The sequence below is a fragment of the Actinomycetota bacterium genome, from assembly GCA_041658565.1.
In the GTDB taxonomy this organism is placed as follows: Bacteria; Actinomycetota; AC-67; order AC-67; family AC-67; genus JBAZZY01.
The window spans coordinates 1-115,343 of record JBAZZY010000003.1 but is presented as its reverse complement, the minus strand read 5'-3'; the positions used below and the strand labels follow the sequence as shown (position 1 = coordinate 115,343).

Below are 115,343 nucleotides of genomic sequence, written 5' to 3'. Positions count from 1 at the left end.
GCGCTGCTGAAGGATCCCGAGGTGCTCATCCTGGACGAGCCGGCGAACGGGTTGGACCCGGCCGGGATCAAGGAAGTTCGAGATCTCATCCGATCGCTGGGCAACGAAGGTCGCACCGTATTCCTGTCGAGTCATCAACTCGGCGAAGTGCAGCAGGTGTGCGACCAGGTCGCCATCTTGTCCCACGGCCGCTGCATCGCCACCGGGACCGTGCACGAGGTCCTGGCGCGCGGCGAAAGCGCAGTTGTGGTTCGCGTCGAAGATCCCGCGTCGGGCATGCGGGTTCTGCGCGACGCCGGGTTCGACGCGCGCACCGAGCCCGACGGTGGAATCCGGGTAGAGATCGCGCCCGAGCGCGCGGCCGATATCACGCGCGCGCTGGCCGCGCGCGACATGTTCGTCTCTGAACTCCGGCCGATCGAGGCGAGCCTGGAAAGCGTTTTCCTCGATCTGACCAAGGACGCCGATCCGGCGACACTGACCTGTCCGGCATGTGGATCGGAAACCATTGCCGGGAAGTTCTGCACGGTGTGCGGCGTACCTGCCGGGGGTGGCGCATGAGGGCTCTGCTCGCGGTCGAACTGCGACGCAACTTCGCGCGGCGCACTCTGATGGCTCTTTCGGCACTGGTGTTCCTCGCCGTCACTATGGCCGGACTCACCGTGTACCTAACGCACGGCAATACAACTCCTGCACAAAATAGGGCACTCTTCGCGCGTGGTTTCCTCGTCCAGCAATGCGTACGCGGCGAGGTCGGCCCGGTGGAGCTGCCCCAGACCGACGCTCCTTCCGACCGACTGCCACTTGAGCCTCCGATTCCGGCCGCAAACTCTGCCGGCCGGCAGGAGTTCTGCATGTTCGACCCTCGGGCGGGAATCGGACCGGAGCTGGACTTCCCCAAACCCTACCGTTACAGCTCGCTCGATGAGGCATTCATGGGGATATCGATCCCGCTGCTGATGCTCGCGTGGATCCTCGCGGCTTCCTTCGCCGGAGCAGAGTGGCGCGCGGGAACGATGGCCACGCTGCTGACGTGGGAGCCCCGCCGCCTCCGAGTGTTCACGACCAAGGCGCTCGCGGCGATAGTGGTCGGCGTCGTCGTATACGTCGCGGCGCAAGTGCTCTTGGCGTTCGCCCTGCTTCCGGCAGGACTTGCGCGCGGGACCATGTCCGGCGTCGATCCGGACTGGGTTTGGTCGCTGGCCGGCGTGCTCGCCCGGGGGACCCTTCTGGCCGCCGTCGGGGCCGGCATTGGGTTCGCCATTGGAATGATCGGACGGAACACCGCGGCGGCGCTCGGGATCGGATTCGTCTACCTATCGCTCATCGACGGCGGCTTCCTCGGCGCGATCATCCCGCGCTTGCGGCCGTGGCTGTTCGTCGGGAACTCCATCGTGTGGGTCGGCGGGAAGACCGAACTCGGGATCATCGAAGGCAGAACACCGGCGCAAGCGGCGCTGATCGTGGCGACGTACGGCCTCGTTTCTCTGGTGATCGCGGCGGCGGTCTTTCAACGCCGCGACGTCACTTAAGCGCGCGCTTGGGTGGCTCCGGGACGAGCGTGTAGGCTGCCCCGATTATGGCGCTGAAAATCGGAATTGAGATTCCCTACACGGAGATGCACGATCGCCAGGGCATGATCGCGCTTGCCCGCGAAGCCGAGGATTTGGGCTACGACTGCATCTGGTGCTCCGAGGTCTACACCTACGACGTCTTCACCACGCTGACGCAGATCGCATGCGCGACCTCGACCATCAAGGTTGGGACAAACATCGCGCAGATCTACGCGCGCACGCCGGCGCTGCTGGCAACGACGGCCGCCTCGCTCGACCAGCTTTCCGGGGGACGAATGATCTTGGGTGTCGGCGCAAGCGGACCACAGGTGATCGAAGGATGGCACGGTGTCACCTACGACCGGCCGGTGCAGCGCACGCGCGAGATCATCGAGATCTGTCGCAAGATCTGGTCGGGCGAAAAGGTCTACCACGAAGGCAAAGTCTTCACGCTTACCAAGGGCCTCAAGATGCTCAACCCCGTGGTGCGGGCGGACCTGCCGGTCTTCGTCGCCGCACTCGGGCCGAAAAACGTCGAGATGACGGCCGAGGTCGCCGACGGCTGGCTGCCGTTCCCATTCTCGACCGAGCATGCCGATGAGGTGTTTGGGGAGTCGCTCGCCGCCGGCGCTGCCGCGCGCGACGCGTCGCTCGGGCCGCTGCGCGTGGCGCCCTTCGCACCGGTCTTCGTCGGCGACCGGGCCACGGGCCTGGACGCCGCGCGCCTGATCATCGGCTTCTACATCGGCGGAATGGGATCGCGCGACAAGAACTTCTACAACCAGTTGGTGCAACGCTACGGCTTCGTCGAGGAAGCGCTGCGAGTGCAGGAGTTGTTCCTCGGCGGCGACAAGGCAGGCGCCATCGCGGCTACGCCCGACGCGCTGGTCGACCAAGTCTCGATCATCGGCGACGAGGGCCGCGTGCGCGAGCGACTGGCCGCCTTCGCCGAAGCCGGCGCTACCGAACTCGTCGTGTCGTTCCTGTCGGCCGGGCACGACACGCGCAGCGAGATGATGCGCGCGCTGGCGCGCGCCAACGCATAGCGGCTGCGCCGACTTCTAGCGGCTGGGGGCCGGGGAGGCACAGGGTCCGACCCACACTGTTGCCGTGCGGACTTTCTTCGCCGGACTTGCCTTTGGACTCGCGGTGGCCGATGTCGCACCGCTTTGGCCCTCGATGAACGTCATCTGGCCGCACTTCGGCTTGGTCAAAGACAGGACCCGCGTCGTCTGCAGCGCCGGCGAGGACGTGACGCTCCAGCCCGCCTTACGAAGCGCCGCAACAAATCTCGAGTACATCTTGCTGAGCGTCAACGAACTCGACGAGAACGTCATCACGCAAGTCGGCGAACCCTTGATGTCGTAACCGCTGGTGGCGGTCACGCCCGCCGGGACGGGGAATCTCATGTCCTTGCCGCACTTGGGCATCCCGGTAACCTGCCGCACGTTGGGGTTCACGGCTCCCGCCTGCGACTGCGGCTGACCGGGGAATGCCGAATTCGTAAAGCCGAAGATGAGCCCGACCGCCAGTGCAACCCCGAGAATCGCCACACCGATCTTGCCTTCACGATCACGGAACCAGCCCGGACGGATCATTATCGGCGCGTTCGTCGACAAACGGCCTGCGACCAGCGCAAGCCCCACCGCGACGAACAACGCAATCGTCTGTCCCCGAGTCACACCGAGCGTGAAGCCCGTCGCCCCAGCCTTGACGCGCATGAATCGCTTGATGAACAGCCCCACAATCGACACCCATGCGACGGCTTCGACCACGAGTCCGGACTCGACCGGAAAGCGGACGGGGGCATTCAACCGGCGCAGCGCAATGACTCCGACTGCGGCAAGAGCGAGGAAGAACACGACCGGTCCCCAGGTTCCCGACGCCCAGCCGCTAACGCTGAGCGAGCCGGCCGAGTACCAAGGCACCAGGACCAAGATCGCCAGAACTCCCGCGAGCGCCGCCGCCGCCGGCTCCTCCCAGGTGCGGGGCGGGGCCCCATCCAAAGCCGAAGGCGCGTCCGGGGCCGGGGTGGAATCGTCTGGGACGTCGGACGAGTCCTGAGGTTCCGCAACGGGCAGGCGGTACACGTACGGCGTCGCGATGCTCTCGCGCGCGCCCGGTGCGACCGCGACCGGACGAGTAGAAGAGACGCTGGCCGCCCCAACTGCCGGCGCGCGCGACTCCCGCGCTGCAGGTTTCTCCGCGGCGGGTTTCTCCGCGGCGGGTTTCTCCACCACGGCGGCCGGCTTCCTCGGAGCCGGGGTGGACTTCTTCGCAGCCGCGGCCGGCTTCCCGACTGCGGCTGCAGATTTCTTCGGCACGGGCTTCTTCGCGGCGGCCGCAGGCTTCTTCGGCACGGGTTTCTTCGCGGCGGCTGCAGATTTCTTCGGCACGGGCTTCTTCGCGGCGGCCGCGGGCTTCTTCGGCGCGGGCTTCTTCGGCACGGGCTTCTTCGCGGCGGCGCGCGCGGGGACAGGCTTCAACGGCTTCTTGCGCTCAGGCATGGGACACAGGGTACCGCCCCGGCATGGATTTACGCCGCTCAGGTCCCATATTCGGCCCGCCCTTGCGGGCAGCGCGCCAGGAAGTCGCACGAGCGGCACGCACTCGACGGAGCCGGATCGAATCCGGCGGCGGCGATTTCGGCCAGCGCGCGCTCGACGTCGGCGCGGATCTCGACCGCAGGTCGAACGCGGACTTGGCGCTCCCCTTCCGTGAGCGATGCGAACGTCAAAGTGAGGTCCTCGGGCGCCTTACCCCAGATCTCTTGCGCGGCGAGCGCATACAACTCGAGTTGGCGGTCGGCGGCTTCGTCGCCCTCCGCAGGCAAGCGGCCGGTCTTGAAGTCGACGATCTCCCAGCCTCCCTCGGGGCGCGCGAAGATGGCGTCGATTCGTCCTTGCACGACGACGTCTCCAAAGACCAGTGCGATCTTCTGCTCGCTGTGGAGCGGCTTCATCGCCGCAAACCGCGTGCGCTCGTATACCGTCTTCAACTCGGCGATGCGCGCGCCGAACTCGGTCGGGTCTCGCTCTTCGAACTGCTCGACGTCCAGCAGCGGCATCTGTCCGTCGGCCCGGCGCTCGATCCAGGAGTGCACGAGCGTCCCGATGCGCGCGGCGACTCCGGGACGCCGCGGCAATGGCCGAACGTAGGACCAGTAGAAGCGCTTCGGGCACCCCGCGTACGTCACGAGCGACGATACGGGCAACGAGCGCGGCAGCACCGGACCCGGCGGCCCCGAGGGGACGAAGGCAAACAGCGATGAGTCCTGCGGCGCGACCGTGCGCGCGCGCGCCACCTCGGCGGCGAATCCGTCGGGGAACATTGCGTCGCGCACGCGACCCGCCGAAGGCGGCCAGTCCTGCGCGCGCGCGGCACGGCGCGCGACGAGCGGGTTCTCCTGCGGCGGCCGCACTTCGGTCATGACGTGAACCCCCGGAAACGCCCGGATTTCTTCCCAGTACTCACTCGGAGCCATCGGAGTCTTCAGCGCCTCGCCGAGACCGACCGGGTAGTACCAATGCGCCGACGAGCACACGAGCCTGCTGCGCGCGCGCGTCACCGCCACGTAAAGCAGCCGACGCTCTTCCTCCTCCGCGCGCGCAACCAGTTCAGTTTGGAACGCGGTCAGGTTTCCCTCGAAGTGCGGCAGAATCTCGGAGTCGCCGCGAAGTTCGAATGGGATGTTGCGGGCCGACGTCGCAGGGTTGGCCTGAATGCTGGTGTCGGGGAAGATCTTCGATCGAGCACCGGCCGCCATACCGGGAACAAACACGACGTCGAACTCCAAGCCCTTCGCCTGGTGGATCGTCATGAGCTTGACCGAGTCCTCGTCGGTCGGCTGCGACGCATCAAACTCCTCGTCCACCTCGGCAACGGCATCGAGCCACTCCACCAACGTCTCCAGAGTCGCCTCTCCGTCCACCGGTTCGAACGACGCCACTCGGTCGACGAAATGCGCGAGATTGCGCTTGGCCGCCGGCGCGGCCGGTGAGGACGATGCGTCGAGTTCAGCCACGATGCCTAAGGACTCGAGCGCGCGCGCGGCCAGGTCGGGCAGCGGCAAATGCGCGGCGGCACGCAACTCCGCAAGTTCGGCAACGAACTGCGAAATGCGGGCGCGTCCCTCTTCGGAAAGTCCCTCGACGTCGTCCACAGCGTCTAACGCCTCGGCGAGCGAGAACGCCACATCCCCAACCGAATCGACCTCCATGCGCGCGCGCAGATCTCCGTTCGCGGCGGCGGCGTGGCGCGCCAGCACTGCCAGGTCTCGGTGCCCGATCCGCCAGCGCGGTCCCCGCAACAGCCGCGCGAGCGCGACGTTGCGGGCCGAGTCGTGCAGTACCCGCAGCAACGCGACGAGGTCTACGACCTCCGGCGTCATCAGCAAGCCTCCGATGTCCACGACCTCCAGCGGAATCTCGGCCTCGCGGAACACCTCGACGAAGGAACCGAACAGCCGCTTCTTGCGACACAAGATCGCGATCTCACTCCATGGCGTTCCTGCGTCGTGCGCACGACGCGCCTCATCCGCAACGCGTTCCGCCTCGGATACCTGATCGGTGGCCGAGAAGATCGCCACTTCGCCCTCGCCGAGCGGCGGGTAGGGCTCCAGGACTTTGCCCGGCGGACGCCTCGCGGCGGGGATCCCGGCGATCAACACGTTCGCAAGATCCAGGATTCGCGCACCGGAGCGGAAGTTGACCGACAGAGGTCGGCTCGCGGCGGGTGATGCGGCATCGATCCGGAACTGATTCGGGAACGCCAACAAGTTGTGCAGGCTGGCCCCGCGCCAGGCATAGATGTTCTGATCCGGGTCGCCGACGGCCATGACCGGATACCCGTCGGGCATCAGCAGGCGCAGCATCTTTGCCTGCGCGACGTTGGTGTCTTGATACTCGTCGAGCAACGCAACGCTATAGCGCGCACGAAAGTCGGCGGCGACCGCCGGATCCGCGGCCAGTTGCGCGGCAAGACGGATCTGGTCGCCGAAGTCGACAAGGTTGCGCGCGCGCTTGACCTCGATGTAGTCGCGCACAACGGCGGCAAGTTCGATGCGCCGGCGGGCGGCGTCGATCACCTTCGCGGACATCCGCCCCTTGGACCCCGAAAGCCGCTCGAGGAGTCGGGTGTCGCAAGCCACGATCTCTTCAGGCTCGACCAAATGGTTGGAGCACTCGTCGGCCAGGGAGAGCACCCACTTCACGTGGTAGAGCGACCGCACTTCGAGCGCTTCGAAGGTTCTGCGCAGAAACAACTCCGACGCGATCTGCCAGGCTTGGGCCCCGGACAGCAACGTCGCTCCCGGCTCGACCCCGGCGCGCAAGCCGTAGTCGGCGATCATGCGTGCGGCGAACGAGTGGTAGGTCGAGATCGCGGGTTCCTCGCCGTCGGGCAGACCGAGCGGAGCAAGCGCGCGGCGGACCCTCTCGGTGAGTGTGTCGGCCGCCTTGTTCGTGAACGTCAGTCCAAGGATCTCGCCGGCCCTTGCGTGGCCTTCGGAAACCAGCCACACGATGCGCGCGGTCATGACCGCGGTCTTGCCCGAACCGGCGCCGGCCACGAGCACGCACGGCTCGAGCGGCGCGGAAATCGCCGCCCACTGCTGACGCGTGGGATCCCGGTCGCCGAGCGCCCCGCGCACCTGCGGCGACACGCCCGTCGCGAACAGATCCTGGGGACTCACAGCCTCACCTCGTCACCCTCGGGCCACACCGGACAGATCGACTTGAACTTGCAGTACGCGCAGTCCGCACCCGGCGCGGGAGAAAAGCGCTCTTCATGGATCCCGGCGACGAATGACTCCAGGCGCGCGCGCGCCGATTCCGCGTACCCCTCGATACGCCGAGGGTCCAGACCTCTGCGGATGAACCCGTCGCGGGTTTGAGCGCCCAAGTACGCGAGTTCCAGATACCGCGGCTCGCCAAGGCCGACCAACTCCTGTGCCGTCGTCAGCGCCAGGTAGTAAGTAGCGAGCTGAAGGTCCTCGCGGATCTCTTCCTGGGACTTGGCGTTGCGTCCGGTCTTGTAGTCGATCAAGCGCAACATCGAGTTACCGCAACGCACGACGCGGTCGATGCGTCCGCGCACGACGGCGCCGTTCACGGGAAACTCGAACCACACCTCGCTTGCGAGCGTTTCGAGTTCCCCATCGACCTCGAGCCAGCGACGGAGCATCTTCTCTGAGTCCTTGCGTCGCTGCCGCTCCATGGCGATCCCGTCGAAGATCGAAGGATCCCACACCTTGTCGAGAGCCTCGATCAGCGCCGCAGGAGTCATTGGAATCTCGCCGCGCGCGCACAGGTCCACGATGTCGTGCACCCAACTGCCGACCTGCATCTGATGACTCGACGCCGGATCCAGCCCAAGCTCGACCGAGTAGAGGTACTGCAGACCGCAGTTGTCGTACGCACTCAGCCGCGAGTAACTCGTTCGCAGTTCGCCCGGAACTAGGGGAACGCCGGGCCCCGACCATTCACGCTCATACCACCAGCGTTCGGGGCGGACGCCGGGAAGACGGGCCAAAACATCGAGCGCGGCGCGCCGGGCATCCGGCGGCACCGTCGCGTCCCGCATTGCGCGGCGCGCGTGCGCCTCGACTTCGTCGCGCGTCAAGGGCTCAGTCTGCGGCGGTCGTTCCCATTCAGCGCCGGTTGCGCGCACCAGCGGCGACGGAACCGAGGCCTCACGCCGGCTCGACTCGCGCGCGCCCGTCATCAACAACCTGCGGCGCGCGCGCGTGGTGGCGACCGTGAACAGCCTGCGCTCCTCCTGCATGCGCGCGGCGCGGCGCTGCTGAGGAGTCGCCGGCGCGAGCACGTCGCGCACGTCGAACAGCACGCGGCGTTCGTGCGGGTCGGGGAACTCTCCCTCAACGCAGCCGGCAACGATAACCGCCTCGAACTCCGTCCCTGCGGCATGGTGCGCCGTCATCACTCGAACGGCATCGGGACGTCGCACCTCGGGCATGCGCCACGGCTCGGGACCGAACTCAACTCCCTCCAAAGCGTCGAGGTAATCGTCGAAGCCCATCCCCGGCCGCCGATCGCTGAAACGCTCGATCGCCTCGGCGAACGCCGCGACGGCGTCGAGAGCGTCGTCGTCGCCCTGGGCGACCAAGTCGTCGAACAGCGGCAAGCGCTTCCACAAGAACCAGAAGACGCCGGCGGGTCGCGTCTCACGGCGCGCGCAGTCCGCGATCTCCTCCAAGAGACTCCCGACCTCGCGCAAGGCCGCCACCAGGCGTTCCGGGAGATCTTCGGGGGGCGCGGCGAGCAGTCCGTCCAGCGTCGTACGACGAAGTCGTGCCTCACGTCGCAGAGCACGGACCTCATGGGCATCCAGGCGGGCAACCGGCGAAGCGAGCACCCGAGCGAGTCGTTCCTCACGCTCCGCCGGACGCAAGGCCGCGCGCGCGAGATCCAGGACGGGAGCCAGAGCAGGTTCTCGAGCCAGCGGCCGGTCCTCGCTCACGGTGACCAAAGGAACTCCGGCGCGACGAAGGGAACGGCAGACCTCGCGGAACGCCGCGCCATAGCGCCGAACGACCACGGCAATCTCGCCGTAGCCGATGCCTTCGCGCACGTGCAGCCGCATACACTCCGAAGCCACGGCGGACGCTTCCTCAGACAGGTGGTCAAACAGCCACGCGTCGGTGCGCGAGGGCATGCGATGAAGCTCGGACAAGTGCGACTCGCCGACGGGCGCAAACCTCTTACGAAAGTCGTCAAGCGCGTGCGCGGACGAACCTCGGAACCCGAAGATGCGCGCGTCGGGGTCGGCCGCGACGACCACCGAGTCGGCGCCGATCGCCAGTTCTCGAAGCAATGACTCCTGCGCGGGGGTGACGTTCTGGTAGTCGTCCACGAGGATGTGGCGCGCTTGTGCGCGCACGGCCACCGCGATATCGGAGTTCTCGCGCAGCAGATGGACGGCGCGCGCGATCGCGTTGGCGTGGTCGACGAGGCTGTCCTGCGGAACGTCGATCCGTTCGAGATATCGTCGGAAGAACCGAGCCGCCTCGGCGAGGTCCGGGCGCCCGAGTTCGGTGGCGCGCCTCTCGATGTCCTCGGGCAACTCGAACGCGTCCTGCGCGCGCAAGACGAACTCGCGCAATTCCTCGACGAATCCCGTCAGCGCGGTGTGCGTGCGAAACTCCGCCCAGCGCTGCCGCTCCAAGGGGTCGGCAAGCATCTCGCGCACGAGGTTGAACTGCTCCGGACCGGTAAGCAGACTCGGTTCACGCCGGTAGCCCAGTCGCGGGTAATGGAAACGAAGAAGGCTCAGCGCAAAAGCGTGCCAGGTCGTGACCCGAACTTCCGACGTCGATCGACCCACGTCGCGAAGGATGTGGTCGCCGAGCGCGCGCGCGACGCGGCGGTCGGGCACCAGCATCAGGATGCCCTGCTCGCCTTCGCGCACCAGCGCGGCGAATCGATCCCGCAGCAGCCTCGTCTTTCCCGACCCCGGTGGGCCGACAACGAGGTGCGCCCCCCGAACACTATTCCCGAGCACTCAACAAACCCCTGTTATTGGACGCCGCGGAGCGTAACACGGGCGTACGACAGAAACCCCGGGGACACGACCGTCATCCGCCCTTCGCGACGATCGCGAGCAGGGCTTCACCGTAGCGCTGCATCTTCAGCGGGCCGACACCGGGGATCGCCCGAAGTTCGGCGCGCGACCCCGGGCGCGCGGCCGCGACCTCCGCGAGCGTCGAGTCGTGAAACACCACGTAGGCCGGCAGACCGGCTTCGGCCGCGACCCCGCGGCGCCATTCCCGCAACGCATCCAGCAAGGGCGATGAGGCGGCGGCCGGACGCCGTGCCGGGCGCGGCTCCGACGCAACCGCAGCGCGCTCGCGCCGCACCGGGGCGATCTCGTCCAGGAAGGGGCTTCTCTTGGGTTTGGTTCGCCGTTCGCCCTCGCGGGCGCGCGCAAAGCTGATCGACAGGTGACGCCGAGCACGCGTGATTCCGACGTAGAACAACCGCCGCTCCTCGGCGACATCCTCGTCGGAAGCCGACAGCGCGAACGGCAGCTCCTTGTCCTCCAGGCGCGGAAGGAACACCGCGTCGAACTCCAAACCCTTGGACCGGTGATACGTCATGAGCTGCACGCCGCGGCCCTGCTCTTCAGTGGCGAAACGCGCGCGTAGATCCGCAACGAACTCCTCCACCGTTTCGCCGGGGAACTCGCGCGCGAGCGCGACCAGGCGCGCGAGGTCGGCCTGGCGCGTGGCCTCGTCGCCTACCTCGTAGGCGCCTTGCGGATCAAAGCCGAGCGCTCCGGCAATCTGCTCGGCGGCCGCGGCAACCGATCCCTCGGCCGCGCGCGCGCGCGCCGCGAATGCGCGCGCCGCCGGGCGTTGCAGAAACGAACCGTCGCGAACCTGGTAAGGGATCTTCGCGCGCGCAAACGCTTCTTCGAAGTCCTCTGAGCGGCCGTTGATGCGAAACAGCACCGCCATCTGTTCCCACGGGGTGCCCTCGCCGTTCAATCGCTTGCACTCCCCCACGATCCAGCCCACTTCATCGCGACCGGCATCGAACCCGCGTACCACCGGACGAGGACCCGGCTCGCAAACGGCACGCAGCATCTTGCGGCTGCCGCGCAGACGCGGAACGAGCCTGTTGGCAACGTCCAGGATCTCGGGCGTGCTGCGGTAGTTATCGGTCAGCGTGACGACGGTTGCGTGGTCATAGCGCGACGTGAACCCGAGCAAGTACTTCGGAGTCGCTCCGGTGAACCCGAATATCGACTGGTAGTCGTCGCCGACGACACAGACATCGTCGCGCGCGCCCACCCACGTATCGAGCAGAGCTTGCTGCAACAAGTTCACGTCCTGGTACTCGTCAACCGTGAAGGCGGCGTAGCGCGACCGAACGAGGCCGAGCGCGTGCGCGTCCTCGGCGAGCACCGCGAGCGTGCGCTCGAGCAGGTCTTCGAAGTCGATCAAGCCGGCCTTGCGCTTGCGCTTTTCGTAGTCGACGTAGATTCGATGCATCAGTTCGGCCGGGACGGGTGTTTCGTGGTCGTCCAGCGCGCCGAGGTAATCGCGCGCGCCGATGCGTCGGTTCTTCGCCCACTCGATCTCCCCGGCGAGGTCGCGAAGCGCCGTGAACTTGTACGGCATCGGCAGCCGCTGAGCGAGCGCGTGCAAGATCTGGCCTTTGTGGGACACGATCTCGGGCTGCTCCGGGCTGAACCGGCGGAACTGCGCGAGCGCCTGGGCATGGAAGGTGTTGGCGCGCGTGCCGCGAACTCCGAGCGCGCCGAGACGCTCGCCCATCTCGCGCGCAGCCTTCACCGTGAACGTGACCGCCAGAATCTCCCCCGGCTCGAACTCTCCGGAGGCGACTTGCCAAGCGATTCGCCGCGTGATTGTCGTCGTCTTGCCTGTGCCGGCGCCCGCAAGGATCGCGACCGGACCGCGCGCGGCTTCGACCGCCTCGCGCTGGGCGTCGTTTAAGGATGCAAAGATCATGTCTTGAGTCACGGCCGCTCAGTGTACGGGCCGACGGTGACCAAAACAGACGCCGCCCCCGACCGGACTTATTCCAGCGCCGCGTAAACGCGGTCGGGGTAATTCGAGATCACGCCGTCGACACCCCAATCCAGCGCTTGCCCGATATCGGCGACGTCGTCGGGCGTCCACACGACGACCTTGGGACCAAGCGCGCGCATCGCAGTCACAGTCTCGGCCGACAGATCGACGGACCCGAAATCGGGAGCCGCCACCTCGTAGCCCCGCGCAACCGAAAACGCGGCGTTGACGAACGCAGGGAACCCGCCGCCGGGCGGAGCACCGGGAAGCTGCGACGTGGTCAGCATCACGGTGCCGACATCGGGCGCATGCGCTTCGATGTAGTCGAGCGAGGTCGGGAAGAAGGACTGCACGAGCAGATCCTCAGCCGGAAACCCGGTCTCATCGATCAGCGAGACGAGCGCGGAGGCCGCCTGCTCGCCGGACGGATCGAAGTTCGCCTCACCGGGGATGTTCTTCAGCTCGATCATGATCCGCCAGCCTTCGGCGCTCCCCTCGGTCAGGACGGCGCGCGCCGAAGGAACGGGCTCGAACTCCTGCCAGTCCGGCCACCCATTTCGTTGATCACATTCCTGCAACTGGGCCGAGGTCTTCTCCATCACCAACCCGGTGCAGTTCGTCGAGGTTCTGTCGAGGGTCGCGTCGTGGATGATCACAAGTTCGCCGTCGGAAGCGAGCTGCGTGTCCATCTCGAGCCAGACGCCGCGCGCGCCGAACGTCTCGTGAGCCCGACGAAACGCGCCGAACGTGTTCTCGGGGGCAAGGCCGGCACCGCCACGATGCGCGTAGACAACCGGGAGTGATTCGGCGCGCGCCGGAAGGCCTGCAAGCACACACCCCAGCGCGGCTACCACGACAAGCGTTCGCATTCTCATGCGGTGGTGATTCACCGCGCGCCGCGTAACTCCTGCTCCAGATTCAGGCGCGCACGCGCATCCGCTCGACGTACTGAGCGAAAGCAAGACCCGGTGCGGCTTCGGCAGCCAGGTCGCACAGGCGTCCCAGATCGGCCTCCGTGAGATCAGCGCCCCCGACCATGATGACGCCGATGCACGATCCACCGGCTTCCATCGGCGCGGCCATGAGCGTCTCGGTGCGAGCCCCACCGATGCCGGCAACGAGCCCCTGGGCCAGGTCCACCGGAGCTACGTACACGCCTGTTCGCCCAACGGCAACGTCCAGGAACAACGGTTGATCCGGGGGAACTCGAATGTCGGCCTCGACCTTAGACAAACCGTGAGGCGCAAGGACGCCGTAGGTTCCGTCGGAGCGGCGCGTGTACACGGCAGCCGTCTGCGGACCGAAAAGCTCGACAACCTCGCTCAAGAACGCATGAGCGACCGCGCGCGGTTCGGCAAGGACCGGCATCTCGCCGAGAAGCAGTTCCAGATCACGCCCGGCCCACACTGCGGCGTTCAAGCGAGTCAGGATCGACCCCTTCGATACGGGAGCCGGGGTGCGCTCCGGCTCGATGCGCCGACGAAGACGGCGGCGGGCGGCGGAACGCTCAGGGATGATCTCTTTGACCGGGCGCGGCGGGCGGGCGGTGTCCCGGACGATCCGCGGAGATTGCTTCGGCGGAACCGGAACGCGGCGTGGAGACGCCGGGGCGCGCGCCGGGATTGCGAGATCGAGTTCGGACAACAGGCTCCGCGCGTACTCGTCGGAAGAGACTGCCGGCTCCTGCTCCGCGGAAGGCGAAGGAGCGGGAACAGACGGTTCATCGGCAACGGCAATCGCCGCGAGTTCCGCGCGCGCCTCTTCGAGTGTTCGCTTTGCCGCTTCCTCGGCGGACGCTTCCTCGCGCTTCCGCTTTGCCGCTTCCTCGACGGACGCATCCTCGGCGGCCGGGCGCGCGCGCGCTTGCTCCTGCCGGCACTCCGGAGCCTCCGCTCCGACACGCGCGGGCTCTTCGTATGCGACGGGCTCTTCCTCTGCGGCGGGCTCTTCCTCTGCGACGGGCTCTTCGTCTGCGGCGGGCTCTTCCTCTGCGACGGGCTCTTCGTCTGCGACGGGCTCCTCCTCTGTAGCGGGCTCCTCCTCTGTAGCGGGCTCTTCCTGCGCGGTCGGGGTGGTGACCGCGCGCCCCTCCGCCGCGCGCTCGATGGCCTCTCCCACGTCGATGAGTGTGAATGGACGAACGACAACCCACACCGCATCCTCGGCGTCCTCGGCGATCTCATCCCCGACGACGACGCACGGAAGCCCGCATCCCGACTCGCGAATGACGCACACCGCTTCGAGTCCGCGCATAGTGGTGCCGAAGTCGACCAGGGCCACCACGGCGCCTGCATCTTCGTCGGCGGCCGTCGCCGGATCGGCGATCACATGCAGTTCCACTCCCGGCATCATCGACGCCAAGGCGACGTGCAGGGACGCATCTGCCGTGAACGCGAGGATCCGCATGCCCATCCCCTACCGCCCGAGAAAGCTGTGAGAGATCGTGATGATCGCCGGACCCAGGATCACGACGAACAGCGCGGGAAACACGCATGTAATCAAGGGGAAGACGATCTTCACGGGGATCTTCTGTGCCTTTTCCTCAGCGCGTTGCCTCCGGCGCAGCCGTAATTCCTGCGCCTGAACGTGCAGAACCTTGCCGATCGAGATCCCGAACACGTCGGCTTGCACCATCGCGAGCACGAAGGATTTCAATTCCGGCAGCGTGCTGCGATCGGCCAGATCCCGCAGCGCCTCGGAGCGCGCTTTGCCGATCTGCATCTCCTGCAGCATGCGATGAAGCTCCTCGCCCAGCGGACCGCCGCCTTGACGCGCGACGCGCGCGACCGCCGCGTCGAACCCAAGGCCGGCTTCCACAGTGATCGACAACAGGTCCAACGCGTCCGGCAGCGCGCGCCGGATCGCTCCCTGGCGGCGACGAGCCTTCGAACGCACGACCCACTCGGGAGCGTAGTAACCAAGCAGCGCGCCGACTGCCGCCAGGATTACACCTCGGACCGCGGGAAGCCCCGCCAACGGCACCAGCGCGACTGCGCCCACGACGCCGGTTGCAGCCCCGAGTACCTTGAACGCGAGCACGCGCTCGGCGTCCCATGTTCCCGGGCTCCCGGCGGACGCGAGTTCCTGCGTAAGTCGCTCCACAACGCTCGCGGGAGTGAACTTCCGTCCGATTGCGCCCAGCCGTTTCAGCAGTGGAGCAACCACGCGTTCGGCGAACGGACGAGCGAGTTCGCGGTGACGAACATCGCCGGCTCGCAACTCAACCGCCTTCAGCCGACGCATCATGCGGAAGGACTCGTGACGTTCGAGCACAAAGCCCTGAACGCTGGAGAACGCCAGCACCGCTGCACCGAAGAACAACATCACCGCAAGAACGCTCGTCTCCATCGTGCTACACCTCGATCCTGATGATCTTGCGCATCCACACGATGCCGAGCCCCAGCATCACCAGTGCGCCGCCGATCATCGCGCGCCCCATCGGTTCATCGGTCATCGTTGCGAGAAAGCTCGGATTGACCACCGCGATATACCCGGCGATCCCAAACGGAAGCGTGCCCAGGATGTACGCGGATAGCTTTCCTTCCGCCGAGAGCACGCTGATCTGGCGACGCACTCGCTCACGATCACGTAACGTCTCGGCGACGGTGCGCAGCAACACGGCGAGGTTTCCGCCCACCTGCCGCTGGATGTTGATCGCCAGCACGACCCAGCGGAAGTCCTCACTGCCGAGACGATCGGCCATCGTGTTCAGGGCGTCTTCGATCGGCATGCCCAGTCGGGTTTCCGTCAAGACCCTCGAGAACTCGGTCGAGGTCGGCTCCGGAGACTCTTTCACCAATGTGTCGATTGCCTGCATGAAGCCGTACCCAGCCTGTAGCGACCCGGCAAGCAGTTGCAGCGTGTCGGGAAGTTGCCCAAGTACCGCCGCCTGCCGGGAGGCAATACGACGCGTCAGGAGCATCTTCGGAATCCACGGACCAACGGCCGCGAGCAGAAGCCCCAGCCACCACCGACCGAATAGCCCGAACCCGAGGACCCCGCCCGCGACGGACGCCGCAGCCCTGATCGCGAGGAACTCCGAGGCGCGAAACGGCCATCCTGCGCGGTCGATCTGGGCCTGCACCTTCTCTTCGCGCCGCGACGACTTGGGCAGGCGCCGCAGCACCCCGGCCGCGGCACGCGCAAACGCCCCGGTTTCGCCCTTTCCATTTGCGCGCGCGGTCCGGCCGGCCGACCGGGTGTACACGCGCAGACCCCGAAGCAGAAATGCCTCGACCTCGGTCCGCCGAGGCCGAGCGAGCAGAAGTCCGAAGAACAAAAGCAACGCGACGAATGCGGCCCACATTCCGATCGTTCGCCCGGTCGACGAAGCAAGCGCCGGAATCAGTGGCGGTCCCGGAATCGCGTATGCGCGCGGCCCGGGCGCGCGCCCGGCGGTTCGCGGGTTCAGCGCGGTCATGCGATCCGAGGCGCGCGCGCCGTCCATCGCCACCGTCACCACGATTGCAAGGTCGGCCGGCCCTTCGACGCCGCCGTAGTTCAGCACGTACTGCGAAGCGATGTCACGTGCCGCATTGCGGAAGGCCGACGTTAGGCCTCCCGATTGCCCCACACGCACAGCGCGTCCGCCGGTACGTGACGCAAGCGAGCCCAGCGCCGCCGCGTCGAGATCGCCGCCTTCGAGTCCGATCGTCGTCACCGGTGCATGCGCGGTACGCGCCGCCGCAACCGCCGCCGCCAGATCGACGCGACTCGCGGTGTCCTTGCCGTCGCTGAAGACGACGATGTTTCGCTGGGCCTGGGTCCGCCCGAGCGTGGTTGCCGCCAGCTTCACGGCGTCGTACAGGGCCGTTCCCCCGGATGCCGACAGCGCCTCGACCGCGCGCGCTACGCGCGCGCGGTCGGTCGTGAACGGAACCGTCAGGCGCACGCCGGGTCCGAACGTCACCAGTCCGACACGCACATACGCCGGCAACCCTCCGACGAAAGCTTTCGCAGCGGACTTCGCATCGGCCAGCGGCCGGCCCGCAGTGCTCCCGCTGACGTCCATCGCCAGCGCAACCGCGACCGGCTGAGCCGCGGCGGCCATCGGCGTCACAGTCAGGTTCGGCACTGCGACACCCTGCTCCGTAACGGCGAAGTCGGATGCCGCCAAGTCCCGCGAAGCTCCGGCGACCGCAACCGTGAGGCGCACGTTGCCGCCCGGGTCGAGCACCGCTTCTCGGATACGGACGTCCACAGAGCCGACGGCGTGCGCGACCCCAATCATCCGAAGCAATGTCATCACGATAAGCATCGCCGCCGTTCGACGCGCCATACCGATCTGCGCCGGGCTCATCGGTCACTCCCTCGAACCAGATCTTCGGGTTCGAACAACTCCGGACCAAGTCGAATCCCGGCATCCTCGAGCCTGTTGATGAATCGCGGACGCAGGCCGAGCGACTTGATATGCCCGCGAGAGCGTCCCGAGTCGTCGACTCCCATGCCGAAGTCGAACAGGTAGAGATCCTGCATCGTGATGACGTCGCCTTCCATCCCTGCGATCTCGGTCACATGCGTGATGCGGCGACTGCCGTCCCGCATTCGGGACTGGTGCACGACCAACTGGACCGCGCTGGCGATCTGTTCGCGGATCGCGCGCACCGGCAGGTCCATGCCCGCCATCAGACACATTGTCTCCAGGCGCGCGAGGACGTCGCGCGGCGAGTTCGCGTGCACGGTGGAGATCGACCCGTCGTGGCCGGTGTTCATGGCCTGCAACATGTCCAGGGCTTCGCCGCCGCGAACCTCGCCGACGACGATGCGGTCGGGGCGCATGCGCAATGCGTTGCGCACCAAATCGCGGATCGTTACCTGTCCGCGCCCTTCGATGTTGGGCGGGCGGTGCTCCAAGCGCACGATGTGCGGCTGCAGAAGCCGCAACTCGGCCGAGTCCTCGATGGTGATGATGCGCTCGTCGGCACCGATGAACGATGACAACACGTTCAGCGTGCTCGTCTTGCCGGCGCCCGTACCACCCGACACCAAGATGTTGATGCGGCCGGCAACGCAGGCCTCGAGGAAGCGTGCCACTTTGCCCGACAGCGTCCCGAACGAGATCAGGTCCTCGATCTGGTACGGCTCACGACTGAACTTCCGGATCGTCAGCGCCGGTCCGTCGATCGAAACCGGTGGGATAGCGGCATTCACGCGCGATCCGTCCGGCAGGCGCGCATCCACGTACGGCTGCGCCTCGTCGATTCGACGACCGACGCGACCCACGATCTTGTCGATGGTCTGGCGCAGATGCGCTTCGTCCAGGAACCTCGCGGTCGTCCGAAGCAGCTTCCCGTCACGCTCGATATAGATCGACGAAGGCCCGTTCACCATGACCTCGGTTACACCCGGGTCGCGCAGGAACGGCTCGATCGGGCCGTGACCGAGGATATCGTCGGTCGTTTCGGCGATCAGACGCTGGCGGTCGGCGGCCGACAGCGGCGAGTCCTCTTGTTCGAGCACCTCGGTGAGTTGCGCGCGCACCCGTTGTTCCAGTTGCGCAGCCGTCATCTCCAGGTCGTATAGCTTGGGTCCGAGCGCTTGAACGAGTGCCTGGTGCGTCTTGCGCTTCACGTCACTCAGCGGATCGACGTCCTGCTGAACGGCCTGTTCGGTGAACGGCGCGTCCACGTCGACTCCCTCCGAAGCGACGCGCGCGCGGGACAAACGTTCGTAGAGACTCATCCTGCCTTCCTCCTGAAGAATCGGCCGCGCGCCGCGCGCGCGGTTTCCTTGTCGGGAGCACCGATTCCGTCGGCCAGCCGCGCCAGCGCCAGGACGACCGGCGAGTATTCCGCTTCGGTCACCAGGGGAACCCCGCGGTTGATCGACAGTGGGACCTCGCGGCCCGATGGGATCGAAACGTCGACTTTGGTTCCGAGCGTCTTCTCCACTTCGGAGACCCGGAGTCCCACCTCGGTGTCGGCGCGATTGAGCACAAGGCGAATCCGCTCCCGGCTGAACCCGAGCAAGTCGAGCGTCTGTAGCGCCAACTTCAGATTCTTGATGCTGGGCACGTCCAGGCTCGTGATCAGCACGCAGTGATCGCTTTCGTCCAGCGCCACGACGATGTGCTCCGTGAATGCTGCCGGCGAATCAATAATCACGTAGCGGAACGACTGCTTCAGCATCCGCAGGATTCGCTGGACGGCTTCACCGGAGATCGTCTCAGCGAGTCCGGGCTCGAACGGAGCAGCCAGCAGATGCACGCCGGACCGGTGCGGCGCCAGGTACCCTTTGAGCGCCCCGGAATCCAGGCGTGCGAGATTCTGTGCAGCGTCGTACATCGTGCGGGCCGGAAACATCTGCAGCATGATGGCGAGGTCGCCGAACTGCAGGTCCAGGTCCACCAGCGCCACGCTCTCGCCGGTGCGACGCGCGAGCATAACCGCGAGATTCGCGGCCACAAAGCTCTTGCCGACACCGCCCTTCGAACTGAACACGGTGACGACCTCGTGATCCGCGCCCTCGTGCTCCTCGCCCGACGGCGAACGATCACGGATCTGTCGCGACAGCGCTTCGGCCCGCTCCACGGCCCCGGCAAGCTGGTCGGCGGTGAACTCGACGGGAAGGATGTCGCGAACTCCGGCGCGCAATGCCGACTGCAACAAGTCGGAGCCGATCGCGTCGGCGATGAACAGAACCCCAACCTCAGGCGCCGTGCGCTGCACTCGTTCGGCAACACGCAATGCTTCCGCGGGCGGCACGCTCGGTCCGAGCAACACAACATCCACATCTCCGGCGTGCTCGAACAACGTCTTCTCGAGATCGGATACACCGTCGAGCGTCAGCACGCCCTCACGGCGTTGAAGAGTCTCTGCCACCCGTGCATGAAACTTCGGATCCGAATCAGTCAGCAGGATCATGGGTCCTCGCCTCAACGAAAGACACTGGCGCCGTTACGGCCGGAGGTGCGAACCGGTTTCTGATCCGGCGGCAACAGCGTGAAGTACACGTCGCCTTCGAAGATCGCGAAGGCGAGCTTCTCCGCCTCGGAAGGCGTGACGGCAAGCGTGAGCAGCGTTCGGTCCTGAGCGGCGCTCGCCTGACGCGCGGCCCCGCGACTGCCCTCGTTTGCAGCCGACACCACCTTCTGCCCGACGGCCAGTACCGAGACGTCCTGCAACAGGTACTGGGCGCGAGCGTCTGCGCCGCGACCGGAAGTGACCGACAGATGCGCAATCACCGAGACGCGCGCACCCGGTTGGATGTACCCTCCGACGCCCGGAGGCAACGCCAACTCGACGGCCATCGCCTGGCGACCGGCCGGAATCTCAAGTCCGGATCCCACGGCGGACAGCTCGACGAACCGCGACGAAACGATTTGCTCACCCGGCACGATCGTCACAGCCGCGACTTTGCCGCGGATCTCGTCCAGCGAGGCGATCGCGCCTTCGGCAACCACCTTGCGCGGAACCGTCGTCGTAGTAATCGCCGCGCGCTGCACTGCGGCGTCTGCGCTCATCCCGGCAGGGATCGAGTCCTTGGCCACGAACACCTCGACGGTCTCTACGCCGGTGAACGCCTTGTTCTCCAGCGCATGCACGTACGAGATGAGCGCCGCCGTCGCCAGCGCCGCAAGCACAACCGCCAGCAACAGACTTCCCATCCGTTTCCCCATCGCTACCTGCTTCACGTAATCGTCCTCCCCTTGCGCGCGCTACAAATCGCAGCGCTGATCGATCGTCGCCCCGTAGTTGCCCCCACACAGCTGCACGCCGTGCACGGTCGGTCGGCTCTCCGAAGGATTCGCTCCGACCTGTCCCACCCACCACTCGTCCAAGAACTCCAGATCGATGTAGGAGTTGTCCTGAAGCTGACCGGTGATGTTGCTCCACCCGTGGATTCGTACGAGTAGGAACGCGACCGGACAGAACCGGGCGTTGCTCCCCGAAGCCGTCCACGGGGGCGGTGCCGCACACCCGCGCGGGTCCCGGTCGTCGACGACGCGGTCGTAAACCGCGATCGGAAACGTGGTACGCGTGTCACGCAGGTACTGCAACGACCCGACGAAGCTGCCGCCGCCTGCGCCGGTCTTCGGGCCGCAGGATTCCTGGTTCCCGGATTGGTCGGCATTGCAGTCGCGGGGCAATCCGGTCGCCGCGTCACCCAACGACACAACTCCGGGATACCCGTCGCGCAGCCAGTCCGAAAGAGCGGAGTTCCCGTTCGGAGGTGCGTTGTCGTTGAAGTCCAGCCAGTCCCAGTTCCCGGACGCATCTCCGCACCCCGAACTGCCCCGTTCGAAGGCAATCCGGTGCACGACACCGCCGGAGCCGCCCGGATGCCCGGGACCCGTGCCCCACCTTGCATCGTTGCCTGCCAAGTGCGCCGCCCACTCCAGGTAATGAGCGCTCTTGTCGCACACCGCCACCGGGCGTATCCCGGACGCCGCGGCCAGCGGACCCCACTGCGCGGCAGAACTGGAGAACGCGGAGATGTCCTTGAACCCGAACAGCCCGGCGACCGCCAGCGGAACGGGCAGCGTCGCATCGACGCGCACATGTCCGGCGTCCCCTGTGCACGTGCCGGCGTAAGGCGAAACCTCGAATCTCGACATCGACGCGCCGGCATCGTTTTGCCCAAGAACGTACCCGGCTTCTGCGCCGGCCCCGCTCGATGACCCACCGGCAACGGCTTCCGAACACCCTTCCGAGCCGCCCGCGTCGATATACCGCGCCGCGGCGAGCGCGGCGGCGTCGGTGTCGGTGATCAGTGCACGGCGTGTCTTCCAGAGGCTGCCCGCGTCGACGGACAGCATCGCGGCGCCGAACAACGCGACCATGCTCACCATGACGATGACCGCCGAAACGCCTCGCTCTTGCCTGAGCCGGCGCATCAGGCCCCCCCTCGTTCGCAGCGGAACGTGCCGGATCCCGTGTAGTCAATCGGCCTGTTCCCCCACAAGGGAATCGCGATGGCGTACTTCGCACTCGCCGGCACCTTTGCTTCAACCGTTACGAGGCCCCCAACGCCGGCCACCGCGCATGGACGGGAAGTGCCGGACGACGACGGCGTGGTCACGACAACCACATCGGTCGGGACGAACAGGCTCTGTGCGTCGCGCGCGCGCGCCGCGATCTCGCTATACGTAGCTCCGATCGATGCGAGGCGCGCGCCCTCGCGCGCGCCTGCCTGCAGGCCCTGAGAACGGTTGTACGCCATTCCGAACTGGACCGTGCCGAACAGCAGCATGAACAGCAGGGAGGCCACGATGGCGAATTCCACCGCGGATGCCCCTCGCTCCTGCCTGATCGTGTGCATCGTCAGCCTCTCCCTCGAACTCCCCGGGCGGGGAAGACCCGCCCGGGGAGTTCGCTCTCAGCGAATCAGCAAGCGTTTGTGCGACCCGCGACCGAGGTCGCCGTGCAGTCGAACGTGGCCTTGGTCTGCTGCCCCAAGAACACGACGGCGGCGATGATCACCGCGGCGATGAGCGCCACCATCAGGCCGTACTCAACGGCCGTCGCGCCGCGCTCGCTCTTGACGCCCAGGCGCGCGGTCATCCACACGCCGGTCATACGCACCATCTGAAGAATCGAAGACATCTGTGCTCACCTCTCCTTGAAAAGCCCTTGATGCGACCTCAGCAGGCCGCAGACTTCGACGAAAGCGAATTGCCCGTACACGCGAAGCTGTCTCGAGTTGTCTGCCCCAGGAACACCACCGCCGCAATGATCACCGCGGCGATAAGCGCCACCATCAGGCCGTACTCGACGGCCGTGGCACCGCGCTCACTGCGGATCCGCAGGCGGGATGCACACCACAGGCCCATCATGCGTACGCCCGTGAGAAGATCCGTCACCTTGTTCACCTCCCTCGTCCCTCGCCTGCGCGGACCTGCCGCGACGCGAACCGTCCGTGACCCCGGCTGTTTTTCGGCCTTCTTGCGACCGGCACCGGCTATCAACGATCGTACGAATCGCGGTTGCCGACGGCATGAGTCGCCCGACGAGACTTGCGGGTGCATCGCTCCCCATAGGTCTAGGTGCGCCGACCTAGAAGGTTTGCGCGACGAGACCTTGGCGGAACGCCTCTGCGATCGCCTGCGCGGCGGTGTCTACATCAAGTTTCATGTAGATGTTCGCGAGATGGTTGCGAACCGTCTTCAAGGAGACGAACAAAGTGCGCGCTACTTCAGCCGGACGCCGGCCAGAGACGAGCAGTTGCAGCACTTCGAGTTCACGATCGGTTAGGCAAGTCCCTTGCGCGCGCCCGCCCGCGCGCCGCATGACGCTACGCGCAACGGCAGGACTCAAAAACGATCCACCCGCTGCCACCGCGCGCAACCCCTGGATCAACTCATCCGTTGATGCGCTCTTCAGCAAGTACCCATCCGCGCCGAGTGCCACCGCGCGCGACACCGTAGCGTCGTCGTCGTGCATCGTCAGGAAGATCAGTCGCACCGCCGGCGCCTCCGCGCGCAGTTGTGCGGCGACCTCCAGCCCGCTGCCGCCGGGAATCGCGACGTCCAGCAACACAATGTGGGGGCGCCGAACATTGACCAGAGGAAGAACCTCATCTCCGCGCGCCGCTTCTCCCACCACGATGAACCCGGGTTCTGCAGACACGATCTTGGCGACCGACTGACGGACCAACGTGTGATCTTCAACAATCACGATGCGCGTCATCGCTTGTTCCGCCGCCGCTGATCCGGGTACCTGCAGCACCATGCTCACCGGACCCCTCCGCGGACTGCACCGCACACCAGTGACACTCGCGTTCCTCCGGCAACTCTCGGCGTAATCGCAAGGCGCGCGCCGATGTGCTCGGCCCGCTCGCGCATTCCCGCCAGCCCGACGCCGCCGGCCGCGGATTCGGGGCGCCCAATGTCCGGCATCCCACGGCCGTCGTCCTCAACGATCAAGCGCACTTCGGTGTCCGACGCCGTGAGCGACACCCACACATGGTGGGCTCCCGCGTGGCGCAGCGCATTCGACAGCGCTTCCTGTCCGATGCGGAAGACCTCAGCCTCCGCAGCAGGATCAAGCCACACCTCGCCCGCCGCCTCAAAAGCGATCTCCGGTCCTCCGCCGCCGCGCAGTTCGGCCGTGTACGCGGACAGCGCATGCACCAGGCCTCCGGCAAGCGACGACCGCAAACCGTGCACGGTGGAGCGAACATCTCCCAGCGCGCGCTCCGCAACGCCGGCCAGCCGCAGCACCTCCCCGCGCACCACGGCCGAATCCGAAGTCGCGCCACGCGCCATCGCTTCCAACTCGAAGCGCAAATGCGTCAACGCCTGAGCCACGCCGTCGTGGAGTTCCCCGGCGATGCGGGTGCGCTCCTCGTCCACCGACAACTCACGGAGCCGTCGGAACAGCACTGCGTTTTGCATGCCGATCGACGCGTCCTCGGCGAGTTCACACACACCGGAGAGCACGCGGTCGTGCCGGTCGTGGTCGGGGCACGCCACAAGCAGTACACCCAGAGTCTCCCCGCCCCGGCGCACCGGCGCCGACGACCAACAACGGTGCGGTGCGAGCGCCATCGCGGCGAGCGGTCCCAGCTCGGCGACATCCAGGATCGAGGCGCCGGCCGACGACAACCGAGCGACCGATGCCGTGGCGACGCGCTCGGCGGCCGCGACACCAAAGGCCGCTTCGACCGACGCAACGCCGTCGTGAGTGGTCAAGAACACCCCGGCCGTCGCGCGCAAACGCTCCCGCGCGACGGCGAGCGCGTCCTGCGCGACCGTGCCCGCCTCCAGACCCACCGGCATCGTGCGCGCAAGGCGATACAAGTCTCCGAGAACACGGTTCGCATCGGCGACCGCGCGCTCGCCGTCGGGACCTCCCGCGCGCCAGATGCGCGCGGCCATCCCACCGGCCATCCCAATCACGGGGAACAGCACGAACCAGGTCCCGGCTTCAAGTGGAGAGCCGAGACGAACACTGAAGTGCTCGACGGCCGCGGGGGCTGAAGCGGCCGCGACGAGCGCGCCGGCCAGCGCTCCTCCGCCCGGGCCGAGCCCGAACCCCACGCCGAGCAGCGTGACCTCTCCATAGGCGGACCATGAACTCGCCGGACCACCCGTCGTCGCCAGCAGCGCGGCGGCGAGCACGGCGTCGACCCACGCCATCGAGCCGCGGGGACGTCGCCGGGCCATTCGGACGGCCGCATGAACTCCGACGGCTGCGAACAAGATCATCCGTGTGCCGGACGCATTGCGACCCGAGATCTCCAGCACCGCCGCCACCGCGAACGCCAACCCGCGGCCAACCGAGACCAACCCGGCAGCCCCGTCGGTCGAATAGGCGCGCGCCTCGCGCGGGCCGACGACGCCGGCGCCGTGCAAGACCTGCAGACGCGGTCGCGACGGCACGTCACCGCCTACGCGCGCCTGCCCCCAGGCTTCATTGAGTGTCGTGATGCCCCCGATGCGTGTAGCACGTTATGGCTACACCGCACTCTAAGTTTCGGCCAAACGCGCTCGCTCGTTGAATCGCGCGAACACCCCACACCGGTGCGAACGACCAGGTTCCACACCAAGCGACCCGCATGCACAGGGCCGGAAACCGGCTGAGGAATACCTCTGCGTCCGGATCAGTTGTGGCGGAAGCACTCCGGCAACGAAAGGACCTACGATGAACCAGATGACGAAGCCGTTGCGAAACCTGGACGGAATCGAGGTGCCGGCCGTCGGAATCTGGAAACTGGATCCCGCTCACTCGGTGCTGTCGTTCTCAGCCCGCCACTTGATGGTCGCGAAGGTTCGCGGGCAATTCGACCGTTTCCAGGGAACCGTCACCATCGGGGATCGCCCCGAGGACACCTCGATCGACGTCACGATCGAGGCCGCCGGCATCACGACGAACCAGGAGCAGCGCGACGAACATCTGCGCTCCGCCGACTTCCTGGACGTAGAGCGCTACAGATCTCTGACCTTCCGCAGCACCTCGACCGAGCGCTCGGGTGACCGCACCTTGCGCGTTACCGGCGATCTCACGATTCGCGACACCACGCGTCCGGTAACGCTCGACGTGACCTACGAGGGTGCCGCATCACCGCCGTGGGGCGGCGTCGCGGCGGGATTCTCCGCTGTTGCGGAGTTGGATCGCGAGGAGTTCGGAATGACGTGGAATCAGGCACTGGAAGCCGGCGGGTTCCTCGTCGGCAAAAAGGTGCGGATCGAGATCGAGGCGGAACTCGTCCCGAGCGAGTAGCGAGCAACCCGCCCTTACGCCGGCGGCGACACGCGCCGGTGTGAGGGTGAGGAGTGGGCCTGTAAGCGGGATTCTGTCCTCGCCTTTCGGCGAGGGGCGACCATCTCTCTGGGACCTGCGTTACCGCAAGCCTCATGCGACCTACCCGGAAGCATTGGACGGGCCGCCCTGCTCCCTGCTTGGTCTTGCTCCGCGCGGGGCTTGCCGAGCCGTGACGGTCACCCATCACGCTGGTGGGCTCTTACCCCACCGTTCCACCCTTGCCCGCACCGCCGGCGGGGTCTGGCATTACGCTCGACCCACGTCGGCAGCCGCTGGCGGTACATTTTCTGTGGCGCTTTCCCGGGGTCACCCCCGGTGGGCGTTACCCACCGCGCTGCCCTGTGGAGTCCCGACTTTCCTCGACGAGCACTTGACTCGCCGCGGCCGCCCGGCCCACTCCTCGGCATCAGTGTAGCGCCGGAGGCCGCCGTCCCAGGGTCGGTCAGCTTTTCGCGTCGAGCGCGAGGTTCACCAGTTCGTCGGCGCGCACGTTTTGCTCTCGCGGGACGTGCTCGAATACGACCTTCTCGAAGCGGCACGCCGCAGCGCGCGCCTGCTCGAACAAGGGACGCAGGTTCGCGCTCTTGACCTTGTACACGCCGCGCAACTGCTGAACGAGCAATTGGGAGTCCGTGCGGATCTTCACGCGCCGCGCGCCGAGTTCTGCCGCGCGCCCCAAGGCACGAATTACGGCGGAATACTCCGCAAAATTGTTAGTTTGGGTCCCGAGCGTCTCGCCGACCCCCTCGATCTCGGTCCCGCTGGGATCTTGGATCGACACTCCGAGCGCCGCCGGGCCGGGATTGCCGCGCGAGCCGCCGTCGCAGTAGATGAGCAACTCCTCGAGGGACTCGCCGAACAGGTCTTGCTGTGTCACACCACGACCAGCAAACGACGACAGTTCTCGCAGCGCACAAGAGGGTCGTCTCCGACGCGGATCTCCTCGCGCGCCATCGGCGACAGCGGCAGATTGCACCCGCGACACACGCCCTTGTCCAGGGCCGCCACTGCAACCCCTCCGCGCTTGGAGCGCGCGTCGTCGTACAACTCGAGGATTTCGGGATGCACGGTGGGCTGCAACGCGGCACGTTCCGCAGCGAACTCCGCCAGTTGCTTCTCGATATCGACGGATGCGGTGTCACGACGCGCAGTCGCGTCCGCGACTCCCGCCTCGACGCTCTCGAAGGACGCGGTCAGCGCGGCAACCTCAGCTTCCACAGCCTCCCGGCGCTCCATGACCTCCAGCTCTCCGTCCTCGAGGTGCGCCTTTCGCCGGCGCAGCGAGTCCAACTCCGCCTGGATGTTGGACAACTCCTTAGCGTTGGTGACCTCGCCGGAGTACAGCCTGGCCTGCTCGTGCTGGATCTTGCCGTCGATCTGCTCGACCTCCACCTCGATGCGAGCCTGCTCGCGCGACACCGCATCCAGCTCGGTCTGCCGCTCGACGCGCGCATCGGCGATCTCATCGCGCTGCTGCGTCAGTTCATCCAGTTCGGCCTGCTCGGGGAGATCGGTTCGGCGCTGCACCAGCCGGTCGGAGGCGGTGTCGATGCGCTGTAGATCCAATAACGGTCGGAGGGACTCGCGCGTGATGCTTTCCACTCCGCCGTGCCCTCCCAATTCGATGTCGTCGCAACTGCGGCGCCAACCTAGCACCCCCCGGGTTGCGCGCGCGAACGTCACCCGGCGAATATCACACAAACCCCACAAGGGAGAACGACATGCCCGATACCCCGACCATCGCCTTCACCGACGAACATCTGGACAACGGCCTGCGACTAATTCTGGCCGAGGACCACCTCGCACCGGTCGTCGCAGTGAACCTCTGGTACGACGTCGGGTCAAAGCATGAAGAACCCGACAAGACCGGACTCGCGCACTTGTTCGAGCACATGATGTTCCAGGGTTCTCGCAATGTCGCCAAGGGCGAGCACTTCAAGTTCATCGAAGCCGCCGGCGGGGCGCTAAACGCCTCCACGTGGCTGCACCGAACCAACTACTTCGAGTCGGGGCCCTCCGCGTGCCTGGAGTTGTTCCTTTGGCTGGAAGCCGACCGAATGGGCGGCCTCCTCGACGCGCTCGGCCAGGAGACTCTCGACAACCAGCGTGACGTCGTCAAGAACGAAAAGCGCCAGCGCTACGACGACGCGCCGTACGGGAACTGGTGGCCGGCGCTGATCGAGCGCTTGTTCCCCCACGGACATCCCTACCACCACCCCACGATCGGTTCCATGCAGGACCTCGACGCGGCAACCGTCGACGACTGCCATGCGTTCTTCGAGCACCACTACGCACCGAACAACGCCGTGCTGACTCTCGCCGGGGACTTCGATCCGGAACAGGCGCGCGCCTGGGTCCGCGAGTACTTCGGTGGCATTCCGGCCAACATGTCGCTGCGCCCGGCTCCGGCGGTCCCCAATCCTGCGCCGCTCCAAGGACCTGTACGTGACGTCCTTCCCGATCGCGTACCGCTGACACGGATGTTTGCCGGGTACCGCTCCCCGCCGGCCGGCACTCGCGAAGCCGATGCGATCGAAGTCGCCGCAGCGATCCTGTCCCTGGGCGGCGGGGCCTCGTCCAAGGGCACACGCCTGTACCGCGAACTCGTTCGCGAGAAGCGCCTGGCCCAGGATGTTGAGTTCTGGACGATGGAGTTCGAGACCGTCTCGGTCGCCGGCGGATCCGCCACACTGCGTCCCGGTGTCGCAGTGGAAGACCTTGAGGCGGAGTTCTTTGGGATCGTCGAGGGACTCGCCGAGAGCATCACCGAGGACGAGATAGACCGAGCGCGCGCCGGCCTCGAGCACACCATCATCCGCAGCCGATTGCTGCGCGCGTCCTCCCGCGCCGATTGGCTGAGCGAGTGCGCCACGATGTTCGGAGACCCCGGCCGCGTAAACGACCGAATCCCCGACCTGCTCAGCGTCGGCACCGCGGAGGTCGCCGAAGCCGCGCGCAATGTGTTTCGTCCCGAGAACCGCGTCGAGATCGTGTTCGTTCCCGAGGAGGCCGCCAAATGACCGTGCTCGTTCCCAACCGGCCGGCCCCGGGAATCCCCCGCCCGTTCCGCTTTCCCGAGTTCAGCCGGACCACGCTCGACGGCGGGCTAACCCTGATCACGTGCGACATCCCGGGACGTCCGCTGATCTCGGCACACCTGACCATGGAGGCCGGAGCGGCACAGGAAGTGCCCGAGCGAGGCGGCGTCGCCGCGCTCGCAGCGGCTGCGCTCACCGAGGGCACCGAGAGCAAGGACGCCACCGCATTCGCCGAAGCAGTCGAACGACTCGGCGCCGAAATCGACGCACGGAGCGGGTGGGAGACGATCGTCGCGTCGGCGCGGGTACCCGCGAGCCGAATCGGACCAGTCCTGGAGTTGCTGGCTGCGACGGTGCGCCTCCCCCGCTTCCCCGAGAACGAGATCGAGCGACTCAAGCAGGAACGGCTGAACGAGATCCGCCAGGCTTACGCGAACCCGATGCGGCGCGCGATGATCGCATTCATGGGAGCCGCCTACACCGGGGAATCGCTTTACGGACGGCCGCAAGGCGGCACGTTTGAAACCGTCGGCCCACTCGGAAAGAGCGAGGTCGCAGCGCACTACGCAACCTACGCGACGCCGGGATCAGCAACCCTGGTGGTTGCCGGAGACCTCGCCGGTACCGGGATCAACGACCTCGCGGCACAGTTGTTTGCGGACTGGCGCGCGCCCGAAGCCGCACGCCGTAGCGCGGTCGCCGAGGGGACCGCCGCACCGACGTCGGTCTTGGTGATCGACCGGCCTGGAGCGGTGCAGTCCAACATCGTGCTCGGTCACGTCGGCATCGCGCGCAACGCACCCGACTACAACGCGGTCGAGTTGATGGCCCACGCGCTGGGCGGCTCCTTCAACTCGCGGATGAACATGCGACTGCGCGAGGAGAAGGGCTACACCTACGGATCGAGCGCCATGTTCGATCCTCGGCGGGGAACCGGGCCGTTTCTGGCGCTGGCTCCCGTCGAGCGGTCGGTGACCACGGACGCCGTCGCCGACATGCTCGGAGTCATCCGGTCCGTGGCCGCCGAAGGCCTGAGGCAAGAGGAACTGGATGCCGCCCGGGACTACCAGAGCGGGATCTTCGCATTGCGTTTCGAAACACCCGAGGCGATCGCGTCGGGGATCGACGAGATACTCACCTACCGTCTGGCCGACGACTACTTCGACACCTACGGCCGCACATTGCAGTCGTTGACGCTCGACGACCTCGACGCGGCGGCGCGCGCGCACCTGGACCCCGACCACACCTCGATCGTCGTCGTCGGCGACGCCGAGGCCGTCGTCCCGGAACTCGAACGCGCGGCCTTCGGCCCCGTGACGGTCACCAAGGACGAACTCCCGGAGTAGAAATCTTGTATTGACATTTCTCGATGAAGGGCCTATCTTCTTCATCGAGATCTATCGATGCATTCCCGGGACGGAGGTGACGTGGAAGCCCAAGAGCTGAGTTGCTGTTCGATCGTCTCCGCCGGCATCGACGAGGACGCGGCTACTCAGGCCGCTGCGGTGTTCAAGGCCCTCGCCGACCCGGCGCGCGTCCGGATCGTCAACATCCTGGCCACCTCCGCCCGACCGGTATGCGTGTGTGAACTCATCCCGGAACTCGGCCTGTCTCAAGGCACGGTCAGTTTTCACATCAAGAAGCTGATGTCGGCGGGACTTCTAGAGCGTGAGCAGCGTGGAACCTGGGCTTTCTACACGCTGCAATCGGACGTCTTGGTCCGCATCGCAGGGATCTTCACTCCCGAAGGAGGACATGCGTGAGCAATGAGCAGGAAATTCGCGAAGAAGTAAGGCAGTGGTACGCGCGCGCGGCCCAGTCGGTCGCGGAACCACAGGGATGCGGTTCCGGTTGCGGTTGCGGCGAGGATCAGTCCGCCCCAACGACCTTCGGGGCCGGGCTCTACGAAGAGGCCGAGCGGGCCGACCTACCCGAGGCCGCAGTCCAGGCCAGTCTCGGGTGCGGCAACCCCACGGCCGTCGCCGAATTGAACCAGGGCGACACGGTCCTGGATCTAGGCTCCGGCGGCGGGATCGATGCCTTGCTGGCCGCGCGCCGCGTGGGACGCAAAGGCAAGGTCTACGGGTTGGACATGACCGAGGAAATGCTGGCCCTCGCACTGCGCAACCGCGAGGACGCCGGCGCCGAAAACGTCGAGTTCCTCAAGGGATACATCGAGGAGATTCCGCTGCCGGCCTCGATCATCGACGTGGTGGTCTCCAACTGCGTGATCAACCTCTCGGCCGACAAGCCGCGAGTGTTCGCCGAGATCTTCCGCGTTCTCAAGCCCGGCGGCCGCATCGGCGTCAGCGACGTCGTGTCCTCGAACGACCTGAGCACCGAAGACCGGGCGACGCTGGGCAGCCACGTCGGATGCATCGCCGGAGCGCTCTCTTTCGCGGAGTACGAAGCGAACCTCGCCGACGCGGGCTTCACCGGCATCGAGATCACCCCGACGCACGAGGTGATCGAGGGCATGTTCTCGGCCATCATCAAGGCGACCAAACCCGAGGGCGCGCGCGCGAAGCTCGACCTGTTGTCCGAGAACTCGCAACACACCTGCTGCTGAATCGTCGGGAAATAAACGAAGGGCCGCTTTCGCGGCCCTTCGTTGTCTCGTGTCGTGTTACTTGACGACCGTGACGTTCGTGGCCTGCAGTCCCTTGTTTCCCTGCGTCACCTCGAACTCGACTTCCTGGCCCTCGGACAACGAGCGGTACCCCTGGCCGATGATCCCCGTGTGGTGCACGAAGACATCCTCTCCTCCCTCGCGGGAGATGAAGCCAAAGCCCTTCTCGTCGCTGAACCACTTAACGGTTCCGCGCAACGTGTTCCCTCCTTCCGGCGCCGCACCAGCGGCAGTTCGAATTCCGCGCGATTAGCGCGTGAGCCGGCCCGAAGACAAGCGGCCGCGGGTTCAATCCGCGGCCGTTACGTTCCACAGAACCCTGAACTCGGGGCCGAGTGTAGCACGGCAGGGTCAAAGTCGGTACCTTCAGCAAATCCGCGGGAGTTGCTCCCCCGCCAGCATATCTACTACCCGCGTGCCCCCGACCCCGCTCCGCATGGCAACCGTTCCGGGGTGCTCCGCCACCACTGTACCGGCGATCACCGCCTGCTCGCCCAAGGCATGTGTCCGCATGGCCGCAAGCACGCCGTCGGCGGACTCGGGGGCAACCACAGCGATCAACACACCCTCGTTGGCCACGTACAGTGGGTCGAGCCCGAGCATCTCGCAGGCCGCCCGAACGGCTTCAGGGATCACGAGCGCGCGCTCCTCCAGGATCATCCCGACCCCTGAGGCGCACGCCAGTTCATTCAGCGCGCTCGAAACCCCACCGCGCGTGGGGTCGCGCATGCACCGAATCCCCTTGGACGCCGCGAGCATCGCGTCGACCAATCCCCCCAGAGCGGCCGAGTCGCTGCGAAGGTCGGTCTCAAACTCGATACCCTCGCGCGCGCTCATCACCGCAATGCCGTGCACGCCGATCGGCCCCGAGATCAGGATGCGATCTCCCGGCAGGCACCGGTCGGCCGACAGGTCGACACCCGAAGGCACAATCCCCACACCGGTCGTAGTGATGAAGACGCCGTCGCCCTTGCCTCGATCGACGACCTTGGTGTCCCCGGTCACCAGCGTTACTCCGGCGACTGCGGCCGCGTCGGAAGCGCTTCGCACGATCGCCTCAAGATCGGCCATCGGCAAGCCCTCCTCAAGGATGAACGCCGCCGCCATCCACATCGGTTTCGCGCCCCCCACCGCGAGGTCATTCACCGTTCCGTTCACAGCGAGCGAGCCGATGTCCCCGCCCGGAAAGAACAGCGGCGACACCACAAACGAGTCGGTGGTGATCGCAATGCGCATCCCGTCAAACTCCACGATCGCTTGGTCGTTCAACGCGCGCAACACCGGGTTGTCGAAGCAGCGTACGAACAGGTCCGAGATCAACCGGGCACTCATGGTCCCGCCGCTGCCGTGTCCGAGCAAGACCTGCGAGTAGGTCGAGATCGGAACGGGGCAAGTGAAGCCCTCGGGTGAGACAGTCACGTTCTCGTCCTTACCTGCTCGCGGAAGCGACCGTAGTGGTAGTAGGCGGCACAAGCGCCCTCGCTGGAGACCATGGTCGCTCCGAGGGGACGTTCCGGCGTGCACTGCACGCCGAATGCCTCGCACTCGTTCGGTTTGATCAGCCCCCGCAGCACCTCGCCCGCACGGCAAAGGGACGATTCCTGCACGCGAATCGCTCCCACGTCGAACCGGAGTTCCGCATCGAACTCAGCGTACTCCGGCCTCAAACGGTAGCCGGAACGCGGGATCTCACCGACGCCGCGCCACTTGCGGTCGGTCACCTCGAAGACCTCGGAGAGCATCGCCTTCGCTGAAGGATTTCCCTCGCGCCGCACGACCCGCGTGTACTGGTTCTGCACCTCGACGCGGCCGTCCTCGAGCAGACCGAGAAGCATGTACAAGCCCTGGAGCACGTCGAGCGGTTCGAATCCGGTCACGACGATGGGAACGTGGTGCGCGCGCGCCAGCGGTTCGTACTCTGCGTACCCCATCACCGTGCACACGTGGCCGGCAGCGAGAAACCCTTGGACGCGGTTGTCCGGGGACGCCAGGATCAGATCCATCGCCGGAGGAACGAGCACGTGAGATACCAGCAAGCTGAGGTTCGTCACACCCAGCCTCTTGGCCTGCCGAGCGACCATCGCGTTCGCCGGCGCGGTGGTCTCGAACCCCACCGCGAAGAACACGATCTCCTTGCCCGGGTTCTCTCGGGCGATCCGCAAGCAGTCCATCGGCGAGTAGACGATTCGAACGTCGCCGCCTTCGGCCTTCACCGACAACAGGTCCTTGGAAGATCCGGGAACGCGCAGCATGTCGCCGAACGAGCAGAAGATGACCCTTGGATCGGCGGCAATCGCAAGCGCGCGATCCACCATTTCCAACGGCGTAACGCACACGGGACACCCCGGACCGTGGACGAGTTCGACCCCGGAAGGAACGAGTTGGTCCACGCCGTACTTGACGATCGTGTGCGTCTGGCCGCCACAGACCTCCATGACCGTCCAAGGGCGGGTCACCCGCCGCACGAGCAGATCGACGAGTCGGCGCGCGGCGTCGGAGTCACGGTACTCGTCGACGAATCTCACGATTGCGCTCCCGGGATCCCTGCATCGCCGAGTTCCCCCATGGCCTCGAGAAACTCAAACACTTGGCGTGCTTCCTGCTCATCCACCTTGGATATCGCAAACCCAACGTGGATGATCACGTAGTCACCCACCTCAACCTCGGGCATGTACTCCAGACATGCACGCTGAAATACGCCTCCGAAATCCACTCGCGACATGCGCAAGGCGTTCTCCTCGTAGATCTCGATGACCTTTCCCGGAACACCCAGACACATGACTGGTCCCTTCCCTTCTTCAACTTTGCCCGGCGGCGCGCCTCGCCAACACCGCAGCCGCGACCGCGGCTTGCCCGAGACTGATGCCGCCGTCGTTGGCGGGAACCCGCTGATGCGTCAGCACCTCAAAGCCGGCGTCCAGCAGCCGCGGCACTACCGTTTCGACCAACAAGGCATTCTGGAACACTCCCCCCGACAGAGCCGTAATCGAGGGAGCCCCGTCGTCGCGCAGCCGGCTACACACGTCGACGATCATTCGCGCAACACCAAGGTGAAAGCGCCCCGATATCACCCCGACCGCAACGCCGCCGTCCGCATCCCGCGCCGCCTCGCGCACGCATGGCGTCGGATCCACGATCCACGTTCCCTCCGGCCGGCGGTAGACGAATTCATACGGCTTGTGCGGACCCGGCGTGGCAATCTCCTCGAACTCGATCGCAGCTTGGGCTTCATACGACACTTCATTGCGCACACCGGCGATCGCGGCGACGGCGTCAAACAAGCGGCCCATGCTCGAAGTCACCGGCGCGTTGAGACCTTGAGCCGCCATCGCCAGACAGGTCTGCCGGCGTTCGTCGGACACCTCCGCAAGTCGCCCCGCGTGAGGCGCAGCGTCCCCGAACGCGCGCGCCAGCCAGACGGCCGCCATCCGCCAAGGCTGCCGAATCGCTTGATGGCCGCCGGGCATCGGCACCGTGTCCAAATGCGCAACGCGGCGGTAACCGAGAAGATCCGCCACGAGGAACTCCCCGCCCCACAACGTCCCGTCGTCGCCGTACCCAAGACCGTCGAACGCAACGCCGATGACGGGGTCGGTCCGCGAGTTCTCCGCAAGGCACGACGCCACGTGTGCGTGGTGGTGCTGGACCGGGATCCGCTCGTGCGGCTGCTCGAGCGCCCACTTCGTAGAGAGGTACTCGGGGTGCAGGTCATGCGCCACGGCCTCAACTCGAACGTCGAACAACCGCGACAAGTGCCCGATCGCATGCTCGAAAGATCGAAGCGTCTCTAGGTTTTCGAGGTCGCCGATGTGGTGCGACGGAACGCACATGCCGCCCTTCGCGACGGCGACGGTGTTCTTCAACTGGGCGCCGGCTGCCAGGATCCCAACAGGCGCGCGCACCGGAAGTCGCAACGGTTCGGGCACGTACCCTCGGGAGCGGCGAATCACTCCCGCGCGCCCGGCCACTACGCGCGCGACGGAGTCGTCGCATCGCACCTCAATCGCTCGATCATGGACGAGGAATGCGTCGGCGATCCCGCCGAGGCGCGCGCGCGCCTCTTGGTCGACGAACGCAATTGGCTCGTCGGAAACGTTACCTGAGGTCATCACTAGGACCCGATCCACCGCCGCCAGCAACAGATGGTGCAGCGGCGTGTACGGCAACATGACGCCGAGCGTGCCGTATCCGGGAGCCACCGATGGCGCAACCCGGTCGCCGTTTCGGCGAGCGATCACGATCGGCCGTCGCCGCGAGATCAGCAACGCTTCTTCTTCGGGACCAAGCGCGCACAACTCGCGCACCTCCGCGATCCGGCGTGCCATGAGCGCGAAAGGACGCTCATCTCTGTGCTTGCGGCCGCGAAGGCGCGCCACCACCCCTTCATCGGCCGCATCGCACGCCAGGTGGTACCCGCCAAGCCCCTTAACCGCCACGATCGCCCCGGCGCGCAGCAAGCGCGCAGCTCCGGCGATGGGATCTCCGCCGAGCGCTTCGCCGCCCGCGTCGAACAGGCGAAGGCGCGGGCCGCACTCCGGGCAAGCGTTCGGCTGCGCGTGAAAACGCCGGTCGGTGGGATTCTCGTACTCGGCAACACACGTCGAGCACATCGAAAACTCCGACATGGTCGTCTCCGCCCGGTCATACGGGACGTCGCGCACGATGGTGTATCGCGGACCACAGTTGGTGCAATTGGTGAACGCATACCCGTGCCGGCGATCGCCCACAGCCGAGATCTCGCGCGCGCAGTCCTCGCACGTTGCCACGTCCGGCGAAACCGGGACGTTGCGCTCCCCCGGTTCGCTGTGCAGGATGAGGAACTCCCGTTCGTCGCGTGGAGCGAGGTCGGTCACGCCGATGTCCTCGATGACGGCGAGTGGCGGAGGGCGAGAAGTCAGCATCGACAAGAACTCCCCCACCCGGTCTACGTTGCCCTCAATCTCTGCAGTCAGTCCGTCCGAGTCGTTGCGAACCCACCCCACCAAGCCGAGATCACTCGCCACGTTGAACACGTACGGCCTGAACCCCACGCCCTGGACGATTCCAGAGACATGTACGCGCGCGCGCCTGACGCCGGCCATCAAGGTTCCTCGGACGCGAGTGTACGCCTCTCGAATAGGCGTGCGGAGTCATGATTCGAAGCAAGGCCGACGACGGGTTCGACCTCCCTGAATGCGATCCCAGGACGCCGACTCTCCTCGGGATTCCCGGTTGACTCTCAGTGGTCCGTATGATTTCGGTCGCATAACGCCCCGGTTCATACGCGATACGTCAGGGGCCGTTGGTAGACAGGAGTGCGAAGTGGGCGCGGCAGGTATCGAACCTGCGACCTCCTGCTTGTAAGGCAGGCGCTCTACCATTGAGCTACGCGCCCCGGTCGCGAACGACGGGACCGTGAGTGTAGCCCGGCGCGAGCGATCTCCGCCGCGCTGCGATCGGCGAACACGCCAAGAGCGGGAAACCGCGCGAATGAGCACAAGAGACCAGGAACTGTGACAGACGGCGCGCCGGTTCGTTCTCACTTGCACGCGGGGTCCCGGAAAGGAGTCGGCAATGGAACCAACACTACGCCGAACTCGAAGCCCTCACGCGGCCCAACACGCCCCCGCCCGTGGCGCGCGCGCGCCGGATGGTCGCGACCTCACCGTGATCCGCATGCTCGCCAGCGCGGTGGAGGCGCGGGACCACCACACTGGTGACCACGCCAACCACGTGTCATCGCTGTCGCACGATCTGTGGCGCTGGATCAGCAGGCGCGAGCCGGAACACGACTTGATCTATGGGTTCCTGTTGCACGACGTCGGGAAGATCGCGATTCCCGACGCCATCCTGCTCAAGTGCGGCCCCCTGACCCCCGCGGAACGCGCGATCATGCGCAACCACGTCGGGATCGGACTCAGGCTGGTCGAACCCCTCGGATTCAGCAAGGCTGCGCTCGACGTCATTCGCTTCCACCACGAACGCTGGGATGGCGCCGGATACCCGAACGGTCTTTCAGGAAACGAAATACCGGCGCAGGCGCGCGCCTTCAGCATCGTCGACGCCTATGACGCGATGACGAGCGACCGTCCATACCGGCGCGGTCTGCCGCCGGCCACCGCACTCGCCGAGATCGAGCAATCCGGCGGCACGCAGTTCGATCCCGAATTCGTAATGCACTTCGCCGCACTTGCCGACCGGCTCGGGCTGGTCGCGTAGAGGTCAGATGCCTTCGACGTCCTCGTCGGACGCAACGACCATTCCCCGGCGACGAAGGAACGCCGCCGTGACTCCGTCTCCTGAACGCAACACGCCCGAGAAGGACCCGTTGTAGACCTGCTCGCACCCACAGGACGGGCTACGGGCCTTGAGAAGCGCAACCCGAGCACCGCTATTCTCGGCAACCGCTGCTGCCGCGCGCGCACCGAGGAGATACTCCGCGGTGATGTCCGCTCCATCCACGTCCAGGACGCGCGCACGGCCTTCGAGCACGTCGGTCCCGTCTCCGCCCTGGATCTCCGCCGGCGGCCGAGGCGTGGGCAGTCCGCCGGCAACCTCCGGACACACCAGAACGGCACGCCCCACGGCAGCCAGCGACACCGCCCACTCCCGAGTGTTGGCCGCAGCCTCATGCGTGCAAGGCACACCGGCAAGACACGCGCTCAACACAACAAGTTCATCTGCGGGGATGCGCACGCAACCTCCACGTTCGCCGGCCGGTGAACCGGTCGATGGATCGAGTCTACGCGTGGTCGTCCAGCGCGCCGACGGCGCTCAACGATGCATCGGCGGCCAGGCTGTGGATCGCCTCGCGCCACCCATCCTGGTTGCGCAACCGCTTCGCCGAGTTGCGCTCGACGAAGCGCACGATTCCACTCTTGTCGATCAGGAACGTGTGCCGATGAGAAAACCCCAGACCGTCATCGAAGGCGCCGTATACGCGGGACACCTCGCCGTGCGGCCAGAAGTCGCTGAGGAAGCGGTTGGGGAACTTCTGCTGGTCCTTCCAGGCTCGAGCCGACCAAACCGGGTCCACGGACACCGCTAGTACCTCGGTCTCCGCGTCTGAAACCAGATCCGAGTTCTTGTCCCGCAGGTCGCAGAATTCACTCGAGCATCCCGGCGAGAACGTGAATGGATAGAAGACCAGAAGGACGTTCTTGTTCCCCCGGTATTCCACGAGCCGGACGTTCTCGCCTTCGCTGTCGCGAAGTGTGAAATCCGGGGCTTCCGTACCCACATCGACCGTCATCGTTCCTCCTCGACAAGACAAACGTACACACGACTACGCCTGTTTCCAACGTGCATCCATGCCGTTTTATGCCGAAGACGGAGAAATCGGTTACGCGAAGTACTCGGCAGATCTCCCGGCGATGTGGTCGGCCGTGCGCGTCGCCAGGGCCATGATCGTGATCTGCGGGTTCACCGTCGGGCAACCCGGCAGCACGCTTGCGTCGGCCACGAACAGCCCGCCGACCCCGTGAACCTCACCGTGAGATCCGACCACGCCATCGGCAGGATTGGCGGCCATGCGGGCGGTCCCGACGGGATGGAACGCACTCAGACGCAGCGCGCGCGGCTTGACTGCCTCCTCGCGAATATCTGCCAGCTCAGCTGCGGAGCGCACGTAGCCGATCCCCGGAAGCCCGGTGTTCACGACCGCAGCGCCGGCCGCGAACATAACCTCTGCCGTCTTGACCAGCCCCCGCACCATGCGCTGCGCGTCCTGCTTGTTGAATCGATAGGTGATGATCGGCTCTCCGCCGGACCGCCGGAAGACACGACCCTCGGAGGTGTCGGACACGAACAGGCCGGCCGAAGCCACATGCGGGAACGCGCCGATCATCTCCTTCATCTCCAGCCCCCCGCCGCGGAAGGTTCCCGCCCCGATCGAGGGCACCGATGAAGTGACCTCGATCAGTATCTCCTGGGACTCGTGCCAGTCGTCCACGAAGAAGGACTGCATCGTTCCGCGCCAGGCGTAGACCTTTTCCTCGAAGAAACCACCAACCGAGCATGCGGGATGAATTCGAAGATGGCGACCGAGGTGGCCGGACCTATTCCCCAGCGCGTTCGCCGCAAGCAGTGCCGGCGTGTGGATTGCACCCGCGGCAACAACGACGACGCGCGCCTTCACGGTGAGCGTGGCGCGCGGCTCGCGAGTGAGCGGATCGAGCATGTGCGCAACGACGCCGCGCGCGCGCCCTCCCTCGATGAGGATCCGCTCCGCACGCGTGTTGGCGTAGATCCCCGCGCCGGCATGCTGCGCCATCGGCAGATACGTCAGACGCGTCGACAGCTTCGCATCCGAGGGACAGCCAAATGCGCACACGCCGCACCCGCGACAACCCTCGATGTTTCGCCGGATCGGAGTGCCGTGTAGTCCAAGCCGTTCAACCCCCCTGCGGAACACGCGCGCGTTCTGGCCGAGTATCTCCTCGGGAACCGGAACGACATGCTGAATGCGCTCGACGCGATCAAAGATCGTGCGCAGCGAAGCGCCGTCGATCGCCGGCAGCGAGAACTCGCGCTCCCAGCGCGCCAAGACTCGGTCGGGAGTCCGAAAACACGTGCCGGAATTGATCGCCGTGGTGCCGCCGATTCCCATTCCGAGCGGGAGCGGGATCACAGGGCGACCGAGCGTGGCGGTTAGGCCGTTCTGCCGGTACAGGCGCTGGAAGCGATCGAACGGAGCGCCGCCGTAGTCGTTGCGGGTGTGGTGAGGCCCTTCCTCCAGGACGATCACCGACAGCCCCGACTCCGCAAGCTCCTTGGCGACGACGGCACCACCTGCGCCCGAGCCGATGACGACGACATCGCATTCCTCGGTGTGATCCGCCGAGACCTGCGGGAACTCGATAACCTCGAGTGGAGGCGCATCGCGGGGCGGGTCCGCCGACTCGCACCCGTAGGTGAACCCGATCTTGCTCTCCACGACCGGCGTCGCCGCCCACTGGTTCACGCAGTAGAAACGCAAGGTGTCGCTCGCGCCGCGACGCAGCAGCAGCCGGCTGGCGTCCGCGCGCCTGACGTAGGCCTGCTGCGCGCCGGGACTCAGCCGCGAGAAGCGCCGCAAGTGACGCGAGAACACCGACGACCACTCGAAGACGGTGACGAAGCGCATGAACCCTCGGCGGGCCTCGGGCTCCCAGGACGCCAGCACCGCATCCAAACGCTCGGCGACCCCGACGTCCGCGGCAGACTCGTGAACGCGCCCTCCGCGGGGAAGGAGCGCTTGGGCGACGGCAGCAAGCGTCGCCGCGCGCCGCTTCGACAGCACCCGTGGAGTGAAAGCTCCGGGCCCCTGCATCGGCGGAGCCGCGTCGTCCGCACCCTCGTCGGACTCCGCTTCCTTCCGTCCGAAGTCATCCTCCCCCGACGACGGGAGTGGATCCTTGGTCACGTCCGTCGCCCACTTGGGCGGCGCCCACTCCGGCTCGATGTCGCCCGGCGGTTCTTCCGGATCGGGAACGTCCCGCTCGGCCGGCTGAGACCACGTCTGCTGAACGTCGTCGTCACCGGCAGACGACGGCGCGGAAGACCAGAATTCGTTGTCGTCGTCGTTGCGGTCATGTGGAGACATGTCGGGTCCCCGGTCATCCTCCGCCACTTGAGTTCAGAGCTCCTCTTCGACTGATGCGGATACCAACCGTTCGACGGCGGCCCGGGGGGACAGACCCTCGTAGAGCACTCGCGCGACGACGTCCACGACGGGCAAGTCCAGCCCGAACCGCTCGGCCAAGCCGGCGGCCGCGCGCACGTTGAAGTAACCCTCGACGGTTGTATTCATCTCGGCGAGCGCTTGCTCGGGCGACATGCCGCTGCCGACCAGCACCCCGTAACGCATGTTGCGGCCCCCGAGCACCGTGACGAACAAGTCGCCGGCGCCGGCCAGGCCCAAGATGGTCTCGGCGCGACCTCCGAGGGCGCGCGTCAGACGAGCCATCTCGACAAGCCCTCGGGAGAACACGAACGCCTTGGCGTTGGTCATGGTCGCGACCCCGTACTCCTGAGCAAGCCCGTCGCACAGACCGACCCCGATCGCCACGACGTTCTTCATGACCGCGCCGACCTCAACGCCGATGACGTCATCGCTGGTGTAGGTGCGGAATCGCTCCGAGCCGAGCGCCTCGGCCACTGCGCGCGCGGCGCGCGCGCCCGTTGAGGCACACACGACCGCCGTCGGAACTCCGGCAGCGATCTCAGAGGCGAGCGACGGTCCCACGACGGCCACAACCCGGTCGGGGTCGCCGACCTCGTCTGCCGCAACCGCCGTTGCGGGCCGAAGCGTCGCTTCGTCGAGGCCCTTCGTTGCAATCGCCCACAAGCAAGACGGCGACGCAAAAGGAGCAGCGCGCCGAACGGTCGAAACCAGGCCGGGGGTCGCGACGGCCAAAATGAGAATGTCGATCTTGGGCAACTCGTCTTCCCACGACGACGGATCGACGATGAGCAGGTTCGAGGGCAGATCCATGCCCAAAGCGGGATGCGGCTTCCCCTTCAGGTGCGCCTCGACGAAGCGCCCGTCGTGCTCGGTCGCGAACATGGTGATGTCGCGTCCGGCATCGCTCAGGTGCACCGCCATTGCGGCACCCATCGCACCCGCACCCACGATCCCCAACATGAGCCGCAAGTCTAATCGGCCCCGGCAGGTGGCCGCCCGGCGCGCGGAAGCACCCTACGGCGCGCGCGAGCAGGCCCCCCACAGACCACGCCGAGCAGCGCGCGCCGCGCGCTCGGCGGCGGCGAACTCGCCCAGGTGCGCAACATTTGGCCGGATGGTGAGGACCACCGCGAATCCACGGCCAACCAGTTCGCGGTTAACGAACAGGTCGTCACGTTCGCGAAACACGTAGGCAAGCGTGCGCTCGTAGCGATCGAGTCGGTCGAGGTCGTACTCGAGCCGAACCTCCTCGCCCTCAGCAAGAACTTGGTGCACATACGCCGAGGCCTCGGGCCCATAGCACTCGACCGGCGCGCCGGGCTTGACGGTCTCGGGTGTGTCGACGCCGATCAAGCGCACCCGGATGCGTTCGCCCGACGCGCGCACGATCACGGTGTCGCCGTCCACCACGCGCTCGACAACAGCGGTGTCGGATGGAGCATCCGATGTGGCCGCACAGGCGCCGGCCGCAACAAGAACCGCCGCCGCGAGGATGATCCCCCAAATTCTCCGCATGTTCGCGAGGGTACCCGGTGAGGGCGACACACACGCACAACCCGCCGGTGCCTAGTCATTCCGGGCCATCTTCGCCAACCACCCGCGGAGTCACCGAACGGACTAAGCGGGCGCGCGTTTTGTATGCGTATGAACTCGCGCCGTTTTGGAAGCGCGCTCGCCGTCCTCGTCACGGCGGCGTCGATGCTCGCAGGGCCTTCGGCCCATGCACTGGTTCCCGCTGCTTCCGGGCCGGCGGTCTCCGTCCACCAAACGCAGTTCCTGGTTCGATTCCGACCCCGCACTCCGGCCGTGGTCCGGCGCGCGCTTTTAGCGCGCGCCGGTGCGCACGTCGTGCGACGCATCGACGCTATCAACTACGACGTCGTGCGCGCGCCCGAAACCGCGACGGCCATCCTGCAGGCGGCGCGCGCAGTCGCCGTCGTCGAGCCCAACTACCCAGGCAGCATCGCGCTGGCGCCGGGCGACACCTGCCTCAACGACTGCGACGGAATCCCCGGTCAGTGGCACCTCGGAATGATCAACGCATCCGAGGGTTGGGACGCCGTCCCCGGCCGTACGTTCACCGCCGCGGCCAAGCGTGTCGAGGAGGCCGTCACCATTGCGGTCCTCGACACCAAGATCGACACATCGCATCCCGACTTCGCCAATCCCGGCGGTTCGGCCGACGCCGCCGACGGCGGCCAACTCGACCTCACCGGCGCGCGCGACTGGGTTCCGTCCTCACGCTGGAAAGGCTCCGCGGCCTACCACGGAACGTTCGTCGCCGGCCTGGCCGGCGCCGCCGCTGGGAACTCGACCGGCACCGCGGGCGTCGGGTACGCGGCGCGATTGCTCCCGCTCACCGTCGTCGACGGTGGCGGAACCACCGACGCGGCGACACTCGCCGACGCGATCGTCTACGCGTGGCGGCAAGGCGCGCGCGTGATCAACCTCTCGCTGGGAATCGCCGGCGACTCGTCGGCGGTCCATGACGCAATTCGCTTGGCCACCTCCGGAACCGCACAGCACGCACCCGCCTTGGTCGTCGCGGCCGCCGGCAACAACACCTCCGATACGCCCTTCTTCCCCGGGTCGTATCCCGAGGTGATGTCGGTTGCCGGGACCAACCGCGACGACCAACGGGCATCGTGCTCGAACTACAACTCCAACGTCTCTGTCGCGGCTCCGGCCGACCGCCTCGTCGGACTGATGCCGCAGCCGGCAGAGCGCGGCCAGGCTCCGTGCGGGACCAGCGCCGCCGCACCGCAGGTCTCCGGACTGGCCGCGCTTCTTTTCACTCAGGATCCTTCCCGGACCCCGAAGCAGGTGCGCACGCTCATTGAGGGTGCTGCGGACGACCTCGGGGCGCCGGGGCGTGATCCACATTTCGGCTTTGGCAGAATCAACGTGGGGCGGTCGTTGCGCGCGACCGGACCGGTGACCACCGGCGCGCGCGCGACCGTCGCAGCAGGCAGCACCAGCATCGTGACCGCGGTCGCGCTCAGCGCTCGAGGCGTGCGTGCCGCGCGCGTCATGTTCGATCGCCCCGGCGCGACTCCGGTGGCCGTGCAAGCCGCCGACGGCGCCTTCGGCGGAACCACCGAGAACCTGCGCGCGACACTGCCGGTTCCCGCAGGCACGCCGGGCGGAGCGCACCCGGCCTGGATCAGCGCCTTCGACGGAACCACATGGGGACCGTCCGCCGCCACCGTGGTCATCGTGGACACGCGCGCGCCGACTGTGAGCCAAGTGACGGCCTCGGACGGACTCCGCGCGGCCGGACGACCGCTGTCGATCACATTCACCGCGATCGACGACTACGCGACTTCACTCACGTACGGAATCGAGTTCCGCTCGACCGTCACCGGGAAGATCATGCATCGCGCCGTCCGGAGCGTTCCCGCCGGAACCCGGCGCTACGACTGGCTCCCCGGGCTCGACGCCCCCGCGGGTCACTACCTCGTGAAGATCGGCGTGGCCGACCCATCCGGCAACGCGGCCTTCGCCGAGACCGGAGCGGTCCTTTCGTAGGACTCGGTCGGCAGCGGCGTGCGATGCTGTCGGGATGGAAGCCCAACTTCTCGGCGAAGCGCTGGCGCGCGCCGGGCGCATCGTCGCTTTCACCGGAGCCGGGATCTCTACCGAGTCCGGCATCCCCGATTTCCGCGGTCCCCAGGGCGTGTGGACCAAGGTCGATCCATCCGACTTCACCCTTGACAAGTACGTCGCAAGCGCCGAGCACCGCGCACGCATCTGGCGCATGCGTATCGAGCGCGCGGCCGTGGACTACCTGCCGAACGCGGCGCACCGCGCCCTGGTGGACTTGGAGCGATCCGGAACGCTCGACTGCATCGTGACGCAGAACATCGACGGCCTGCACCAGAAAGCCGGTAGCACCGCGGTACTCGAACTTCACGGCAGCACGCGCTCAATCGTCTGTCTGGACTGTCGCCGGCAACTACCCGCCGAGCACGCCTACGCACGAATCGAAGCCGGCGAGACCGATCCCCACTGCGTGTACTGCGGCGGGATCTTAAAGAGCGGAACCGTCTCGTTCGGCGAGTCGCTGCCCGAGGACGTGATCGAGGAAGCGTTCTTCCGCGCGCGCCAATGCGATCTGTGCCTCGTGATCGGATCCAGCCTTGTGGTGCATCCGGCAGCGTCGATCCCGCTGGAGGCCGCGCGCGCCGGCGCGCGCCTCGCGATCGTCAACCACGAACCCACGCCGCTGGACGACCTGGCCGATCCGGTTGTGCGCGCGTCGGCCGGAGAAGTCCTCCCCGCCGCCGTCGCCCTCGCCGAGGAATTGCGCGCGCGCTGACCCCGCGGCGCTCCGTGTATGTGATTCTGGTCGTACAGCAACCGTTTTCACCACACGACGCGGCGGGGTCTCGCTCCGAACGATGACGCACCAACAAGCGCTGGTAGATTCTGCTCACCGTGAACGAGTACACGCCGCGCTGGTTTCATGTGTTCTCCGAGACCATTCCCGAGGAATGGACCGCGCGCGAAGTCGCGGCCGTCGCGGAGCGGCTCCCTCTCGCCCGGTTTCCCCGCATCCTGGACCTCTGCTGCGGAGCAGGGCGACACGCCACACCGCTCTCGAACGCCGGGTACGCAATCGTCGGCGCGGATCGCGCGCTCCACGCGCTGCGTGTCGCGGCGTCACGGGCGCCGCGCGCGAGGTTCGTCTGTCTCGACCAGCGCGACGTCGGCTGCATATCGCAGACATTCGATGGGGTGCTCCTGCTGTGGCAGAGCTTCGGATACTTCTCGCGCGCAGGCAACGATTCCGTACTCCAAAACATCGCGCGCGTCCTCCGCCCCGGGGGACGATTGCTGATCGACGTCGTGCACCCCGACTTCTACCGCGCGCGCATCGGCGAGCAACACGATGCGCGCGCCGGAGTGAAATCGCTTAGCACGACGTTCGACGGCGATCGGATGTTCTCGCGCATCGTTTACGAAGACGCGTCCGAGGAGGGATTCGACTTCGAGACGTTCCACCCCGACGGCCTCACCGACCGAGCGGCGGCAGCCGGGTTCGACGTCGTCGAGGCGTGCTGGTGGTGGGAGCGAGGCCGCGCGCCGACTCCGGAAGAACCGCGCTACCAACTCGTGCTCGAGACGCGCACCTGAGGATCGGGAAGACTCCGCGACCCCCGGCATGTTCGCGAGGTTCCACCAGGTTCTCCCGAACGTGAGGCCGCAACGGGAATCGCCTACCGTGACCCGCGGCGGTGGGCCCGTGGTGTAAGTGGTAGCACACGTCCCTGAGAAGGCCGGAGTACGGGTTCGAGGCCCGTCGGGTCCACCCCTCAACTTGCTTGGGGGACCATCGCCGGAGCGGTCAACAGGGATATCCGCTCTGCCACCCGGCACTTGCGCATCCACGCAGCCGTGACACAATGAAGTCCTCAGGGACGTGTCCCGTCACCACGGGATCACTCGACCGCGAAAGAGCGAGGAGCAATCCTCGCTCTTTCGTTTTCCGGCTCCGCCGTCAACCTCGCGAGAACCGACCTCTCCGGCCGGCCGGCGGGGGTCGCGTGGACCGTGCGAGCAACCACTCGTAGAGTAGTAAGTCGTGGAATACAGGGTCGAGGAACTCGCGGCGGCGTGCGGTGTGTCGGTGGACACCGTGCGCTATTACCAGTCCCGGCACCTTCTGCCACCCCCGGACAAGCAAGGCCGCGTCGCGGTTTACGGACGCGCGCACGCCGCGCGCATCCGTGAGATCCGCTCACTGCAACGCAAGGGACTCACCCTGGCGGTGATCCGGCGGCATTTGGAAGGGAAGCTGGGCGATGCGAGCCTCGCGGGGGCTGTAGCTGCCGCGGCGGGCGACCCTGAGCCCGACCGGCCCCTGACCCTGGCGGAACTCGCCGCGCGCACGGGCGTCCCGGCCTCACTGCTCACCGCCGCGCGCAAGGCCGGACTGCTGCTTGGGCGTACGGCGAAAGGCAAGGAACGCTTTTCTGCGACGGACGTTGAAGTCGTTCGCCTGGGGATGCGGCTTCTGGATGCCGGACTGCCTCCGGCCGACGTGCTTGCGCTGGCGACCGAATACGACGCCGCCGCGCGCGCAATCGCGCGGCGCGCGGTGGCCATGTTCGACGACCACGTGCGCGCGCCGATCCGGTCCTCGGGGATCGCCGAATCCGAGGCGACAGAACAGCTCGTCTCCCTTTTCAGCGAGTTGCTCCCTGCCGTCACCGATCTTGTCTCCCAGCACTTCCGCCGCGTACTGCTCACCGTCGCGGAGGAGCACATCGCACAGTCCGACCGCACCACACCGGCGCGCGCGAAACGCAGCGCTTCGAGGAGGCGCGCGTGAAGTCCCGCGCTCCCCTGCCGTCGGGTTCGGAAAAGGCGCGCGCCGTGCGCGGAATGTTCGACACCATTTCCGGGCGCTACGACCTCGTCAACCGGATCATGACCTTCGGCATGGACGTCGGGTGGCGTCGCCGTGCGGTGCGAGAGTTGCATCTCTCCCCCGGCGCGCGCGTGTTGGATCTGGCGTGCGGCACCGGGGACTTCTGCCGCGACCTCGCGCGCGCCGGACTTCGCCCGGCCGGATTCGATTTCTCCTTCGGCATGCTCGCCGCCGCGCGTACCGAGGCCCCGCTGACGCAGGCGGACATCCTCGCGCTGCCGGTCGCTTCGGGTTCCGCCGACGGAATCACTTGCGGCTTCGCGCTGCGCAACGTCGTCGATCTCAACTCGCTGTTCCGCGAGATGGCGCGCGTGCTGCGCCCCGGCGGTCGCTTTGCTTTGCTCGAAGTGTCCGAGCCTCGAAACCGCCTTCTGCGCGCCGGCCACAACTTCTACTTCGGCGGAGTCGTTCCCAAGATCGGCGGAATGCTGTCGGACCGATCCGCCTACGAGTATCTTCCGGCTTCGGTCGCGTACTTGCCGCCGCCCAACGAGATGCGCGCGATGCTGGCCGCCGCAGGCTTCACCGAACTACGACGCGTCCATTTGTTGGGGGGGGCCGCCCAGCTCCTGCTCGGGACGCGGTCGTGAGAACCACCCGCCGCGGCGCGCGACCGATGCGCTCTCACACCTTCGCGCTGCACGGACATCCCGACCTGCTCGACTACTACGACCCTTCCTCGGGCTTCTTCTTCGAGCGCGCCACCTCGGGCGTCTGCGGAATCGGCGTTGCGCTGCGCGTCGAAGTTCCCGCCGGACCAGATCAAGTCGCACGCGCTGCCGAGGCCGCGCGCGTCGCGCTCTCGCGGGTCGAGACCTCATCGGGACCGCCGCCGCTGATCGTCGGTGCGCTCCCATTCGACGGTGAGCGCACGAACGCAACGTTGGTGATGCCCCGCATTTCCATCGTGCGGCGCGACGGCCAAACCTGGATGATCGAGGCCGGACAGGAAGGGACCCCTGAGCCCGAGATCATGCCGCACGAACCTCCGCCGGAACCGTGGACCTCGCTTCGAGTACGTCCCGACCCGGCGCCGGAGGTCTACGTCGAAGCCGCGCGCGCGGCGCGGGACCGCATCCGATCGGGCGCTCTCGACAAGGTGGTTCTTGCGCGCACGCTCATCGCCGAGTCCGATCACGTCTTCGACATCCCGGCATTGCTCGAGCGTCTACGGTCAGTCGAGCCTGCGGCCTACGTGTTCGCGGTGAACGGGTTCATCGGCGCCTCGCCGGAGCTGCTTCTGGCGCGCGCCGGCGACACCGTCAGGTCCAACCCGCTCGCGGGAACGATCCCGCGTGGCGCCGACTCCGACGCCGACGCGGCCGCAGTGCAGCGCTTGATGGCTTCGGACAAGGACCGGCGCGAGCACGCGTTGGTTGTGGACGCCGTGCGCGAAGCACTCACACCGGTGTGCGAAAGCCTCGACGTAGACGAGCAGCCTTCTCCGCTGCACACCAGCAAGGTATGGCACCTCTCGACCGAGGCTGCGGGAATACTGCGTTCTCCGGCCCCGGGCGCGCTGGACTTGGCCGCGCGCCTGCACCCCACACCGGCGGTGTGCGGAACCCCGCGCGGGCGCGCGCTCGATGAGATCCGCGCGCTGGAGCCCGTCGAGCGTGGCTCCTACGCGGGGCTCGTGGGGTGGATGGACGCCAACGGCGACGGCGAATGGGCGGTCGCTTTGCGATGCGCGCAAGTCTCGGGATCGGTTGCGCGCCTGTACGCGGGAGCCGGGATAGTCGCAGCCTCGGAGCCGGAGGCGGAACTCGCCGAAACCGATGCGAAGTTTCGCGGACTGCTCGACGCGCTCGGCTACGCCTGAGCCGCGAGCGCGGCCGCAACCGCCTCGCGCACTGCGCGCCGCCTCGCAACGGCAAGAGCACGATCTACCGGTACTTCCACCAAGCGCGCGCGACGCAACGGCGGATCCAGCGCGCTCAACAACTCGTGCGGCGATGCGGCAAGCACATGCTCCATGCCGGCCGCCTCCGCCAGCGAGGCAAGCGAGATCTCATGCGGGGCGACGAACAGGGCTTCATGTTCGGGCAGATCGGACTGCGGCAACAGATCGAAAATTCCGCCCCCACCGTTGTTGATCACAACGAAGACCGCGCGCGAGCGGCGCGCGCCCCACACCAAACCGGAGGCGTCGTGCAGCAGCGACAGGTCTCCGCACAGAGCGTAAGTCGGAGCACCGGCGGCCTCGACGCCGAGAACGGTGGAGACGAACCCGTCGATCCCGCTAGCGCCGCGATTCGCGAGAACGCGAAGTCCCGTACGCGGCTCCATATACGCATCGAGGTCGCGCACCGGCATGCTCGAGGACACCACCAGCGTCGCCCCGTCGGGCAGCGCGCCGGACAAATCCCGTGCGACGCGCCCTTCGAACGGCTCTTCCCACGAATCGAGCAAATCATCGATCGCAATCCTGGCGATGAGATCGGCGCGCGTCCACGAACCATCCCACTCGCTCTCGCCACGCGGTTCGATAACCCTGCACAGAAGCGACGCCAGCGACTCCGGATCGGATCGCAGGGTCAGCGAGGCATGGCGAGCGGGGTCCAAGTGGCGGCCATCCGGATCGACGACCACCAACTCGCGCGCGCCTGCCGCCAGCGCCTGAGTAGCGCGCGCCACAGGAGCCTCCCCAAACTGCACGACTACGTCCGGGCGGTGCACAGCCGCGAAGCCTTCGTCGGCACACAGCGCCCACGGCGCCGAGAGCGTCGAGGCCGGCTTGCGCAACCCCGACATCGGGTCGGCGATCAGCGGCCACCCCAGAATACCGGCCAATTTCGCAACCGACGGAGCCGAAGCGGCAAGCCCACCCGCGAGGATCACGCCGCGGTCGGTGCGCGCGGCAAGCGCGGCAAGCGCGGCGCCTTCGTCGCCGGCGAGACCCAGAGCGACGCCGACGCGTTCCCAAGGCGCACCGTTCGCGCGCCCCTCGGAGTCTGGTCCGAGATCGACGGTCTCCCCCGCCGGCACCAGGGGCTCGCGGAAAGCGCAGTTGATGTGCACCGGCCCGGCCGGCGGTCCGGCGGCGGCGGCGGCCGCGCGCGCGCCGAGCGATCTCCAATACCGAGCAGCGCCGTCGAACTCCTGCGGCACTCCCGCCTCGGCGAACATCCGCACGAACCCGCCGTAAAGCTTGACTTGATCGATGGCTTGGTTCGCTCCGGTGTCGCGCAGTTCGCCGGGCCTGTCGGCCGTCAAAACGATCAGCGGAACGCATGCCTGCGATGCTTCAACGACTGCCGGCATGAAGTTCGCCGCCGCCGTCCCCGACGTGCACACCAGCGCAACCGGTCGTCCGCTCGCCTTCGCAAGACCGAGCGCGTAGTACGCCGCGGAGCGCTCGTCCAGGTGAACACTCAGCGGGATGCCGCCGTGCCGCGAAAACGCGAGCGCAAGCGGTGCCGACCGCGATCCCGGCGCAACGCACACGCCCGCGCACCCGGCGCGCGCCAGCTCATCGACAAGCAGCGACGCACACGCGAGCGCAACGTCTCCTTCGCTCACTGTGCCACCTCCTCGGGCCGCACCACGGGACGACGCGGCGCGAGCACCCCGTCGGTTGGAACCAGCGGATCAAGCACCACGTCACTCTCCAGCAGCAGTGCGGTGCCTACGCCTGCGGCAAAGGGGAGTTCGGGAAGTGCTGCGGCGAGCGCGAGAACGGCGGCGAGACCGACCGAAGTCTCCAGCGCAGACGAAGGGATCGTCGGAAGCCCGGAAGCCTCGGCCGCGGCGAGTGCCGCGCGCACTCCACCGATCCTTTGAGGTTTGACCACGAAGACGTCGGCAGCATCCAGGCTCCGCAACCGGCGCGCGTCCTCCACCGTACGAACACATGCCTCTGCCGCGATCTGAATGACGCTGGAGCGCCGCAACACTGCCAGATCCTCCATCGTGGCCACCGGATCCTCGATCAATTCGATGTCGAAGGCCGCGAACGCGGTGATCTCGGTGCGCGCCGTTTCCACGTCCCACGCGCCGTTGGCGTCGAGGCGAATGCGCGCGTCCGGCAAGGCCTCGCGCACGGCGCGAACGCGCGCCGTGCCGTCGGCGTCGCCAACCTTGATCTTGATGGTGCGACACCCCGACGCGACTGCCAGGCGCGCGCCCTCAGCGGGATCGACCCGCGGCACCAATGCGTTGATCTCCACCTGATCGCGCACGGCCTGCGGAAACGCAAGGGACGCAGCCTCTATGGCCGACCGCTCTGCAGCCGCGCGCTCAGCTTCCGACCAACTCGGCAACGGCGAACATTCACCCCAGCCGTGCTCGCCCTCGACCAACCAACCTTCGCGCTCGACGACACCGCCGACCGGCACGCGCAAACGCACACGGAACGGCACGCGCCTCAGCGCCACAACGCCTCCGCCAGCAGCAAACCGAAGATCAACTGGGCGCGCGCGGTCATCACCAGCAACCGGATCATGTCGGGACCGGCAGCGCGCCTCGCAAGACGCACGGCCGGGACGACGAACAAAAGCCCGATGAAACAAGACAGCGCGTTCCCCGGAAACCAACGAGTCGCGATTCCAACCAGGACCAGACCGAAAGGAGCCAGCATCGCAATGTCGTAGGCGGAGCGCGCGCGCCGATCCCCCAACCGCACCGCCAGCGTCCTCTTCCCCGCTGCCGTATCTGTGGCGATGTCGCGGATGTTGTTGGCCATCAGGATTGCCACCGCGAGTAGACCGACCGCGACCGACGCAAGCCACACGCCGGCGCTCACTCCGCCTGCCTGTACGTACGCGGTGCCGGCCGTTGCCGCAAGGCCGAAGAAGACGAAGACGAAGACCTCTCCCATCCCCCGAGACGCATACGGCTTGGGCCCGCCCGAGTAGCCGACTGCGGCGAGGATGGCAGCCGCGCCGATCACGAGCACGAACGGCCGCAAAGCAATTCCCACCCACAGCCCGACGGCCGCAGCCACAGCAAAGGACAACAGCGCTGCACGTTTCACCGCCGACGAGGTAGCGAGACCCGATACCGTCAGGCGGACGGGTCCGACGCGCGCCGCGGTGTCGACGCCCCGAACGCCGTCGAAGTAGTCGTTCGCGTAATTCACGCCGACCTGCAGCGCGACGGCGACCACCAAACAGGCGGCCGTTCGCATCACAGTCGCGTTGCCGGCCGCTGCCGTTCCAACGATCACAGGAACGAACGCCGCGCCCAGCGTGCGCGGGCGCGCGCCTTGAATCCAAACGCGTGCCGGCGTCACGGCCGCTTCGGGAACCTCGAGAAGTCGGGCTTGCGCTTCTCGAGATACGCGTCCCGCCCTTCCTGTGCCTCTTCGCTCATGTAGTACAACAGCGTTGCGTCGCCCGCGAGTTGCTGGACCCCGGCAAGCCCATCGACGTCGGCGTTGAATCCGGCTTTGAGAAGTCGCAGTGACAGCGGCGACATCTCCAAGATCCGCCTTGCCCAAACAACGGTCTCTTCCTCAAGCCGTTCCAGAGGCACGACCTTGTTGACCAATCCCATCTCGTAGGCGCGCGCCGCGTCGTACTGCTCGCACAGCAGCCAGATTTCCTTCGCGCGCTTCATTCCGATGGTGCGCGCGAGCAAGCCCGCGCCGTACCCGCCGTCGAACGAGCCGACCTTAGGGCCGGTCTGGCCGAACTTGGCGTTCTCGGCGCACACGGTCAGGTCGCACACCAAGTGAAGGATGTGGCCGCCCCCGATCGCGTACCCGGCGACCATCGCGATCAACGGCTTGGGAAGTCGACGAATCTGTACCTGCAGATCCAAGACGTTCAGGCGCCCGATCCCCTGCGGGTCTATGTATCCGTCGGAGCCGCGCACGCGCTGGTCGCCGCCCGAACAAAACGCGTCGGGCCCCTCGCCTGTGAAGAGAATCACGCCGATGCCCGGATCGTCGCGCGCAATCTCGAACGCCCGCGACAACTCAAACAGCGTCTGCGGTCGGAAGGCGTTTCGAACCTCAGGGCGGCAGATGGTGATCTTGGCGATCCCCTCTGCCGTCTCGTAGCGGATGTCTTGGTAGTCCCCGGCGCCGATCCAATCCACGACCACTCACTCCTAGAGCGTTCACTCGAATTGTTGGCTAGCCTAACGGACGTGCTGGCGGTGCGGAAATCCGATCTGGTGGCCATCCGGCGGCCTCCCGGACCCGAGTGGCCCGGCCTCATTGCCGAGATCTGGGAAGCGGGTGCCGCGGTCTTCCCCGTGGATTCACGTCTGCCCGATCCCGAAGTCCAAAGGCTCATCCGCGTCGCTCGTCCGACGGCGATTCTCGACGCCGACGACCTCGTCCGCCTGGACGCAGGAATCCCCGCCGCCGACGGCATTGCGCTCGTCGTCGCTACCTCCGGCACGTCGGGACCCCCAAAGGCCGCCGAGCTGGATCACGACGCCGTGCGCGCGGCCGTAGAAGCCTCCGCCAAGCGTCTCGGCAGCACCGACCGCGATCGCTGGCTTGGTTGTCTCCCGCTTGCTCACATGGGCGGACTGCTGATCGCGTTGCGCGCGGTCTTGCTCGGAGCCCCGATCGCCATCCACCCGCGCTTCGATCCGGCAGCGTTCGCGACCGAACGCGACGTGCGCTTCACGTCGCTTGTTCCGACCATGCTCACTCGCCTGCTTGATGCCGGAGCCGACCTCTCGCGCATGCGGGGAATCCTCGTTGGCGGAGGCGGGCTGGACGAAGACCTGCGGGCGCGCGCACGCGAGGCCCGCGCGCCGATCGTCGCCACCTATGGACTGACCGAGACGTGCGGCGGTGTCGTCTACGACGGAGTGCCGCTGGACGGAACCGCAGTGCGCATCTCACCATCCGGCGAGATTCAACTTCGGGGACCGACGTTACTTCGGAACTACCGGGGCCGGGCGCGGCCGCGAATCACCGCCGACGGGTGGCTGCGTACCGGCGACGCCGGCGCGCTCGACGCGAACGGGATCTTGCTCGTACGCGGCCGCATCGACGACCGCATCGACACCGCAGGCGAAAGAGTGTGGCCGCGCGAAGTCGAAGAGCGATTGCGCGCGCACCCGGCCGTCGCCGACGCGGCGGTAGCGGGCAGGCCCGACGCCGAGTGGGGCGCGCGTGTCGTGGCCTACGTCGTGGCGACCAATCCCGGTACACCACCGACGCTGCAGGAACTCCGAGCATTTGTCGCCAAACGCCTCGCCCGGCACAAAGCGCCGCGCGAGTTGGTAATCCTGGACACACTGCCGCGCACCGCCTCGGGCAAGATCCGGCGAGGTGCGCTCGGCAGGTCCGAATAGGCCCTTGTAGCCCGGACCGCCCCCCGTCAACGACCGCGGATGGGTTGCGCGCCCTATCCGTGTTGGCGCGCGCGTCCCTGGCGCCCGGACGCAATAGCGGCCAGGATCGCATTGCAGAGGGCGGCTCTGTCCCGACGGAAGGAAGTTGCGTTGACCCCGATCATCCAGCGGGCGGTCATCGACAGGCCGATGGCGTTGCTCCTCGGAGTGATTACGGTCGAGCCCGGGAGTTGGCTCCGTCCGTTTCTGCGGATCGCCGCGCACGAAGCCGAAGAAGCCGCCCTGCGCTTGCAGGGTGCGCTGCACGTTCCGCCCCGGCTTCCCTCGACGGATAAGAAGACCGTGTCGGTGACGGCCGGTTCGGCCACCTTCGCCACCGACGAAGCGACGGTCTCGATCCCGGTGCATTGGGTGGTAGACGGTTACGCGTTCCTAACGCCTGAGTTTCGAGGCCACATGCAAATAGCGCCGGCCGGCAGCGATCAGACCATTCTGTCGATCCACGGTTCGTTCTCCGGACGGCCGGAGCCCCCGCGCGCAGACATCGGAGCGCGCCTAATCACCCGGCGCGCATCGGAGACATCGCTGCGCTCGCTGCTGTCATTGCTGCGTTCGGCGCTCGAAGCCGCCGAACTCCAGTCGCCCGCCTAACGTCAATGTCGGATGACCTGTGTGCTAGGCTCCAATTACTGTGAGTGCAGAAGAGGAAGCGCCTTCGCGCATTCGGGTCTTGATAGTCGACGACCATCAAATGGTCGCGCAGGGCCTTGTTCGCATTCTTTCTGAACAGCCCGACATCGAAATCGTCGGGACCGCCGGCACCGTCGAAGACGCGTGCGCCAGCGCGCGAATGCACCGTCCCGACGTCGTCCTGATGGACTACGAACTCCCCGACGGCAACGGCGTCGACGCCGCTCGCCGTATCAAGACCGAGGTCCCCCCGACCCGCATCGTCATGGTTACGTCCTACACCGACGAAGCCGTGCTCATAGGGGCGATCGAGGCCGGATGCTCGGGGTATGTGACCAAGCACAAGGTCATCGACGAGGTCGTCGATGCCGTGCGCGCGGCGCATGCGGGGGAAGCCCTGATCTCCCCGGTGATGCTCGCCCGGCTGCTGCCCAAACTGCGGCCGACCAAGCGCGGTCTCGGCTCGGATCTCACACCTCGCGAGGTCGAAGTCCTGCAAATGCTGTCGAACGGATTGTCGAACCAGGCAATCGCCAAGAGCCTCGTGATCAGCGTTCACACGGTCCGTCACCATGTCCAGAACATCATCTCCAAGCTCGAGTCGCACTCCAAACTGGAGGCCGTCGCGGCCGCCGCTCGTGAGGGCATCATCCGCTACCGCTGACCCCCCTCCGGACGCGCGCAGGCCCCGAACGCTGTTTGCGGCGTGCGTCCGGGGCACATGCGGCGCGCGCACCGAACGCGAGAGCCCCATGATCTGGTCGCCCGGCGACGCATCCCTCAACAAAAGAGTACGAATGTGCCCCGGGTTTCTTACGGTTGGTCACGACAACCCCTGAGAGCGGAGCCTTCAGGCGGAACGAACCAGCGCGGTGGCGCTGGACCGCACCCGAGCGCGCGCGCGAAGAAACTCCCCCATGCTCGCTTCCGATAGCGGGCGGGAAATGAAGAACCCCTGTCCAAGGCTGCACCCCATCGCGCGAAGGCGCTGGATTTGCGACTCGTGTTCGATCCCTTCAGCCACGGTCTCGATGCCGAGCGTGCGCCCGATGTGTACGACGGCCTTCGCCAGAGCGGACTCCTCAGGTCCGCAGACCAGGCCGTCGACGAACGACTTATCGATCTTCAGGATGTCGACCGGGAAGCGTCTCAAGTAACTGAGTGACGAATACCCCGTCCCGAAGTCATCAATCGCGATTCCGACGCCCATGGACTTCAGTTGCTCGAGAACCCGGACCGCGCCCTCGGCATCCCGCATCATGCTGCTCTCTGTTATCTCCAACAGCAAGCAGTCACCGCTGAGTCCGCTATCAGAAAGCGCAGCTGCCACGTCGTCCACGAGTCCCGCGTACTGCAATTGGCGGGCTGAGAGATTGACCCCAACCTTGAACCTCCGGTACTCGGGACCGATGTCCTGCCAGGCGCGCGCACTCCGGCACGCCTGTCGCATCACCCAGCGTCCGATCGGAATGATCTGCCCGGTGTCTTCAGCCAACGGAATGAAGTCGGACGGCGGAACCGATCCGCGCACAGGGTGCGGCCAGCGCGCCAGAGCCTCGGCGCCGATTACCCACCCGTCGGCCAGGGACACGATCGGCTGGAAGGCAAGTGTCAGCCCTCCGCTGTCCAGAGCCGCACGTAACTCGGCCTCCATTTCCATTCGCCCGAGAACCGTCGCGTGCATGCTCGGCTCAAAGATCGCGTAGCGGTCCTTCCCACCGCTTTTGGCCACGTACATGGCCACGTCGGCGTTGCGCAGGAACTCGTCCGCGCGCATGCGACCGGGCATCGTCGCGGCAATCCCCAAGCTCGCGTGAACGAACACCTCGTTTCCCGCAAGCGAAATCGGCGTTCTCAGGGAGTCCAGAATCCGATCGGCCGCGCGTGCAGCGCCGTCTTCGGCAACGCCCTCGAGCAGCACCGCGAACTCGTCGCCGCCCAGCCGCGCTGCGGTGTCCCCCGGCCGAAGGACGCCATCGATACGGGCAGCCACGCTCCGCAAGAGTTCATCACCGCAAGCGTGACCAAGGCTGTCGTTGATCGTCTTGAAGTCGTCAAGATCGATGAACATGATCGACACCGCCTGCGGCGGCCTCCCCCCACGTTCAAGGGCGTGCTCGACCCGCTCGGTGAACAGCGCTCGATTCGCCAAGCCCGTCAACGGATCGTGGTAAGCCTGGTGCCGCAACTGCTCCTTGAGTTCGGTTAGCTGGATGAGCGACTTCTCCAGTCTTCCGTTCTCGAGCGCGACGCTCGCGTGGTTGGCAAACGTCTCGAAGAGCTTCAGGTCGGCTGCATCGAATGTGCTCACGTCGCCGAGGCGGTTCACCACCATCAGCACGCCCATCACCCTTGTCTCCCCGCGCAGCGGACAGATCATCGCGTCTTTCACATGAATCGCAGTCACGTCACAGCCAAGGCCGTCGTCGTCGTGTGCGCGCGCAACGAGCACTGCTCGGTCCTCGGCTACCACGCGGGCGCATACGCCCTGTCCGAGTCCGGACCCCGCTGCTTGCATGACGACGGTCTCCTCGTCCGGACCCAACGCCGTGCGAAGAACCGGGTCGTTCTCGACCACCGGCAGCAGTCGGAGGTCCGCATACTCCGCACGAAACATCTTGCGCGCTTGCCCCAGCAGCGCCATCATCGCCTGCCCGGTCTCGGGCGACTGGTGGATGATTCGCGTTGACTCGTAGAGGAACTCCAAGCTCTCGTGCTTCTCCCGCTCGGATGCGTAAGCGCGGTAGGCAAGGAACAACGTCGCGGCAGGAACGAACAGCAGCCCGGCGGCAAGCGAATTCGCCCAAATCACGGTGGCTCCAATAAGGCCCAAGCTCGTGTTCGTCAGCGTGACGATCAACCCGAATCCCAAAGCCTTCGGGAATTGGCGAAACTCCGGCCGGCCGTGTGAGAGCGAGATCGCCACAAAGATCAACGCAACACCGAGAAGGCCCGGAATCAACGCGGCCGCGACGGCCGCTCCCCATGCACGCGGTCCAAGGCCGGCCGCATCGGGCGCAAGGCGCGCGAAGATCGTGGTTGCCAGACTCGTCTGCACCACGAAATTGGCCAGGTTGAACACAAGCTTGAGCGGCGATTGCCTGCGATGGACGGCCAGCGCAACACCGGCCCCCACAAGATGAGCCAGGACCAGCCCCCGTGGATCTGTGAAGAACAAGCCGATGACAAGGGCCAGCTCACTCAATGAAAACGAGTGCGCGTCACGCCGGAACTGGATGTGAACGACCGTGATCTCCGCAACGCAGAACATCACGGCAAACATCCACCACGGGATGAGAATCGGGGCCGTCGGAGGCGCAGCGCTGCGCGTGCCGAACTCGTACGTCGTCAGCGCCGCCGCGCACAGCGCGGCGTTGAGCGCCCACACGCGACCTCCACCCGTCAAACGGGGACGCGGAAGCACCCGCTTCCGCGTCCCCGCCGCTGCGATTGCGTCCATGATCGTTCCGTCTCCCCTAACTCCAACTCGCCCCGGACCAGGAGGCACCGGACCAGGAGGCACCGGACCACGAGCTGCCCGACCACGAGGCACCCGTCCAGTCGTTGGACGACCACGATGTTCCGGACCACGAGCTGCCCGACCAGGAGACTCCCGACCAACTCATGCCGCTCCAGGAAGACCCCGACCAGCTCGTTCCGCTCCAGGAGGACCCCGACCAACTCATGCCGCTCCAGGAGGACCCCGACCAGGAGCTACCCGACCAGGAACTGCCGTTCCAAGTCCCGCCGGACCAGCTCATCCCGAGGGACGCGAGCAGAGCCCACGTCGCAGAAACGAACGGCTTGCCGAAGATGTCGACCTCACCGCTGAGCGTCACCCCGTCCCGGATCAGCCGAACACTGCCGCGCGCCGCGTCCAGCGACCCCAGGCCCGTCGAGGGCTTGAACTTCTGAGCCCTGACACTGACGCTCCCGGCGTGCAAGGCCCCATCAAGGCTGAGTTCACCGGACCCTGTGGACTGGATGCTCCCGGCCAGTTTCGCGGCACTGCCCATCAGCAGGCCCTTGACTTGATCAGGGCTGAGCGTCGGTCGTTGCTGCAGAACAAGCGCCGCGGCCCCAGAAACGACCGCAGCCGCCTGCGACGTCCCGCTCCCGCGGAACAGACGAGAGTTCACGCGTCCGCCGGGATGTTGCTGGTCGATCATCGACCCCGGGACCCGAAGACTCGGGACGGACTTGCCGGGGGCCGCCAGATCCGGCTTGCGGACTCCGTCCCCACTGCTGGAGAAAGGCGCAACGATGTCGTCGGCGAGCGACAAGGTTCCCAGAGGATCAACTGCTCCGACGGCGATCACGAACGGGTCATACGCGGGGTTCGCCAATCCGTCCCCGGGCTTCCAGCCGGCGTTGCCGGCGGCCGCCACAACAACGATTCCCTTCTGCCAGGCCACTTCGACCGCGTAGGCGAGCGGGTCGAGCACGTAGCTCTGGGTGCCATCGGTGCCGAACGACAGGTTGAGCACCCGGATGTTCAGCCCGTTCCGGTTGCGGTTTTGCACGACCCAGTCGATAGCCGCAATGATCTGCGACACATCGGTTGCCCCGTGCGCATCGGCGACCTTGACGCTCACAATGCGCGCGTCGGGTGCCATCCCCACGAAGTGATCCGAGTCGCCCGCGTACTGCCCCGGCACCGCAGCCGAATCACGACCGCCGATAATCCCGGCCATGTGGGTGCCGTGGCCGAAGGTGTCCATGTACCGCAACGTGGAAGACTGGGATTCGAAGGAGAGGTCCGGACCATTGAGCACCCTCCCCGGCACCGTCATTCCCTCGACGGGAGCGATCCCCGAGTCGATGACTGCGACGTCCACGCCCTTGCCGGTGAACCCCGCCTTCCAGTACTCCTGAGCACCGGTCATCAACGTGGTGTTGTAGATCGAGTTCGCATCGGTCGCCGCGTCGTACCCGTCGACCATGCCGAGCATGTGCACGCGTCCATTCGGAGTCACCGACAGAACGCCGGGCGCTCGCCCGATTTGCGGGAGAGCTTGCTCCGGAACTTCAGCCACGAAGCCGCCGATGATTCCGATCCGACGTCCCACGCGACCGCCGTACGATTCCACGGCTTGCTCCGGCGCGATTCCGGCACCGGGAGTCCCGCGAACGATTACCGAGATCATGTCGCCCAGTGCCTCGCCGGCTCCCCGCGCGGGTCCGGCAAGCGCCGTCAGCGCAACAAGGGCGGCAACCACCGCCCGCGCCGCCCGGCCTTTCTTTGAGTCGTTCCAACTAGCTGCGTAAGCCGCCCTCACGACAAACCTCCTCCTTCGCTTCTTCCTCCCTTCAACCTCTCACTCCCACTTGTTCGTCGTCCGCGGACCCACACGCCTGGTGAGGATGCAGCCTCAACTTCGGTGAGGCACCGGCACCGCTCAGCGCGCGCGCGCCACCAAGCCTTCCTCGGAGATGTCGGGATCGCACTGAATGAGACATGCGCCTCACTCCCGTCGGACGAACTGCCGGGGGAGGACGAAACCGCTGCCTCTGGGAGTTGCCGAAGACCGCGACGATCAGGGATAGCGAACGATGCCTTCACGCACAGCAGTACTGACCGCCTCAAGCTTCGAGTGCGTCTGCAACTTCGCAATGATGTTCTGGACATGATTGCGGACGGTCTTGAGGCTGAGAACGAGCGAGTCGGCGATCGCTTGATTCGGCAGGCCTTGCGCCATCATGCGAAGGACCTCAATCTCGCGCGGACTCAGGTTGGACCCGACGCCGCCGGTGGTGCGCCGAAGGCGCGGGAGCAAGCGCGCCAACATCGCCGGTGGAATCAGCGCTTCCCCAACGTTTGCACCGCGCACGGCTGCAACGACTTCCTCAATCGAGTTATCTTTCGGAATGAAACCCGAACATCCCGCCTCAATGGCAGCCAGCAAGACCGACTCGTCGGTGAACGACGTAATCATCACGACCTTCGCGTCCGGCCGATCGGCCTTGATCATCTCGGTTGCAGAGGCGCCGTCACCGTCCGGCAATCGATAATCCATCAAGACGACGTCGGGAGTGAGCACGCGCGACTTGAACCGCGCTTCCTCGACCCCTCGAGCCATCCCAACAACATCGATTCCTTCGTTCCCCCCGAGCGCTTCGGCGATCCCCTGCGCGAACATGCGGTGATCGTCGACGATCAGGACCTTGATGTTCGCTTGATCGGACACGCCGTTCCCCCTTGTCGCCCCACCCGACTACCGCCTCCCCGCACGAGTAGAAAGAATAGTGCGACCTCATAGGAATAACTGAGCCGTTTAGTCATTTTCTTTGCGCTTCGCATCGAAGCGCAACAGACAGTTTTCGCCAGTCGAAACACCGCAAACAGCCCATTGCCGGGCCGACGAGACCTCTCTAGATTCGTAAGACCGGCTCGGCGAGACAGGAAGGCGGCATGAGCGACATCCGGGTCCTAATCGCCGAAGACGACACCACGTTTCGCAGCGCCTTGTGCGATGTGATCCGCTCCGACCCGTCATTGACGTTGATCGGAGAGGCGCAAGACGCCGCCGAGGCCATCGAGCTTGCCTGCCGCTGCCGACCCGACGTCGCTCTGCTCGACGTCCGCATGCCTTTCGGGGGAGGAATGCGCGCGGCCACCGAGATCCAGATCTTCGCGCCGCAGACACGCATCGTCGCCCTCTCGGTATCGGAAGATCGCGAGACCGTGCTCGAGATGCTGCGGGGCGGCGCGACCGGATACCTGGTCAAGGGTGGGTCGATGGACGACATCCTTTCCACCATCCATCGGTGCGCCCGCGGGGAAGCCGTGTTGTCGGCAGAGATCGCCGGCGATGTGATCTGGGAACTGCGCTGCGGACACCGACCGAACTCAGGAACCGCCCAGCGCGCGCCCGTAACTCCGGTTGCCGTATCGGTCACCCCCGGACCGACTGGGGCACTCCGGGCGCGCGCCGGCCGGTCCGATCTCTCCTTCGAACCCGTCTACAACCTCGAACGCCTTCGCATCGTCGGATTCGAGGCACGCACGCGCCCCCGCTCCGACCTCCCCGAAGGTCGCGCGCACCGCGTTCCTCGCCTCCCGGACGACCTAGAGCTTGCGGCGCTGGCGACGGCCGTCCAATCTCTCAAGACGCTGCCCCGGCATGCGTTCCTGTCGCTCGATCCGAGCCTTGAGACGCTGACGTCCGACCGCTTCGACGGCGCGCTCGGGCTAACCTCCGCCGAGCGAATCGTCGTGGAGATACCCAGCCGCGCCACCGACGGGGACGACGAGGTGATGCGGGCGGTGGACCGCGCGCGCGCGCACGGTGCGCGCATCGCCGTCGACGGAACTCGGGCGGCGCGCGGCCACGTCTCGTGCCTGCTGGAAGTGATGCCCGACATCATCACGCTCCACCCCGATCTTGTACGAGGAATCGACGCGTCGCCAGTCAAGCGAGTGCTCACTGCTGTGCTCGTTTCGCTTGCCGGAGACATCGGAACGACGGTCTCGGCGCGCGGCATTGAAACCGCCGCTGAGGTTCGCATCCTGATCGACCTGGGCGTCGAGCAGGGACAGGGCCCGCACCTACGTGCGCCGGGATCGCTGTCGGAACTCTTGGGAACGACCACCGCCACAGCCGAGCAGTAAACATGCAGATACTCATCCGTTCCCGCAGCACGGTCCGGCAGGCGCGACGGTCAAACGAGTCGCCGGCGCAGGGAATGCACCTGCTGGCCGCCTTCGCCGTCGCGCTCGCGCCGATCTTGACCCTCGCCGTTGTCGGCTTCGCGCGGGCGGGCCGCCTCGGGTCGCTCGTCTTCGTCATGCTCGCGGCGGCTACCCTGCTTAGCCTCGCGATCGCGCATGTCGCCGTACGCCGCCTGCTCACCGATCCGCTCGGGATGTTCACGCGCTCGATACTGAGCATCGAACACGGCGACCTCCCGACGCGCTCCGGTGTCCCTCACGACACCGGGGAGTTCGGCCGTCTGGCTGCAGCCTTCGACCGGATGGTCGACGTTCTTCGGGAGCGATCCGAAGAGGCTGCGCGCGCACACCGGGCCCTGCAGTGGCGCGCCGACCGGCTGGAAGGGCTCCACCGCATCGACATGGCAACCCAAGCGTCCGCGTCCGTCGCGCCGATCGCGCGCACCGCGCTGACCGAGGTCAAGAGGTTCGCTTCCTGCGACGAAGCGGTGGTCGAGGAGTGGGATGAAGCGACGGGAAACATGCGGGTGATCGGCGCGAACCCCGACGGCCGCAGCGGCACGTCTCCGGTTTCGTCAACGACGGCCTTGGGCGGCATCGAGAGCCTTCGCGGCGGCAAACCCATCGTTGTTCACGACGTCGAACGCCTGCCCCATTCGTCCCCGAGCGCGCGCGCCGTTCGCTCCAAGGAGGTTCGGTCGTACATGGTCATTCCGCTGCGCTGCTCGGACGAGGTGATTGGAGCCCTGACGCTCGCAGCCACGCAGTCACACGCGTTCTCCCCGGACGACATCGCGGTCGCACAAGAAGTGGCTGACCATCTTGCCGCGGCGATGGCACGGACGCGGATTCGCGACGATGCCGCCGTGAAGTCCGAGGAATTGGCCCGAACGGTGCAGACGCTGCGTAGCGCGGACGACGAGCGCAAGGAGTTACTGACGCGTCTGGTGCGCGCCCAAGAAGAAGAGCGTCGCCGCATCGCCTCCGACGTCCACGACGACCCGCTGCAGGTGATGACGGCGGCGAACCTTCGATTGCAGATGCTGCGTCGCATGATCGTCGACCCCGAACCCGCGCAAATGCTTACCCAGCTGGAGCACAACGTCCACCAGGCGATCGTGCGCCTTCGGAACTTGCTGTTCCAACTGCGCCCTCCGACGCTGGATCGCCAGGGCCTCGCTCCCGCGATCCGCCTGTGCCTCGAGCAACTAACGAGCGAACTGACCGTCGAGCACAACCTCGAGAACCGACTCGGCGAGGAGCCTTCGCTGGAGATCCGTATCGTGATTTACCGGATAGCGCAGGAAGCGATCACCAACGTGCGCAAGCACGCCATGGCCGAACACATCAGTGTCCTTCTGGCCTACGAGGCAGATGGATACCTCGTTCGCGTTCGCGACGACGGACGCGGATTCGACCCGTCGGCGGCCGAGCACGCGCGCCCGGGACACCAGGGAATCTTCGCAATGCGCGAACGCACCGAGATCGCCGGGGGCAGGATCAGCATCGACAGCGCGCCCGGCGCCGGCACGACGGTTGAGTTCTGGCTTCCCGGTGAACCCGCGCGCCCGGCAGTCGCCTCGTAAAGCCCCGAGGCGCGAGCGCCGCCGGCGTTAGGCCTGTTCGGCCGCGCCGCGAACGACTGCGGCCAGATCTTCCAACGTGGCTCCCCCGGCGCGCGCCAGCCCGAGCACGTAGCACAGCACGGGAGCGTTCTTGCGGTCGCCGCTGTCGTGTGCCGCGATACGAGCCACGTCCAGCAACGTCTCGATATCTGTGCTCGACGGCGCGATCGACGCGGGGTCCGACCCCGCAGCCTCGGCAACCGCGGCACTCACTCGCTCAAACCATTCCATCCCTCAGCCTCTCTCTTCGGGCAGCAGCGCATCCTCGTCGTCCACGTCGTCGCCTTCCAGTTCCTGCGGCGCACGGGCGATCATTAGCAATACCGCGATAACCAGGAACCCGCTGATCGCCATGAACGGGAAGGAAACATAGTGGAACTTCCAGATCGTCGTCGTCGAGCACGGCGTGTCCAGCCGGCAAGCAATCGACGTCTGGTCCGGAAAGCGCTCGAGCTGATAGTGATACGTCGCGATGATCGTCCCCACGCCGGCCAGTACCAGGGCGTAGATACGGATCCCAACGTCCTTCTTTATCGCCGCGATGCCCAGGATGATCGCCAAGGGGTACATCGCGATCCGCTGGTACCAGCACAGCAGGCACGGCGGAATGTGAGCAATCTCAGAGTAGTAGAGGCTTCCGGCCATCGAGACCGCAGCCACCGACCACGCCAACGCCAGGGCCGACCCCGAAAGCGAGTCACGCAGGCGCGCGCCCACCTCGGCAACAGCCGGCGAGAACAGCCCGCCGATCCACAGCACCACGGCAACGACAACCGCAACGTTGGAGAGAACGGTGAGAAGTGCGAAGAACGTCGTCAGCGTGTCTACGCTCATAGCAACCTGGACTCCCGGCTACTTGGTAGGCGACGAGGACGCCAGCTGCTCCAAGACTCCCCACACCTGCTCCGGCTCGAACATGCCGCTCACACGCATGACCACCTTACCGTCGGCGTCGGAGAACACCCACAGCGGGAATGCCTGCAACCCGTATGCACCGGCCGCGCTGTTGTTCTTGTCGTCGACCATGACCGGCAACTGCCACCCTTCGCGCTCGAGCCACTTGTCCGGCGGGTAGTTCTCCCCCGACGGGTCTGTAGAGGTCGCGACCGAGATGATGTCGGTGCCCTCCGGTACCGGGTGCTCATCGAGCCAGGCCTGCACCGCGGGAACCTCCTGCCGGCAAACGTGACACCAGTGCGTCACGAACAAGATCGCCTTCGGCCGACCGTCCCTGCGGATGACAACGTCCTTGCCGTCGAACGAGCGGCCCGCAACCTCCGGGATCTGCGCGCCGATCGCCGGGTCGGCCGCCCCTTGCTCCGGTGCCTTCGACAGTCCCCCGCCGGTCACGGTCACTTTCGCGGAGGCGGCGGGGTTGCCGCTGGAGCCTCCGCGCGACATGACGGTCGCCGCGATCCCCAACGCGACAAGGACACTCACCAGAATCGGGAACACCGGGACGCTCTTCTTCTTCTTACGAACCGGTCGCTTACGGCCGGTCGCCGACCCCTTCGTCGGCTGCGACGCAGCCGCCTTCGAACGTGACTTCTTTGCCATCTGTACTTCCTCCCCGCGCGGCCGAGCATCGACGCCGGCCGAGCCGCTTACACTGAAATCTCTTCGTCTGAAAGGTAGCAGGCCGGATCAGGAGCCCAGCGATCTCCGCTCATAGCCTCCGCGCGCGCCCGCAGTCCTCCACCACACACGTCCAGGAATCTACACCCCAAACAGCGACCGCCCAGGTGCGCGCGCTTGTCCCGAAGCTGCGTCAGAACCGCGTCGTCGGGATTCGACCAGATCTGCGAGAAGGGCCGCTCGCGAATCGACCCCAGCACGACGCTGCGCAGGAACTGGTCGGGGTGGACCACGCCTTCCCAGTTGACGCTTGAAATCCCGACTCCGGTGGAGTTCAGGGCACCCCCGTTCCACCGCATGCGCTCAAGCACCTCCTCGGCGCGCGTTGCATCGCGCTCGCGGAGTTTCGTATACATGTAAGGACCGTCGAAGTGGCCGTCCACCGTCAGGATCTCGACTGGCAACCCGCGCTCGACGAAATCCAGGGACTTGGCCATGATTCGATCAACCGCCGCGCGCGTCTCGACGACCGACAGCAGATCGCTCGTGCGACCACGCCCGACGGGAACCAGGTGGTAGAAGCAGATCCGCTCGATACCCTCTTCTTCTGCAAAAGCGAACAACGCTTCCAGCTCCGCGACGCTTTGTCGCGCCAACGTAAGGCGAAGACCAGTCCGGACCCCCTCCGCCCGCAACGCTCGGATGCCCGCGCGCGTCTCCTCGAATGCTCCCACATGCCCGCGGAAACGGTCGTGGGTCTCCCCAACTCCGTCCAGACTCACGCCGACGTACACGACGCCCGCCTCGGCAAGTGCCTTTGCGCGCGCGGCGTCGATAAGCGTTCCGTTCGTCGAGAGCGTGACTCGCAACCCAAGGCTGCGCGCAAACGTCAGCAAATCCAGCAGATCGTGGCGCATCAGCGGCTCACCGCCCGACAGCAGCAGCGCCGGAACGCCGAAGTCGGCTAGATCCTTGATGAAGTCGCGCGCCTCGGCATTGGTCAACTCACCGGGGTACTCCTGGTTGCGCGAACTGGAGTAGCAATGCCGGCACGCAAGATTGCACCGCCGCGTGCAGTTCCACACCACGACGGGGCGACGGCTGCCGGCCGTCGCCGGCGCATCGGTCCCCTTGCCGTAGCGAAGCCCGTCGGAGGTGCTGGATCCGTTGGCATACAGTGTTGTCAGGTTGATCATGGTGCTCCTCCTAGGCGAGCACGCAGGCGGGATCCGCCGCGAGGTAGTCGCCGGTGACGGCGTAGGCGCGCGACCGGCTCCCGCCGCACAACGAGTTGAACTCGCACGAGCCGCAACCGCCCTTGAGTGCCGCGGGATCACGCAAAGCGCGGAAGATCGGCGAGTCACGATAGATCTCGACGGCCGATCGTTCGCGGACGTTGCCTGCAGTGAACGGCAAGAAACCGCTGGGCGTCACGTCGCCGGTATGCGAGATGAACATGAACCCCTTGCCGTCGCCGATGCCGACCGCGGGACGATCGAGTCCGTCCGCAAACCGGTACCCGGCGCCGGCCACCGGAGCGTTCGCGCCCTGGCCGTTGCGCGCGGCGACAACGCGGCGGTACGCGGGAGCCTCCGTAACCTTGATGTCGAACGGCGCCACGTGAGACAGGTCGTAGATCCAGTTGAAGAGGCGCTCATGCTCTGCCGCCGACAACATCGTCGCGATCTGCGCGCGCCCCGTCGGGACGAGGAAGAACAGACTCCACTGCACGGGCTCCATGCCGGCAACCACCCGGGCCATCTCGGGAAGACTCTCCACGTTGTGGCGAGCAACGGTGGTGTTGATCTGCAGGGCGAGATCCTCCTCCGCCAGGGTCTGCGTGATGCTCTTAGTTCGCGCGAACGATCCGGGAAGTCCGCGGAATCCGTCATGCACGGCCGCATCGACCCCGTCGAGAGACAGCGCCACACGCCGCACCCCTGCCTCGCGCAGCGAAACGAGTCTCTTGCGCGTCACGCGAGCCGTTGCGCTCGGAGACAGGGCCACACGCAGTCCGAGGGAGTGCGCGCGCGCAGCGATGTCCTCGAGATCCGGCCGCGCCATCGGGTCACCGCCCGTCAGCACCAGGATGCTCGACCCGAAGCGGGCAAGGTCGTCCACGACGGCGAATATCTCTTCGGTCGTGAGTTCGTTGGGGTCGCGATACGGCTGTGCGTCGGCCCGGCAGTGCAGACACACATAGGCACAGGCGCGCGTCAGTTCCCACGCGACCGTAAACGGCGCGGTGTTGACGTCCCAAGATGCAAGCCGCCCGTCGCGCTCCGCTCGCATCGCGCGCGCGCCGGGCGCCAACCCCGCGCCACCTTGGGATTCAGGATGCTGTGCGTGCGACGACAACAGTTCGTACCTCCCCGGAGGTCGAAAGAAGACGGAGCCTCTCCGTGCTTCCCTTCAGAATCGCCCCAACGCGAATGGACGAAACGGGCCGGAGGACCCGTCTTCGTCGGGACGCCGGGGGGCCTCATGGCCCGCTCAGCGGCCTCACAGGCGATTCACAGGAAGCCGGGCTAGTATCCCGGCCGGGAGATCCAACGGTGACAAAGAAAGCTCGCATCCTGGTCGTTGACGACGAGTCGAACATCACCGACCTCGTCGCCACAGCCTTGCGATACGAGGGGTACCACGTCGAAACGGCGGGTTCCGGACGAACCGCGATCTCGACGGCCGCTTCGTTTGGTCCCGACCTGATCGTGCTCGACGTGATGCTCCCCGATCTCGACGGCTTCGAAGTCGTCCGGCGGCTCGGCAACGGCGGCTCCCGGGTTCCGGTGCTGTTCCTCACCGCCCGTGATGCCACCGAAGACAAGATCCGAGGCCTCACGGCCGGCGGCGACGACTACGTTACGAAGCCCTTCAGCCTGGCCGAACTCGTCGCGCGAGTGCAGGCCGTACTGCGTCGCGCCGGACCGCACGCAAACCGGACCGCACGCCTGGAGTTCGCCGATCTCGAACTCGACGACGACACGCGCGAGGTCTGGCGCGCGCAACACTCCATCGAGCTGACGGCCACCGAGTTCAAACTGCTGCGATATCTCATGCTGAACCCGCGGCGAGTCCTGTCCAAAGCTCAGATCCTCGACCACGTCTGGAACTACGACTTCGGCGGGGACGCCAACGTCGTGGAAACCTACATCAGCTACCTTCGCAAGAAGATCGATGCCCTCGGACCACCGCTCATTCACACGATCCGCAGCGCCGGATACAGCCTGCGACTTCCGAAGGACACCTCGTCGTGACGCTGCGCGCGCGGCTACTGCTCGGACTGATCGCGCTGGCGACGGTCGGACTGGCGGTATCGGGTTTCGCGACTCACTCCATGCTGCGATCGTTCCTCCTAGCGCGCATCGACGACCAGCTCGTCGCGGCGCAGGCTCCGGTGGCGCGCGCCTTGTTGAGCCGCTCCGCCGCCCCGGACGGGTTCGTGATGCCGCGCTCCATGCACCCCGGAGGATCGCAGTCGTCGCTGCTCCCGCCGTTGACCTACGGCGAGATCCGCGACGACCGGGGTTTCGTAGTCACCAGCGGATCGTTCGACTACGGCGACACCACCCCTCCGAAACCACAACTGACAACGGCGCTGGTGGCGGAACGAAGCGACGACGCTTTGGCCTTTACCGTCGGCGCCGATGGCGCGCCGTTCGAATTCCGAGCGCTCAGCACGCGCATAGCCGGCCGCTACACGCTCACTGTGGCCGTCCCGCTCTTCGACGTTGCGCAAACGCTACGTCGGCTGGCATTCGTCGAAAGCACCGCCGCTCTCACAGTTCTCGCCGCACTAGCGGGGCTGGCCCTATGGCTGGTCCGCCGCGAACTTCGACCCCTTGAGCGCATCGCGACTACCGCCGGGTCAATCGCCGCCGGCGACCTTTCTCGCCGGATCGAGCACGAGGATTCACGCACCGAGGTCGGCCGCCTGGGGATCGCGCTCAACACGATGTTGGGAACCATCGAGCAGTCATTCACCGCGCGCCGGGAGTCCGAAGACCGTCTGCGCAGATTCGTCGCCGACGCCTCCCACGAACTGCGCACCCCGCTGACCTCGATCCGAGGCTACGCGGAGTTGTTTCGGCGAGGCGCCGAAACCCGACCCGACGATTTGGCGACCGCGATGCGACGCATCGAAGAAGAAGGCGCGCGCATGGGCATCCTCGTCGACGACCTGCTGCTGCTCGCACGACTCGATCAAGGCCGGCCGCTGGAGCGCGCGCCGGTAGACCTTCGCTCGATCGCCTCCGACGTAGTCGACGACGCGCGCGCCATCGCTCCAGAGCGCGTCATCGAGTTCTCCGCGCCGGAGACCGCAATCGTATCCGGCGACGAAGCGCGACTGCGTCAGGTCGCAGCGAACATCGTCGGAAACGCCCTCGCACACACGCCCGCCGGCACGCCCGTTAAGGTAATCGTGCGGGCGTCGGAAGAGTTCATGGAGTTGGAGGTCTCCGACCAAGGTCCGGGAGTCCCCCCCGAGATCGCCGCACACGTGTTTGAGCGGTTCTGGCGTGCCGCCTCGGCGCGCGCAGGTCGACCCGGCGCCGGTCTCGGGCTATCGATTGCAGCGGCGATCGTCGAGGCTCATGGCGGAACGATCGGGGTTTCCGGCGAGCCGGGCGGCGGCGCGACCTTCCGCGTGCGGCTCCCCCGGACCGGCTCGGAGAACTCGTGATCCTCAGGCTGCTCACAGCCGGCTCCCAGCCGAACCAAAGACGCGCGCATCAGAATGACCGCGCAAGCGGACGAAAGGACTCAACGTGTTCTTCTTGACCTACATACGCAACGAGTTGCGACGGCGCGCCGGACGTACCGTGCTAACGGTGCTCGGGTTGGCACTCGGCGTCGGCCTCGTTGCCGCCATCACATCGGTGTCCAACGGGCTGGACGAAGCGCAGCGGGACGTCTTGAACCCGCTCGCCAGCGTGGGAACGGACCTGATGGTCACCAGACCGGTCGCCACGGCGACCCCGTCGCCGGCGGCCGGGACGCCCGAAGAGGGCCCCGGAGGATTCGGGTTCGGGAGATTCGGCGGCGCGCGCGCCGCGATCTCCGCCGAGGACCAAGCCGCGCTCATCAAGGAGAACCAGTCGGTGATCACCGACCTGTCGAAGCTCGGGGATGCCGGCGACAAGTTCGTGCACACCTACTTCCTGCCGGCCACACAGTTGACGTTCCCGGCCGAACAAGCCGCCGATGTCGCCAAGATAGAAGGGGTCGCGGCGGTAGGCACCGGCTTGACCCTGCTTGCCGTCCACCAGGAAGGCACGGTCCCCGAGATCGTCGCCGAGATCCAAACCGGCGGCGAGACCATCACCGTCGAGCAGAACGTGTCGCCCCCCACCACCGCCGAGCGCAAGGTGATGGAGGAGTGCTTCGACAAGCAACGCAAGTCCGGCAAGAGCCCGCGCGACGCGTTCGGGGAGTGCATGCCCGAGCGCCTGCTGCGCTTCAGGGGCTCGGTGAACGTGCCGGAGCGCACCATCCGCCAGGCGCTGAACCCGCCCGAGACCGACATCACCAGCGAGACCTACACCATCGCCGGCGTGGACCTGGCGAAGCCGGACCTCGGCTTGATCACGGAGTCGCAGCTGACCGCGGGCAAGTTCTTGAGCGCAAACGGGACCGCTGAGGGCGTGCTCTCGGACGCGTATGCGCAGCGACAGGGAATCGCTGTCGGACACACGCTCGACCTCAACGGAACCAAGATCACCGTAGTCGGCTTCGCCAAGCCTCCATTGGGCGGCCAAGCGGCAGACGTCTACATTCCACTCGATACCCTCCAGAAGCTCTCGGCGCGCAAAGGACGCGTGAACGTGCTGCTCGTGCGCGCAGCGGACGCAGGCACCGTGAAGGGGCTCAGCGCCGACATCGCCTCAGCCTTCCCCGGCGCCCAAGTGACCAGCGCCGAAGACGTCGCCGCGCGCGTGAGCGGCTCACTGGTCGATGCAGCCGGTCTAGCCGACCGACTCGGCACGATGCTCAGCACCGTATTGCTGATCGCGGCGTTTCTGATCGCGAGCCTGCTGACGTTGTCCTCGGTGAGCAAGCGCGTACGCGAACTCGGGACGCTCAAGGCCATCGGCTGGAGCAAGGGACTCGTCGTGCGCCAGGTCGTCGGAGAATCGCTGGCGCAAGGCGCGCTGGGCGGAATCATTGGGATCGGATTAGGAATTGTGACGGCCCTGGCAATCGCGGCCTTCGCACCGCCGCTTCAAGCCAGCGCCGCGTCGACGACATCCACCGGGGCTATCTTTGGACTCGGGCAGGTCTCGACTGCCGCAACAGACACGATTGCCCTGCGCGCGCCGATCGACGCGTCGCTGCTGATGCTGGCCTTCGGCCTGGCGCTCCTCGGCGGGTTGGTGTCCGGCGCAGTCGGCGCACTGCGTGCCGCCCGCCTTCGCCCCGCCGACGCGCTTCGAGAGATTGGATAAGGGCATGTACGAGTTGAAGAACGTCTTCAAGCGCTACCGCCAAGGCGACGCCACCATCAATGCGGTAGACGGCGTCGACCTTTCGATTCCGGCGGGGGAATTCCTCGTGATCGAAGGCGCAAGCGGATCGGGAAAGACCACCCTGCTGCAGTTGCTCGGCGGTCTCGACCGCCCAACCGAAGGGACCGTAACGTTCGAAGATCACGACCTCGAAAGACTCGGCGAGCGCCAGTTGGCAGACCTGCGCCTGCGCGCGTTCGGATTCGTATTCCAGCAGTTCAACCTCATTCCAACGCTGACTGCCGTCGAGAACGTCGAAGCGGCACTCGCGCCGCTTCGCATGAAGCCGGCGGCGCGGCGCGAGAAGGCATCGGCGCGGCTGGAGGAAGTCGGCCTCGGAGCGCGCGCCGCTCACCTGCCGTCGCAGCTCTCCGGCGGCGAGCAACAGCGCGTCGCCATCGCGCGCGCGCTCGCTAACGACCCGCGCGTCATCCTCGCCGACGAGCCCACCGGCAACCTCGACACACGCAACGGAGAAGAGATCGTGAACCTGCTCGCGCGCCTGTCGCGCGAGCACGGCCAAACCGTAATCCTGGTCACGCACGACCGCACCGTCACCGGATTCGCCACGCGCGCGCTTCACATGCGCGACGGCGTCTTCGTGAACGGATCAAGGACGAACTCGTAGCAGGCTCGCTACTCCCCGAAGACGGTGAGTTGCTGGAACGTCGGGCGGTTCACCCAGTGCATCGAGATCGCCGCACCCGGCAGGAACCGGATGCGCTCGAGTTCGGGATTCATGTCCCACGCGGACGGATCCTCTCCTTGGCTTCCCGCAAGCGCCGCACCTGCTGCGTCGAGCGAGGCCCACAACGCCCCAGCGCAATCCGAGAGAGTCCCGGTCGTGCCGGCCGTTGTGCTTCCGCAATAGACCTGCGACGTCGTGGAGTTGATCGCGTCCTCCAGAACCTGCGACAGATCGGTCCAGATCTGACCGTAGAACCCGTCCTGGTATGCGCTGCCCGTCGGTCCCGGCGCGTTGTCGAATCCGAGCGGGATGCGAGTCACGTCACCCAAGACCGGGTCATAGATCGAGTGGATCATCCCCGACCACCATTGGTCCATGATCGCGACCGCAGATCCATGCTCATAGCGCCCATCGTGATCTGAGTCCCGCCGCAGGGCACCCGAAGCAACCCACGCGCTCAGGATCTCCTTCATCTGCGCCGCGCGCGCCGACGGCGCCGTGCCGGCGTTCAGAACCCGCAACGCGAGCGGAAGGTCGTAGGACGCTCGCATATCGGTGAGTCCGGCTTCCTCCATCAACTGCACGAGTTCGACCACGGTGATCGAATCGTCGGCCGCAACGCGGTCGTGCAGCATCCTCGACCGATAGAGAGAAGACCACCCCCACTTCGAATCGGCCGCACCCCAGTCGCGGCCTGGACGGTTGTTCCACGAGGTCATGAACCCGGACGCCGGGTTGATCTCGTGCGGGTGCTCGGCAGGAGTCAGGAAACCATCCCACTCCCACTCGCCGGTCCCCCAGACCGGAAGATCCGGGTCCACCGACGCGGGGCGTCGCGGGTAGAGCCCTCCGTGCATGTAGGCGATGTCCTTCGCACCTGCATACATCCAGTTGGTACTGAGGTTCACGTCCGCCATGATCTTGACGAACTCCTCACCCGAGCACGCCTCATTGCGGTTCAGCCGCAAGAAGGCGATCGCCGAGTCTGCTTCACGCCCGTACGTCGAGCGCTGGCGCGCGACGGCAACGGGACGCCCGTCAACGGTTCCGCGCGCGATGACCGGACCGTGAATCGTGCGCTCGGCGTAGATGTCCGGAAGCGCGCGGTAACCGGCAACGCCGGGCAGGTGCGGAAGCGAGCGAACCAAGCGGCGGTTCATGGGTTCGCAGGAACCGCGGAACATATAACTCGTCGAGTGCTCCGTCGGTGCGGACCCGTCCGCCTCGCACAGCAACTCGATGCGAGTGTCGATCATGTCGCCGCCGCCCGCGGTCGCGGTCCAGGCCGCGTTGCTGCTACGTCCCAGGAGTACGAACATCGAGATCCCCGGGAACGCGGCGCCGCGCGCGTGAATCGTTGGGCCGTGCAAATCGACTTCCATCAAGATCTCGGGCGAGAAGTACCCGGTTTGCGGCCCACCGAGAAGCATCGGCCGGCCGGTCGCCGAACGAGATGCTCCGACGACGACCGCATTGGACAACCCGCGAGGACGCAGATCGATCGAACCGAGCGGCGTGTCCAACTTCAAACGGTCCCAGCGAATCGTCGCTCGATCCGCCAAGCGCCCGATCTCGCCCAAGCGCACGGCGGGACTGCTCAACGGAGCGAGGTTCTCGAGCAGCACCTGCACGCCGGGCTTGCCGGTCGAGAAGGTGCGCACATTTGCGGCGGGGACGATCTGCGATTCGTCTCGCTGCATGTAGGGGAACGACAGGCCGGTCTGAGAAGGACCATCGTGGTTGTTCCGGTTGCGGAAGTCCTCGTAGATGCCGCGACCACCCACGAGTCCGAACTCTTGCTCGAGGCTGCCGAGCACCTGCGCGTTTCGCAGTTCACCGCCGCCGCCGGCGCCGAACATCGCCCGAATCACCGTGGTCACCGCCACGATGTCGGTTTCTCTCCACGGGGCAGGCATCCGGCCGATCTCGCGGTACCCGTCGGGAAGGGGGACTTCGGCCCGGTGGATGCGCGCGACGTAGTCGTTCACTCCGTCGATGAACTCGCGCATCGAGACCAGCACCTCCTCGCCGTCGTCGCCGAACTCCTTCGGCAAACGCGCGAGTTGCTCTTGGAACTCCTCTTCGGTGTAGCCGTACAAGCGGACCCATTCCGCGTCTGCCATCCACGCGGGCGTCGTCTCAAGAAGTTCGAACGCCTCTCCGCGACCGATGGCACGAAGCAGGTCCATGATCGGAAGACGGTCCTCGGCCGAGACGTAACCCGCACCGAACCACACGTCTTCGTCGGTGTCGCCGTAGACGTGGGGCACCCCCCAGCGCTCATCGCGCAGGACCTTCACGCCCGGCCGGGGCGAGTACTCGCGCGCGATGGTGCCCTCAGGGCCGAAGCCGGCGTTCTTGAAATAACGGAAGAGCGTGTCTTCGGTCAGTTGGGGATACTCGTAGGCCAGGTTGTCGTAGGCCGAAACCTCCGAGATCGCGTGCGCGTAGTCGGCCCCCGGCGGCAAGATCGTTCCAGCCAAGACTGCATCATCGGGCGGAAACCCGGATGCCCGCCCCGGTCCGGGCGCGACCAACGCCGCGATTGCAAGCAATGCAGAAAGGACAACCCGACTACGCCGCATACTGATACTCCCCTCACCCAAAGGCTCTCTCGGTGAAGGTCTTCGGCGGCGGTTCCAGTTCTCCTCCCCGGCGCCCTAGACGCGCGCGAGTTCGGACTCGAGGCGCGCGCGCAAGATCTCGGGGATCGGCCGCGATTCCTTGGCATCGCGCGTCACCGTCACGTAGGTAACGGTCGCCTCGCAAGTAACGCGGCCATCAACCGTCGCGACGTAGCGCAGGTCAAACGACGCGTTGCCGATTCGCTCTACTCGCACCGCGATCTCCATAAGGTCATCGAACCCCGCAGGCGAGCGCCACTCGAGAACCGCCTTCACCAGCATGGCCTCGAATGCGCCCCCTTCGGCGAAGGTCTCCTTCGGAGGGAAGCCGAGCGACTCAAAGAACCTGGTCGATGTATCGTCGAAGTACGTCAGGTAGTGCGCGTTGAAGACGACCCCCAGCATGTCCACTTCCGCATACCGGGGTCGGAGGACGTATGTAAAGGGCATGAGCGGCACGATACCCGAACGCGGCGGAACCGATCACCGGAGGCCTCCGTCCAACCATCGACGATCACGGAGGAACGAATGAGAAAGCTGGCGGGAGCACTCACGATTCTGTTGACGGCGTGCGCGGCACCCGGTTCGATGGCGTCCTCGATCACGCACCCTTCAGGCGCGCGCGAGTTGGTGCTGCAGGTCTCCACGGCCGGCGGATTCGTTCCCGCCGGCTGGAACCTCACCGCCGTCCCCGAGTTCACGCTCTCCGGCGACGGACGCATCATTACCACGGGACCGCAGATCGAGATCTACCCAGGTCCGGCCATGCCGAACGTCCTTGAGCAAAAGGTCTCCGAGGACGGGATCCAAATGATCTTGGCCGCTGCCCGCGACGCCGGGTTGTTCGGACCAAACCACCACTACGACCAACCGGGCGTCGCCGACGCCGGAACGACTACGTTCACCGTCGTCGCCGACGGACGCACGCACGAGATCTCCGCATACGCCCTGGGAATCGAGGGAAGCCTCCCGGCGACCAGCGACGATGACCGGCGCGCGCGCGCCGCACTGACGAAGTTCCGCGAACGCCTCGGCGACTTGCGCTCATGGCTCCCCGAGAACTCGCTCGGCGATGAGCGCGCCTACGACTTCGACGCGCTGCGAATCGTGGTTCGCCCGGCCTCGGGGATCCCCGACGTGACCCCGAACGAGATCGACTGGCCGCTGGACGAAGCACTCACCACGTTTGGCGCGGCCGTGGACGAGCAGATGCGCTGCGGCGTTGTCGAGGGCGCAGACCTTGTGCCGGTGCTGGCGCGCGCGCGCGAAGCCACCCAGATCACCCGCTGGATGAACAACGACCGGGCGTGGTCTCTGGCATTTCGACCGCAAATACCGGGCGAGACCGACTGCTCCAACGACTGATTCCACTCCCCAAAAGCTCGATGGGCCCGCTTCCGCAGAAGCGAGCCCATCGACATACCGTACGTTCTGGCTCTTATGCCAGGCTGATCGTGACCAGAACCGCGTCGTCGTCGTTGCCGTCGCAGCCCAGCAACACTCCGGTCGTGGTGCAGTCGACCGTTGAGACCACCGTGGAAATCTGGTCGCCGTCGGTGTAGTCCTCAGCGTAGACGTAGATCCCGCCGTCATCACCGGAGATCGACGCGCGGCCGACCGAGTTCTCATCGCCCTCGTCGCCAACGGCAACGCCGAGCGTCCCCGACGGGGCGTCTTGGTTCAGGCCGCCCCCGACGAAGACCGGAACACCTGCAGGCTCGAGCAGGTTGTCCTGGCCTGCCGACCGGTCGGTGGGGCTCGCAGGCGTGCCGTTCTTGCCCTTGCCGGTCGCGGCCGAGGGACCCGGTTCCGCAAATGCGCTCGAAGCCATGCCCGCGACCATGCCGATCGCGAGGATCGTTACGAAGAGCTTCTTCACGTTCTCCTCCTTTTGCAGGCGATACCGCCCGCTCGCCTTGCCGCGCTCCGTTCTAACTCGAAGCAGGCGTGCCCAACCCGCCACACCAGCCACTAGTCGAACGGTGCTCTCGGCCCAAGGTCTCCGGTATACAAGACCAGCGCTTACGTTAGAAGACTCTCCTAAGCACTAAATTGCGATGAACGTTACAAACCGGTACTTCCGGAAGGCTCCGATCAGGATCCGAACGCGAAGAGCAAGCTCTCGCCGTCTTCGTCAAGCGTGAGCCGAATCCCCCGGATCTCATCAACCTCCGGGAATCTCCACACCCCGACTGGGCGCGCGTCGGCGGAGAAGAACGCTCCAACCAGCTTCTTGGTCGCGCCTGCGCTCGCGACGAGTTCGGACTCCCCCGCCGTGAAACTCCTGGAACCCTGGGCGACCGTAGTGCGCGTCACCAGCCAGGTCCCGCCCAGCACATCGAGCACCGAGAGAACCTCCAGGCGAACTCCCCGGACCTCCTTCTGAACCCCAATCGCCGTCCAACGGATCTGGCGGCCGCCGGCTGAAAACGAGGTCACGAACCAGACGCCCGACACCTTGTGCAAGAGCGGACGGGTGATCTGCACAGTCCGCTCGCCGGCCGCGGCAACTTCGCGAAGTTCCAAGACCGAATCGAGCAGCACCGCACCCGAGTCGGATGCGACCACGCTCTCGCCGCGCATCGTGCCGCCGAACTTGTGCGCATCCCCGCGCGCCTCATCCGATTCGGCGACGATTCGCGTAACGACCGTCCAAGCGTTCGCTCCGTCCCGACTCGCCGCGGCGGCCGCATCGAAATCACCTGAGAGAACGGCACCGGACCACGTCCGCCACACACGCCGCGCCGCGGCAACGTCGGCCGCCGTAGCCGTCTTCGAGGAAGGCTCAGGCGCAACCGACGGCTTCGCCGTCGGGACATCCACCCCGGACTCGGACGCCACCAGTGTCGGGGTGGACGTTCGCGTCGGAGGGCCGCCGGTCGCGCCGGAGTTCCCGCACGCGCCGAGCAGCACGGCAGCCAGTGTGGCTGCCGTCCCCACAACGATCCTCGCCTTTCGCATTGTCGCGGCAAGAATAGCCCGGAAGCACACCTATCGGTCCATCGTCGCGAGGGGAAACACATCGGCGATCACGTGTACGCGAAGTGAATCCGGGAGCCCCGTTCCCCGAGGAATCGTCAGGCGCACTTGGGCAACGTCACCCGTCGCGCCCGTCTCTGTCGTCATTCCGCCTCGGTAGTCCACCGCGACCACCTCGCCGGTGACCGCGTCAGAAAGCATGATCGACATCACGTGCCGGTCGGCCGAGTAGTGTGCGCCCGGCTCCAAGGCCAGGTCGGCAACAACCGATCCGTCGCTCAGCGCCGTTGGGCGCTCAACCGAGACACCAATCACAGACAGGCCGGCCGGCCGCTTGTTGGCTGGGCCTGCCGCGTCATACGCGCGCGTGATGAAAGTTCCGGCCGCCGCCAACTTGTCGTTGGTATTGCAGAGTCCCAGCAAGAACGCGAGCGGGCCGTACACGGGCACTTGGAGACACTCGACCTCTCCGTAGAGGCTCGCGCCCGGCAGAGTGTCGAGATGCGGCGAGAGGCGTCCGCGCATCTCCATCTTGGTCACCGGAACCGACAACGACCCGAAGTCCAGTGTGAGATCCTTCAGCGACAGCGCGAATGCATCGTCCGAGTAGCGACCGGTCAAGGGGAAAGCGAAGTCACCGGCGGGATCGGCAACCCAGATCCCGGTCGCCGGATCTCTCTTCCCGCTAACAACCCACAACACCACGGACCCGCCGCCGTTCGCATCCGGTGGCGAAACGTCGATCGCGCCGGCGAGCCACTCGAAGCTGTCGAAACCGATCTGGTTGATGCTCGGCAACATGGGCGGCAGCGGCACGGCGATACGGTCGAGTCGCACGGCCGACACCTCGTTCGGTCCAACCGACATAGGGAACCCGATTCCGCCGACCGCACCCGTGCGAAACACGAAGTCGTCGTCGAAAACGCCCAGCGAGGTCCCCCCGATCACCGTGTTGCTCGCCGGGATCCCGTCCGATGTGTAGTTGCCTTTCAGGTGCACGCGATAATTCGTGTCCGGGTCAAGGATGTCCCTCGGCACGATGTGCAAGAAGTGCCCGTCTCCCGACAGTTGCGCATCGAAGTCGAACGCAGGCGATACCGAGACCAAGTCCTTCGCCGTCCCCGACGGACCGGGAAGCATCGCGGCATCCACGGTCTCGCCGTTGCGACGCACGACCAGGCGGGCGTTGATCATTACGGCAGCAGGCAGTCCGCTTTCCGGACCACTTTCCATGGTCGAGCCGCCGGAAGAGACCAAGAACGCGCCGGTAAGGTCGCCGGCAAACTCCTCGCCGGGATCGGTTTCGCAGCGTGCGTCGGCGACGTTCAGGCAATAGTCGTAGGGAACGCGCCACATCCGGCCGTGCTCTCCGCCGATGTACACGCCGTCGGAGCCAAGTGCTGCAGACGCGTTGAGGTCGTTGCGATCGCGGAGCACCGGATCATCCGGTGTGGTGTCGAACGACCAACGTCGAGTCCCATCCGACGAGTTGATCGCGTACAGATTTCCGTTGGAAGATCCGGCGTAGACGATGTCGCCTTGCTCGCCCTCGGGCGCGCGCCCGACGACCGGCGAAGACCGCACAGCGTCCCCGGTGTCGTAACGCCAAAGCAAGTCTCCGCCCGGTGAAAGCGCGTAGATGGACCCGTCGGTCGACGCGACGTAGATCGCGTCGGTGTTACCAAACGCGTCCTCGCCGAGTGCGGCGGATGCGTAGATGTGATCGCTCGTCGGGAAACTCCACTTCGGAACCCCGGTCGCCGAATCGAGCGCATAGACGCGACTGTCCCAGGAGCCCACGTAGAGCGTTCCGTCGGTTCCAACCGCAATCGACGCGCTCAAGAATCCCGATGTCGGAGTGCGCCACTTGGTCTTTCCGTTCGAGTCCACCGCGTAGATCTGCAAGTCGAGCGAATCCCAGTAAGTCGTGCCGTCCGGAGCTACTGCGGCCGCACTCCACACCGCGTTTCCGGCGGCCCACGCCCACTTCTGAGTTCCATCCGGATTCACTGCAAACCCATAGCCATTGGTGGTGCCCGCATACAGCGTCCCGTCGTGGCCGGTCACCACGTTGCCCTCGAACCAGTTCACCAGTTCACCGCTGACCGGCGGCAGCGTGTTGGCGAACTTCCACACCAGACGATCAGCGGAATCCAGCGGCGCCGAGTCCGCGCGCAAGCGATAGAGGTTGCCGTCGCCCGACCCGAAGGTGATCGGCGACGAACCCAGGGAGGGATCGTCGCGGCCGATGGTCGCGGCCGAGTCGATGATTCCGCCGGTGGCATAACGCCAGCGCTCGGTCCCGTTGGGGTTCAGCGCGTAGAAGTTCTCGTCGGCGGAGCCGAAGTAGACCGCGCCATCGGCACCGATAACCGGCGTGCTGAAGATCCCCTTGCCGGTCTCAAAAGACCAGGGTACGGCGCCTTGGCGATAGGTCGCACGTAGATCGCTTCGTCCGGTGTTGCGCGCGTCGTGACGCATCTGCGGCCAGGGCGACCCCTCCTGAAGGGGTGGTCGCGGCACGCTCGCACGCCCTGCCGGCGCCATGGATACGCACATGATTGCGACGACGAACAGCAGCGAACGGCGATACATGCAGCCCCCTTGTTGCCTCACCCGGTGGGCTCCCATGAAACACGCCGCCCAGCTACTAGGTCAAAACGCAGCTTTTGTCAGGCCTTGTTGAGTCGCCGGTACACGCCGCGGTTGCGTTTGTGGATGTGGCGGAAAGCGCCGTACATCTCGTCGTAGATCGCGCGGTTCGCCGGATCGGGTGAGAACGCACGCTCAACCCGAACCAGGTCCGGGATCTCATCGAACTTCACCCACCCGGCGCCGACCGCGGCAATCAGCGCTGCGCCCCTCCCGTTGGCCTGCCGAGGATCAGCGACACGGTGGATCTCGCGATCCAAGACATCGGAAAGGACCTGACACCACGTGTCGGACTGCGCGCCGCCGCCGATGAATCGAAGCGGTTCGAGTTTGCGCTTCACGAAGCGATCGACGTAGTGCAAGCTCCAGCGAATGTTGTAGGCAACACCCTCGAGCACGGAGCGCGCCATGTCCTCCAGCGTCGTGGTCGTGGACAAGTTGTGCCACCCGCCCCGCAGATGCGTGTCGTCCACCGGAGTGCGTTCACCGTTCAGCCACGGCGTGAAGATCAAGCGGTTGCTCCCGGCCGGCGCCGAACCCGCGACTTGCTCCATCACCGCGAACGGATCCTTGGGAAGCGGCGCCCCGACGGATCCCCACGCGCGCTCCAACACGTGCTTGACCAAGAAGTCGACGGATCCGCCGGCGTAGTCCTGCTCGTTGACCACCTGATAACGGCCCGGAACCGCAGTTGGGAAGCACGCGATCTGATGCAGAACGTCGGTGCGGCGAAACGGCACCGGACACTGCACCCACGACGAGGTACCTATGTAGAGGTGTCCCTGATAATCGCGCACGGCACCTGAGCCAACGAGCGCCGAGGCCATGTCCGCCGCGCCGACTGCGACGCGCGCGGTGCGCGGCAATCCGAGTTCGTCGGCGACGCTCGCGCGCAACGTTCCAAGTTCCTCGGTGGACGCGCGCAGCGGCGGCAACTTCTCGCGATCGATCCCCAGCCCGCGGATCAGGCCGTCGTCGTACCGAATGTTGTTCGCGTCGCGCGTATCGGTCACGTAGAAAAGCTGCACCGCGTCGGGCGACGTCGCGACCTCTCCGGTAAGCCGCAGCGTTAGATAGTCCTTGCTGGACAGGAACCAGCGCGCGCGCGCGTACTCCTTTGGAAAAGCGTGCTTTACCAGCAGGACGTGCGCTGCGTCATCCTTCCCGGACAACGCAGGCGCACCCCCCGTACGCCTCACCCAGCGCGATACCTTCGTGATTCCGTAACCCTGAAAACTCGGAAACCCTCGCATCGCTGCGCGCACGTACTCGCTGCCGCGCGAGTCCAGCCACGTGATCGCCGGCATCACCGGCTCACCCTCGGAATCGACGGCCACCGTTGTCGAAAACGTGCTGGAAACACCAACGAGTTCGATGCGTTCGAATGACACCCTGCCGCGCGCGCGCAATGCCTTCACTGCCGTGACGAGCGCATCCCACCACCCCTGCGGGTCCTGCTCCGCCCCCCCGCCCGGTAGGTACAACGTCGGGGTGGAGACGAACTCCGCGTCCAACACTGCGCCGCGCTCCGACACGATCGCAGCCTTGATGCCGGACGTGCCGTGATCGATCGCCAGAATGAAGCGTTCCATCGGCCGCTCCCCTACAGAGGCATCTGCTTCACGGTGCCGTCCGGCAGAACCTCTTCGATGAACGTGCTTGCCGACGAAGTCAGCGACGGCAACTGTGCGACCAATCCAAGGAAATCGGTTGCGTCTAGCAGCGCCTCAGGCGGCAAAACCCCTGCGGACGATGCCTTGCCGCGGTGGACGAGCATCGTACCGATCGCCGCCGGAATCCCGGTGCCTTCGCCCAACGCCTTGCTCGCAGACGCCATGTGCAACCGAAATTCGCGTGGCTCGCCGTCCTTCTTTCCGGTGACCACGACCGAGATGCATCCACGCTGCTCGCCGAAGTTCGTCTCGGCCAGAATCCGGTCGCGCTCGCGGATCAGGAACGCAGTTGCGAAGTCGTAAGGAACCACCGACTGATCGCCGACCGACACCGGGTCCTTGCTGCTGAGCCCCAGGCGACACATCTCTGCCGTCAGCTCGTAATACGGAATCGGAAGAACCGAGCCCTTGTTGGTCACGCGCTGCAGTTTGATGAATCGCGGGAGCGTGAGTTGCTCGGGGTGCGGGTACGGAAACACGGGTATTCCGTCTCCAACCAGCGGGAAATCGAAGGTCTGACGCAGTGCGATCCCATCGGGCTCGAAGTACTTCACCGTACGCAACTCGCCTTCGAGGAACATCGGAATGTCGATGGACATGCAGTGGAAGCGATGGCCGATGACACCGGGGCCCTCGATCGGCTCGCCGCCGTGAGTGTGGAAGATGTCCACCGTCTCGCACTCGTCCAGCATCTGGTCGACGACGAACTTCGCGAACAAGTTGGTGACGCCGGGAGAGGAGCCCATGCCGATCAGCGCGGTGACGCCGGCGGCCTTAGCGCGCGCGTCCCACTCGAGGATCTCGTTGGTCACATCCACGTCGTCGCAGACGTCCACGTAGTTGATGCCCAGATCCAGCACGGTCGACAGAACGGTCTTGACACTGCGGTAGAAGGGACCGACGCAGTTCAAGACGATGTCGCTGCCTCGGACGAGGTTCGCAACGCCGTCGGGATCCATCACGTCAACGCCCGCGGCCGTGACCCCCGCGCGCCCGATCTCGGTGGCGAGTTCCTGCGCGCGCGCCAGGTTCCAGTCGGCGATCACGACTTCGTCGAAGCCGCCGTGTTCGGCCAGCGTGCGCACGGCCTGACTGCCCACCGCTCCGGCCCCACCCAGGACCACCACTTTCGTCGCCATGACCCCTCCAGATCCCGCCGGTCTACCCGGCACAAGCTCGCGTTTGCTAAGATAGCGAGCGCACACTATCAAACATAGGACCGGGAAGGAAACCCCGTGGCGCAGAGAAGGACCCAGACCGAGCGAAGCGCTGCGACCCGCGCGCGCCTGTGCGCGGCCGCGATCGAAAGCCTGGCTGAACGTGGATACGCGGGCGCCACAACGGCCGACATCGCCGCGCGCGCCGGCTGCTCCCAAGGGGCTCTTTTCCGCCACTACCCCACCAAAGCCGACCTATTCGCCGACGCAGCCGAAGCGCTCTACGACGATGTGCGAGAAGTCGTGCGCGCACGCCTAGAGAGCGCAGGCGAAGCCACCGACGCCGTCGCCGCAAGCGTGCGGGCTTTGTGGGACGTGTTCCGCCTTCCGTCCATGACAGCTTCGTACGAACTGGTGATGGCCGCGCGAACGGACCCCGCCCTGCGGGAAGCCCTGCGGCCGGTCTTGGAGCGCAACACCGCGGCCAACGTAACCTTGGCCGCCGGCGTCCTGCCCCAAGGCCTTGCGACGCCGGGGATCGTCAACCTCGTGATCTGGGCGATCCAGGGGGCCGCGATGGACGCTTTCGTGGGTGTGGTCGATCAAGAAGTCGACGAGTTGATCCAAACCATCGCGACGCTGGCGCGCGCCCTGTCGTAACCGGAAGACGGCCCGATTTTGCGGACTGGTAGAATTCGGACACGAGAGCGCGGATTACCAATGCTGGGGGAGCCATGACTCAGATGTCGAAGGCAACCAACGTGCGATCCCGCACGAACCTGCTCGCCGCAGTACTGCTACGCGCGATGGCCGTTTCCTTCAACACCCGCCCATCGCTTCGCAAGTATCTGCGTGGACGCGACGGATGGATCAACTTCTCCGTCGGGTTTCGCACCGAGTCCGACTCGGTTTCCCAGACGCTGCAATTCAAGGATGGACGGCTGTCGGTGCGCGCGGGCGTTCGCTCCCCCACGACAACGCTGATCTTCCACGACGACGACGCGGTCAAGGAAATGCTCGCAGCGACGCCGAATGAGGTGCTGCTGTTGCTGATGCGCGGACGCATGCGCACCTCGGGCAACCTCACTTACCTCTCGCTGTTCAACTTCTACAACTCTCTATTGCTGCGCAAGCGCACGGCGAAGGCACTGGCTAAGCAACGCCAAGAGCGCGCCGGAACCCCTTCGCCGGTTTCGACAAACGGGTCCGCTCCCAAGCCTGCTCCCAACTTCATCACCGCCGCGCCGGCCGACAAGGTGAAGTGGTTGGACGAACCGAACCTTGCTCGCTTCTCACTCGATGACTTCCCTCGCCTGAAGGACTTCCTCGACTTCCACTTCACCAAGAAGCCCGAGATCTGCGCCGAACGCCCGGCGTTGTTGACCCAGTGGTTCCGCGACAACGGTTTCGAGACCGACCGCGACGGCAAGCCATGGAACCCGGTGATGCGCCAAGCCCTCGCTCTGCGCCACCTCATGGAGAGTCGCAAGCCCATCATTCGCTCGGGCGACCTGCTCGGCGGGACCACCACGGCGAAGGACGTCGGCGTGGTCATCTACCCCGACTCTCACGGCACCATGATTTGGGGCGAATTGCTGAGCGCCGCCGACCGCATGCTGAACCCGTACGACGTCTCCGAGGAGACCGTGCTAACCCTGCACCAAGACGTCTTCCCCTACTGGGCGAGCCGCAACTTCCGTGAATGGGTGCGCGACCGCCACGACGAGCCCCTGTACCAACAACTCGACGGTCGCTTCGCCGTCTACTTCGCCTGGAAGACCGCAGCGCTTTCGCACACAATCGCCGACTACCCCAAGCTCTTCGCCGTCGGCGCGCGCGGCATCATCGAGGAGATCGACCGTGAGATCGCCGGCGCCGACGAATCCAAGCGCATCACATTGCAGGCGATGCAACAGACCCTTGAAGGCGTGATCGCCTACGCGCGCAACATCGCCGCGCAGGCGCGCGCCGAAGCCGACGCATGCACCGACCCGGCGCGCGCGGCGGAGTTGCGCGCGATCGCCGAGGCGTGCGCGCGCGTTCCCGAGCACCCTGCTCGCACCTTGTTCGAAGCCGTCCAGGCGATGTGGCTGGTGTGGATCGGGCTGCACATGGAGAACACCAACGCCGGGCTGTCGATCGGGCGCCTGGACGTGTGGCTGCAGCCCTTCTTCGAGGCCGACATGGCAAAGCTCTCCGACGCCGGCGCGCGCGAGGAGTACGTGCGCAACGCGGTCGAGTTGATCGGCTGCTTCTACATGCGCCTCACCGATCACCTGCCGCTGGTTCCCGACATCGGCAACTACCTGTTCGGTGGAAGTTCTTCCGACCAGGCGATCACGCTCGGCGGCCTTGCGCGCGACGGATCCTCGGCCGTGTGCGACATGACCTACGTGTTCTTAAAGGTCACCGAGATGCTGAAGTTGCGTGACCCGAACGTGAACGCGCGGTTCAGTTACAAAGAGAACAGCGATGCCTACCTCAAGCGATTGTGCGAGGTGAACCTGATCACGACGGCAACACCGTCCATGCACTGCGACGAGACCATCCTGGCCTCGATCGAGCATCTCGGGTACGAACTCGAGGACCGGCGCGACTGGTCGGCGACCGGCTGTGTCGAGCCGACCGTGTCGGGCAAGCACATCGGGCACACAAACTGCATGATGTTCAACCTCGTCGCCGCGCTGGAAATGGCGCTCTACGACGGATTGCACCCGCTCATGGACTGGAAGGTCGGCCCCTCGACCGGCGATCCGGCAGCCGGAGCCTTCCCCACCTTCGACGACTTCTTCGCCGCCTACACCACGCAACTGCGTTTCCTCGCCGAACAAGCCATCGAATACAACAACGTCCTGGGCGCCGCGCACGCAGACCTGCGTCCGACACCTCTGCTGTCCTCGCTCATCGATGGCACCATTCGCTCGGGCAAAGACGTCACCGTCGGAGGAGCGAAGTACAACACGTCCGGAGCGGCCTGCATCGGACTTGCTGACAACGTGGACTCGATGATGGCGATCAAGCATCTGGTCTACGATGAGAAACTGATCGGATTCGGCGAACTGCTGGACGCATTGCGTGCCGACTTCGTCGGGTACGAGAACATCCACGCCATGATCGACAACAAGGCTCCCAAGTTCGGCTCGGGCGACGCCGACGCGCTCAAGATGGCACAGCGCATCCAGAGCGTGACGCACGGGATCTTCGCCGAACACCGCAACTTCCGCGGCGGCATCTACACGACCGGGTTCTGGTCGATGTCCAACCACGTCGCGTTCGGAAGCCTGACGGGCGCGCTGCCCTCAGGGCGGCGCGCCGGCAAGGCCTTCACCCCCGGTCTCACCCCGTCGCCGGGGGCTTCGCCGAACCTGCTCGACAACCTGCGCGACGTCGCCATGCTCGACCCGCTGTCCAACGACAACAACATGGCCTTCAACGTCAAGTACGTCCCATCGGCGAGCGACCCGCACGAGCGCTCAGTCTCGAACATGGCGGCGTACGCGCGCGGCTACTTCGAGATGGGCGGCATGCAGATGCAACTCAACGTGGTCAGTTCAGACACGCTGCGCGACGCGATGGCGCACCCCGAGAACTACAGGGATCTGCTCGTGCGGATCTCGGGGTACAACGCCTACTTCGTGACCCTCAACCGCGACATGCAGATCGAGTTGATCGAGCGCGCGGAGTACGGGGCGTAAGGCCTACTTCCACTCGTAGATCTTGCCCTCGCTCTTGCCGGACTCGTCCATCTCGTGCTCGAACACCATCGGCTGGCGGGTCAGACGGTCGAACTTCTCCGAGGTCGTCTGGTAGTACAGCGACCCGCGCCAACCAATACCGGTCCCCCGGCCCGTCGGGATACCGATGCCTCACGCGGTCCAAGTCAGCGTTGCACCGCCGGGCTGGAGTTCACAAGCGGCGAGCGGCGCGCCTTCGGGGAGCCGTGCGTCCCGCCTCATCAGAAGGCCCCGTCGACTATCTGGAAGAGAGAAACGCCCTTACGTGACCCTCGGCGGCTGCGGCAAGCCGGCGAAATGCGAGGGGCTCGGTTGGGAAACTAACGCGGGTGGGATGTTCGTTGGTCGCCAGGGCTAAACACGCCGCGGTGTACTTGCGTTCGAGCACGAGGCGCTCGCAAAGCACCTGGTAACGCTCGGCGTACGACGCACCCCTGAACGCCGGATCGACTTCGAAGTGCGGCTCGACGTTCGCTACCGGCGCGTGAACCTTCTCGCAGTCCTCGAGGAGAAAGAAGTAGCCGAGGAAAGGTGCTTGGTGCTTCCCAAACCGTCCTTCTCTGTACGCCGTCCAGAGATCCTCGGCGTTGCCGATCGCTTCTTCGGTGCGATTGTTGAAGTTGTTACCGAAGCTCGGGCCGACTTGAGACTTGAATTCCACGGCGACGAGCAGACGGCCCTCGACAACTACGAGCAGATCCCACTTCTTCTCGGGCCGGTAATACCCGGGAAGCTCAAGCGCCGTCCGCACCCTGATGTCTGAACGATCAAGTCCCGCGTGCACAAGGACGTCCGCCAGTAGAGCCTCGAACCCACCCATCTGCGTGCCGCCGGTGACGGCGCCGCGCGTCCCTGCGTCAACCTTGCCGCCCTCGATCTGTTTCTGCTGTTGCCGGCCGCGCGCATTCCAGAAGGCCCCCACAGCCTCTTGGAATCGCTCGTCGAGATCCGCTAACACCCGAGAGCCCCGGCCAGATGCCCAATCCCGTACGCATCGATTGCTGCCGACGTAGCCGCGCTTGCATCCCGGCTCCAAAAAGCTGCGCGCAGTCGATCCGAAACGTCGTCGACAATGGCAAACGGCTCCGGAACTCGAATCCGACGCAGATACTGCGCCTGGAAGCGCAGCGTGCCGCCGCGCATCTTGACGCAGTAGGCCTCGATAAATATCTGCGCAACGCGCGAAAGCAACAAGCCGCCGAGTACTTCGAGATCCCAGCCATCTGAGGTGAGGTAATAGAGGTTGTGATGCGGGTAGGTCCTGCCGTCATCAAGGGTTGGATTGCTCGACATCTTCATGTCTGGGAAGTAGAGCTTCGGCCGGCCCAGGAGTTCGGCGTTGACTTTATCGATCGTGCGATACCAATCCCGAGGTCGGCGTTGAGCGATATTGCGCCTGCGAAGTTCGGGCGCGCGACCTTCGAAATAGGCGCGAAGCCTCGGGTAATCCTCCAACTGCACAAGATCACCGTGACGAGTCCACGGATTCACTAGATAGTTCCCCGACCACTTGACGGCGCCCTCGCGCGTGTCGGCGGCCATCGCCAGCGGAAGCAGGCGATCATCCTCGACCACATCGGCGTCCTTGGTGATGTACACGCGGTCGGCGCCGCTGGCGACACCGATGCCAATCTTCGTTCCGGTAACGGGATCTTCGAGGGGCGCGAAGTTGGCTTCGAGGTACTGCAAAAGTTCGAGCTGATGCGGTTCCAGGGCCGGCCACGGGGCACTACCGCTGAACCACGCATCCACCTTGGCAACGCTGAACCCGGGAACTGCCCGGCTCTTATCGTGCGCTGCGCTTCGAATGGCGTCGGCCAAAGCCATCCCCGGCAACGACCCCCCAGCATCGGGTCCTGCGCTTGCAATCAGCGCCCCACGTTGCGGTCCACGCCTGATAACCGCAACCGCCGGGTAGGCCGCGACCTCGTCCTCGAAGGCAGGGGCGTTGTGCATCTCGATCACCGCCTCGACGCCGCACGCGGACGTGATCAACCGCCGCAACTCCACGCCGTAGGCAGAACGCATCCATCTGTCGGCGCAGATGAAGGCGAGCACTCCCCCGGGCTTGAGAGTTCGGATCGCGGCTTCCATGAATCCAATGTAGATGTCCCCGCGGCCAACCATGGTGGGGTAAAGAGCCCGGTAACAACTGAGCACATCCTCGGGGATGTCGTCGTATCGAATGTACGGCGGATTGCCCACCACGACATCAGGCCGTCGAGCGTCTCTCGAGTCCAACAGGTAGTCGCCCACGTGCACCCAGCCTTGCGCGATACGGTCGGCGTCCTCGCGACCGACGCCGTGGTCAAGCAATGTGCGCACGGCAGCCGCGACCGCACGCCGGCCCGCCTCCGAATCAAGCTCGTACGCGCGCAAGGCTCCTGCCGCATCGTCAAGCGGGCGCCCGTGGGCTTCGAGCGAAGCAAGCAACCGCCGAATCATCGGGACGAGGAAGGCGCCTTCCCCGGCCGAAGGCTCCACCGCGTGGAGATCCGCCAGATCGACCTCTGGGCGATAGCCGGCAAGATCGAGAATCAACTCGACAACCCAGGGCTTGGTGTACACAACTCCCCTGGGCTCGGCGGGAAGCTCGATCGCATCGCGTTCCACAACGACGACGGAGCCGGTGCTGTCGGCCTCGGCGGCTTGCTCAGTCCAGCCAAGGTCCAACTGCAACTCAACCGGTCTGAGCAGTGTCCTCGCAGGTCGCACCACGCGTACTTCCTCCAGTGGGCTGTTACGCTACTCGAACACCTGTTCGACTTCAAGAACGGCCAGCCGAACACCCCCTTACGAAGTTTAGCCCAGCCAGGGCATTGACCCGCCCGCACCGCACGCGAACCCCCGCACTGGGCTCCTCCCCCAGCCGGGAGCGCACGGCTCGGATTCCTGGCCGGGTTCTGTTTCGAGTAGCTTCCGAGGGGTCCGTATGATTTCGGCCGCCGTCGTATAACGCCCTCATCCGTACGCGAGGCGGCAGGGGCCGTTCACATACGAGAGGATAAAGGGCCTAACCTCCCTGAATGCGAACCAGCCTCGATTCACTGCCGTCCTGCCAGATGTGCACGTCGAGTGGAGCGACGGACGCCGCGAGGGAAGCACTCGGGATGCGCACGCAGAGCGTACGCGCCAGCTCCATCGCGATCCTACCGACCGACAAGCGGCACTTGGGGGACTGCGCAAGGAAGCGTCGCATCGAGCTGCCTGATCAGGTTCAGGTCTCACTCGCGGAGATGGCAGATGCTTCTCGACCACTGCGGAAACCCGGATGAACACGCGGCCTCGGCGAAGGTGCGCCGGCACCCAGCGGCCCTCCACAGGTTCGGCGCGGCGTTTTGCAGATAGGTCGACGCCCGGCGACGCAACACATCAAAGCTGCGCTTGTCTTGACCCACCGCCTCCCACAACCGCGCCGAGACGTGCCGCTGGCCGTGCTGGTGGAACCGCCCGACGACCGGCACCGTCAAACCAGCGATGAGACGGATGTGGCTCACCGCGAGCCTGCTGGTCCTGTCCTCGTGCGCCCAGCGCGGCGAGGTCTTGTCGCCCATCGAATCCCCGGCCACGTCGCGACGCTTCGAGGTCTCGACCACCGTTCTCGAGAACTCCTCACACGGCCCCAGTCTGTGCCTTGGAGTCCTTCTGTCTTCGTTCCCACCGCAATGCGGAGGCGTTCCCGTAGCCGGCTGGAACTGGGACATGGTCGACGGCGAGAGGCGCGCGGCCGGCACGATCTGGGGGAGATACCGCGTGGTTGGGACGTTCGACGGTGCGACCTTTGCCCTCACCGAGCGTCCGGGAACCTACGAGCAGCCCGAAGTCCCCGCCGACGTCGAGCTCCAGCCGGGCTGTCCGGAACCGGCAGCGGGGTGGGAACGACCGCGTCCGGCGGATACGACGGAAGCGAACCTGCAAGCTGCGATCGCCGCGGCGCAAGCAGAACCCGACTTCGCCGGGCTGTGGACCGTCGGTCAGACCCAGGAAGGCGACGTGTCCGCAGCCGTCCTCAACGTGGCGTTCACCGGAGGAGTCGACGGGCGTATTTCTGAGTTGCGTGAGGTCTGGGGTGGAGCACTCTGCGTCGTACAGCGAAGGCGCTCGATCGCCGAGCTGGAACGGATTCGGACCGAAGCAACGGAGTTGATTCGAGAGCGGGGCATAACCCTGCTGAGCGCCGACGCAGACGAGGTTCGAGGTGTGGTCGCACTCGAAGTCGTCTGGTTCGAACCCAACGACCAAGCCGTCTTCGACTCCCGGTTCGGGGACGGAGCCGTGGTGATGAGCGCGCGCCTTCGACCGGTCCAATGAGCCTATTGAACGCCGCGCCGACGATCGACAGCCGTTAGGTGCCTCTGCGCTGGGTGGCCAGGGACCCAATCCCCACCCCTCTCGGGTCTCGCTCGGGAAGTGATATCCGCATCTGGGATTGGAAGGGAGGCCCGCGATATGGACGCAAGGAAGGCCCTCGACATTTGGCTTCACGCCAGGTCCGCATGGCATGACCTAACAGAGTTGTTTGAGTCAGAGCCTGGTTCAAGCCCGCCTGGGTTTCTTCCCCGCGGCTTGCCGATACGACCTGGACTTCTTGGCGGCTGCTCGCCCCGTGTGGGGTGCCGGCACGCCGGCGACAGCCCAAGTCACACGCGAGCCCACCGCCGCGGCGTAGCGTTCGACTGTGGACATGCGGACATCCGCGTGGCCCGTTTCGATCCGCGCGACAGCAGACTGGGAAGTGCCCATCTTGGCCGCCACCAAGGTTTGGCTGATCCCGGCGGCCTCGCGCACCGATGCCAGCTCGCGAAGAAGTTTGCGGCGGTCGAGGGCAGCCTCGACGAGCTCGGGGAACTGGGGATTCGCCCTTGTGCGCTCCTCGATGATCTCGTCCAGGAAGTCCTTCTTCCGCACCGCGGTCCTCCTCCTCTGCCGTATACCGCTCAGGCTATCTCATATGTGAGATCAGCACAAGGGTATTACCTCATCCTCTTGCCCCGTCTTCGCCAGTCGGCAAGCCGGCGCTCCGCGAGCTGCAGCAGCCGTTCGGGCGTCTTCTGTGTCTTCTTCGCGAATGCGTCGAGCGCCAATAGGATCCTCCCCTTCGAGCCCTCTGGAGCAAACAGAATCCGATAGCCCTTGGTCTCCGAGAAAGCGCGAACCTCCCAGATTTCCCCCCGGAGGTGACGTGCAAGCACGAATCCCTGCATTGCGACCTCCTTCATCGCCGCCGCGATCTCGGCGGCATCGCCCTCGGGAAGGCTAGAGATGAAGTCGCGTACCGGACGATGGCCCGCCGGCGTCTCGTAATCACGCCAGCGGCGTCGGACCGGTCCTCGCCCGCGAGTCACCCCGAGGACGGTACCAGGTCGCTACGACAGCCCGGCCCCGATGCGAAACTGTGGCGCCTCGGGCTTCCTCTCGAAGACGTCTCGAAAACCTCTCGCCGTGGGCCCGCCAGGGCTCGAACCTGGAACCAACGGACTATGAGTCCGCTGCTCTGACCACTTGAGCTACGGGCAACCACTTGAGCTACGGGCCCCGCTCTCGATGCTAGCAGCGCGCGCGCGCGACTTACCTATGGGAACAGAGGATCCAGGTCGTCGGTTATGGGCATCTGGTCACTGGGCGGCGGCACCGGTGCGATGATCGGCCCCGTGGGTCCCGGGATGCTGAATGGGTTCTTCGGGTTGCTCCCACGCTCCACCTCGTTCCCGTCACCGAATAGGTCGCCGTCGGTGTCGGGGGCGCGCGGGTCGGTCTGGTGCACCTTCACCTCGTCGGCATCCTTCTGATCCGTGTTGGGAGTGAACTTGCAGTTGTCCGGCCCATCGAGCACGCCATCGTTGTCGGTGTCGGGATCAGGCGGCGCCCCCACACGAAGGAATCCGCCAGAACCCGTCCGCCAACTGATCGATGCTCACGCCCGCTCTGCTCCCCGAGGAATGGATGAACCATCCGTTCCCAAGATAGATGCCTGCGTGTCCCACGCCACGCCACGCGCGATGCCACGAACCACCGCCCGCCCCGCGAGGAGGGTGCTACGCAGTCCGGTGGTGACGCCCGGGTGACGCCCGGGTGACGCGAAGCGACCAGGATGCGTTTCGTAATTAGTCCTGACTGACCCCCCCCAATCGAAGGGTAGCGTGACTATGTCACCGATCAGAAAGATGCTAGCTGTGCTCGCGATGGCTACCATGTTGGCCCTGTCTCTGGGCACCGCCGACAGCTACGGGCAGGGAAAAGGCAGCAGCGCGCCCAAAGAGAACGCTCCCAATCCCAACTCGAACAAGGCCAACAAGCGCCCGAACGCCGACTCAACCAAGAGCACCAACGGTAAGAGTGCCACCGCGAATTCCGGAACTATCAAGGTTTCCGCGCCGCAGGACGCTCCGGACGCCAGCAACGACCCCAAGCCTGGATGCATCTTCCGAGTCGACTTCTTTGGGTTTCGCGCGGGCACGCTCAACCTGACGATCACGCTCCAGCCCCCCACCGGTACCCAGGTGATCGGCACCGACAGCGTCACGATCGCCTCCTCATCGAAGGGCTACCAGACCTCACGCACGTACGACCTAACCGAAGTTCTTTCAGGCTTCGAAGCGCAGGATCAGCAGGGCTACCACGTACGTGTGACCACGGCGCGCGATGACCGCCCCGGCAACGGCGGCAAGACAAAGGTCATCTGGCTCAACTGCAGCCCTGACGCGGACACCACGGTGCGCGGAAGCACGTTCAAGGCCCTCCATTCGATCACGCTCTCCCCACCCGGCAGCGAGATCCTCGGCGTGACCTATGTGCGCCTCTTGGCCAACGAGATCGCCGGCCCGGACGATGTCGAAGTCCTCGGCGTGACATACCGTCGCTCGACCTCCGGTGGGGTGCTCGGTGCTTTCGCAGTGAGCGACAGCCTGGCCCGGACCGGACTCGGTATGGGTTGGCTGCTCATCGCCGGATTGCTCTTGCTGGCGTCAGGACTGCTCCGCGTCGCCGGCCGGAAGCGACCCACGCGATAGATGCAACCGATAGGACAACCACCAAGCGACCCACGCGTGAATGCGCGGGTCGCTGCCCGCCGCCTGTCCACCCTGCTCTTCGCAGCATCGATCATCCTGGCTGGTGCGCAGGTCGCGAAAGTGGTCGGCTCGGATAGGTCAGCGCGCGCGAGTCAGCGCGCGCTGGCGCACAGATTCCCGTCGTCGCTTCCCGTCGTCCACACCGACGCTGCCCCTGCGCCATCCACCGTCAAGGAAGGCGCTACCGTGGCACGCCTGAAGATTCCCTCGATCGATCTGGATCTGATCGTGGTGGAAGGCATCAGCGAGAAGAGCTTGGCGAAGGGACCCGGCCATTACCCCGGCGCTGCGTTCCCCGGTCAGGACGGCGTCATCGCGATCGCCGCGCACCGCAACGGGTGGGGCTCGCCGTTCCTTGACCTGAACCGCGTCCTCCGCGGCGACGTCGTGACGCTCATCGATCAGAGCGGAGCGCTTCGCTACCGCATAACCGACTCGACCGTGGTCGGTCCCGATGACGTCTGGGTGCTGCGCGGCGATCCGTCCTCCACGGCGCGCGCGCGCCTCGCCTTGACGACGTGCACGCCCAAGTTCACCTCACGCCAGCGCCTGGTCGTGTGGGGTGACCTGCTTCCCCCGGAGACCATCACCTCGGTGCCGATACGCGCGCGCTAGTTGGTGAAGATCTCGGTGACGTATGCGGTCGAGCCGTTCCATACGACGCCGATCCCCGCCTTACGCCAGTATGAGTTGAGCAGAACCGCGCGATGCGTGGATGAGGACCAGAAAGCGCGATGGATGGCAAGCACGGTCGGGCCGCGGCCGACGTTCTCTCCCGCGCGCGTCCAGCTGTACGAGCGGATCAGATACGGCAGGTTGCTGTGGTAGATCCGACCCCTGTCACGCATCGCGCGGCTGTGCCGCCGAGCGACATCCGACAGCCCTGTGCTGAGCACAACCGCGCGCTTGCCGTAGTTCGCACGAACCGTGCTGACGTAACCGAACATCTGCCGTTCCGCGTTGGCAGCGGTCTGGGCTCTGGCATGCGACGCCGTCACCGGAAACAGCAGGAGCGCGAACGCTAGGAGCGCGGATGTCCCTGAGCGCCGTGCGAACCGTCCCAAGATCATCAATCCCCTCTTCGACGAACGGCCCCCTTACTCAGGCGTATCGACCGGGCCTCACCCGTTCTGAAGAGAACTCACTACAGACGCCCCGATAAATGACTAGTCGCAGGTGAAATGGGTGGCAAATTTAGGCGATCATGAATTGTGCACCAACCTAATCGCAAACAGTGCACCAGTGAGCTTCCCCCGGTAACGCGGACACCTTCACAATGGACACGTCTGAGCACGGCGACTCACCTAGGACCAGGGCCTGGATCTCCTTGTCACGATCACGAAAGCCCGAACGCAACCCGCTTCGATGACACCGGTGCGATACCCCAGACTCCTTGTACTTCGGTTGACCCTGGAGTTCGAACTACGCCGGTTTCTTATCAGATCAGTGGGCCCGCCAGGGCTCGAACCTGGAACCAACGGATTATGAGTCCGCTGCTCTGACCACTTGAGCTACGGGCCCTGCTCGGTCGCCAGACTATCAGCGCGCGCCGGGATCCACCCCGGTGCCGTATCGTTGCGGCCCATGGAAGGGAAGACACCCGCGCGCGCCGCCACCTCCGGTGCAATCCTGGCGATCGTCGCAGGGTTGTTCATGGTGGGGACCTCGCTGCGAACCCTGATCGTGGTGCCGGCGTGCAGCTCCTGCGGGCCGATCAACGCGGCAGCGCATCGGGTGACGGTGTTTGCCACCCTGGCGGTCGGTCTGGTCATGCTCGTGGGTGGGTTCGTCCACATGCTGCGCGCGCGCCGGCGCCCGCGCGCCTAATCCCGCTCGGTCGGGACCACCGGAACCACGTCGGGCGCGCCCAGGCGCGCAGCGTCGGCGGTGTGGTCGTCGGGCTCGGCCTGGGACTCGCGTTCAGCGGCAACTCGCAACAAGTACGCGCGCACTTCGCGCTCGATCTGCTCATCACCCCAGCCAAGCACCGGAGCAATCAAGTGCGCCACTGGTTCGGCGCACTCCACGCCGCGGTCCCAGGTTTCGACCGAGATCCGCGTGCGCCGGGTGAGCACGTCCTCTAAGTGGCGCGCGCCCTCATGGCTCGCCGCATACACCGCCTCGACGCACAGATAGTCGGGCGCGCCGGAGATCGGCTCACGTAGTTCGGGTCGCTCCAGCGCAAGCGCGAGCACTTCGTCGATCGCCGTCCCGTAGCGACCAAGCAAATGCTCGACGCGCGCAACGTGCAGGTCGTGCGCGCGCGCGATGCGACGTCGTTCGTTCCACACGGCGCGGAAACCCTCAGCGCCGACGAGCGGGACGTCTTCCGTGCACGACTCGGGCACGTTCACGCCGAGCGAGCGCGCAGCCGCGTCCACCAAGTCCTTGGCCATCACTCGATAGGTCGTGAACTTCCCTCCGGCAATCACCGCGAGACCCGGGACCGGATGCGCGACGCGGTGCTCGCGCGACAATCGGCTGGTCGCCTCCGACTCGCCCGAGAGCAACGGTCGCAGACCTGCGAACACACCCTCGACATCCTCGCGCGTAAGCGGCGTCGCGAAGACACGGTTCACGTGCTCGAGGATGTAGTCGATGTCGGCACTGCTCGCGGCCGGGTGCGCCTTGTCGAGGTTCCACTCGGTGTCGGTGGTGCCGATGATCCAGTGCCGCCCCCACGGAATCACAAACAGCACGCTCTTTTCCGTGCGCATGATCAATCCGGTGTCCGAGTGGAACCTATCGCGCGGCACGACCAAGTGAATCCCCTTGGACGCGCGCACCCGCAACGTCCCGCGCTCGGTGACCAAGCGCTGCACGTCGTCGGTCCACACGCCGGTCGCGTTCAGCACCTGGCGCGCGCGCACTTCGATCTTCGCGCCGGTCTCGAGATCCACGGCGTGCACGCCGACTACGTGCTCGCCCTCGCGCAGAAAACCGGTGACCTCGGTGCGCGTCGCGACGGCGGCACCGTGTGCAGCGGCGGTGCGCGCGAGCGCGACGGTGAATCGAGCGTCGTCCACCGAGGCGTCGTAGTAGCGAACGGCCCCGACCAGCGCGTCGGAGCGCAGGCCCGGGGCGGACCGAAGGGCGCGCGCGCGCGACAGGTGACGATGGCGCGGAAGCGCGCGCGCGCCGCCGAGCGTGTCGTACAGCAGCAATCCAGCGCCGACGTACGGGCGCTCCCAGCGGTGTTGCAACGGATACAGGAACGAGATAGGTCGAACCAAGTGCGGAGCCAGACGCGTAAGGAGCAAACTGCGCTCCCGCAGAGCCTCGCGGACAAGGCCGAACTCAAACTGCTCCAAGTAGCGCAGCCCGCCATGGATCAGCTTGCTCGACCTGCTGGAGGTTCCCGCGGCGATGTCTCGCATCTCGAGCAGACCTACCGACAACCCACGAGTCGCGGCGTCCAGCGCGGCCCCGGCCCCGACCACACCGCCGCCGACCACGACAACGTCGAAGACCTCTGAGTTCAAGCGGGCAAGCGAGGCCGCGCGCTCCGCGGGTCCCAATCGTGTTCCGGACGGCACCAGATCCTCCAAATCAGACGACCAGGGGATGTTACCCGGCGCGCGCCCCGCCCACGTTTCGCGCTTCTCCGATCGGACTCGCTAGGCTTTCTCCCCGGAGTCGTAGGGAGGATGCCGTGCTGGAGATTGCCGCAGTTCGCCTCGTAGCCGCCGACGACCAAACCCACCACCACATCGACCTCGTCGGGTACCTCTCGCCCCATCTACCCGACGAGCCGATCATGATCGACATCCCTCGCGTCGCGCAGCGCATCGCCCTTGGAGAGAAGTTCGTCGCGGTGGTAGACGGCGAGCAGGCCGAGGTGAGCGTCGGGAAATGCGCCCGCTGCGGGCACGAACCCTACCTGCGGACCACAGCCGACACAGGCGAGAACGAACGACTTCTGGACCTGCCGCCCAAATAGGACGAGGCCCGCCGTAGCGGGCCTCGTAGCTCCGGGGGTGGGACTCGAACCCACGACCTTGCGGTTACACCTCGTCCCGCCGTTTCCGACGGGGGTGGACTATCTCATCACCCTCCCGCTCGCGCGGGGGTGGGTGCCGGGCGCTTAGTCTCTGAACCTTCCTCCGGCTTTGGACACCGAAGGCTTGGCTGCGGATTGCCGTATCTCGCCGAAGCGAAACGTAGGGTTCCCGCAGTTCACCCGGTTTTCACCCGAGGGTTTCCCCTCGGGGCTGCCTCCGACAGCCGCCTGCTCTGCCAATTGAGCTACCCCGGAACAACGCGGGCGAGTATACCAGCGCCTCCACGACCCGACGCCGGCCCCGCCGTAACTTACCCGCCGGTACCCCCTGCCCTACCGGCGGGTAAGTGCTTAAGGTGATCGCGTCCGGGTGGTAGGGGCGGTAACCAACCGCACCGTCGCGGAGTCGGAGGGGCATGATGGAGATCCGGATCGGCAAGTTCCGCTGGCACAACCCGGTCACACCCGAACTCGCGCGCAAGATCATTGCGGTGATCCCGCTATCGAAACAGGAACTGGTTGTCGACGTTCCGCCCGAAGATGATCCCGCGGACGAGATGCTCGACCTCCGCTGTTCTTCGTACTAGCGTCGTCACGAAACAGAACGAGCGGCCGAGAGCCGCTCGTTCTGTTTCGCACTAATCCAGATAGTCGCGGAGCTTCTGGGCGCGCGACGGATGGCGCAACTTCGAAAGCGTCTTGGCTTCGATCTGTCGGATGCGCTCTCGGGTAACCCCGAATTCGCGGCCGACTTCCTCCAGCGTGCGCAAGTGCCCGTCGTTTAGTCCGAAGCGCAACTCGATCACTTTGCGTTCGCGGTCGGACAGCACTCCCATGACGCTCTCCAGGTGCTCCTGAAGCAGAATGAAGCTCGCGGCGTCCACCGGCACGATCGCGTCCGAATCCTCGATGAAGTCGCCAAGGTGCGCGTCATCTTCGGACCCGACGGAGATCTCGAGCGAAACCGGTTCCTGGCTGATCTTCTGGATCTCGCGCACACGTTCGGGAGTCATGTCCATCTCCCGCGCGATCTCCTCAGGAGTCGGTTCGCGGTTGAGTCCGTGCATCAGGGATCGCTGGACCCGCACCAGACGATTGATGGTCTCGACCATGTGCACCGGGATACGAATCGTGCGTGCTTGGTCGGCGATCGCGCGCGTGATTGCTTGGCGAATCCACCACGTCGCGTATGTCGAGAACTTGTATCCCCGCGCGTAATCGAACTTCTCCACCGCGCGAATCAGCCCGAGGTTGCCCTCTTGGATGAGGTCCAGGAACAGCATCCCGCGCCCCACGTACCGCTTCGCGATCGACACCACCAGGCGCAGGTTCGCCTCGATGAGGCGTTTGCGCGCCACCTGGCCTTCGCGCTCGACATGACGGAGCAGTTCACCGATCAGATCCGGGCCGGCACCGCGGTCGAGACGCGTTCGCTCCTCGGGAAGGTCGGCCTTCTCCAGCAGCTCTCGCAGCCGCGCTGTGCCGGGCGGAGGTCGGTGACCGACAAGATCCTCCGCCTCCAGGCCCGCCTCGATCTTCTTGGCGAGCAAGACCTCGTCGGCGCCGGTCAGCAACCGAACTTTGCCGATCGTCTTCAGGTACATGCGGACCGGGTCCGCCGTCTGTCCGGGGCCGTCATCCACGACGGCGGTGACCATTCCGTCGCCGGACACGTCGTCGTCGTCCTCCTCCAGGATCTCGATCCCGGCCCGATGCAACGCAGCGTAGACGGCGTCGAGAACCTCAGGAGTCGGCTCGGCGGCAACGAACAGCCGATCGATCTCGTCGGGAGTGACGAAACCGCGCTTGCGCGACTGCGCGACGAGTTCGTCTACGTCCCGCGGCGGCTGCTCGCCCACAAGCCTCGTCGTCACCGCTCCTCCCCCTCCGCCGCGCTCAGACTTCTCTTCACGCGTTCGAGATCGATCAACTCGGTGAACTTTGCTTCGTATTCCTCGTGGCGATCGATCGGATTGATCCGCTGCAGCGCTGCCTTCATCTCATCGATTTGCCGTTGCAGCGCGGATTCCTTCAGGCGCAAGAAGATCTCCACAATAAGCCGCTCGGTCACCTCCCCGGCCGGCGGCTGCACGGCGAGTTCGGTGTAGGCCCGCCGCGCGTCATCGTCCGGGAGCGATTCCGGCGCGTCACCGGCAACGATGGATTTCCAGATGGCTCGGTGAACGGGAACCGAGAGATGCTCGTCCGAGAGATCATCAATCCGGTCCTTCACCAACGGCGGGTGTTGGATGGCGATCTTCAGCGCTTCACGCTCCAGTCGGACTTGCGCGCTCGAACGCTTCAGCACGGCGTCGCTCGTGGCCCGCGGAACGACACCGGTGCGCACGACCTTCTCAAGCTCGACGAAGATGATGTGCGGGTCCACCTTGATCCAGTCCGACAGACGCCGCGCGTACTCGGTCCGAACGACCTCGTTGTCGGTCTTGGCCAGCAGCCGCAGACCCGAGGACAGGGCGCGCGCGCGCACCTCGGGGTCGCCGACCGCGTACCGGTCGGCCTCGCGTCGCAAGACGAACTCCAGCAGCGGCACCGCATCGTCGACGAGCGCGCGAAACGCATCCCCTCCTTGCGCGCGCACCGCATCGGCCGGGTCCTGTCCGGCCGCCATCAAGACCACCTTCACCGTCAGACCCATCTGCTGCGCATCGCCGACCAACTGGTCGTACATGCGCTCAGCGGCATTTGCCCCGGCGTCGTCGGCGTCCAGGGACAGCACGACCTGCTGAGAGAAACGCTGAAGCGTGCGCAAGTGCTCCAGACCCAGGGCGGTGCCGCAGGTGGCGACGGCCTCGCGGATGCCGGCTTGGTGCAAGGCGATCACGTCGGTGTATCCCTCGACGACGAGCGCGCGCCCTTGCTTGACGATCTCGCTCTTGCCGACGTTCAGCGCATAAAGGATCTGCGCCTTCTTGTAGATCGGGCTCTCGGCGGAGTTCAGGTACTTGGGTCCGTCACCTTCACCCAGGCGGCGCGCGCCGAAAGCGACCGGGTTGCCCGTGACGTCGAAGATCGGGAACATCAGTCGCCCACGGAAACGATCCACGAGTCCGCCGCCGTCCGCCTTCATTCCCAAACCAGCCGCGACAATCTCATCTTCGGAGAAGCCCTTGCGCGCAAGGTGGCGGCTCAACTCCTCCCGGCGCGGCAGCGAAAACCCGACTCCGAAAGTCTCCACCGTCTCGCGCGCAAAGCCGCGGCCCTTGAGGTAGGCGCGCGCGCCCTCCGAGTCCGGGCCCTTCATCAGCGTCGCGTGGAAGAACTCGATCGCGATGCGGTGCGCGTCGATCAAGCGCAGACGTCGCTTCTGCGCCTCACGGTCCGCAGCCGACAATTGCTCGTAGCGCAGATCGACGCCGGTGCGGCGCGCGAGATGCTCGACGGCCTCGACGAACGACAAGTTGTCGATCTTGCGCACGAGATGGATGACATCGCCGCCCTCGCCGCACCCGAAGCAGTGATAGAGCCCCTTTGCGGGATCCAGCGACATCGATGGGGTCTTCTCGGGGTGGAACGGGCACAGCGCCTTGTACAAACGTCCTGCGCGCTTGAGTTGCATGTACTCGGCCGCGATGTCGATCAGGCTTGCCCGGCGACGCACCTCTTCGAGATCCTCGTCGCGAATCCGACCCGCCATCAGCCCGCCAACTCCTGATACCGCCGCAGGGCGTAGCCGTCGGTCATCCCCGCGACGTAGTCGGCGACGCGCGTCGGGCCGTCACCGGGAATCGAGTTGTACTCCGACGGAAGCGCGTCGGGATTGGCCGTGTAATGGCGAAACAGCGACTCAATCACCTCGGATGCCTGATCGCGATCGGCGCTCGTGAGCGGAGCCAGGTACACGTGATCGAACATGAACCGGCGGAGCGCTTCCATCGCCCGCAAGGGCTCCGGAGCCATCTGAACGACGGCGGTTCCGGCGCTCGCCTCCACGACACCCATCACCAACTTGTTGATCCGCTCGGCGTGCGAGCGCCCGAGCACGTCAGAGACCTCCGCGGGGATATCGTCCTTCGTAATCAGTCCGGCGCGGATTCCGTCGGCCAGGTCGTGGTTCAAGTACGCGATCCTGTCGGCGAATCGAACGATCCAGGCTTCCAGCGTTCCCGGCGGCGGCTGCGACCAGGAGTGACCCACGATTCCGTCACGAACCTCCCAGGTCAGGTTGAGGCCTCGCCCGCCGTACTCCAAGACCTCCACGACGCGCAGGCTCTGTTCGGCGTGCTTGAAACCGCGGCCGAGCAACCTGGAGAGCACGTCCTCGCCGACGTGGCCGTACGGCGTATGCCCCAGGTCGTGGCCGAGCGCGATCGCCTCGGTGAGGTCTTCGTTCAGCCGGAGCGCCCGCGCGATAGTTCGGGCGACCTGGGCGACCTCCAGGGTGTGAGTCAGCCGGACCGTGTAGTGGTCCCCAATCGGAGCGATGAAGACCTGGGTCTTGTGCTTGAGACGTCGGAAGGCCTTGCAGTGCAGGACCCGATCGCGGTCGCGCTGGTAGCAGGTTCGCAGCGGGTCCCGCCCCTCGGCCCGCTCACGACCCTTCGACTCCGCCGCGCGCGAAGCCCACGCGACGAGGATGTCTCCCTCGATTTGTTCGGTGCGCTCGCTGATCGTCGTGGTCAACGCGTCTTCTGCTCCCAGTCCAACGATCATCAGCGTATCGGCGCGCGCCGACAGCGCGCCGCGAAGAGTGCCCCAGGGTAGGAGCCGGGCTCCGGCGAGGTCAACTACGGGAAAAACGCAGGACTCGGGCAGTCGGGAGCGCGCGCGCCGACGACCTGGTTTGTACCTTTCTACTGGATTGACGGGCAGTTTCCCCCATACGAGAGCCGGGCGCGCGGGAGGAAACGGGCTACGTCGGTCGAACCGTACAAGGAAGCAGAAACCCGACTTCAAACGTATTTGCGAAAGGGGCTACTCATGCGACGCAGGGTGTCCAAGTACACCAGCGCGCTCATCACCCTCGCCGTTGCCACGACGTGGGCAGCCGGAACCGTCACCGGAAGCGCAGCAGAACCGGCCGACAATGTCTTCATCCGCCAGGCCGGCAACGGATCAGGCGTCAGCGAGCCGGTCATCGAGGACTTCAGCCTCGGGACCGTCCTGTTTAGCAACGTCCGGTTCCAAGTGTGCGACCCCCCATACTGCGTCCAGCGCCCGATCGCCAAGTACGTCGCCTGGGGCGCCATCGAGACGACGGACGCCACCGGAGCCGAGGTAACCCAGCTCGCGATGGCGACGGGCGGAGACGACGGACTCCGCTGGTCCAGTCCGTCCGCCGCAACGCTGAAGGACTCCGACAACAACGTGGGCCCGTTCCTGCTGAACGGCAACGGACAGTTCTTCGACGTCGTCTTCACCGGCGCTCAGCAGACTCCCTTCGAGATCTTCTACCGCACGGGGACCGACGAGGAGCTCTCGGACATCTCGTCGATTCACCGGGCCACGTCGGTCGACGGGGTTGCCTGGACCGATGACAAGTCGATCACTCAGACGACGACGAATCTCATCGAACCGGGAACGTTCAAGGCGCAGTCGTACGGCCCCACGGACGTCATCTTCCAGCCCTCGGGCAGCAGCTCGTGCACGACGGCATCGCCGTACTCACCGTGGAGCTGCAAGTACGTGATGCTCTACGACGCGACCGGACCGACGGACGATCACCCCGAATGGGCGCAGTCGGTCGGCATCGCGGGCTCGGACAACGGCACCGCTTTCCGCGGGATGGACTCCTACATCCTCACGGCAGGTGCCGCGGGCTCCTGGGACGAGCAAGCGGCCACGCTGGCCCACGCGCGCGTTCTGGGGGCCGGCAAGGTGGAGCTGTACTACTCGGGCGGAATGCGCCCAGCCAGCACCTGCATGCACGGCGACAGCGTGAACGGTCGCGCAGGGTGCTTCTCGATCGGAACCGCTTACGGTGACGGACTCGTCTTCACGAAGAACGCTTCCAACCCGGTGACGCCGAGTGCCTTGCTGGACGCGTTCAGCAAGAACGCTCCGACCACGATCTGGAACCCGCAGGTCGTCGATGCCGGGACCAACCCGTCGAAGGTGTACTTCACGCGGATCACCGACAAGCTCGACACGGACGTCTTCCTCGCCTACACGGCGCCGGCGCCGGCGCAGAGCCCCGAGATCGCGCTCTCGTCTCCCTCCGGGGCCTACGCAAGAAACGAGTCCATTCCCGTCGTCGCGTTCCTGAGCGATACGCTCGGCTCCACCGCGGCGAAGATCGGCCTGGACATGTCGACGCTCGCGATCACGCTCGACGGCCAAACACTCGGCGGATATATAGCCGAGAGCAGCATCGTCACCGCCTATGACCGGCCGGCAGAGAGAATCACCATCGCGGCCGACCAGATCAGGGTAGGGACCGGCATTCACACTCTGAAGGTGAGGGTTTCCGACCGCGACGGCAACACCACGACCCTGACGCGACAGTTCGAGATCGACGAAACGGCTCCGGTCACACAGATGACGGGGAAACCGGACCCGGCCTCGCCGCAATTCGGGTTCCCGGACTCCATCGGAACCTTCAGCGGCACCACTGTTGAAGGCGCCGACACCACCGGAACGTCGCTGATTCGCCTTCGCGCGATCGTGGTGGACCCGCTGGGACAGGTCAAGACCTACGAGACCCCGCGCGCCACCGGGTTCCCGGTCGACAAGGCTTCGGCCAAGACCTGGAACTGGACCTTCGTGGCCCCCACGCTGGATCCGTTCTTCGTGGTCCCGGGCAACTACACCGTGAGCGTGGTCGGGATCGACGCGGCCGGAAACGTAGAACCGGTTTCCCCGGCGAACACCGCGACCGTCCTGGTCCTGTAAGTAGTCGGAATGCGGGTGCTGCTCAGGCGCGCGCGGTCAGCGCGGGCCTGAGCAGCACCGCACCGGCGAGCAACAGCACGAGCCCGGCTGCGGCAAGCATTACTTGCGTGCCGTCCATGGCCCACAGCACTCGGCCCGCGCCGAGCGCGTTGGCTCCCCAAGCCGCGAGAAGACCGACGCCGACTGCCAGCGTCCGCAATCCCCCGTGCGCGGCGGCAAATGCGCGCCCGCGCACGGCGTCGTGGACACGATCCTGCAGGATCGTGATTCCACCAAGCATCGTCACGACCGCAGCCGCTCCGAAGATCAAGCCCATGCCGTAGCCGACCACCGTCGAGGGGAACACCGCCATCGACAGAAGAATGAGCCCCATCACGCCGGTGCCCAGGTGGAACATCTTGGGGAGCACCCGGCGCGCGCGCTGAACCGCAACGGTACCGATGAGGGCGCCCGCGCAAAAAGAAGTCAGTAGGCCGCCGTACGCGGCAGGACCGGCGTGCAGTGTCCCTCTCACATACGCAAGACCGAGCGTGAGCAGCGACCCACCGCAGCAAGCCGCAATAACCGCACCAACGACGACGCGGCGCAGCGTGGGATCTTCTCGCAAGACCTGACGGAGCCGGATCTTGTTCTCCGGCTCACTCGTGTCCGCGGCGGTCGCCGGCACCCGCTGCGGGATCCCGGCTGCCGAACGAATCCTGCCGAGCAGCACCGTCGCGGCGACGAGCGTCGCGGCGGCCGTAAGCAGCGCGAGGTCCACGCCCGGGCTCATCACGCGCGCTTGCAGCCACGTCAGCCCCGCGAAGATCGCGGAACCAACCGGCATCGTCCCAAATGCAGACCCCATCGAGACTGCGTTGGCCGTCGCGAGATGCTCGGAAGGCACGAGGCGAGGCAACGTTGCGTCCCGCGCAGAGACATAACCGATGGTTGCCATTTCCGCGAGCAACGCCAGACCAAGAACCGGGGCGATGTCCGACACGAACGGCAGCGACCCATAAATCACCGCGCGCCCGGCCGTGCATGCCACGAGCACTCTGCGACGATCCAACTTGTCGACGAGTGCGCCGAGAAACCCTCCAACGAGGGCGGCCGGCAAGATCCGGAACGCAAGGACGATGCCCGACGCAAAAGCGGAGTGCGTCTTGTCCCAAACCAGAGCGAGCAACGCGAGCGTGGCAAGCCACTCACCCGTTCCGCCAAAAACTTGAGAAATACAAAGCCTGCGGAAGTCCTTCTTCGAGAAGAGGGTGCGCAGAACGGCGAATCTGTGGACGATCCTCATGATCTACTCAGGGTAGGCCCCAGCGCCGGAAGCTGCATCTTGCCTGATGAATCGTCGCGCGCACGCACCATATTGAGAAACGAGTCGCACAACTTTATGGACCCACCAGGATCTGGCGGGTTCTCTTTTATCGCTTTCGCTTTGGCGAGTGACTACTTCGACGCAGCTTCCGCTCCGCCGAGTACCGCATGCGCTGCGGCAAGGCGCGCGATCGGAACGCGGAACGGAGAGGCACTCACGTAGTCGAGTCCGATCTGATGGCAGAACTCCACCGAGGATGGATCTCCACCGTGTTCGCCGCAGATCCCGAGCTTGATGTTCGGACGGACTGCGCGCGCCTTCTCTACCGCAAGGCGCATCAGGCTGCCGACGCCGACGCGGTCGAGCGTGGTGAAGGGATCTTCGGCAAGCACTCCGTGGGTGACGTACACGTCCAGAATCTTGGCGACATCGTCGCGAGAGAACCCGAAGGTCATCTGGGTGAGGTCGTTCGTCCCGAAACTGAAGAACTCCGCGTGCTGCGCGATCTCGTCGGCGACGGTGGTGGCGCGCGGGATCTCGATCATGGTCCCGAGCATGTACTTGACCTTGACGCCGGTCTCCTTGATCACCTGCTTGCAAACCAGATCGGCCTCGTCGCGCGTGCGCCGGATCTCCTCAGCGATACCGACGAGTGGGATCATGATCTCTACGCGGGGGTCCTTCTTCTCGGACTTCAGGCGGCACGCCGCTTCCATGATGGCGCGCACCTGCATCGCGTACAGGCCCGGCTTCATCAAACCGAGGCGCACACCGCGCATCCCGAGCATCGGGTTCTGCTCGTGCAGTCGCTCAACCGCGTGCAACACCTTTCGCTTGGCGGCGGTGACCTTCTTGCCCGTTGCCTCTGCAACGGCAATCTCCGATGACAGCGACACCAGGTCGGGAAGGAACTCGTGCAGCGGAGGATCGAGCAGACGAATCGTCACCGGCAGCCCATCCATCGCCTTGAGGATCCCGTAGAAGTCCTCGCGCTGCAGCGGCAACAATGCGTCGAGCGCCTGGGCTTCGCCTTCCTCGGTGTCCGCGAGGATCAACTTCTCGACCAGCGGACGACGGTCGCCCAGGAACATGTGCTCGGTGCGAGCGAGGCCGATTCCTTCCGCACCGAACTCGCGCGCCTTCTGCGCGTCCTCGGGCGTGTCGACGTTGGCGCGCACCTTCAGCGTCCGGATCTTGTCGGCCCACGCCAGGATCTGCGCGAACCCACCGGAGACCTCCGGCTCCTTCAGGGGAACCGAGCCCAGATACACCTTGCCGGTCGTCCCGTCGATCGAGATAACGTCGCCTTCCTTGACCACCGTTCCGCCGGCGGTGAAACAGCGCGCGTTGAGGTCCACATCCAGCGCATCGGCGCCGCATATGCAGGGGGTCCCCATGCCGCGCGCGACTACCGCGGCGTGCGAGGTCTTGCCTCCGCGCGACGTCAGGATTCCTTGCGCGGCAATCATCCCGCCGAGGTCGTCCGGATTGGTCTCGCGCCGGACCAGAATGACCTTCTCGCCCTTGGCTGCGCGCTGCTCCGCGCGCACGGCGTCGAAGACGGCGGCCCCGACGGCGGCTCCCGGCGATGCGTTCAGGCCCTTGCCGATCACGACGAGGCCCTTGGCCTCGTCGTCGACCATCGGGTGCAACAACTGATCGACCTGCTCGGGTGACACGCGACCGACGGCCTCGGACTTGTCGATCAGTCGCTCCTGGACCATGTGCACGGCGATCTGCACGGCGGCGGCGGCAGTGCGCTTGCCCACGCGCGTCTGCAACATCCACAACTTGCCGTGCTCGATGGTGAACTCGATGTCGCACATGTCGCGGTAGTGCTTCTCGAGCGTGCGCATGATGCCGAGCAACTGCTTGAATGCCTTCGGGTTGATCTTCTCGAGGTCCTGCAACGGCAGCGTGTTGCGAATACCCGCGACCACGTCCTCGCCCTGAGCGTTCACGAGGTAGTCGCCATACAGGCCCTTCTCGCCCGACGCCGGGTTGCGCGTGAACGCGACGCCGGTACCGGAGTCGTCGCCGAGGTTTCCGAAGACCATCGCCACGATGTTGACCGCGGTTCCGAGGTCGTCGGAGATCTTCTCCTGACGGCGATACAGGCGCGCGCGATCACCGTTCCAGGAATCAAACACCGCGAGGATCGCGAGCGTCATCTGCTCGCGCGGGTCTTGCGGGAACTCGCGTCCGGTCTCTTTCTTCACGATCTTTCGAAATGCCTCGACGACCTTGGCGAGGTCTCCCGCGTCGAGGTCGGTGTCGGACTCGACGCCCTTGCGCTTCTTCGCCTCGTCCAGCACGTGCTCGAAAGCCTCGCCCGACGCGCCCATCACGATGCGGCCGAACATCTGGATAAAGCGCCGGTACGAGTCCAGGGCGAAGCGCTCGTTGTTCGCCTGCGCCGCAAGTCCCTTGACGCTTTGGTCGTTGAGTCCCAGGTTCAAGACGGTGTCCATCATTCCCGGCATCGAGAACTTCGCGCCCGAGCGAACGCTGACCAGAAGCGGATCGTCGGCGTCGCCCAAGCGCCGGCCCATCGCCTTCTCCAGCGCGCGCAAGTGCCGCTCGACTTCCTCTGCGAGACCTTCGGGGTACGCGCCTGTGTGCATGTAGGCGCGGCACGCCTCGGTGGTGATGGTGAATCCCGGAGGGACCGGCAAGCCGATCTGCGTCATCTCGGCGAGGTTTGCGCCCTTGCCTCCGAGCAGGTCCTTCATGCCTTTGTTTCCCTGCGCAAAGGCGTAGACATACTTCGGACGACGCGGGGCCGATACACGAGCGGGCTTGCTGGTCTTCGCGGGCATAGCGATCACCATCTCCAGGACGTGAGGACGAGGCCAAACTCTATCGAACGGCCGCCCAAAGGGCCGCTTCAGGGTTCACGCACAAAACGTCAGACGGGGAGCTTTTCGCCCAGGCGGGCGACCAGCTCGGCAATCGGCAAGCGCTCTTGCTTCATGGTGTCGCGGTCCCGGATGGTGACCGCGCGGTCTTCGAGCGAATCGAAGTCCACCGTCACGCAGAACGGGGTCCCGACCTCGTCCTGGCGACGGTAGCGACGGCCGATGGATCCAGCATCGTCGTAGTCGATCATCCAGCGCGCGCGCAGCGCATCGGCCACCTCGCGCGCGGCCGGGACCAGCTTCTCGTTCCGCGACAGGGGCAGCACGGCGACCTTGTACGGCGCAAGCTCGGGATGCAGACGCAGCACCGTCCGCTTCTCTTCTCCCCCACCGGCCTTGGGAGCCAACTCCTCTTCGTAAGCGTCGATCAGAAACGCCAACGTCGCGCGGTCGGCTCCGGCCGCCGGCTCGATGACGTAGGGGTGGTAGCGCTGTTCCTGCTCCTGATCGAAGTAAGTCAGGTCCTGGCCCGAGAACTCCTGATGGCGCCGAAGGTCGAAGTCGGTCCGGTTCGCGATCCCCTCAAGCTCGCCCCAATCGGTGAACGGGAACCGGTACTCGATGTCCACCGTGCGCTTGGAGTAGTGCGACAACTCGTCGGCTTCGTGCTCGCGCAGGCGAAGGTTCTCCTCGCGAATGCCGTAGTGGTGGTACCAGGCGAGGCGCTGGTCGATCCAGTGCTGATGCCACTCTTCGTCGGTGCCGGGCTTACAGAAGAACTCCATCTCCATCTGCTCGAACTCGCGCGTGCGGTAGACGAAGTTCCCAGGCGTGATTTCGTTGCGGAAACTCTTGCCGACCTGCGCGATCCCGAACGGAACCTTCTTGCGCGTGGTCTGTTGGACGTTCACGAAGTTGACGAAGATCCCTTGCGCGGTCTCGGGGCGCAGCCACACCATCGCCGTCGCATCCTCAACCGGGCCCATGTAGGTCTTGAACATGAGGTTGAAGTTGCGAGGGTCGGTGAACTTGGCGGCGCCGCAGTTCGGACAACGTCCGCCCTTGGCGGCGTCCACCGTCGCGGTGCCGTCCTCGTGCCCGGACTGGGGAGCGTGGAAGCCCGGGATGTGGTCGGCGCGGAACCTCTGGTGGCAAGACAGGCATTCCACCAGCGGATCGCTGAACGTCTCGACGTGCCCCGAGGCCTCCCACGTGCGCGGCGCCATCAAAATCGCAGCGTCCAAACCGACGACGTCGGCTCGGTTCTGCACCATGTGGCGCCACCACGCGTTCTTGACGTTGCGCTTCAGCTCGACGCCCAGCGGACCGTAGTCCCAGGTGGAGCGAAGCCCGCCGTAGATCTCCGACGACGGGAAGATGAACCCTCTGCGCTTGCAGAGGTTGACGATAGTTTCCAAAGAGTCGACCACAGTGGGCGCAATCATACCGTGTCGATCCTCGACGGAAACGGGCGCGGTGCTACGCTGCTTCCCAATGGCGTACAAACCGCGTGACCTGCTGTATCGCGCGTACGAGCGACGACTGGAAACCGAGGTGCGCGCCGGGACGCTGCCCCGGCACGTGGGCGTCATCCTGGACGGAAACCGTCGCTGGGCGCGCGACATGGGGTATGCCAGCGCAAGCGAGGGACACCGCCGCGGTGCCGCCAAGATCGACGAACTTCTCGGCTGGTGCGCGGATCTGGATATCCCCGTGGTCACCCTTTGGTTGCTTTCGACTGAGAACCTGCGGCGCGACCCCGACGAGATCGGCGAGTTGCTGCGCGTGATCGAAGAGAAGGTGACCGATCTGGCGCGCGCCGGCCGCTGGCGCTTCCAAGCCCTCGGCGCTCTGGAGATGCTCCCCGAACACACGCGAAGCGTTTTGGAAGAGGCGCGCGCGCAAGCCGAAGGCCGCGAAGGCCCGGTCTTGAACGTCGCCGTCGGCTACGGCGGCCGCCAAGAGATTGCCGACGCGACTAAGCGCCTGCTCGAGAGTTACGCCGACGACGGCGCCGACCTCGCCGAGGCCGCCAAGCGCATCACCCCCGAGGAGATCGCGCGGTTCCTCTACACCGCCGGACTCCCCGACCCCGACCTCATCATCCGCCCCTCGGGCGAAGTGCGACTGTCGGGGTTCCTGCTATGGCAAAGCGCGCACTCCGAGTTCTACTTCTGCGACCCCTACTGGCCAGACTTCCGCCGCATCGACTTCTTGCGCGCGGTGCGCGCCTACCAACAACGCCAACGCCGCTTCGGCCTGTAGGCCCCGCGCGCGTCCCCGGCATCCAACCCCCGCGCGCCGTCGCGCCCTGCTCCGTTCTCGTGTGATCTAAGCGTCACATGTGACGCCTGGACCACCCGAGAACCAAAGGCCGACGCGGGTTCGCTTACGACTTGAGATCCGCGCGCGCCGAAAGCAGGCGTCGCCGCTCCGAGAGGGCATCTCGAGACGTCACACCAGGGCAGCAACAAGGAGGCGTGCGCCGAATGCAACAAAGGCGAGACCGTAGACGATGAGCCATGCAGCTCTGATGCGACTCGCGTAGCCATTCGGCCATCCAGCGGCGAAGAACGTGAGCACCGGATGCCTGCCCCACCACCAACCCTCGCCTCGCCTTGGTCGTCTTTTCAGGGTGTAGACCGCATGGGAGACGACAAGGACACCGAGAACCATGAACACCAACCCCAGGACGAGTACCTCGATCACCAGGCATCCCGCCGGTGCCGGGAGTAGCAGGGTTCGGAGTTCACCGCTCGAACATCCGCCGAGCGGTGTGGCGGCTGAGCCGCGTGAGCCCGCAGGGCGAGCGTCGGTTCAAGCCGCAAGCTATGCCGCGGCGATCGACTTCGCGCGCTCATGCAGAGCCTCCGGTGCAATGTCGGCGCCATTCGGCCAGACGATCGCCCCAGCCTCGATGAAGAAGCGCTTGAAGAAGTCCTGATCCCTTACCGGTTGGAAGACAGGCCCGTCGAGCCAGTCCGAAAAGTCGACCACGGCTTCCGTCCCATCGTTGAAGGCGAGGTTGATCTTGTACTCACCCCGGTATTCAGCTTTCGTTACGAGTGGAAGATCCACCTCGACTCCTATTCCAGCGGTTCGATTCGCTCCAGGGGTTCGCCAAGACGCGCGCGTTCCCAGTCAGCCTCTAACTCCTCAGTGTGCGCGATGGCCCACTCCTTCACCAGCCTTCGCGCCGTCCTGGACATCGTCCCTGCGAGCAGGTTTCCGAGGCTCAGCCGAGCGGTCGGCGCCGAGTTAGGCGGCGTGCGAAGCAATGACCCGGCCGACCTCACTTCGCGTTGCTCCGAGTGTCAAGAGAGCGCGCACGAGCAGATCGATCGAGACGGACGGATCGGCCGCCTCCATCTTCGCGACGCGCGATTGGCTTGAGTCGAGGAGCTTGGCAACCATTGATTGCGTCCATCGGCGCCGGTTCCTGATCTTGCGCAGGTGGTCGGCAAGCGCGAGCTTGAGCTCCACGAACGCGACCTCTTCCGGACTGAGTTCCAAGAAGCCTGCCGCGTCTCCGACTCGCCACCCGACCGCCTCAACCTTCTTCCTCTTGCTCGCTTGCATCACGTCTCCCTGCCCCTGCTCGCTGCGTCGTACGCCCGAAGCCGACGTCGGCAGGTCTCGAGGACCGCCGAAGGCGTCTTCGCCGTCTTCTTGCTGAACACATCCGCTATCACGATGGCGTCCTTGTCAATCCGGTAGATGATCCTCCACGTTGCGTTCGCATCGTTCACCCGCAACTCGTGGCAGCGGCGACCAACATCCGGCATCGGCCGCGCGTGCGGAAGGCCGAGCGACTCACCCCGCTGGAGACGACGCAACAAGACACCCGTCTCGATCCGCGCTTGCCGAGACAGCGGAGGCGTCTTGACCTCGCCGTGCATCCACACCAGCGGCTTTTCATCGCTCACCGGACGTAAGCATATGTCAGCCTCGACATAGCGTCAACGGCCTCCTGTCGCTGCGGTGCCCCGTTCTCCGTTAGCTGCCGCGTCGGCGTTCCCACAAGTCCCCCTTCCCGATTCGCGCGCGCCCGAGAGCGACATCGGCCTTGCTTGCGGCGTGCCACGGCGACGACGTCGCGGCGGAACTCCGCGGAGAACGCTTTTGGCATGGTGACCATCCTTTCGGTGAGGACGCATGCTCACGCATCAGGTGGCAACCAGACCTGGGGCAGTCTTTATCATTCGCGTCACATGAGTCATTCGTATCGCCGTGCCTCGCGTTTGGACGAGATATAACCGGAAGTTGTGGATGCGTGGTTTGAACAAAGACGCGGCGTACCCTTCCTTCGACTGAAAGCGATGTCGGAGGCCGGTGCTCGAACACCGGCAGGAAGGAGTACGCCAGTGCTCAAG

The 115,343-nt window shown here is 65.9% G+C and carries 104 protein-coding genes, 4 tRNA genes and 1 other RNA gene (1 of these 109 running past the window's edge); 36 read left to right on the top strand and 73 right to left on the bottom strand.

Annotation, left to right across the window (positions count from 1 at the left end):
- The 3 genes in view from WDA27_03820 to WDA27_03810 are tightly spaced (at most 47 nt apart) and all read left to right on the top strand, a layout consistent with a single transcriptional unit that may run on beyond the window.
- On the top strand, positions 1-561 hold the 3' portion of the coding sequence (locus WDA27_03820) for an ABC transporter ATP-binding protein (GenBank protein MFA5890071.1). The gene continues 477 nt to the left of window position 1, outside the view; only the last 561 of its 1,038 coding nucleotides appear in the window; the start codon falls outside the window, past its left edge; its stop codon occupies positions 559-561.
- Entirely contained in the window at positions 558-1,532 is a 975-nt protein-coding gene (locus WDA27_03815; GenBank protein MFA5890070.1) for an ABC transporter permease subunit, read from the top strand. Before WDA27_03820 ends, WDA27_03815 begins: the two co-directional genes overlap by 4 nt.
- Before the next feature lie 47 nt (positions 1,533-1,579).
- The gene (locus WDA27_03810; GenBank protein ID MFA5890069.1) at positions 1,580-2,599 is read left to right on the top strand and encodes an LLM class F420-dependent oxidoreductase; all 1,020 of its coding nucleotides are present in this window, start codon (positions 1,580-1,582) and stop codon (positions 2,597-2,599) included.
- A 15-nt stretch (positions 2,600-2,614) separates the two neighbouring features.
- On the opposite strand, the gene WDA27_03805 is transcribed toward WDA27_03810, so the two are convergent.
- The 17 genes from WDA27_03805 to WDA27_03725 form a co-directional block, all read right to left on the bottom strand.
- Positions 2,615-4,060, bottom strand: coding sequence for a hypothetical protein (locus WDA27_03805; GenBank protein MFA5890068.1), 1,446 nt, complete (start codon positions 4,058-4,060; stop codon positions 2,615-2,617).
- A 38-nt stretch (positions 4,061-4,098) separates the two neighbouring features.
- Positions 4,099-7,245: an ATP-dependent DNA helicase gene (locus WDA27_03800; protein MFA5890067.1), complete on the bottom strand. Its 3,147-nt coding sequence runs from the start codon at positions 7,243-7,245 to the stop codon at positions 4,099-4,101.
- On the bottom strand, positions 7,242-10,073 hold the full coding sequence (locus WDA27_03795) for an ATP-dependent DNA helicase (protein MFA5890066.1): 2,832 nt from the start codon (positions 10,071-10,073) through the stop codon (positions 7,242-7,244). The genes WDA27_03800 and WDA27_03795 overlap by 4 nt, the downstream gene beginning before the upstream one ends.
- Before the next feature lie 73 nt (positions 10,074-10,146).
- Positions 10,147-12,045, bottom strand: coding sequence for an ATP-dependent DNA helicase UvrD2 (locus WDA27_03790; protein MFA5890065.1), 1,899 nt, complete (start codon positions 12,043-12,045; stop codon positions 10,147-10,149).
- A gap of 68 nt (positions 12,046-12,113) precedes the next feature.
- Positions 12,114-12,980 carry a glycerophosphodiester phosphodiesterase gene (locus WDA27_03785; GenBank protein ID MFA5890064.1) on the bottom strand — a complete coding sequence of 289 codons (867 nt, stop codon included), beginning with the start codon at positions 12,978-12,980 and terminating at the stop codon, positions 12,114-12,116.
- Between the two features lie 43 nt (positions 12,981-13,023).
- The gene (locus tag WDA27_03780) at positions 13,024-14,511 is read right to left on the bottom strand and encodes a hypothetical protein (GenBank protein MFA5890063.1); all 1,488 of its coding nucleotides are present in this window, start codon (positions 14,509-14,511) and stop codon (positions 13,024-13,026) included.
- A gap of 9 nt (positions 14,512-14,520) precedes the next feature.
- A complete protein-coding gene (locus WDA27_03775; protein MFA5890062.1) occupies positions 14,521-15,453 on the bottom strand; it encodes a type II secretion system F family protein in 933 nt (310 codons plus the stop codon).
- Positions 15,454-15,457: 4 nt separating this feature from the next.
- Positions 15,458-17,404, bottom strand: a complete 1,947-nt coding sequence (locus WDA27_03770; GenBank protein ID MFA5890061.1) for a VWA domain-containing protein — start codon at positions 17,402-17,404, stop codon at positions 15,458-15,460.
- The gene (locus tag WDA27_03765) at positions 17,401-18,786 is read right to left on the bottom strand and encodes a CpaF family protein (protein MFA5890060.1); all 1,386 of its coding nucleotides are present in this window, start codon (positions 18,784-18,786) and stop codon (positions 17,401-17,403) included. Before WDA27_03765 ends, WDA27_03770 begins: the two co-directional genes overlap by 4 nt.
- Positions 18,783-19,967 carry an AAA family ATPase gene (locus WDA27_03760; protein ID MFA5890059.1) on the bottom strand — a complete coding sequence of 395 codons (1,185 nt, stop codon included), beginning with the start codon at positions 19,965-19,967 and terminating at the stop codon, positions 18,783-18,785. The genes WDA27_03765 and WDA27_03760 overlap by 4 nt, the downstream gene beginning before the upstream one ends.
- Before the next feature lie 11 nt (positions 19,968-19,978).
- Positions 19,979-20,722, bottom strand: coding sequence for a Flp pilus assembly protein CpaB (gene cpaB, locus WDA27_03755; protein MFA5890058.1), 744 nt, complete (start codon positions 20,720-20,722; stop codon positions 19,979-19,981).
- Positions 20,723-20,761: 39 nt separating this feature from the next.
- Positions 20,762-21,940 carry a hypothetical protein gene (locus WDA27_03750; protein ID MFA5890057.1) on the bottom strand — a complete coding sequence of 393 codons (1,179 nt, stop codon included), beginning with the start codon at positions 21,938-21,940 and terminating at the stop codon, positions 20,762-20,764.
- Positions 21,940-22,365 (bottom strand): TadE/TadG family type IV pilus assembly protein, encoded by a 426-nt coding sequence (locus WDA27_03745; GenBank protein ID MFA5890056.1) that lies wholly within the window; start codon positions 22,363-22,365, stop codon positions 21,940-21,942. The genes WDA27_03750 and WDA27_03745 overlap by 1 nt, the downstream gene beginning before the upstream one ends.
- Positions 22,366-22,430: 65 nt before the next feature.
- Positions 22,431-22,607, bottom strand: coding sequence for a Flp family type IVb pilin (locus WDA27_03740; GenBank protein ID MFA5890055.1), 177 nt, complete (start codon positions 22,605-22,607; stop codon positions 22,431-22,433).
- An 80-nt stretch (positions 22,608-22,687) separates the two neighbouring features.
- Positions 22,688-22,906, bottom strand: coding sequence for a Flp family type IVb pilin (locus tag WDA27_03735; protein MFA5890054.1), 219 nt, complete (start codon positions 22,904-22,906; stop codon positions 22,688-22,690).
- Between the two features lie 193 nt (positions 22,907-23,099).
- Entirely contained in the window at positions 23,100-23,774 is a 675-nt protein-coding gene (locus tag WDA27_03730) for a response regulator transcription factor (protein MFA5890053.1), read from the bottom strand.
- 2 nt (positions 23,775-23,776) lie between these two features.
- Positions 23,777-25,426, bottom strand: a complete 1,650-nt coding sequence (locus WDA27_03725; protein ID MFA5890052.1) for a sensor histidine kinase — start codon at positions 25,424-25,426, stop codon at positions 23,777-23,779.
- A 271-nt stretch (positions 25,427-25,697) separates the two neighbouring features.
- On the opposite strand from WDA27_03725, the gene WDA27_03720 reads away from it, so the two are divergent.
- Positions 25,698-26,267 (top strand): YceI family protein, encoded by a 570-nt coding sequence (locus WDA27_03720; protein MFA5890051.1) that lies wholly within the window; start codon positions 25,698-25,700, stop codon positions 26,265-26,267.
- Positions 26,268-26,313: 46 nt separating this feature from the next.
- Here the strand turns inward: WDA27_03720 and rnpB are convergent.
- From rnpB to WDA27_03705, 3 genes are all read right to left on the bottom strand, one after another.
- An RNA gene (gene rnpB, locus WDA27_03715) (RNase P RNA component class A) lies at positions 26,314-26,709 on the bottom strand.
- Between the two features lie 42 nt (positions 26,710-26,751).
- Positions 26,752-27,186, bottom strand: a complete 435-nt coding sequence (locus tag WDA27_03710; GenBank protein ID MFA5890050.1) for a ribonuclease HI family protein — start codon at positions 27,184-27,186, stop codon at positions 26,752-26,754.
- Positions 27,183-27,911 (bottom strand): C4-type zinc ribbon domain-containing protein, encoded by a 729-nt coding sequence (locus WDA27_03705; GenBank protein MFA5890049.1) that lies wholly within the window; start codon positions 27,909-27,911, stop codon positions 27,183-27,185. Before WDA27_03705 ends, WDA27_03710 begins: the two co-directional genes overlap by 4 nt.
- A 119-nt stretch (positions 27,912-28,030) precedes the next feature.
- Between WDA27_03705 and WDA27_03700 the strand changes: the two genes are divergently transcribed.
- The 4 genes from WDA27_03700 (at position 28,031) to arsM (ending at position 31,916) form a co-directional block, all read left to right on the top strand.
- Entirely contained in the window at positions 28,031-29,329 is a 1,299-nt protein-coding gene (locus tag WDA27_03700; GenBank protein MFA5890048.1) for a pitrilysin family protein, read from the top strand.
- On the top strand, positions 29,326-30,693 hold the full coding sequence (locus WDA27_03695) for a pitrilysin family protein (GenBank protein ID MFA5890047.1): 1,368 nt from the start codon (positions 29,326-29,328) through the stop codon (positions 30,691-30,693). The genes WDA27_03700 and WDA27_03695 overlap by 4 nt, the downstream gene beginning before the upstream one ends.
- 81 nt (positions 30,694-30,774) lie before the next feature.
- Entirely contained in the window at positions 30,775-31,110 is a 336-nt protein-coding gene (locus WDA27_03690) for a metalloregulator ArsR/SmtB family transcription factor (protein ID MFA5890046.1), read from the top strand.
- Positions 31,107-31,916 carry an arsenite methyltransferase gene (arsM, locus tag WDA27_03685; GenBank protein ID MFA5890045.1) on the top strand — a complete coding sequence of 270 codons (810 nt, stop codon included), beginning with the start codon at positions 31,107-31,109 and terminating at the stop codon, positions 31,914-31,916. The genes WDA27_03690 and arsM overlap by 4 nt, the downstream gene beginning before the upstream one ends.
- A 57-nt stretch (positions 31,917-31,973) precedes the next feature.
- Here the strand turns inward: arsM and WDA27_03680 are convergent, their stop codons facing one another.
- From WDA27_03680 to WDA27_03655, 6 genes are all read right to left on the bottom strand, one after another.
- The gene (locus tag WDA27_03680; protein ID MFA5890044.1) at positions 31,974-32,174 is read right to left on the bottom strand and encodes a cold shock domain-containing protein; all 201 of its coding nucleotides are present in this window, start codon (positions 32,172-32,174) and stop codon (positions 31,974-31,976) included.
- A gap of 168 nt (positions 32,175-32,342) precedes the next feature.
- A complete protein-coding gene (hypE, locus tag WDA27_03675) occupies positions 32,343-33,395 on the bottom strand; it encodes a hydrogenase expression/formation protein HypE (GenBank protein MFA5890043.1) in 1,053 nt (350 codons plus the stop codon).
- Positions 33,392-34,501 (bottom strand): hydrogenase formation protein HypD, encoded by a 1,110-nt coding sequence (hypD, locus tag WDA27_03670; protein ID MFA5890042.1) that lies wholly within the window; start codon positions 34,499-34,501, stop codon positions 33,392-33,394. The genes hypE and hypD overlap by 4 nt, the downstream gene beginning before the upstream one ends.
- Positions 34,498-34,755 (bottom strand): HypC/HybG/HupF family hydrogenase formation chaperone, encoded by a 258-nt coding sequence (locus tag WDA27_03665; protein MFA5890041.1) that lies wholly within the window; start codon positions 34,753-34,755, stop codon positions 34,498-34,500. The genes hypD and WDA27_03665 overlap by 4 nt, the downstream gene beginning before the upstream one ends.
- Positions 34,756-34,774: 19 nt before the next feature.
- On the bottom strand, positions 34,775-37,057 hold the full coding sequence (hypF, locus tag WDA27_03660) for a carbamoyltransferase HypF (protein MFA5890040.1): 2,283 nt from the start codon (positions 37,055-37,057) through the stop codon (positions 34,775-34,777).
- A gap of 221 nt (positions 37,058-37,278) precedes the next feature.
- A tRNA-Val gene (locus WDA27_03655) sits at positions 37,279-37,350 on the bottom strand.
- A gap of 179 nt (positions 37,351-37,529) precedes the next feature.
- Between WDA27_03655 and WDA27_03650 the strand changes: the two genes are divergently transcribed.
- Complete coding sequence (locus tag WDA27_03650) at positions 37,530-38,174, top strand: HD domain-containing phosphohydrolase (protein ID MFA5890039.1); 645 nt, start codon at positions 37,530-37,532, stop codon at positions 38,172-38,174.
- Positions 38,175-38,177: 3 nt separating this feature from the next.
- On the opposite strand, the gene WDA27_03645 is transcribed toward WDA27_03650, so the two are convergent.
- The 5 genes from WDA27_03645 to WDA27_03625 all read right to left on the bottom strand — a co-directional run bounded on the left by WDA27_03645 (position 38,178) and on the right by WDA27_03625 (position 43,134).
- Entirely contained in the window at positions 38,178-38,651 is a 474-nt protein-coding gene (locus WDA27_03645) for a DUF523 domain-containing protein (protein ID MFA5890038.1), read from the bottom strand.
- A 46-nt stretch (positions 38,652-38,697) separates the two neighbouring features.
- Positions 38,698-39,207, bottom strand: coding sequence for a redoxin domain-containing protein (locus tag WDA27_03640; protein MFA5890037.1), 510 nt, complete (start codon positions 39,205-39,207; stop codon positions 38,698-38,700).
- Between the two features lie 90 nt (positions 39,208-39,297).
- Positions 39,298-41,538 carry a GMC family oxidoreductase gene (locus WDA27_03635; protein MFA5890036.1) on the bottom strand — a complete coding sequence of 747 codons (2,241 nt, stop codon included), beginning with the start codon at positions 41,536-41,538 and terminating at the stop codon, positions 39,298-39,300.
- Between the two features lie 33 nt (positions 41,539-41,571).
- Positions 41,572-42,579: an NAD(P)H-dependent glycerol-3-phosphate dehydrogenase gene (locus tag WDA27_03630; GenBank protein MFA5890035.1), complete on the bottom strand. Its 1,008-nt coding sequence runs from the start codon at positions 42,577-42,579 to the stop codon at positions 41,572-41,574.
- A 54-nt stretch (positions 42,580-42,633) separates the two neighbouring features.
- Entirely contained in the window at positions 42,634-43,134 is a 501-nt protein-coding gene (locus WDA27_03625; protein ID MFA5890034.1) for a thermonuclease family protein, read from the bottom strand.
- A gap of 129 nt (positions 43,135-43,263) precedes the next feature.
- On the opposite strand from WDA27_03625, the gene WDA27_03620 reads away from it, so the two are divergent.
- The 7 genes from WDA27_03620 to WDA27_03590 all read left to right on the top strand — a co-directional run bounded on the left by WDA27_03620 (position 43,264) and on the right by WDA27_03590 (position 49,874).
- Positions 43,264-45,147: a S8 family serine peptidase gene (locus tag WDA27_03620; protein ID MFA5890033.1), complete on the top strand. Its 1,884-nt coding sequence runs from the start codon at positions 43,264-43,266 to the stop codon at positions 45,145-45,147.
- 34 nt (positions 45,148-45,181) lie between these two features.
- The gene (locus WDA27_03615) at positions 45,182-45,937 is read left to right on the top strand and encodes a Sir2 family NAD-dependent protein deacetylase (protein MFA5890032.1); all 756 of its coding nucleotides are present in this window, start codon (positions 45,182-45,184) and stop codon (positions 45,935-45,937) included.
- Between the two features lie 119 nt (positions 45,938-46,056).
- Positions 46,057-46,755, top strand: coding sequence for a class I SAM-dependent methyltransferase (locus WDA27_03610; GenBank protein MFA5890031.1), 699 nt, complete (start codon positions 46,057-46,059; stop codon positions 46,753-46,755).
- Positions 46,756-46,858: 103 nt separating this feature from the next.
- A tRNA-Leu gene (locus WDA27_03605) sits at positions 46,859-46,930 on the top strand.
- A gap of 273 nt (positions 46,931-47,203) precedes the next feature.
- Positions 47,204-47,953, top strand: a complete 750-nt coding sequence (locus tag WDA27_03600) for a MerR family transcriptional regulator (GenBank protein MFA5890030.1) — start codon at positions 47,204-47,206, stop codon at positions 47,951-47,953.
- Positions 47,950-48,642: a ubiquinone/menaquinone biosynthesis methyltransferase gene (locus WDA27_03595; protein MFA5890029.1), complete on the top strand. Its 693-nt coding sequence runs from the start codon at positions 47,950-47,952 to the stop codon at positions 48,640-48,642. Before WDA27_03600 ends, WDA27_03595 begins: the two co-directional genes overlap by 4 nt.
- Complete coding sequence (locus tag WDA27_03590) at positions 48,639-49,874, top strand: isochorismate synthase (protein MFA5890028.1); 1,236 nt, start codon at positions 48,639-48,641, stop codon at positions 49,872-49,874. Before WDA27_03595 ends, WDA27_03590 begins: the two co-directional genes overlap by 4 nt.
- Here the strand turns inward: WDA27_03590 and menD are convergent.
- From menD to menB, 4 genes are read right to left on the bottom strand one after another with little or no spacing between them, the layout of a single operon-like run.
- Positions 49,865-51,574: a 2-succinyl-5-enolpyruvyl-6-hydroxy-3-cyclohexene-1-carboxylic-acid synthase gene (gene menD / locus WDA27_03585; protein ID MFA5890027.1), complete on the bottom strand. Its 1,710-nt coding sequence runs from the start codon at positions 51,572-51,574 to the stop codon at positions 49,865-49,867. The two genes, WDA27_03590 and menD, sit on opposite strands and share 10 nt — an antisense overlap.
- Positions 51,571-52,428: an enolase C-terminal domain-like protein gene (locus tag WDA27_03580; GenBank protein ID MFA5890026.1), complete on the bottom strand. Its 858-nt coding sequence runs from the start codon at positions 52,426-52,428 to the stop codon at positions 51,571-51,573. The genes menD and WDA27_03580 overlap by 4 nt, the downstream gene beginning before the upstream one ends.
- Complete coding sequence (locus tag WDA27_03575; protein MFA5890025.1) at positions 52,419-53,285, bottom strand: 1,4-dihydroxy-2-naphthoate polyprenyltransferase; 867 nt, start codon at positions 53,283-53,285, stop codon at positions 52,419-52,421. Before WDA27_03575 ends, WDA27_03580 begins: the two co-directional genes overlap by 10 nt.
- Positions 53,282-54,094 (bottom strand): 1,4-dihydroxy-2-naphthoyl-CoA synthase, encoded by an 813-nt coding sequence (gene menB / locus WDA27_03570; protein MFA5890024.1) that lies wholly within the window; start codon positions 54,092-54,094, stop codon positions 53,282-53,284. The genes WDA27_03575 and menB overlap by 4 nt, the downstream gene beginning before the upstream one ends.
- Positions 54,095-54,145: 51 nt before the next feature.
- On the opposite strand from menB, the gene WDA27_03565 reads away from it, so the two are divergent.
- The 3 genes from WDA27_03565 (at position 54,146) to WDA27_03555 (ending at position 56,666) form a co-directional block, all read left to right on the top strand.
- Positions 54,146-55,312, top strand: a complete 1,167-nt coding sequence (locus WDA27_03565) for a fatty acid--CoA ligase family protein (protein ID MFA5890023.1) — start codon at positions 54,146-54,148, stop codon at positions 55,310-55,312.
- A gap of 150 nt (positions 55,313-55,462) precedes the next feature.
- Positions 55,463-55,963 carry a hypothetical protein gene (locus tag WDA27_03560; GenBank protein MFA5890022.1) on the top strand — a complete coding sequence of 167 codons (501 nt, stop codon included), beginning with the start codon at positions 55,463-55,465 and terminating at the stop codon, positions 55,961-55,963.
- Between the two features lie 40 nt (positions 55,964-56,003).
- On the top strand, positions 56,004-56,666 hold the full coding sequence (locus tag WDA27_03555) for a response regulator transcription factor (GenBank protein ID MFA5890021.1): 663 nt from the start codon (positions 56,004-56,006) through the stop codon (positions 56,664-56,666).
- A gap of 186 nt (positions 56,667-56,852) precedes the next feature.
- Here the strand turns inward: WDA27_03555 and WDA27_03550 are convergent, their stop codons facing one another.
- From WDA27_03550 to WDA27_03540, 3 genes are all read right to left on the bottom strand, one after another.
- Positions 56,853-59,462, bottom strand: coding sequence for an EAL domain-containing protein (locus tag WDA27_03550; protein MFA5890020.1), 2,610 nt, complete (start codon positions 59,460-59,462; stop codon positions 56,853-56,855).
- Between the two features lie 16 nt (positions 59,463-59,478).
- Positions 59,479-61,281, bottom strand: a complete 1,803-nt coding sequence (locus WDA27_03545; protein MFA5890019.1) for a S8 family serine peptidase — start codon at positions 61,279-61,281, stop codon at positions 59,479-59,481.
- Positions 61,282-61,539: 258 nt separating this feature from the next.
- Positions 61,540-62,190, bottom strand: a complete 651-nt coding sequence (locus WDA27_03540) for a response regulator transcription factor (GenBank protein MFA5890018.1) — start codon at positions 62,188-62,190, stop codon at positions 61,540-61,542.
- A 224-nt stretch (positions 62,191-62,414) separates the two neighbouring features.
- On the opposite strand from WDA27_03540, the gene WDA27_03535 reads away from it, so the two are divergent.
- Positions 62,415-63,614 (top strand): EAL domain-containing protein, encoded by a 1,200-nt coding sequence (locus WDA27_03535; GenBank protein MFA5890017.1) that lies wholly within the window; start codon positions 62,415-62,417, stop codon positions 63,612-63,614.
- A gap of 2 nt (positions 63,615-63,616) precedes the next feature.
- Positions 63,617-65,260, top strand: a complete 1,644-nt coding sequence (locus tag WDA27_03530; protein ID MFA5890016.1) for a GAF domain-containing protein — start codon at positions 63,617-63,619, stop codon at positions 65,258-65,260.
- A 27-nt stretch (positions 65,261-65,287) separates the two neighbouring features.
- Here the strand turns inward: WDA27_03530 and WDA27_03525 are convergent, their stop codons facing one another.
- Genes WDA27_03525 through WDA27_03505 form a run of 5 tightly spaced genes read right to left on the bottom strand, consistent with a single transcriptional unit; the run spans position 65,288 to position 69,232 of the window.
- Positions 65,288-65,530, bottom strand: a complete 243-nt coding sequence (locus tag WDA27_03525) for a DUF6457 domain-containing protein (protein MFA5890015.1) — start codon at positions 65,528-65,530, stop codon at positions 65,288-65,290.
- Between the two features lie 3 nt (positions 65,531-65,533).
- Positions 65,534-66,133, bottom strand: coding sequence for a disulfide bond formation protein B (locus WDA27_03520; protein ID MFA5890014.1), 600 nt, complete (start codon positions 66,131-66,133; stop codon positions 65,534-65,536).
- A gap of 18 nt (positions 66,134-66,151) precedes the next feature.
- A complete protein-coding gene (locus tag WDA27_03515) occupies positions 66,152-66,856 on the bottom strand; it encodes a TlpA disulfide reductase family protein (protein ID MFA5890013.1) in 705 nt (234 codons plus the stop codon).
- Between the two features lie 47 nt (positions 66,857-66,903).
- Positions 66,904-68,070: a radical SAM protein gene (locus tag WDA27_03510; protein MFA5890012.1), complete on the bottom strand. Its 1,167-nt coding sequence runs from the start codon at positions 68,068-68,070 to the stop codon at positions 66,904-66,906.
- Positions 68,071-68,080: 10 nt separating this feature from the next.
- The gene (locus tag WDA27_03505) at positions 68,081-69,232 is read right to left on the bottom strand and encodes a TIGR04053 family radical SAM/SPASM domain-containing protein (protein MFA5890011.1); all 1,152 of its coding nucleotides are present in this window, start codon (positions 69,230-69,232) and stop codon (positions 68,081-68,083) included.
- 197 nt (positions 69,233-69,429) lie between these two features.
- Here WDA27_03505 and WDA27_03500 point away from each other — a divergent pair, with 197 nt between their 5' ends.
- The 4 genes from WDA27_03500 (at position 69,430) to WDA27_03485 (ending at position 74,008) form a co-directional block, all read left to right on the top strand.
- Positions 69,430-70,131 (top strand): response regulator transcription factor, encoded by a 702-nt coding sequence (locus tag WDA27_03500; protein MFA5890010.1) that lies wholly within the window; start codon positions 69,430-69,432, stop codon positions 70,129-70,131.
- A complete protein-coding gene (locus WDA27_03495) occupies positions 70,128-71,558 on the top strand; it encodes a HAMP domain-containing sensor histidine kinase (protein MFA5890009.1) in 1,431 nt (476 codons plus the stop codon). Before WDA27_03500 ends, WDA27_03495 begins: the two co-directional genes overlap by 4 nt.
- 85 nt (positions 71,559-71,643) lie before the next feature.
- Positions 71,644-73,320 carry an ABC transporter permease gene (locus WDA27_03490; GenBank protein MFA5890008.1) on the top strand — a complete coding sequence of 559 codons (1,677 nt, stop codon included), beginning with the start codon at positions 71,644-71,646 and terminating at the stop codon, positions 73,318-73,320.
- Between the two features lie 4 nt (positions 73,321-73,324).
- Positions 73,325-74,008, top strand: a complete 684-nt coding sequence (locus WDA27_03485) for an ABC transporter ATP-binding protein (protein ID MFA5890007.1) — start codon at positions 73,325-73,327, stop codon at positions 74,006-74,008.
- Between the two features lie 8 nt (positions 74,009-74,016).
- Here WDA27_03485 and WDA27_03480 read toward each other — a convergent pair whose 3' ends face one another.
- Positions 74,017-76,551, bottom strand: coding sequence for a penicillin acylase family protein (locus WDA27_03480; GenBank protein ID MFA5890006.1), 2,535 nt, complete (start codon positions 76,549-76,551; stop codon positions 74,017-74,019).
- 177 nt (positions 76,552-76,728) lie between these two features.
- Complete coding sequence (locus WDA27_03475) at positions 76,729-77,097, bottom strand: thioesterase family protein (GenBank protein MFA5890005.1); 369 nt, start codon at positions 77,095-77,097, stop codon at positions 76,729-76,731.
- Between the two features lie 123 nt (positions 77,098-77,220).
- Here WDA27_03475 and WDA27_03470 point away from each other — a divergent pair, with 123 nt between their 5' ends.
- A complete protein-coding gene (locus WDA27_03470) occupies positions 77,221-78,057 on the top strand; it encodes a hypothetical protein (protein ID MFA5890004.1) in 837 nt (278 codons plus the stop codon).
- A gap of 73 nt (positions 78,058-78,130) precedes the next feature.
- On the opposite strand, the gene WDA27_03465 is transcribed toward WDA27_03470, so the two are convergent.
- The 5 genes from WDA27_03465 to WDA27_03445 all read right to left on the bottom strand — a co-directional run bounded on the left by WDA27_03465 (position 78,131) and on the right by WDA27_03445 (position 85,201).
- Positions 78,131-78,571 (bottom strand): hypothetical protein, encoded by a 441-nt coding sequence (locus WDA27_03465; GenBank protein MFA5890003.1) that lies wholly within the window; start codon positions 78,569-78,571, stop codon positions 78,131-78,133.
- 215 nt (positions 78,572-78,786) lie between these two features.
- Positions 78,787-79,653, bottom strand: a complete 867-nt coding sequence (locus WDA27_03460; protein ID MFA5890002.1) for a hypothetical protein — start codon at positions 79,651-79,653, stop codon at positions 78,787-78,789.
- Positions 79,654-79,683: 30 nt separating this feature from the next.
- The gene (locus WDA27_03455; GenBank protein MFA5890001.1) at positions 79,684-82,266 is read right to left on the bottom strand and encodes a PQQ-binding-like beta-propeller repeat protein; all 2,583 of its coding nucleotides are present in this window, start codon (positions 82,264-82,266) and stop codon (positions 79,684-79,686) included.
- Between the two features lie 77 nt (positions 82,267-82,343).
- Positions 82,344-83,915 (bottom strand): FGGY-family carbohydrate kinase, encoded by a 1,572-nt coding sequence (locus WDA27_03450; GenBank protein ID MFA5890000.1) that lies wholly within the window; start codon positions 83,913-83,915, stop codon positions 82,344-82,346.
- Positions 83,916-83,926: 11 nt separating this feature from the next.
- Positions 83,927-85,201 (bottom strand): saccharopine dehydrogenase NADP-binding domain-containing protein, encoded by a 1,275-nt coding sequence (locus tag WDA27_03445; protein MFA5889999.1) that lies wholly within the window; start codon positions 85,199-85,201, stop codon positions 83,927-83,929.
- A 30-nt stretch (positions 85,202-85,231) separates the two neighbouring features.
- On the opposite strand from WDA27_03445, the gene WDA27_03440 reads away from it, so the two are divergent.
- Positions 85,232-85,813, top strand: a complete 582-nt coding sequence (locus WDA27_03440; GenBank protein ID MFA5889998.1) for a TetR/AcrR family transcriptional regulator — start codon at positions 85,232-85,234, stop codon at positions 85,811-85,813.
- Between the two features lie 74 nt (positions 85,814-85,887).
- On the top strand, positions 85,888-88,848 hold the full coding sequence (locus WDA27_03435) for a pyruvate formate lyase family protein (protein ID MFA5889997.1): 2,961 nt from the start codon (positions 85,888-85,890) through the stop codon (positions 88,846-88,848).
- 277 nt (positions 88,849-89,125) lie between these two features.
- Here the strand turns inward: WDA27_03435 and WDA27_03430 are convergent, their stop codons facing one another.
- The 4 genes from WDA27_03430 to WDA27_03415 all read right to left on the bottom strand — a co-directional run bounded on the left by WDA27_03430 (position 89,126) and on the right by WDA27_03415 (position 92,384).
- The gene (locus WDA27_03430) at positions 89,126-89,845 is read right to left on the bottom strand and encodes a PaeR7I family type II restriction endonuclease (GenBank protein MFA5889996.1); all 720 of its coding nucleotides are present in this window, start codon (positions 89,843-89,845) and stop codon (positions 89,126-89,128) included.
- Complete coding sequence (locus tag WDA27_03425; protein ID MFA5889995.1) at positions 89,839-91,605, bottom strand: Eco57I restriction-modification methylase domain-containing protein; 1,767 nt, start codon at positions 91,603-91,605, stop codon at positions 89,839-89,841. The genes WDA27_03430 and WDA27_03425 overlap by 7 nt, the downstream gene beginning before the upstream one ends.
- 295 nt (positions 91,606-91,900) lie before the next feature.
- A complete protein-coding gene (locus WDA27_03420; GenBank protein MFA5889994.1) occupies positions 91,901-92,029 on the bottom strand; it encodes a hypothetical protein in 129 nt (42 codons plus the stop codon).
- A gap of 82 nt (positions 92,030-92,111) precedes the next feature.
- Positions 92,112-92,384, bottom strand: a complete 273-nt coding sequence (locus tag WDA27_03415; GenBank protein ID MFA5889993.1) for a hypothetical protein — start codon at positions 92,382-92,384, stop codon at positions 92,112-92,114.
- Here WDA27_03415 and WDA27_03410 point away from each other — a divergent pair.
- Positions 92,365-93,198, top strand: a complete 834-nt coding sequence (locus WDA27_03410) for a hypothetical protein (GenBank protein ID MFA5889992.1) — start codon at positions 92,365-92,367, stop codon at positions 93,196-93,198. The two genes, WDA27_03415 and WDA27_03410, sit on opposite strands and share 20 nt — an antisense overlap.
- Positions 93,199-93,423: 225 nt before the next feature.
- Here WDA27_03410 and WDA27_03405 read toward each other — a convergent pair whose 3' ends face one another.
- The 5 genes from WDA27_03405 to WDA27_03385 form a co-directional block, all read right to left on the bottom strand.
- Positions 93,424-93,795 carry a helix-turn-helix transcriptional regulator gene (locus WDA27_03405; protein ID MFA5889991.1) on the bottom strand — a complete coding sequence of 124 codons (372 nt, stop codon included), beginning with the start codon at positions 93,793-93,795 and terminating at the stop codon, positions 93,424-93,426.
- A 65-nt stretch (positions 93,796-93,860) separates the two neighbouring features.
- Positions 93,861-94,232 carry a type II toxin-antitoxin system RelE/ParE family toxin gene (locus WDA27_03400; GenBank protein ID MFA5889990.1) on the bottom strand — a complete coding sequence of 124 codons (372 nt, stop codon included), beginning with the start codon at positions 94,230-94,232 and terminating at the stop codon, positions 93,861-93,863.
- Positions 94,233-94,330: 98 nt separating this feature from the next.
- Positions 94,331-94,423, bottom strand: a tRNA-Ile gene (locus WDA27_03395).
- A gap of 36 nt (positions 94,424-94,459) precedes the next feature.
- Positions 94,460-94,759: a hypothetical protein gene (locus WDA27_03390; protein MFA5889989.1), complete on the bottom strand. Its 300-nt coding sequence runs from the start codon at positions 94,757-94,759 to the stop codon at positions 94,460-94,462.
- Positions 94,743-94,871, bottom strand: a complete 129-nt coding sequence (locus tag WDA27_03385) for an NlpC/P60 family protein (GenBank protein ID MFA5889988.1) — start codon at positions 94,869-94,871, stop codon at positions 94,743-94,745. Before WDA27_03385 ends, WDA27_03390 begins: the two co-directional genes overlap by 17 nt.
- A 162-nt stretch (positions 94,872-95,033) precedes the next feature.
- Between WDA27_03385 and WDA27_03380 the strand changes: the two genes are divergently transcribed.
- Both WDA27_03380 and WDA27_03375 read left to right on the top strand, forming a co-directional pair.
- A complete protein-coding gene (locus WDA27_03380; protein MFA5889987.1) occupies positions 95,034-95,897 on the top strand; it encodes a hypothetical protein in 864 nt (287 codons plus the stop codon).
- Between the two features lie 36 nt (positions 95,898-95,933).
- Positions 95,934-96,572: a class E sortase gene (locus WDA27_03375; GenBank protein ID MFA5889986.1), complete on the top strand. Its 639-nt coding sequence runs from the start codon at positions 95,934-95,936 to the stop codon at positions 96,570-96,572.
- On the opposite strand, the gene WDA27_03370 is transcribed toward WDA27_03375, so the two are convergent.
- Positions 96,569-97,027, bottom strand: coding sequence for a CAP domain-containing protein (locus WDA27_03370; GenBank protein MFA5889985.1), 459 nt, complete (start codon positions 97,025-97,027; stop codon positions 96,569-96,571). The genes WDA27_03375 and WDA27_03370 overlap by 4 nt on opposite strands.
- Before the next feature lie 377 nt (positions 97,028-97,404).
- Positions 97,405-97,478, bottom strand: a tRNA-Ile gene (locus WDA27_03365).
- 63 nt (positions 97,479-97,541) lie between these two features.
- Here WDA27_03365 and WDA27_03360 point away from each other — a divergent pair.
- Positions 97,542-97,784, top strand: a complete 243-nt coding sequence (locus tag WDA27_03360) for a hypothetical protein (protein MFA5889984.1) — start codon at positions 97,542-97,544, stop codon at positions 97,782-97,784.
- Here WDA27_03360 and glpD read toward each other — a convergent pair.
- Positions 97,781-99,493, bottom strand: a complete 1,713-nt coding sequence (gene glpD / locus WDA27_03355; GenBank protein MFA5889983.1) for a glycerol-3-phosphate dehydrogenase — start codon at positions 99,491-99,493, stop codon at positions 97,781-97,783. The two genes, WDA27_03360 and glpD, sit on opposite strands and share 4 nt — an antisense overlap.
- A gap of 116 nt (positions 99,494-99,609) precedes the next feature.
- Here glpD and WDA27_03350 point away from each other — a divergent pair, with 116 nt between their 5' ends.
- Together WDA27_03350 and WDA27_03345 are read left to right on the top strand one after the other, a co-directional pair.
- Entirely contained in the window at positions 99,610-99,897 is a 288-nt protein-coding gene (locus WDA27_03350; GenBank protein ID MFA5889982.1) for a hypothetical protein, read from the top strand.
- Positions 99,898-100,373: 476 nt separating this feature from the next.
- Positions 100,374-100,544 carry a hypothetical protein gene (locus tag WDA27_03345; protein ID MFA5889981.1) on the top strand — a complete coding sequence of 57 codons (171 nt, stop codon included), beginning with the start codon at positions 100,374-100,376 and terminating at the stop codon, positions 100,542-100,544.
- 51 nt (positions 100,545-100,595) lie between these two features.
- On the opposite strand, the gene rpoD is transcribed toward WDA27_03345, so the two are convergent.
- Genes rpoD through WDA27_03330 form a run of 3 tightly spaced genes read right to left on the bottom strand, consistent with a single transcriptional unit; the run spans position 100,596 to position 104,628 of the window.
- The gene (rpoD, locus tag WDA27_03340) at positions 100,596-101,831 is read right to left on the bottom strand and encodes an RNA polymerase sigma factor RpoD (GenBank protein MFA5889980.1); all 1,236 of its coding nucleotides are present in this window, start codon (positions 101,829-101,831) and stop codon (positions 100,596-100,598) included.
- On the bottom strand, positions 101,828-103,612 hold the full coding sequence (gene dnaG / locus WDA27_03335) for a DNA primase (GenBank protein ID MFA5889979.1): 1,785 nt from the start codon (positions 103,610-103,612) through the stop codon (positions 101,828-101,830). The genes rpoD and dnaG overlap by 4 nt, the downstream gene beginning before the upstream one ends.
- Positions 103,612-104,628 carry a deoxyguanosinetriphosphate triphosphohydrolase gene (locus WDA27_03330; protein ID MFA5889978.1) on the bottom strand — a complete coding sequence of 339 codons (1,017 nt, stop codon included), beginning with the start codon at positions 104,626-104,628 and terminating at the stop codon, positions 103,612-103,614. Before WDA27_03330 ends, dnaG begins: the two co-directional genes overlap by 1 nt.
- A 267-nt stretch (positions 104,629-104,895) precedes the next feature.
- Between WDA27_03330 and WDA27_03325 the strand changes: the two genes are divergently transcribed.
- The gene (locus WDA27_03325) at positions 104,896-106,806 is read left to right on the top strand and encodes a hypothetical protein (GenBank protein MFA5889977.1); all 1,911 of its coding nucleotides are present in this window, start codon (positions 104,896-104,898) and stop codon (positions 106,804-106,806) included.
- 22 nt (positions 106,807-106,828) lie between these two features.
- Here the strand turns inward: WDA27_03325 and WDA27_03320 are convergent, their stop codons facing one another.
- The 3 genes from WDA27_03320 to WDA27_03310 form a co-directional block, all read right to left on the bottom strand.
- Positions 106,829-108,091 (bottom strand): MFS transporter, encoded by a 1,263-nt coding sequence (locus WDA27_03320; GenBank protein ID MFA5889976.1) that lies wholly within the window; start codon positions 108,089-108,091, stop codon positions 106,829-106,831.
- Positions 108,092-108,243: 152 nt separating this feature from the next.
- Positions 108,244-110,931 (bottom strand): pyruvate, phosphate dikinase, encoded by a 2,688-nt coding sequence (ppdK, locus tag WDA27_03315; protein ID MFA5889975.1) that lies wholly within the window; start codon positions 110,929-110,931, stop codon positions 108,244-108,246.
- Between the two features lie 89 nt (positions 110,932-111,020).
- Positions 111,021-112,415 carry a glycine--tRNA ligase gene (locus WDA27_03310; GenBank protein MFA5889974.1) on the bottom strand — a complete coding sequence of 465 codons (1,395 nt, stop codon included), beginning with the start codon at positions 112,413-112,415 and terminating at the stop codon, positions 111,021-111,023.
- Between the two features lie 49 nt (positions 112,416-112,464).
- Between WDA27_03310 and uppS the strand changes: the two genes are divergently transcribed.
- Positions 112,465-113,235, top strand: a complete 771-nt coding sequence (gene uppS / locus WDA27_03305; GenBank protein MFA5889973.1) for a polyprenyl diphosphate synthase — start codon at positions 112,465-112,467, stop codon at positions 113,233-113,235.
- A 189-nt stretch (positions 113,236-113,424) separates the two neighbouring features.
- On the opposite strand, the gene WDA27_03300 is transcribed toward uppS, so the two are convergent.
- From WDA27_03300 to WDA27_03280, 5 genes are all read right to left on the bottom strand, one after another.
- Complete coding sequence (locus WDA27_03300) at positions 113,425-113,679, bottom strand: hypothetical protein (GenBank protein ID MFA5889972.1); 255 nt, start codon at positions 113,677-113,679, stop codon at positions 113,425-113,427.
- A 120-nt stretch (positions 113,680-113,799) separates the two neighbouring features.
- On the bottom strand, positions 113,800-114,048 hold the full coding sequence (locus WDA27_03295; protein MFA5889971.1) for a DUF2442 domain-containing protein: 249 nt from the start codon (positions 114,046-114,048) through the stop codon (positions 113,800-113,802).
- A gap of 8 nt (positions 114,049-114,056) precedes the next feature.
- Positions 114,057-114,266 (bottom strand): DUF4160 domain-containing protein, encoded by a 210-nt coding sequence (locus WDA27_03290; GenBank protein ID MFA5889970.1) that lies wholly within the window; start codon positions 114,264-114,266, stop codon positions 114,057-114,059.
- Positions 114,229-114,549, bottom strand: coding sequence for a helix-turn-helix domain-containing protein (locus tag WDA27_03285; GenBank protein MFA5889969.1), 321 nt, complete (start codon positions 114,547-114,549; stop codon positions 114,229-114,231). Before WDA27_03285 ends, WDA27_03290 begins: the two co-directional genes overlap by 38 nt.
- On the bottom strand, positions 114,549-114,896 hold the full coding sequence (locus WDA27_03280; protein MFA5889968.1) for a type II toxin-antitoxin system RelE/ParE family toxin: 348 nt from the start codon (positions 114,894-114,896) through the stop codon (positions 114,549-114,551). Before WDA27_03280 ends, WDA27_03285 begins: the two co-directional genes overlap by 1 nt.
- Positions 114,897-115,343 lie beyond the last annotated feature (447 nt).

What these genes read in the sequence shown, in the direction of transcription:
- WDA27_03815 (MFA5890070.1), top strand. Translation starts at nt 558, where the DNA reads ATGAGGGCTCTGCTCGCGGTCGAACTGCGACGCAACTTCGCGCGGCGC.
- WDA27_03810 (MFA5890069.1), top strand. Translation starts at nt 1,580, where the DNA reads ATGGCGCTGAAAATCGGAATTGAGATTCCCTACACGGAGATGCACGAT.
- WDA27_03805 (MFA5890068.1), bottom strand. Translation starts at nt 4,060, where the DNA reads ATGCCTGAGCGCAAGAAGCCGTTGAAGCCTGTCCCCGCGCGCGCCGCC.
- WDA27_03790 (MFA5890065.1), bottom strand. Translation starts at nt 12,045, where the DNA reads ATGATCTTTGCATCCTTAAACGACGCCCAGCGCGAGGCGGTCGAAGCC.
- WDA27_03785 (MFA5890064.1), bottom strand. Translation starts at nt 12,980, where the DNA reads ATGAGAATGCGAACGCTTGTCGTGGTAGCCGCGCTGGGGTGTGTGCTT.
- WDA27_03780 (MFA5890063.1), bottom strand. Translation starts at nt 14,511, where the DNA reads ATGCGGATCCTCGCGTTCACGGCAGATGCGTCCCTGCACGTCGCCTTG.
- WDA27_03775 (MFA5890062.1), bottom strand. Translation starts at nt 15,453, where the DNA reads ATGGAGACGAGCGTTCTTGCGGTGATGTTGTTCTTCGGTGCAGCGGTG.
- WDA27_03770 (MFA5890061.1), bottom strand. Translation starts at nt 17,404, where the DNA reads ATGAGCCCGGCGCAGATCGGTATGGCGCGTCGAACGGCGGCGATGCTT.
- WDA27_03765 (MFA5890060.1), bottom strand. Translation starts at nt 18,786, where the DNA reads ATGAGTCTCTACGAACGTTTGTCCCGCGCGCGCGTCGCTTCGGAGGGA.
- WDA27_03760 (MFA5890059.1), bottom strand. Translation starts at nt 19,967, where the DNA reads ATGATCCTGCTGACTGATTCGGATCCGAAGTTTCATGCACGGGTGGCA.
- cpaB (MFA5890058.1), bottom strand. Translation starts at nt 20,722, where the DNA reads ATGGGGAAACGGATGGGAAGTCTGTTGCTGGCGGTTGTGCTTGCGGCG.
- WDA27_03750 (MFA5890057.1), bottom strand. Translation starts at nt 21,940, where the DNA reads ATGCGCCGGCTCAGGCAAGAGCGAGGCGTTTCGGCGGTCATCGTCATG.
- WDA27_03745 (MFA5890056.1), bottom strand. Translation starts at nt 22,365, where the DNA reads ATGCACACGATCAGGCAGGAGCGAGGGGCATCCGCGGTGGAATTCGCC.
- WDA27_03740 (MFA5890055.1), bottom strand. Translation starts at nt 22,607, where the DNA reads ATGACCGCGCGCCTGGGCGTCAAGAGCGAGCGCGGCGCGACGGCCGTT.
- WDA27_03730 (MFA5890053.1), bottom strand. Translation starts at nt 23,774, where the DNA reads ATGGTGCTGCAGGTACCCGGATCAGCGGCGGCGGAACAAGCGATGACG.
- WDA27_03720 (MFA5890051.1), top strand. Translation starts at nt 25,698, where the DNA reads ATGACGAAGCCGTTGCGAAACCTGGACGGAATCGAGGTGCCGGCCGTC.
- WDA27_03700 (MFA5890048.1), top strand. Translation starts at nt 28,031, where the DNA reads ATGCCCGATACCCCGACCATCGCCTTCACCGACGAACATCTGGACAAC.
- WDA27_03695 (MFA5890047.1), top strand. Translation starts at nt 29,326, where the DNA reads ATGACCGTGCTCGTTCCCAACCGGCCGGCCCCGGGAATCCCCCGCCCG.
- WDA27_03665 (MFA5890041.1), bottom strand. Translation starts at nt 34,755, where the DNA reads ATGTGTCTGGGTGTTCCGGGAAAGGTCATCGAGATCTACGAGGAGAAC.
- hypF (MFA5890040.1), bottom strand. Translation starts at nt 37,057, where the DNA reads ATGGCCGGCGTCAGGCGCGCGCGCGTACATGTCTCTGGAATCGTCCAG.
- WDA27_03650 (MFA5890039.1), top strand. Translation starts at nt 37,530, where the DNA reads ATGGAACCAACACTACGCCGAACTCGAAGCCCTCACGCGGCCCAACAC.
- WDA27_03640 (MFA5890037.1), bottom strand. Translation starts at nt 39,207, where the DNA reads ATGACGGTCGATGTGGGTACGGAAGCCCCGGATTTCACACTTCGCGAC.
- WDA27_03635 (MFA5890036.1), bottom strand. Translation starts at nt 41,538, where the DNA reads ATGTCTCCACATGACCGCAACGACGACGACAACGAATTCTGGTCTTCC.
- WDA27_03630 (MFA5890035.1), bottom strand. Translation starts at nt 42,579, where the DNA reads ATGTTGGGGATCGTGGGTGCGGGTGCGATGGGTGCCGCAATGGCGGTG.
- WDA27_03625 (MFA5890034.1), bottom strand. Translation starts at nt 43,134, where the DNA reads ATGCGGAGAATTTGGGGGATCATCCTCGCGGCGGCGGTTCTTGTTGCG.
- WDA27_03620 (MFA5890033.1), top strand. Translation starts at nt 43,264, where the DNA reads ATGAACTCGCGCCGTTTTGGAAGCGCGCTCGCCGTCCTCGTCACGGCG.
- WDA27_03615 (MFA5890032.1), top strand. Translation starts at nt 45,182, where the DNA reads ATGGAAGCCCAACTTCTCGGCGAAGCGCTGGCGCGCGCCGGGCGCATC.
- WDA27_03550 (MFA5890020.1), bottom strand. Translation starts at nt 59,462, where the DNA reads ATGGACGCAATCGCAGCGGCGGGGACGCGGAAGCGGGTGCTTCCGCGT.
- WDA27_03535 (MFA5890017.1), top strand. Translation starts at nt 62,415, where the DNA reads ATGAGCGACATCCGGGTCCTAATCGCCGAAGACGACACCACGTTTCGC.
- WDA27_03530 (MFA5890016.1), top strand. Translation starts at nt 63,617, where the DNA reads ATGCAGATACTCATCCGTTCCCGCAGCACGGTCCGGCAGGCGCGACGG.
- WDA27_03525 (MFA5890015.1), bottom strand. Translation starts at nt 65,530, where the DNA reads ATGGAATGGTTTGAGCGAGTGAGTGCCGCGGTTGCCGAGGCTGCGGGG.
- WDA27_03520 (MFA5890014.1), bottom strand. Translation starts at nt 66,133, where the DNA reads ATGAGCGTAGACACGCTGACGACGTTCTTCGCACTTCTCACCGTTCTC.
- WDA27_03515 (MFA5890013.1), bottom strand. Translation starts at nt 66,856, where the DNA reads ATGGCAAAGAAGTCACGTTCGAAGGCGGCTGCGTCGCAGCCGACGAAG.
- WDA27_03510 (MFA5890012.1), bottom strand. Translation starts at nt 68,070, where the DNA reads ATGATCAACCTGACAACACTGTATGCCAACGGATCCAGCACCTCCGAC.
- WDA27_03485 (MFA5890007.1), top strand. Translation starts at nt 73,325, where the DNA reads ATGTACGAGTTGAAGAACGTCTTCAAGCGCTACCGCCAAGGCGACGCC.
- WDA27_03475 (MFA5890005.1), bottom strand. Translation starts at nt 77,097, where the DNA reads ATGCTGGGGGTCGTCTTCAACGCGCACTACCTGACGTACTTCGACGAT.
- WDA27_03470 (MFA5890004.1), top strand. Translation starts at nt 77,221, where the DNA reads ATGAGAAAGCTGGCGGGAGCACTCACGATTCTGTTGACGGCGTGCGCG.
- WDA27_03460 (MFA5890002.1), bottom strand. Translation starts at nt 79,653, where the DNA reads ATGCGAAAGGCGAGGATCGTTGTGGGGACGGCAGCCACACTGGCTGCC.
- WDA27_03455 (MFA5890001.1), bottom strand. Translation starts at nt 82,266, where the DNA reads ATGTATCGCCGTTCGCTGCTGTTCGTCGTCGCAATCATGTGCGTATCC.
- WDA27_03450 (MFA5890000.1), bottom strand. Translation starts at nt 83,915, where the DNA reads ATGGAACGCTTCATTCTGGCGATCGATCACGGCACGTCCGGCATCAAG.
- WDA27_03435 (MFA5889997.1), top strand. Translation starts at nt 85,888, where the DNA reads ATGACTCAGATGTCGAAGGCAACCAACGTGCGATCCCGCACGAACCTG.
- WDA27_03420 (MFA5889994.1), bottom strand. Translation starts at nt 92,029, where the DNA reads ATGGAGCTGGCGCGTACGCTCTGCGTGCGCATCCCGAGTGCTTCCCTC.
- WDA27_03410 (MFA5889992.1), top strand. Translation starts at nt 92,365, where the DNA reads ATGAGACGGATGTGGCTCACCGCGAGCCTGCTGGTCCTGTCCTCGTGC.
- WDA27_03380 (MFA5889987.1), top strand. Translation starts at nt 95,034, where the DNA reads ATGTCACCGATCAGAAAGATGCTAGCTGTGCTCGCGATGGCTACCATG.
- WDA27_03370 (MFA5889985.1), bottom strand. Translation starts at nt 97,027, where the DNA reads ATGATCTTGGGACGGTTCGCACGGCGCTCAGGGACATCCGCGCTCCTA.
- WDA27_03360 (MFA5889984.1), top strand. Translation starts at nt 97,542, where the DNA reads ATGGAAGGGAAGACACCCGCGCGCGCCGCCACCTCCGGTGCAATCCTG.
- WDA27_03345 (MFA5889981.1), top strand. Translation starts at nt 100,374, where the DNA reads ATGATGGAGATCCGGATCGGCAAGTTCCGCTGGCACAACCCGGTCACA.
- dnaG (MFA5889979.1), bottom strand. Translation starts at nt 103,612, where the DNA reads ATGGCGGGTCGGATTCGCGACGAGGATCTCGAAGAGGTGCGTCGCCGG.
- WDA27_03330 (MFA5889978.1), bottom strand. Translation starts at nt 104,628, where the DNA reads ATGATCGTTGGACTGGGAGCAGAAGACGCGTTGACCACGACGATCAGC.
- WDA27_03325 (MFA5889977.1), top strand. Translation starts at nt 104,896, where the DNA reads ATGCGACGCAGGGTGTCCAAGTACACCAGCGCGCTCATCACCCTCGCC.
- WDA27_03320 (MFA5889976.1), bottom strand. Translation starts at nt 108,091, where the DNA reads ATGAGGATCGTCCACAGATTCGCCGTTCTGCGCACCCTCTTCTCGAAG.
- ppdK (MFA5889975.1), bottom strand. Translation starts at nt 110,931, where the DNA reads ATGCCCGCGAAGACCAGCAAGCCCGCTCGTGTATCGGCCCCGCGTCGT.
- WDA27_03310 (MFA5889974.1), bottom strand. Translation starts at nt 112,415, where the DNA reads ATGATTGCGCCCACTGTGGTCGACTCTTTGGAAACTATCGTCAACCTC.
- uppS (MFA5889973.1), top strand. Translation starts at nt 112,465, where the DNA reads ATGGCGTACAAACCGCGTGACCTGCTGTATCGCGCGTACGAGCGACGA.
- WDA27_03285 (MFA5889969.1), bottom strand. Translation starts at nt 114,549, where the DNA reads ATGCAAGCGAGCAAGAGGAAGAAGGTTGAGGCGGTCGGGTGGCGAGTC.